Source organism: Vannielia litorea, from assembly GCF_900142295.1.
Lineage (GTDB): Bacteria > Pseudomonadota > Alphaproteobacteria > Rhodobacterales > Rhodobacteraceae > Vannielia > Vannielia litorea.
The window spans coordinates 3,211,055-3,319,753 of sequence record NZ_FSRL01000001.1; the positions used below are offsets into that span (position 1 = coordinate 3,211,055).

Consider the following 108,699-nt stretch of genomic DNA (forward strand, 5'->3'; position numbering starts at 1 on the left):
TGCGACCGCACGCAGATCGGCTACTACTACGCAGGCGCAACGGCGGTGGTGCAGCAGGAAACCTACGAAGAGGCCAAGCGGACCGCCCTGGATATCGAAACCTCGGCCCGAGAGCATCTGAAGACCAGCCCGTTGCGTTGGTCCGTGGAGACGGCGGTCGGGCAGATGGCCGGGCTCGCCGGGCTGGTTGCCGCCCGTGCCCGCTTCGCCGACCTGGTGGTGATGCCCGCGCCCTACGGCAAGGGCCGGGGCACGGAGTTCGAGATCGCGACCGAAGCGGCGCTGTTCGATGCCCACGCCCCGGTGATGGTTGTGCCGCAAGGCGATGCGGCGTCCGTGCGCCCGAATCGCGCGGTTGTCGCCTGGAACCAGAGCCCCGAAGCGCTCGCGGCGATCCGCAGGGCCATGCCGCTGCTTGCAGGGGCCGACCTCGTGAGCATCGCCATCATCGACCCGCCGCGCCACGGGCCCGAGCGTTCCGATCCGGGTGGCGCCCTGAGCCAGATGCTCACCCGCCACGGGCTGCGCTGTGAAATCTCCGTTCTGTCGCGCACCATGCCGCGGATCTCCGATGTGCTGGAGCGGCATGTGGGCGATACCGGCGCAGACCTGCTGGTCATGGGAGCCTACGGCCACTCCCGGTTCCGCGAAGCGATCCTGGGCGGGGCCACGCGCGACCTGTTGGAAAAGCCACCCGTGCCTGTGTTCATGGCCCGCTGATAGCGGGGGGCCGGTAGGGTGAGGCCCGCGGCCCCGATCAGACCATCAGCCCGCCGTCGGAATCATCGCCGGTTTCGGCCAGCAGCGCGTCGTAACTCGGCACACGCACGCGGCGCTTGCCTTCGAGCTCGATCAGCCCGTCCTTCTTGAGCGCCGAGACCTGGCGGCTCACCGTTTCGAGCGTGAGGCCGAGGTAATCCGCCATCGCCTCGCGGGTGAGCGGCAGGTCGAAAACGATCTCGTCGCCCACCGGCCCGCCGAGGCCAAGCGATGCATCGCGGCGACCGAGAATGGCGAGCAGGCTGGCGATTTTCTCCCGCGCGGTCTTGCGGCCGAGAATCAGCATCCACTCGCGCGCGGCGTCCAGCTCATCCAGCGTCATCTGCAGCAATCTCTGCGCGATGTGCGGCGTGCGGTCCATCATCTGTTCGAACGGCTTGCGGCGGAAGCAGCACATGGTGATGTCGGTGATCGCTGTCACGTCATAGGCCGCCAGCTCGCGCCCCGGGCGACCCACGAAATCCGAAGGCAACAGCAGGCCGACCATCTGGGTCCGGCCATCCTCGAGCGTGTGGCTCAGGGTGGCGACGCCCGTCACCACCGAGCCTAGAAAATCCATGTGATCGCCCGACCAGATCACCGTCTGCCCGGCTTCGAAGCTGCGGTAATACTTGATCTCTTCGAGCATCGCGAGCTCATCGGAATCGCAGCGGGCACAGACCGCGCGATGACGGATCGGGCAGGAGCCGCAATCATGCGACGTGAACTTGATGTCGAGAACGGCCATGCTTTTCACCGGTTGATCTGGGTCAAGGCATCGTCAGGCCTCGGCGCATAACTTATGGCAATGGACACGACCGCACAACTTGCACGCCACGGCCTCTTTGACGCACGCGTGCCCCGCTACACCAGCTATCCGACGGCACCGCATTTTGCAGGGGGCGTGGATCGCGACCGTTTTGTATCCTGGCTCAGGGCGATCCCGGAAAACGGGAAGATATCGCTCTATATTCACGTGCCATTCTGCCGGAGGCTTTGCTGGTTCTGCGCTTGCCGAACCCAGGGCACCACCTCTGCAGAGCCGGTACGGAGCTACCTCAACGAGCTGAAGACAGAGATCGCCTTGCTGGGCCGCCACCTTGCGCCCGGCGTGCGACTCAGCCGGATGCATTGGGGCGGCGGCACGCCCACGCTTATGGACGCGGGCCAGATGGCCGAGCTGGCCGAAGCGGTGGAAACCGTGGTGCCGATGGCGCCGGGTGCGGAGTTCTCGGTCGAGATCGACCCGAACGAGATCGACGAGTCGCGGCTCGATGCCCTGAAGGCTGCCGGAATGACTCGCGCCTCCATCGGCGTGCAGGATTTCGACCCGATGATCCAGAAGGCGATCGGACGGGATCAGAGCTACGAGTTGACCGCCCGCGCGGTTGAAATGATCCGGGCCCGAGGAATCGAGAGCCTGAACGCCGATATCCTCTTCGGGTTGCCGCATCAGACCGAGGCCAGAATGGCGGACTCTGTGCAAAAGCTGCTGTCGCTCTCCCCGGATCGGGTGGCGCTTTACGGCTACGCTCATGTGCCCTGGATGGCCAAGCGCCAGTCTCTCCTGCCGACGGACGCGCTGCCCACGCCGGAGCAGCGGCTGGCGCTCTTCGAGACCGGCCGGAAACTGTTTTGCTGGGACGGCTACCAGGAGATCGGAATCGATCACTTCGCCCGCCCCGATGACGGCCTCGCCCGTGCCCTCGCCGAGGGGCGGCTGCGGCGCAACTTTCAGGGCTACACCGATGATGGCGCGACCGCGCTGGTGGGGCTTGGCGCGTCTTCTATCTCGCGCTTCCCGCAGGGTTACGCCCAGAATGCCTCGGCAACCTCGCTCTACATCCGCGACGTCCGCGCTGGCCAGTTTGCCACCGCACGTGGCCATGTGTTCAGCAAGGAGGATCTGTGGCGCAGCAGGATGATCGAGCAGCTCATGTGCGAGTTCCGTTGCGACGTGGAGCAGATCACCGCCGTTGGCGCGCGGGCCGATTGGGTGCGCAGCGTTCTGGCGGGGCTCGCTGCCCGCTTTGCCGGCGTCGTCGAGCACACTGCAGACAGTCTGGTGATCCCGATCGAGGCGCGCCCGCTGACCCGCGTCATCGCCCGCGGCGTGGATGCCTACGACCTCTCCCGCACCGGACACAGCCCAGCGATCTGACCCGGCTCACGCCTGCGCCGCCCCCGGCAGGTCGAAGGCCGCGTTCATCAGCGTGCGGGTATAGTCGCTCTTCGGCGCGTCAAAGACCTCTGCCGCCGGGCCGGCCTCGACCACATCGCCCTGCTTCATGACCATGACCTTGTGGCTCAGTGCCCGCACCACCCGCAGGTCGTGGCTGATGAAGAGATAGGCCAGCCCGTATTTTTGCTGCAGGTCACGGAGCAGGTCGACGATCTGGACCTGCACGGTCATGTCGAGCGCCGATGTCGGCTCGTCGAGCACCATCAGCCGGGGCCGCAGGATCATGGCGCGCGCAATGGCGATGCGCTGGCGCTGGCCGCCGGAAAACTCGTGCGGGTAGCGGTCCATCACGCTCGGGTCGAGCCCGACTTCGGTGAGCATCTGCGCCACCAGCGCGCGCGGGTCCTGGCCCTTTTCGACGCCGTGCACCCCCAGGCCCTCGGCCACGATCTGCGCCACGGTAAGCCGCGGGGAGAGGCTGCCGAACGGATCCTGGAAGACGATCTGCATGTGTCGGCGCAGCTCGCGCATCCGCCTGGTCTTCCAGCCCTGGATGTCTTCGCCCAGGTAGTAGATCGGCCCCTCCGACTGGATCAGCCGCATGATCGCCAGCGCGAGTGTTGTCTTGCCCGATCCGCTCTCGCCCACGATGCCCAGGGTCTCGCCCGCCCGCACGGACAGGCTCGCGGCGTTGACCGCCTTCACGTGGCCCACGGTGCGTTTCAGCAGCCCGGCCTGGATGGGGAACCAGATGCGCAGGTCTTCGGTGCGCACGATCTCCTCCGCACCCTCGGGCACCGGCGGCGGGGTTCCGCGCGGCGCGGCGCTCAGCAGCTTTCGGGTATAGTCGTGTTGCGGGTTGCCGAAGATCTCGTCTGTCGGCCCGCTCTCCACGATCTCGCCGTCCTTCATCACGCAGACACGGTCGGCGATGGCGCGGACGATGCCGAGGTCGTGGGTGATAAACAGCAGGCTCATCTGGCGCTTCTGCTTCAGCTCCGCCAGCAGATCGAGGATTTGCGCCTGGATCGTGACGTCAAGCGCCGTAGTGGGCTCGTCGGCGATCAGCAGGTCGGGATTGTTGGCCAGCGCCATGGCGATCATCACCCGCTGCCGCTGCCCGCCCGAGAGCTGGTGCGGATAGGCACCCAGCCGGCTTTCGGGGTCGTGGATGCCCACGTCGTGCAGGAGCTCGATGATGCGCTTGCGCACGTCGGCGCCGCGCAGCCCCTGATGCAGTTCGATGCTTTCGGCCAGCTGCTTTTCGAGCGTGTGCAGCGGGTTGAGCGAGGTCATGGGCTCCTGGAAGATGAAGGAAATGTCGTTGCCGCGCACTTCCATCAGCTTCTGCTCGTCGGCCCCAACCATCTCGGCGCCCATGTAGCGCACCGAGCCTTCGACCCGGGCACTGTCGCCCAGCAGGCTCACGGTGGAGAGGGCGGTGACGGACTTGCCGGAGCCGCTTTCGCCCACCAATGCGACCGTCTCGCCGCGCCCCACCTCGAAGTCGACGCCGCGCACTGCATGGGTTGTCTCCCCGTCCTGCCGGAAAGACACCTTCAGGCCGCGGACCTGGAGCACCGCGCTCATGCGAACACCTTGCGCGGGTCGAAGGCATCGCGGACGCCCTCGAAGACGAAGACCAGCAGCGAGAGCATGATGGCGAAGGTGAAGAAGGCAGTGAAGGCGAGCCAGGGGGCTTGCAGGTTCTGCTTGGCCTGAAGGGTCAGCTCGCCGAGCGACGGCGCGCTGGACGGCAGGCCGTAGCCGAGAAAGTCGAGCGTTGCGAGGCCCCCGATGGTGCCGGTGATGATGAAGGGCATGAGCGTCAGGGTGGCCACCATGGCGTTGGGCAGGATGTGGCGGAACATGATCTTGCTGTCCGACACGCCCAGCGCCTTGGCGGCGCGGACATATTCGAAGTTGCGCGCCCGCAGGAACTCTGCCCGGACCACGCCGGTGAGCGCGGGCCAGCCGAAGAGCACGGTGAGAAACACCAGCAGCCAGAAACTTCGGCCGAAGATGGCGAACATGATGATGATGACGTAGAGCCCCGGGATGCCGCCCCAGATTTCCAGCATGCGCTGGAAGAACAGGTCGACCCAGCCGCCGAAATAGCCCATCGCCGCGCCGGCCGCGATGCCGATGAGCGAGGCCACCACGGTGACGATCAGGGTGAAGAGCACCGAAAGCCGGAAGCCGTAGATCACCCGCGCCAGCACATCGCGGCTGCCGTCGTCTGTGCCGAGCCAGTGGTTGCGGTCGGGCGCGGAGGGAGCGGCGCCGACGATGTCATCGTTTGGCGTGTTGAACGAATAGGGGATCGGTGGCCAGAGCGCCCAGCCCTTCTCGATCGGCTCGCCATCCACCACGCCATCCGCGGCGTCCTCATAGACTGCCTCGGGGTCGTCGAAGCAGGCATCCAGCCCGCCGGAGCGGATCAGGCACTTGACCTCGATGTCGCGATACTTGGCCTCGGTCCGGAAATCGCCGCCGAATGTCTGCTCGGAATAGAAGCTGCGGATCGGCATGTAGTATTCGCCGCGATACTGCACCAGGATCGGCTTGTCGTTGGCGAGGAACTCGGCAAAGAGGCTCAGCCCGAACAGCAGCGAAAACAGGATCAGCGACCAGAAGGCACGGCGGTTCTTCTTGAAGTTCCGCCAGCGGCGCTGACCGAGCGGCCCGAGTTTGATGAGCGCCATCAGCCTGCCCTCCGCTCGAAGTCGATCCGTGGGTCGACGAAGACATACATCAGATCACTCAGGATGTTCACCAGCAGGCCGATGAGACCAAAGACAAAGAGCGTGCCGAAGACGACCGGATAGTCCCTGTCTACCACCGACTCGAACCCGAGCCGCCCGAGCCCGTCGAGTGAGAAGAGCCACTCGATCACCAGGGACGACCCGAAGAACACGCCGAGAAAGGCGCCGGGAAAGCCCGCGATCACGATCAGCATCGCATTTCGGAAGACATGGCCGTAGAGCACGCGGCTCTCGCTCAGGCCCTTGGCGCGGGCGGTGATGACATACTGCTTCTTGATCTCGTCGAGGAAGCTGTTCTTCGTCAGCAGGGTCAGCGAGGCGAAGCCGGCGATGGAGCTGGCCAGAACCGGCAGGAAGATGTGCCAGAGGTAGTCCACGATCTTGCCCCAGAGCGAGAGCTGATCCCAGATCGCGTTGGGGGAAGTGAGGCCGCGCAGCGGGAAGATCTTCCAGTAGGAACCGCCGGCAAAGAGCACCAGCAGCAGGATGGCAAAGATGAAGCCGGGGATCGCATAGGCCGCCACGATCACGCCGGATGACCAGGTGTCGAACCGGGAGCCATCGCGCACAGCCTTGCGAATGCCCAGCGGGATCGAGATCATGTAGGCGATCAGGGTGGACCAGAGACCGAGGGTGATCGACACCGGCATCTTCTCGATCACGAGGCTCACCACAGACTTCGACTTGAAGTAGCTCTCGCCGAAATCGAAGGTGACGTATTGGCCCATCATGATGAAGAACCGCTCGACCATGCCGATGTCCTGCTTGGTGCAGGCGTCGGAGGACAGGTCGCGGTGGGTGATAGCCACGCCATCGCGCGGCTCGTAGCCCTCTTCGCAGACCACCCGGGCAAAGCCCATCTGGACTTCGAGTTGCGCAAGGAACTCGGGCGAGAGGCCGCGCGCGCCCTGGTAGCGCTCATCCACGCTCTCACTGCCGGGCGGCTGGCCTGCATCTGCCCCGCCGGTCACGTTGTCGCCCGCGCTCTGGCCCTCTTCGACCTTGGCGATCACCGCCTCGATCGGGCCGCCGGGGACGAATTGGGTGAGAACGAAGTTCACCAGCATGATCCCGAACAGCGTCGGAATGATCAGCAGGAGCCGCCTGAGGATATATGCGCTCATCTAGAGCCTTCTTGCCTGTCTTCTTTTTTGTCGCGCCCCGCTCAGAACGCGCCGGCCGCCTTCAGCGTTTCGGCCTTCTCGGCGTTATACCACCAGAAGTCCATGTTGCCGAGGGCATAGGGCGGCAGTTCCTCCGGATGCTCGAAGATATCGTAGTAGGCCACCGTGTCGGCCGCCTTGTGCCACTGGCCGGTGCGGAACTTCAGCGCCCGAAGCACGCGGTCGAGCGCAGATGTCGCCACGCGCAACTCCTCCTCCGTCTGGGCCGCCTTCACGCTTTCGATCAGGGAATCCACCGCCGCGTTCTTCAGGCCCATCTTGTTGAAGGTCGAAGTATCGGCGGTTTCGCCCCCGAAGTACTGCTTCAGCCCGTCACCGGGGATGTAGCCGGTCTGGAGGAAGGCCGTCACGATATCGAAGTCGTAGCTCGGCGGCCTCTCGCGCTCGGTGGCCGAGGCGTTGTCGACCCGCTGGTGGACGGCGTCGATTCCGGCGGCGCGCAGGTTCTCGACGAAGGGGTTGATGACCCGGTCGAAAGTCTGGCTGTCGTTCAGGAACTCCACGCGCAGGGTCTTGCCGTCTTTCACCCTGAGGCCCGCGTTGTTGAACTCGCTCCACCCCGCCTCGTCGAGCAGCTTGTTGGCGCGGCGCAGGTTGCGCCGGTCGGTGGCGCTGTTCGGGTCGGATGTGGGCTCGGAGAACGGCTCCTCGGTGAAGACCTCCTCCGGGATATCTGCCCGAAGCGGCTCAAGCAGCGCCAGCTCGGCCTCGCTCGGCAGGCCGGTGGCCGCGAGATCAGTGTTTTCCCAGAAAGAGCTGACCCGGCTATAGATGCCGTAGAACAGCTTTTCGTTGGACCATTCGAAGTTGAACATGAGGCCGATGGCCTCTCGCACGCGCGGATCCTGCAGCTGGGTGCGACGCAGGTTGTAGACAAAGCTCTGGCCCGTGGCGATGCGGCCATGGGCCAGCTCGCGCTTCACCACCCAGCCGTTCTTGACCGCCGGAAACTCGTAGCCCGTGGCCCAGTCCTTGGAGCTTGCCTCGTTGCGGAAGAGGTAGGCCCCGGCCTTGAACCCCTCGAGCGCCACCGCGTAATCGGCAAAATACTCGACCCGCAGGGCATCGAAGTTGTTGCGGCCCCTGTTGATCGACAGGTCCTCGCCCCAGTAGTCGGGGTTGCGGGTGACCACGACGGTCTTGCCCATCTCGCTACGGGAGAGATCGACGACATAGGGGCCGGAGCCGAGCCAGGGCGTGGTCTGGGGTTCCTCAAGGTCCATCCGGTTGGCCTCATACTGCGCCTTCGAAAAGATCGAGAGGCCGCCGACCATCTGGATGAGGTCACGCTTTTCCTTTTCGGGCATGAAGGTGAACTTGATCCGCCGATCGTCGATCACCTCGGCACTTTCGACGCTGGCCGCGAGGATCTCGCGGTAGCTCGGCAGGCCCTTTTCGCGGAACAGCTCGTAGGAGAACATCACGTCTTCGGTGGTCAGCGGGCTGCCATCGGAAAACTCGGTGCCCTCCCTCAGGGTGAAGATCACCCAGGAGCGGTCCTCGGGATACTCCATGCTTTCGGCCAGCAAGCCGTAGTCCGTTCCGATTTCGTCGGAAACGCCGGTCAGAAGGCTCTCGTGGGGTGCGCTGGACAGCGCGCCGGCGCGGCCGTTGATGGTGTAGGGGTTCCAGTTGTCGAAGCCGCCGAAGGCCCATTCCGACATCTCGCCGCCCTTCGGCGCCTCCGGGTTTACATAGTCGAGATGTTCGAAATCGGGGCCATACTTGAGCTCGCCGCCGGGAAAGGTCGGGATTCCGTGGCGGATCAGCGTGGCTTGCCCGCCCTCCGCCCCGGCCTGCTCCTGCGCCACGGCCGGCATGGCCGCAAGCAGAACGGCCAACGCCACACCTTGCGCCCGAGCCAGCATGCTGTTCGGGCGGCGGGAATTGGCGGCATCGGGGGTCATCGGGGCTATCTGGCGCAAGTCGAGGCTCCTCTCGGGGTCGGACATGGGCTGCACGGCGCGCAGCCCTGCCGGGCCGATCACGCCGAAACATCGTTGATTTCAGCTAAATGCCCCAGCCCGCGGCTTGCAAGTTGAAACCTCGTGAGCCGTGCGCGAGCGAGCTCAGTCGAGACGCAGCACCTGGCGCACCAGACCGTCACCCTCGCGCCATGTCTCGAAACCCATCGCCCGGTAATAGGCCAGTGCCCCTGCGTTGGTCCGACCGATGGTGGCCTCGACGCGGCCCAGCCCGGCAGTCTCGGCGGCGCCGCGGGTCGGAGCAAAGAGCTTTCGGCCCACGCCGCGCCGCGTTGCGCCCGGATGGACGTGCGTGCCGATGATGCCCCAGCCGGGCGTGACCCCAAGTTCGTTGCCGGGCATCGCACGCTTCAACGACTGGAAGCCCATGATGCGACCCGACGGGTCAACCGCGACCATGATGGCGATCAGATCCGGATGTTCGAGATAATGCGCGCGAGCAAAGCCCGTATCGCCCGGCTTTTGCCGACGGCCTGCCGCGAGCAAGGCCTCGAGCACCTGCCCCATGCCCTCGGCATCCGCCGCATTCGCCTGTCGCACCATGACCATGGCTTGCCTCCCGGCACTAAAAAGGGCCGCCCCGGTGTCCCGTCGGCGGCCCTGAATGGGGTTATGACCTTGCCTTACTGCGCCTGCAGATAGGCGATCACATTGGCGCGGTCCTCGATCTTCTTGAGGCCGGCAAAGCTCATCTTGGTGCCGCTTATGTAGCCCTTCGGGTTGGCGAGAAACGCGCTCAGTTCTTCAGGGGTCCACGTGCCGCCATGCTCGGCCATTGCGCTGGAATAGGAGAAGCCGCCGACGCCGCCGATATCGCGATTCACCACACCATCGAGGTGCGGACCTGTGCCATCGGTGCCGTCGAGCTTGTGGCAGGCCTTGCACTTGCCGAAGACCTTCTCGCCCGCAGCGGCATCGGCGCTGGCGAACACCTCTTCAAACGAAGGGCCGCTCTCTTCTTCAGCGGCTTCGCCACCCTCGGCCGAGGCTACCTCGATGGCATAGCCCTGCACGTGCTCTTCGCCCTCTTCACCATGATTGCCGGCATCCATCGCGTAGAGCGACTCGCCGGCCCAGTTGATCAGGAGGTAGATCAGCAGCGCGCCGCACAGCCAGCCGAACGCCTTGACCATCGTCATTGTGTCGAACATGTCTCATCCCGTGCACGGTTTCGGTTTCGGGGCCTTCTACGCGCTTCCATGCCCGCGCTGCAAGACGTATCAGGCGCGACCAATCGCCCGAGGGGGCAAAAAACGTGTGAACTGTCAGGGGAGAGGCAGGATGGCCGGCCGGATCGCATTTCAGGGAGAATTGGGCGCCTATTCGCATCAGGCCTGCGCCGACGCACGGCCCGACATGGAAGCGGTGCCGTGCCGTACCTTCGAGGATGTGATCGAGGCGGTGCGCGCCGGCCGGGCGGACCAGGCGATGCTGCCGGTGGAGAACTCCACCTACGGTCGGGTCGCCGACATTCACCGCCTGCTGCCCGAGTCGGGGCTTCACATCATCGACGAGGCCTTCGTGCGGGTGCACATCTCGCTGATGGCCCTGCCCGGCGTCGCGCTCGACGAGATAAGGAAAGTGCGCGCGCACCTGGTGCTCCTGCCGCAATGCGCGGCCTTCCTCGCCGAGCACGGAATCGCGGGGGAGGCCGCCGCCGACAGCGCCGGCGCGGCAGCGGAGCTTCGGGCCAGCGGCTTGCGCGACGAGGGCGTGCTGGCTTCCGACCTCGCGGCCGAGATACACGGGCTGAACATTCTCGCACGCCACATCGAGGACCACGCCCACAACACCACCCGGTTTCTCATCATGGCGCCCGAGGCCCGGCCCGCCCGCCGCGCCGAGAACATGATGACCACCTTCGTCTTCCGCGTGCGCAACATCCCCGCCGCGCTCTACAAGGCGATGGGGGGCTTTGCCACGAACGGGGTCAACATGACCAAGCTCGAGAGCTACATGGTGGGCGGCAGCTTCACCGCGACGCAGTTCTACTCCGACATCGAGGGCCATCCGGACGACCCGAATGTGCAGCTTGCGATGGAGGAGCTCGACCATTTCACCGAAGAGGTGAAGATCCTCGGCGTCTATCCCGCAGACGCTCGGAGGCACTGAGCTTCCGCGCGCATGGCCCGGCTCTGTAGCGCCATGGGCCGATCGCCGACGGCGCTCAACCCTCCGGGTAGGCTTGCCGGCAGGCCGCGATCCGGGCCTGCGCCTCGCGCTCCAACTGGTCGCGCTTGACGATCATGTTGCGCAGCTTGCGTTGCTCCGCTGCCGGGTCGATCGCCACCTGACGGGTGCGGTAACGGGTTTCGGGACGGTGGCACCAGGTGACGCCGACATTCTCCTTCTTGGAGCCCACGCACATCCGAAAACCACTCGTCACATAGGCCTCGCGCTCGACGGCATAGCCGCGATCCACATTGGCCCGGGTCTCGGCGATGAGCTTGTTCATCACCTTCAGATCCTTGGCGGCGCGGTTCACGCAGGCCTCGCGCGGAGTGGCGCAGGCGGCGGCGAGAGGGATCAGCAGCAGGGGCAGAAAATGCCGCATCGGGTGTCCTTTCAATGGCTTGGCACCATGATTAGGCTCGCGGAGCGGATTCGCCAAATCACGATATGCGGGAAGGGCCGGCCATGACCGATGCGATGGACACAGAGAAAGCGCGCGCTGCCGCTTGGTTTCGGACGCTCCGCGACGAGATCGTTTCCGCCTTCGAGGGTCTGGAAGACAGTTTCGAGGGCAAGGGCGAAGCCGGCAGGTTCGAGGTGACCCCGACGAAGCGCGCCGCAGAGGACGGCTCCGACGCCGGGGGCGGGTTGATGAGCGTGATGCGCAGCGGCAGGGTCTTCGAGAAGGTCGGCGTGAACGTATCGGAGGTGTTCGGCACGCTGGGCGAGGCCGCGCAGAAGGCGATGGCCGCCCGCGGCATGCCGGGCGTGGCCGAGGATCCGCGCTTCTGGGCCTCGGGCATCAGCCTCGTGGCCCACATGCAGAACCCCCATGTGCCGGCTGTTCACATGAACACCCGCATGTTCTGGACCCCTTCCGCCTGGTGGTTCGGCGGCGGGTCCGATCTGAACCCCTGCATCGAATATGATGAGGACACGGCGCATTTTCATGGCCAGCAGAAGGCCCATCTGGACCCGCACGGAGCCGAGCTCTATCCCCGGCTCAAGGCCTGGGCCGATGAGTACTTCTACATCCCCCACAGGGGCCGGGCCCGGGGTGTTGGCGGCGTTTTCATGGATGACCGGAATACCGGAGACTGGGAGGCCGACTTTGCCCTGACGCAGGACATCGGCCGCGCCTTCCTGCCCGCCTATCTGCCGCTGGTCGAAAAGCGCCGGGGCCAGGCCTGGGGAGAGGCCGAGAAGGAGGTGCAACTCGTGCACCGCGGGCTCTACGCCGAGTACAACCTCGTCTACGACCGCGGCACGAAGTTCGGCCTTGCGACCGGGCATGATGCCAATGCGGTGCTGATGAGCCTGCCGCCGATGGCCAAGTGGGTATGACCCGGGCGGCACAGCGGCGCAGTCGGGTCCCGGTCTGGCAGCGTTGAGGGTGCCGCGGCCCGAAACCTGGCCCCCTTGACCTCTGCGATCATCCGCGCAACGTGACGGCCTGCAATCGTGAGGCCCCAATGCCGCTCTCTCCCAACGCCCAGGGTGCCCTCTGGATGACCGCTTCGATGGCCGGTTTCGCCGTGGAGGACGCCTTTATCAAATCCGCCGCCGGGGCGGTGCCGGTTGGCCAGGTGCTGGCGATGTTCGGGCTGATCGGCACGGCGATCTTTGCCATGCTCTGCCTGCGGCGCGGCGACCGCCTGATTCACCCCGCGCTCTTCTCCCGTCCCATGGCGGTGCGCTGCGGGTTCGAGATGGTGGGTCGGGTATTCTACACCCTCGCCATTGCGCTCACGCCGCTCTCCACCGCCTCGGCGATCCTCCAGGCCGCGCCGCTGATGGTGGCGCTGGGAGCGATGACTGTCCTGCGGGAGCCGGTCAGCCCGGCGCGCTGGCTGGCGATCCTCGTGGGGTTTGCGGGCGTCCTTCTGGTGCTGCGGCCTGGGCTCGCCGGGTTCGACATGCTGGCAATCCTCTCGGTGCTGGGCATGATCGGCTTCGCGGGGCGTGACCTTGCCACCCGCGCTGCGCCACCCGCGCTCTCGCACATGCAGCTCAGCCTTTACGGCTGCGCCATCCTGATCCCGGCGGGGCTGGTGATTCTCGCCTTCCAATCTGCCCCCGTGGTGCCTTCGGGCGCAGACACATGGCGCATTCTCGCGGCCTCGCTCGCAGGGGCCTCGGCCTACTACGCGCTCACCATCGCCATGCGCACCGGAGAGGTGGGCGTGGTGGCCCCCTTCCGCTACACCCGGCTTGTGGTGGCGATGATCCTCGCCGCCGTCGTCTTTGGCGAACGGCCCGACACAGCCACGCTCGTGGGCTCGGCGATCATCGTCGGCGCGGGGCTTCTGGCGCTGGCCAGTGGGCGCCGGCGCAGGGTGAGGGCCTGAGGCGCTATTTGTAGAGCCCGGTGCGCACCGAAAGGTCGGTCTCTGTCATCGCGTATTTTTGCACCATCCCGGCCTCGTCGAAGAGGACCGTCAGCTGCTTCTGCTTGCCCTTGCGGACCCGGCCGAACATCCGGACACCCGGAATGTAGCTCACCGCGTGGGGGCGGAGGCGCTCGTGGCTGTAGGTCCAGATCTCGGTGCCTGCCGCGGTGAACGACTTCTCCTGCGGGGCACCCAGCATGTTCTGCACCTGCACCTGGCTCGTCATCCCCGGATGCATCATCTGGGCCACACTCGCTTCGGTCTGGTTCTTCATCACCTGGTTGCCGCTGGAGCTGCAGGCCGCGAGGCCGAGGGCAAGGATTGAAACGAGCAAGCTGCGGAGCATGAGTGGCCTCTCTGGGTTCTGAACAGGGGGCATGCTCTGGCGAAAGCGGAAAGATTCGGTAAATCCTGACGGGCCCGTGAATAAAAAGCTTGCCCTTGCCCCAAGGATTGACGCCCCGCATCCGTCTGACCAACGGTATGCGCATGTCGGTGTCCGATCATTCTCTCGCGCTGGCCGCTGCGGGCGGCGACCGGGAGGCCTTTGCCTCTCTGCTGGCGCGGCATTACGACCGGCTCTTCGCCTTTGCCTTCCGACTGACCGGCGTGCGCGCCGAAGCCGAGGACCTGACGCAGGACATTTGCCTTGCCCTGCCCGCCAAGCTCGCCCGCTACGAAGGGCGCGCCGCGTTTTCCACTTGGCTCTACCGGGTGGCGGTCAACGCGGCCCATGACCGGCGGCGCAGGGCCGCAACACAGGCAAAGGCCTCGGAGGGTTGGGGCGACTGGGAGATCGGTCGGCAGGCCGAAATGGTCGAGACGGCCGAGGCGGTGGACTGGCTCACTGCCACGCTGCGCGGACTGCCGCCCGAACTGCGCGACACCTGCGCGCTGGTTCTGGGCGAGGAGATGACCCAAGGCCAGGCCGGAGAGGTGCTTGGCGTGAGCGAGGGCACAATCGCCTGGCGCATGTCGGAGGTCAAAAAGCGCCTCCGCGCGCTGGCAAGCGAGGAAAGAGCGTCATGACTGACGAGTTCGACAAGCTGAAGAAGGCCATGCAGGCCGCCCCGCCCGCTCCCGACCCGGAAGCGAAGAAGGCGGCGCTGGCCCTTGCCATGCAGGCCTTCGACGACTCGGCGGAGAAAAATGCACGCCTCCGCCAAGGATTGGCAAAAGGCGCGCGTCCCACTCCCGAAAGCCCCCGAGAGGCGGGGCTGATGCAAGGAGTGAGAGACATGTTTGCGAAACTGAGCACAAAGGCCGGGCTGGCCGCCACCACCGGCATCGCCGCCGCCGGGCTGGCCGCCGTGGTGATCATCCCGCAGATGCAGCAGAGCGGCGGGCCGACGGTCGTGGAGGCGCGCGAAACCAAGGGCGCGGCAGCAACCGACAGCACCCGCTCCCAGGCCGAGGCGGCGCCCCTTACTCAGCCCGAGACGCCGCAGGAGGCGCCCGAGATCGCGGAGGTCCGAAGCGACGACGCACAGGCGGCTACGCCCGCGCCGGAGCCCGCCGCCACCGAGGATGTCGCCGTGATGGAGGAGCCGCCGATGGCGGAGGCCGAGGCCGACGAGGAGTTGGCGGCGGAAGCCCCGCTGGCGGATGCCGTGGCAGGGGCATCGGCCCCGACCGCACCCCGCACGGCCACCGCAAAGCGCAGCGTCGCCGCATCGGCCGCCCGAGAAAGGGCCGAGACCGGCGGTATTGCGGGCATCGTCCGGCCCGAAGGTGTGCTGGCACCCGCTCCGGCCCCCGGCGATGGCTATGTGGCCCCGCAGGACCCCGACACGGAGGCCTTTCCCGAGGCCGAACAGAACCCGGTGAAAGTGGCCTCCGAAGAGCCTGTCTCGACCTTCTCGATCGACGTGGATACGGCGAGCTACTCGGTCGTCCGTTCCTCGCTGAACGCGGGCCGGATGCCTCCGGTTGATGCCGTGCGGGTAGAGGAAATGGTCAACTACTTCCCCTACGCCTATGCCGCCCCCGAGGCCGATGACCCGGCCCCGTTCAAGCCCACCGTGGTGGTGGGCGAGACCCCGTGGAACCCTGACACCCGGCTGGTGACGGTGGCGATCCAGGGCGAGCTGCCGCTGGTCGAGGACCGGCCGCCGCTGAACCTGGTGTTCCTCGTCGACTCGTCGGGCTCGATGTCGGATGCCAACAAGCTGCCGCTGCTCAAACAGTCGCTCCGGCTCATGCTCCCCGAACTGCGCCCCGAGGATCAGGTGGCCATCGTGGCCTATGCCGGCTCGTCCGGCTTGGTCCTGCCGCCGACGCCTGCCAGTGAGCGCGGCAAGATCCTCGCGGCGCTCGACAACGTCGGTGCGGGCGGTTCCACCGCCGGGCACGCCGGCCTGGAGCAGGCCTATGCCGTGGCCGAGGAAATGACCGGCGAGGGCGAGATCAGCCGCGTGCTGCTGGCCACCGATGGCGATTTCAACGTGGGCCTCTCCTCGCCCGAGGACATGAAGGAGTACATCGAGAAGAAGCGCGAGAGCGGCACCTTCCTATCCGTTCTCGGCTTCGGGCGCGGCAACCTCGACGACGCGTTGATGCAGGCGCTGGCACAGAACGGCAATGGCCAGGCCGCCTATATCGACACGCTCAACGAGGCCCGCAAGGTGCTGGTGGACCAGTTCACCGGCGCGCTCTTTCCGATTGCGTCGGACGTGAAGATCCAGGTCGAGTTCAACCCGGCCGAGGTCGCCGAATACCGGCTGATCGGCTACGAGACCCGTGCGCTGAGGCGCGAGGACTTCAACAACGACAAGGTGGATGCGGGCGAGATCGGCGCGGGCCATTCGGTGACGGCGATCTACGAGATCACGCCGGTGGGTTCGCCCGCCGTGCTGAACGACCCGCTGCGCTACGGCTCGGCCGATGCCTCCGTGGCCCCCGCTCAGGCCGAGCAGGACAATCCCGAACTGGCCTTCCTGCGGATGCGCTGGAAGGAGCCGGGCGATAGCGAGAGCGCGCTGCTGGAGTTTCCGATCACGGCAGGCATGGGCACGGCGAGCGACGAAACCCGCTTTGCCGCCGCCATCGCCGGCTTCGGGCAGCTCCTGAAAGGCTCCAGCTATCTTGGCGACTGGAGCTATGCCGATGCCATCGCGCTGGCCAATGGTGCGAAGGGCACCGACGAGTTCGGCTACCGCGCCGAGGCGGTCAACCTGATGCGCCTCGCCCAGAGCCTCTCGCAGTAACTTCCGAACCCCGCGTCGCCGTCATCCCCTGAAGGGCGGCGCGGATGCAGGCGGCAACCCCGCCGAGCAGAGCCCGGTTCCTCCCGACCGGGCGCACGGCCCCGGCACGTCCCCGCCGGGGCCGTCCTTGCACTTCAGATTGCAAGGGATCAGGGCCGCTCGCGCAGGTTGTCCTCTGCGTCGGCCACGTTGATGTCGAGCGCGTCGAGCCCGTCTTCCAGCATGTCGGCCAGCTGCGGTTCACCGCCGAGGTAGGTCTCGGTGGGCGAGGTCTTTTCGGCCACGGCCATGCGGCGAGCCTCCTCGATGTCATCGGGGTCGTAACTGCCGCGACCAACCCACATCAACGCCACGAGGCTCGACTGCTCGTCCTCGTTCATGTCGGCGATGTAGTTGCGGGTCTGCACCCCGTCGGAACCGTACTCCCGGGCCAGAGCGATGACCCGGACGATCTTGTGCATGGAAATGTCGAGCATTGCGGCCCTCCTTGCGCCGACAGTGCCAGCTTGTGCGCGAGCTTTCCAGCCCCTCAGAGTTGCGAGCGGAACAGCCTGTAGTAGAGCCAGTTGGGCATGAGTTGCGAGAGCCGGACGACCCACCCCCGCATGGTCGGGAAGCTCCTCTGGAAGATGTCGTCGTTCATGTGTTCGAACAACTCCCGCGCGGCCGCCTCGGAGGTCATCACCGAGGGCGGCAAGGCGGCAGGGGTATCGCCCTCGGCCAGGGCTTCGGGTTCGATCACGTGGCCGGGGCAGGCGAGCTGGATCTGCACGCCGGTGCTGCGCAGCTCGGCGTAGAGCTCTTCGGCAAGGTGCATGATGGCCGCCATCGAGGTGCCGTAGCCGATCTCGCCCGGCAGGCCACGATAGGCCGAGAGGCCGGCAACCAGCAGCAGGTGGCCCTTGTCGGCGGCGACCATGCCGGGCAGCACTGCGCCCACGGTGTTGAGCGCCCCGTCGAGGTTGCGGTCGATCACCTGTTTGATCGCGGCCGTGTCCCAGGTCCTGGCGCCGTGTCCGCCAACGGCATCGGGAAGATAGATCACGCCGTCGAGCCTGCCCGCGCTGGCCACGGCGCTCTTCATCGCCTCGCCGTCGGAAACCTCGGCCTCGAGCACCTCGGCCTTGCCGGGCAGCATCTCGGCCAAGCGGGCCATCGCCTCCGGCTCGGAGCAGGTGAGCAGCAGCTCCACGCCGACACGACTCAACTGATCTGCAATGGCGCGCCCCAAGGCCGAGCCGGCCCCGATGATCCAGTATCGCTTGCCCTGCCATTCGACCATGAAAACGTTCCTCCGTGCCTATGCCATCCTTGAAATACCGTGCCGCACGGCAGAAGTGATTCTGGCGCGTCACCCGGTCAGTATAACGCGGGCCGGTCGGGGGTGGTTCACTGGGCGGTCCGCATGTCGTTCAAATCCACGACAGTGCTCAATTCCTGGGCGCGCCGGAGGGGCGGTGCTCAGCGGCTTGGGCTGCCGAGGGGCACGACGCGAGGTTCCTCCTCCGGGGCCAGCTCCTCGAAATCGAAGGCGTCGAGCCGGTGTGCCCGCTTGCCGGCCTTGTCGGCGGAAATCTTGATCTCCTCGATATCCTTGGCCGCCTGCCCGAAGTGCCGGTCGAGGTTGCCCACGCGCGTGCCCAGCCGGTCGACATCGGCGTAAAGCAGGGCCAGTTCCTTGCGTATGGCGCCGGCCTGCTCCCGCATCCGTGCGTCCTTAAGCACGGCGCGCATGGTGTTGAGCGTGGCCATGCAGGTGGTGGGCGAGACGATCCAGACCCGTGCTGCAAAGCCCTCGCGCACCACTTCGGCGAAATTGGCGTGCAGCTCGGCATAAACCGCCTCGGAGGGCAGAAACATCAGCGCGCCATCCGCCGTTTCGCCCTCGACGATATAGCGCTCTGAAATCGTGGAGATATGGGCTTTCACCGCCGTGCGGAGGGCGCGGGCAGCCTGCGTCTTCTCGGCGTCGGTCGAGGCCGCGCGCAATTGCTCGTAGGCCTCGAGCGGGAACTTGGCGTCGATCACGATCGGCCCCGGCGGTTTGGGCAGGTGTATGAGGCAATCGGCGCGACGGCCGTTGGAAAGGCTCGCCTGGAGGGTGTAGCTGTCGCGCGGAAGCGCCTTGCTGACGATATCGTTGAGCTGGATCTCCCCGAAGGCCCCGCGCGTCTGCTTGTTGCTCAGGATGTCCTGCAGGCCGAGGACGTCGCCCGAGAGCTTCTCGATGTTGGCCTGAGCCTTGTCGATCTGGGCGAGGCGTTCGGTGAGCTGGGTGAGCGAGGTGGCGGTGGCCTTGGAACTGCCCGAGAGAGTCTCTGTCACCTTCTCCTGCATGTCGTTGAGCGTACGGGCGGAGTGCAGGGCGGTCTGGTGCAGGCGGTCGGCGACTTGGGCTTGCACCTCGGCGAGGCGTGACTCCATCGCCGCGACGATCTGCGCCTGGCCGTTGGCCTGGCTCTCGGAGACCGAGGAGATCCGCCCGTCGAGCCGATGCTGACCTTCGGCGAGCGCCCCTACGAGCCGCGTGACCTCGGAGATCTGCGCGGCGGCATCGGCAGCGCGACCGGCGCGGCGGGTGGCGGTAATGAGGAGCCAGAGCAGGAAGACGACAAGCAGCACACCGCCCAGTGCCGCGAGAACGCGGGGGTCGGAAAATGCGTAGGTCTCATCGCCAAGCTTGATCATCGGCGCCCGAAGAGCCGCTCGATGTCGTGCAGCTTCAGCTCCACATAGGTTGGCCGCCCATGGTTGCACTGGCCGGAATGGGGCGTGGCCTCCATCTCCCGGAGCAGCGCGTTCATCTCCTCGGCGCGCATCCGGCGGCCCGAACGGATGGAGCCATGACAGGCGACACGCGAGAGGATGGCCTCGATCCGCTCCTGCACCAGCTGGCTCTCGCCGATGTCGTCGAGCTCGTCCAGCACGTCCCGCAGCATGGCCTCGGCGTTGATCTCTCCGAGGATGGCCGGTGTTTCGCGCACGGCAATCGTACCGGGGCCGAAGGGCTCGAGCGCAAGGCCCATCCGGGCGAAGGTTTCGCCATGCGCCAGAAGGGTCGCGGCATCATCCGGAGAGAGCTCGACGATCTCCGGGATCAGCAAGGCCTGCGCGGCGACTCCATTCTCGGCCATCTGGCGCTTGAGCTTTTCGTAGACCAGGCGCTCATGGGCAGCGTGCTGATCGACGATCACCATGCCGTCCTCGGTCTGGGCGATGATGTAGTTCTCGTGCACCTGCCCTCTGGCCGCGCCGAGCGGATGGTGGGTGGCGGCCTCATCGGCGGATTGCGGCGCCTCGTCCACCCGGCCCGCAGGCGCTTCGGCGAAACCCATCTGTCCTATGACGGGAGCGGGCCAGCTGTAGCTCTGTGCGCGCTCCTGGGCCGGGCGGTCCATCTGGTAGACGCGCGGCACCGCGGACTGCTCGGCGGTGAATGTGCCCAGAACCTCGTTTGCGACCGTGGTCGAAGCCCGGTGGCCCGCGTCGGCGAGCGCATGGCGGATGCCGGTGACGATCAGGCCACGTGCCACACCGGGTTCGCGGAACCGGACCTCGGACTTGGCCGGATGCACGTTCACGTCGACCCTTTGCGGGTCGACATCGAGAAACAGCACCGCCGCCGGGTAGCGGTCGCGACTCAGATAGTCGGCATAGGCACCGCGGAGGGCGCCGATCAGCACCTTGTCCTGCACCGGACGGCCATTGACGAAAAGAAACTGCGCCACCGAGGAACCGCGCGAATAGGTGGGCAAGGCGGCGTAGCCGGTGAGGTGGACCCCCTCGCGTTCTGCGTCCAGACGCACCGCGTTCTCGGCAAAGTCGCGCCCCAGCACAGTGGCCAGCCGGCCCGCCAGCGCATCGAACAGATCACCTGACTGGGCGTCGGCGCGGAAGGTCACACGCGGCTCGCCGCTGGTTTCGTCGCGGAGCGTGAATCCGACGAAGGGCTCGGCCATGGCAAGGCGCTTGACGACCTCGGTGATGGCCTGGGTCTCGGCCCGGTCGGAGCGCAGGAACTTCAGGCGAGCGGGCGTGGCATAGAACAGCTCACGCAGTTCCACGACCGTGCCCGATGTCAGCGCCGCGGGTTTGACCGGCCCAAGGGCCCCGCCGGTGCAACTGATGGCATGGGCCTCTGCGCCCGGCGTACGCGACGTGATGGTCAGGCGCCCGACCGCTCCGAGCGAGGGCAACGCCTCGCCACGAAACCCGAAGGAGCGGATATCGAGCAGGTCGGAACCGTCGATCTTGGAGGTGGCGTGACGGGAGAGCGCCAGGGGAAGGTCGGGGCCTGGAATGCCGCAGCCGTCGTCGGTGACCCGGATCAGGGTCTTGCCGCCGTGGGAGACCGTGACCTCGATCCGGGTGGCCCCGGCATCGAGCGCGTTCTCGACCAGTTCCTTCACCGCAGAGGCCGGACGCTCCACCACCTCGCCCGCGGCGATGCGGTTGATCACCGTATCGTCGAGTTGCCGGATTTGCGGCAGGTCGGGGCTCATATTGGGGCGCGGTGCGTTCATCCTACTAGGGGTAGCATGGCCCGTGCCGATTCTGCGAGGGGGTTTCTCGCGCCACCTGCCCTTGAACCGCAGGGGGAGCGGGGCACGTCAGCGGCTATCGGGGCACCACCGCGCCAACCATCGGCCCGAGCGGAAAGCCGGTATCGTTGCGCCCCACCGAGGGCGCGAAAAGCCGCGAAACGGACCCGTCGAAATAGAGCGCGTTCGGCGTGCCGAGCTTGTCCCGGAACAACGTGCCGAACTCCCAGAACGTCACACGCTCATCGGAGATGACAAAATGGATCGTTCGCCCATCGGCCTCAACCCCCACGCCATTGCGAAAATGGCGCGACGTGCTGTCGCGCAGGAACCGTGGGTGCAGCTTGCCCTCCAGCACCAGCATCGGCCCGGATTGCGAGGCATGGCGACAGGCCGGCGGATCGGCACGGTAGGTCAGGGTCTCGATCACCGCGGCGCGGCCCTTCATCAGGCAGAACACGCCGTTCGGCACCAGCCCGAAGTTGCCGGGCCCGGGGTTGGCCACAAGCGGCGCGGTCTCGCGCCCCTGTTCGACATAGAGCCCGACCGGCCTGCGGTCGTCGTGGTACATGCCTGCATTCATGGCGAAGGTGAGTTGCAGGCCCTGTGCCTCGAGCACCTCTTCAAGTCTGGCGAAGCTGCCGATCACCTTGCCCCCGGTCTGGTGAAACAGCCGGATGTCATCCTTCGCCGCATCCAGCGTGCAGGCGGTATAGGCCCGACCCTCGTGGGCGATGTCCCGGCAGGCGGGGGCCGCGGCGAGCGGCGTCGCGGCAAGCGCGATCAGCGAGACGAAGAGCTGCCTAAATGTCGGCGTCATCCTCGTCGTCCTCTGCTTCGAGATCCCGGCGCACCCGGTCGTCGGCGAACATGCGGCGGGTGTCGTCCATCCGGTCGAAGGTTTCGTCGAGCTGAAAGCGCAGCTCCGGCGAGAACTTGAGCGCCAGCGACTTGTTGACCGCACGGCGCAGCTCGGAGCGGTTGCGCCGCAGGGCATCGAGCGCGGCGGCCTCGCCCTGCCCGCCGAGCGGCATGACAAAGGCGGTGGCCACCTTCAGATCGGGCGAACAGCGAACCTCGCTCACGGTGATCGACATGCGCCCGAGTTCGTCATCATGCACGTCACCGCGCTGGAGCACCTGCGCCAGCGCCCGCCGGATCGTCTCCCCCACGCGCAGCTGGCGCTGCGAGGGGCCGGGACCGTCATTGAACCTGTTCTTCGCCATGGGCCGGACATAGGACGCGCAGGACGCCCACGCAAGCGGGGCTTTGCGCCGCATGTCCGTGTCAGCTAAACGGGGCCGAACGTGAGAAGGACGAAGAGCGATGATGGACGTGCCCGGGATCGTGGTGATGGGGGCTTCCGGCCGGATGGGGCGGATGCTGGTGCAGAGCGTGCAGGAAAGCCCGGTGATGCGGCTCGCGGGCGCGCTGGAACGGCCGGGCCACGAGTGGATCGGCCGTGACGTGGGCGAGGCGATGGGCGGCGCGGCGCTGGGCGTGGCCGTCAACGACGACCCGCTGGAGGCCATGGCCGGCGCACAGGCCGTGATCGACTTCACCGCGCCGGCGGCCACGGTGGAGATGGCCACGCTGGCCGCGCAGGCCCGTGCGGTGCATGTGATCGGCACCACCGGTCTCACCGACGACGACATCGCCAAGATCGACCTCGCCGCGCGGCACGCGGTGATCGTGCGGGCGGGCAACATGTCTCTCGGGGTCAACCTGCTGACCGTGCTGGTGCGCAAGGTGGCCGCCGCGCTCGACGAGGATTTCGACATCGAGGTGGTGGAAGCACATCACCGGCACAAGGTGGATGCCCCCTCGGGCACCGCGCTGATGCTCGGCGAGGCCGCCGCCGACGGGCGCGGGCATGGGCTGAAAGAGGTCTACGAAGCCGCCCGCGACGGGATCACCGGAGCGCGGAAGCGCGGGCAGATCGGGTTTTCGGCCATTCGCGGCGGTGACATCATCGGCGAGCACGACGTCATCTTCGCCGGCCCCGGCGAGCGGCTGACGCTCTCGCACAGCGCCACCGACCGAAGCCTCTTTGCCAAGGGCGCGCTGAAGGCCGCGCTCTGGGGACAGGGGCGCAGGCCGGGGCACTACTCGATGCTGGACGTGCTGGGGCTGGGCGCAAGCTAGGCCGGGCAGGCTCATAGGACCCCTCCAAGGCGCTCTTCGCCCCGGGCGAGGACGCCTCGAAGGGCAAATGAGCCGCCCCTCAGAAGTCGATTGCCAGGCCCTTCTTCTCCCAGTCACCATAGCGGACAGGTTCGGGGCCGTCGCGGCCGCCGAGCTCTTCGGGGAGATCCAGCGCCTTGGCAGCCTTGCGCCGCTCCTCGGCCTCGGCCAGCGCACGGAGGGCCTCGGGGGGCAGATCTTTGCGGTCGGTCACGGGTTACGCTCCTTGTCAGGGCCTGGAGCCTGATATAGCCCGCAATTCACAACCGGAAAAGGGGAAGGCCATGGCCGATGCCGCGCGGGAGCTGGCGCTCTCATTCATCAAGAGCGTGCTGGCGCAGCGGATCATGATGCAGGACCTCGTGGCTGCCGCGAGCGCACCGCCCGAGGTGATGGCACGGGCACAGCGGCTGGCGAATGCGACCCTGCGCAACCTCGGGCCCGCCGATGCCGCCCTCAAACCCTGGCTCAAGAAGGCGCCCCCCGCCCCGGTGCGTGATGTGCTTCGGCTGGCAACGGTGGAGCTTCTGGCGCTGGGCGAGGCGCCCCACGGCGTGGTGAGTGAAGCGGTCAGCCTCACCCGGCAGGCCAGCCCGCGCGCGACCGGCATGGCCAACGCTGTGCTGCGGCGGGTGGCTGAAGAGGGCCAGGCGGCGTTCGATGCCGCCCCGCCGACCCGGATGGGCAACTGGCTTCGCGGACGTCTCGGCGCGGTCTACGGCAATGCGGTGGTGGCACGGATCGAGGCGGCCCATGGTGCGGGCGCACCGCTGGACCTGACCGCAAAGGGCGATCCGGCGGCCCTTGCGGAGGCCACCGGCGGCACGGTCCTGCCCACCGGATCGGTCCGGATCAGCGGGCCGGCGCAGGTGACGGCACTGCCGGGCTACGAGGAGGGGGCGTTCTGGGTGCAGGATGCGGCGGCTGCGCTGCCGGCGAAGCTGCTCGACGCTCAGCCCGGCGAACGGGTGCTGGACCTCTGCGCCGCGCCGGGCGGCAAGACGATGCAACTCGCTTCTGCCGGGGCCGACGTGACCGCGCTGGACCTTTCGGAGCGGCGGCTGAAACGGGTGGAAGAGAACCTTGCCCGCACCGGGCTCACCGCAACCCTGGTGGCAGCAGACGTGCTCACATGGGAGCCGGAAGGGCTGTTCGACGTCATTCTGCTCGATGCCCCCTGCTCCGCCACCGGCACCATCCGCCGCCACCCCGACCTGCCCCATGTCAAGGATGGCAAGGGGCTCAAGGAGCTTTTTGCGATGCAAACCGCCATGCTGGAGCGGGCGATGAGCTGGCTCAAGCCCGGCGGACGTCTGGTGTATTGCACGTGCAGCCTGCTGCCCGAAGAAGGGGAGAAGCAGGTGGAAGGGTACACCCTCGCGCGCCCGGAGGCCGCCTGGGTCGAAGACAGCTGGCGCGCGGGCGACGGCCTGCGGCTGCGCCCCGATTTCTGGCCCGAGGTTGGCGGGATGGATGGATTCTACATGGCGGTTCTGCGCAGGGCCTGACCTGTCTGCCGATCAGCAGGTGACACCCAGCCACCAGGGGCCTATCCTGCGCCGCAATCAACAAACCGCCCCAAGGGCAGCCCGGGAGCACGATGGCAGGCACCCTCGCAAAGCATCCGTCCGCCAACTGGACGCGGATGGCCAACCGGCTTCAGGCCCGGCTGGCAACGCTGTCGCGCCCGGCCACCGCCTTCACCAGCCAGCCCGAGCCACGCACCATCGGCAGCTTCGCACGCGGCAGGCAACTCGTGGCGGGCACCTATCTGTTCGCCGGCTATCTCGTGGAGGCGCAGGGCGATACGCGTCCGATCTGGGACATGCCGACCCCGTCGCCCGAGTTCACCGAGGCGCTGATGGGCTTCGCCTGGCTTGATGACCTTGCCGCCGTGGGCGACCTGCGCGCCCGCAAAAAGGCGCAGGACTGGACATGGGTCTGGATCGAGCGCTTCGGGCGCGGGCGTGGGCCGGGGTGGACACCCGACCTCACCGGGCGGCGCCTGATTCGATGGATCAACCACGCGATCTTCCTGTTGAACGGTCGCAGCTCCGAGCAAAGCCAGGCCTACTTCAAGGCTCTGGCCGGGCAGACCCGCTTTCTTGCCCGCCGCTGGCGCTCCGCCGCGCCCGGCCTGCCGCGCTTCGAGGCGCTGACCGGGCTGATCTATGCCGGCCTCGCGCTTCAGGGCATGGAAGGTCACGTGGCTCCGGCGCTCAAGGCGCTCTCCCGCGAATGCGACCGCCAGGTCGACGCAGAAGGCGGCATCCCCACCCGCAACCCCGAAGAGCTGATGGAGGTGCTGACGCTGCTCACCTGGACGGTGCATGCCCTGGTCGATGCAGACCACCCGGTGCCGCGCCCGCTCACCGCCGCCATCGCCCGCATCACCCCCACCCTCCGCGCCCTGCGGCACGCCGACGGGGGGCTGGCCCGCTTTCACGGCGGCGGGCGCGGGCTGGAGGGGCGGCTCGATGCAGCGCTGGTGGCCTCGGGCGTGCGCGAGGGGCCGGGCGAAGGCCTGTCGATGGGCTATGCGCGGCTCTCCTCCGGCCGCACCACCGTCATCGTCGACGCCGCCAGGCCGCCCACCGGGCCCGCCTCGGCGCGCGCCCACGCCTCGACTCTCGCCTTCGAGCTCACCTCCGGCCGCCGCCCGGTGATCGTGAGCTGCGGCTCGGGCGCGAGCTTCGGCGAAGGCTGGCGCCGGGCGGGCCGGGCGACCGCCTCGCACTCCACGCTGGCAGTTGAGCGCTATTCCTCCTCCCGGCTGGCCACCGCCACGGGCCACCGCGGCGAGTTTCTGGAGGACACGCCGGGGCAGGTGAAGGTGGAGCGCACCGCCGACCAGGTCGGCATCCACCTGCGTGCGGGCCACGACGGCTATGGGCGGACCCACGGGCTGACCCACATGCGCCGCCTCGATCTAGACCCGTCGGGCCGCCTTCTGACGGGCACCGACACGCTTCGGGCCTTCACCGAAGACGCCCGCAAATCCTTCGACGCGGCCATGACGCGGATGCAGCTTCAGGGCGTGGCCTTCACCGCGCATTTCCACCTGCACCCGGATGTGGATGCCACCGTCGACATGGGCGGGCTTGCGGTGTCGCTGGCCCTGAAGTCCGGCGAGATCTGGGTCTTTCGCTATTCCGGAAAGGCGGAGCTGACGCTGGAGCCTTCGGTTTACCTCGAACAGGGTCGGATCAAGCCGCGCGCGACGCGGCAGATCGTCCTTTCTGCCAAAGTCATGGACTACGGCCACGAGATCGGCTGGACCTTGGCGAAAGCACAGGATACCCCGCTGGCCATTCGTGACACGCTCCGCGACGGCGACGATGAAGAGGACGCGGGGCAGGGCTGACCGAGGGGACCGATGCCGATGACCAACCTGCAACCCATTCGCCGCGCGCTGCTGTCCGTTTCCGACAAGGAGGGGCTGGTGGAACTGGCCGAGCTTCTGGCGCAGCGCGGGATCGAGATTCTCTCGACCGGCGGCAGCGCGGGCATGCTGCGCGACGCCGGGATCACGGTGAAGGACGTTGCGGAGGTGACCGGCTTTCCCGAGATGATGGACGGCCGGGTCAAGACCCTGCACCCCCGCGTGCACGGCGGGTTGCTCGCCCTGCGCGACAACGCCGATCACGTGGCAGCGATGGAGGAGCACGGCATCGGCCCGATCGACCTGCTGGTGGTCAACCTCTACCCCTTCGAGGCGACCGTCGCCAAAGGCGCCGACTACGACACCTGCATCGAGAACATCGACATCGGCGGCCCGGCGATGATCCGCGCGGCCGCCAAGAACCACGCCTTTGTCAATGTGGTCACCGATGTCGCGGATTACGCCGCACTGGTGGCCGAACTCGACGAGAACGACGGGCAGACCACCCTCGCCTTCCGCCAGCAACTGGCCCAGACGGCCTATGCCCGCACGGCGGCCTATGACGCGGCGGTGAGCACTTGGATGGCGGATGCCATCGGCCAGCCCACCCCGCGCCGGCGTGCCTTTGCCGGCACGCTCGCGGCAACCATGCGCTACGGCGAGAACCCGCACCAGGCTGCCGCCTTCTACACCGACGGCACCGGGCGGCCCGGCGTAGCCACCGCCGAGCAGCATCAAGGCAAGGCGTTGAGCTACAACAACATCAACGACACCGACGCGGCCTACGAGCTGGTCAGCGAGTTCGCTCCCGAGAGCGGCCCGGCCTGCGCGATCATCAAGCACGCCAACCCCTGCGGCGTGGCGCGGGGCGCGACGCTGGAAGAGGCCTACCGCCGCGCCTTCGATTGCGACCGCACCTCGGCCTTTGGCGGGATCATCGCTCTGAACGGCAAGCTCGACGGCGCGACGGCGCGGGCGATCAGTGAGATCTTCACCGAGGTCGTCATCGCGCCCGAGGCCGATGACGAGGCCAGGGAGATCTTTGCGGCCAAGAAGAACCTGCGCCTGCTGACCACCGGCGCGCTCGCCGACCCTCGTCAACCGATGCTGACCTATCGGCAGGTGAGCGGCGGCATGCTCGTGCAGGACAAGGACGTGGGCCATGTCAGCAAGGCGGAGCTGAAGGTGGTGACCAAGGTGCAGCCCACCGACGCCCAGCTCGATGACCTGCTCTTCGCCTGGACCGTGGGAAAGCACGTGAAGTCGAACGCGATCATCTACGTGAAGGACGGCGCCACCGTGGGCGTGGGCGCGGGCCAAATGAGCCGGGTCGACAGCAGCCGCATCGCCGCCCGCAAGAGCCTCGACATGGCCGAGGCGCTGGGGCTCTCCGAGCCGCTGACCAAGGGCTCCGTCGTGGCCTCCGATGCCTTCTTTCCCTTCGCCGACGGGCTGATGGCCGCGGTCGAGGCCGGCGCGCGCGCGGTGATCCAGCCGGGCGGTTCCATGCGGGATGACGAGGTGATCGCCGCTGCCGACGAGGCAGGCATCGCCATGGTCTTCACCGGCATGCGGCACTTCCGGCACTGATGCGCTGGCTGGGGATCTCTGCACTGCTGGCCTTTGTCATCGACCAGGCCAGCAAGTGGATCGTGTTTCAGGGGCTGAACCTCTGGGAGAAGCAGCGGATCGACGTCCTGGACCCACTTCTGGTGTTCCGTCCCGGGATCAACGAGGGCATCAATTTCGGGCTCTTCGGCGGTGGCTCAGGCACCCAGCGGATCATCCTCATCGTCATCGCGCTGGGGCTTTCGGCCGCGCTTGCCGTCTGGGCATACCGCAGCTTCACCACCCGCCGTGCCTTTGCCTCTGCCGGTCTGGTGATCGGCGGTGCGCTGGCCAATGCGCTCGACCGCGTGCTCTTTCCCGGCGTGCTCGACTTTCTCAACATGTCCTGCTGCGGCATCTCCAACCCCTATCTCTTCAATCTCGCCGACGTCTTCATCTTTGCCGGCGCCTTCGGCCTGATCCTCTGGACAGGCGGTTCGTCAGACGCGAAAAAGGCGGCTGACGAGGGGCACGAAACACGCTAGAACGTGCAAAAGACCAAGAGGATGGCCGAGTGGGTTCAGGGGCAGAGATGATGGCGAAGCAAGCCCGGCGCATGGCGCTGCTGCTGCTCGTCTGCGCGTCGGTTGCGGCGTGCTCGCGTGAGCCAGATCTGATGAACATCGAACGCGGGCAGGACACCCCGGACGAGTTTGCCATCCTGCCGAACAAGCCGATCCAGCAGCCCGAAAACTACCGCGACCTGCCCGCGCCGACCCTGGGCGGAAGCAACCGGGCCGACGCCTCGCCCTTCAAGGATGCCGTGGCGGCCCTCGGTGGCAACCCGGAGCGGCTCAACACCACGGGCCAGCTGGTGGGCGAGCCCGGTCTCATCGGCCACGTCACCCGCTTTGGCCTGACCCGGAACATCCGGCAGCAACTGGCTGCCGAGGACTACCAGTTCCGCAAGAAGAACGATGGCCGTCTGCTGGAGCGCCTGTTCAACGTCAACGTCTACTACAAGGCCTACGCCCGCCAGTCGCTCGACCAGGAATCGGAGCTTTCGCGCTTCCGCCGGGCCGGCGTAGCCACCCCCTCCGCCCCGCCCGCAGGCGGCCTCCAGTAGGCTCCTGCCGCGCGGCCATGCGGCGGCGGCAATCGCTCGCACGGCGCTTCACAAGCACGTTGCCCCACTTGCGCATATCTGGCCGGTGCCTAGGGTAACCCTCGCATTCATCGAGAGGAGCGCCGATGCACCCCTTCCGTCGCGCCAGAGTCGCCCTTGCGGCTCTTGTCGCCGCCTTCGCCCTTCCCGCCGCCGCCGAAGAAGTGACCACCTTCTCCCTCGAGAACGGGATGGAGGTGGTGGTGATAGAAGATCATCGGGCACCCGTCGTCGTCAACATGGTCTGGTATCGGACCGGGGCCGCCGACGAGCCACCCGGCAAGAGTGGTATCGCGCACTTCCTCGAACACCTGCTGTTTCAGGGTACCGACGACCTCGCGCCCGGCGAATTCAGCCGCGTGGTTGAGGAAAACGGCGGCACCGACAACGCGTTCACCTCCTGGGATTACACCGGCTACTTCCAGCGCGTCGCCGCCGACCGGCTCGAGCTGATGATGAAGATGGAGGCCGACAGGATGGTCGACCTTCTCCTCACCGAGGAGGACGTGGCGACAGAGCTTCAGGTCATTCTCGAAGAGCGCAACCAGCGGATCGAGAACGACCCCTCGTCACTGTTCGGCGAGGACCGCCGGGCCGCGCAGTGGATGAACCACCCCTATGGCATCCCGATCATCGGATGGAAGCACGAGATGGAGGGGCTGACCCGGCAGGACGCGCTCGACTTCTACAAGCTGCATTATTCACCCAACAACGCGATCCTGGTGGTGGCGGGCGACGTGACGCCCGAGCAGGTGCGGACCTTGGCCGAAACCCACTTCGGCCCGCTTCCGGCCAATCCCGAGCTGAAGCCGCGTGCCCGGCCGCAGGAGCCGCCCCACCGTGCGGCCGTGCACCTCGACTTCGAGGATCCGCGCATCTCTCAGCCCTATGTGGTGCGCACCTACCTCGCGCCGGAGCGCAACGCTGGCGCCCAGGAAAAGGCCGCCGCCCTGACCATGCTGGCAGAGTTGCTGGGGGGCTCCCCCACCTCCTCCCTGATGGGCCGGATGCTGCAATTCGACGAGAGCCTCGCAGTCTACTCCGCCGCCTTCTACTCCGGCGACAGCCTCGATGACGGTCAGTTCGGCTTTTATGCCGTGCCGGTGCCGGGCCGGTCGCTGGAAGACGCCGAGGCCGACATCGACCGCGTGATCGAGACCTTCTTCGAAGAGGGCATCGACATGGACAACTTCGAGCGGATCAAGATGCAGGTCCGCGCCTCGGAAATCTATGCAAAGGACAACCTCCAGCGCCTTGCCCGCCGCTATGGCGAGGGTCTGACCACCGGGCTGACGGTTGAAGATATCCAGGCCTGGCCGCAGGTGCTGCAGGCCGTGACCCCCGAGGATGTGATGGCCGCCGCCCGCGAGGTCCTCGCCATGCGCAACGCCGTCACCGGCTATGCCATGCGTCCCGCCGAGGTCCCACCTGCGCCCGAACCGGCCAGCGCACCCGCCCCCGAAGAGGCCTCCGAGCCCGTGACCGAGGAGATCTCCCAGTGACCTTTCTCAAGCGCATCATCTGCGGCGCGATCCTCGCCGCCCTGCCTCTTGTCGCCTCTGCCGAGGTCGACATCGAGCAGGTCACCTCGCCGGGCGGGGTCGAGGCCTGGCTGGTCAATGAGCCATCCATCCCCTTCGTCGCCCTCGAGATCCGCTTCAAGGGCGGGGCCTCGCTGGACGCGCCCGACAAGCGCGGGGCGATCAACCTGATGACCGCGATCCTGGAGGAGGGCGCCGGCGAGATGGACGCCCGCGCCTGGACCGCCGCCCGCGACAGCCTGGCCGCCTCCTTCGACTTTGACGTGCACAATGATGCGCTTTCGATCTCTGCCAAGTTCCTGACCGAGAACATGGACGAGGCCGCCGAGTTGTTGCGGCTGGCGATCGTGGAGCCACGCTTCGACCAGGATGCGCTGGACCGGGTGCGCGCCCAGGTGCAGTCGATCATCCGCTCCAACGACAACGATCCCGACAGGATCGCCGGCAACACTTTCGACCGGCTGGCCTGGGGCAACCATCCCTACGGCACCGACCTGAACGGCACCGAGGAGAGCGTGGCCGCCCTGACCCGTGAAGACATGTTCGAGGCCAAGGCCAAGGTCATGGCCCGAGACCGGCTCTATGTGTCCGCGGTTGGCGACATCGACGCCGAGCGGCTCTCCACCCTGCTCGACGACCTGTTCTCCGGCCTGCCCGAAACCGGCGCCGAGCTGCCGGAGCACATGGACTACACCCTGCCGGGCGGGCTTACCGTGGTGCCCTACGACACGCCGCAATCGGTTGTGACCTTCGGCCAGGCCGGCATCACCCGCGACGACCCCGATTTCTTTGCCGCATTCGTGATGATGGAGATCATGGGCGGCAGCGGGTTCAACTCGCGCCTGATGAACGAAGTCCGCGAAAAGCGCGGCCTGACCTATGGCATCTATGCCTACCTGGCCCCGATGGACTATGGCGAGACCATCGGTGGGGGGGTGGCCACGGCCAACGCCCGCGTGGCGCAGGTGATCGAGGTCGTGAAGGCGGAGTGGGCCCGGCTTGCCGAGGAAGGCGTCAGCGCCGAAGAACTGGAGCGCGCCAAGAAATACCTCACCGGCGCCTATCCGCTCCGGTTCGATGGCAACGGTCGCATCGCCAATATCCTCGTCGGCTTGCAGATCGAGGGGCTGGGCGTGGATTACATCGACAACCGCAACAGCTTCATCGAAGCGGTGACGGTGGAAGACATCCAGCGCGTGGCCGCCGAGTTGATCGACCCGGAGGGCCTGCACTTCGTTGTCGTCGGAGCCCCGGAGGGCCTGGAGGAAGCGGCTGGCAACTGAGGCGCCAGCCCGGTTGACCAGGCCGCGCCGCCGCGCTACGCCCCGCCTCTCATCAACCAGGGAGGCCCCATGGCCCGCCGCAAGGGACGTGACATTTCCGGCTGGATCATCCTCGACAAGCCCGCGGGGCCAACCAGCACCGCCTGTGTGAACAAGCTGCGCTGGGCCCTGCAGGCCAAGAAGGCCGGTCACGCGGGCACGCTCGACCCGGCCGCCACCGGGCTGCTCGCCATCGCCTTCGGCGAGGCCACCAAATGCGTGCCCTACGTGATGGATGCCGAGAAATGCTACCGCTTCACGGTGCGCCTCGGGGCGGCAACCAACACCGATGACGCGGAGGGCGAAGTGACCGAGACCTCCGACGCGAGGCCCTCCGATGACGAGATCCGCGCAGCACTGGCAGGTTTCACCGGCGAAATCATGCAGGTGCCGCCCAGATATTCGGCCGTCAAGATCGACGGCGAGCGCGCCTATGCGCTGGCCCGCGACGGCGAGGATTTCGAGGTCGATGCCCGGCCGCTCTGGGTGGAGAGCCTCGAGCTTCTCGCCCGCCCCGACGCCGACACGGCCGAACTGCGGATGGTCTGCGGCAAGGGGGGCTACGTGCGCTCCGTCGCCCGGGACCTGGGGGCAACCCTGGGGTGCCTTGGCCATGTTGTCACGCTGCGGCGCGAGTGGTCCGGCCCCTTCGACCTCGAGAACGCCGTGACGCTGGAGCACGTCGAGGCGCTGGCCCGCACGCCGGAGCTGGACGCCCTGCTGCTGCCGCTCGAGGCCGGCCTCAGCGACCTGCCCCGCGTCACCGTGAACGAGGCCGCCGCCACCCGCATCACCCACGGCAACCCGGCGCCGGTTGTCTCCTCCGAAGCGGAGTTCGGCGATGAATGCTGGGCGGCGCACAAGGGCCAGGCCATCGCGCTCGGGCGCTACTTGGGCGGCGAGTTTCACCCGGCGCGGGTGTTGAACCGGTGATCACCCGGACCCACACCAAGGGCGATGCGCCCTCCATTGCCGTCTATTCCGACTGCGAGTGCTACCGCTACCTGCTCACCCGCACCTGGGACCCTGCAGGTGAAAGGGCGCTTTTCATCATGCTGAACCCCTCCACCGCGACCGAGGTTCAGAACGACCCCACCGTGGAGCGCTGCGAGCGCCGCGCGCGCACTTTGGGGTTCGGCAGCTTTCGGGTGACCAATATCTTTGCCTGGCGCGACACCGACCCCAAAGCCATGCGCGCCGCACCTGAGCCGATCGGGCCGGAGAACGATGCGGCGATCCTCGAGAGTTGTGACTGGGCCGACCGGATCATCTGTGCCTGGGGCAGCCATGGCGCGCATCTCGACCGGGGCCATGCGGTGGAGGCCCTGCTGCGGGAGGGTGGCTGGCCCTTGTTCCATCTCGGGCTCACCAAGCACGGCCAGCCAAAGCACCCTCTCTACATCGGCTACGCCGAGCAGCCGCGGCCCTGGCTCAGCTCTGGGGCTTCGGCCTGATTCGCAGGGCCGTGCCCAGCGCCTCCGGCCCGTCGGGGCAATCCACCTGCACCACGGGGCGGCCGCCGAGGCTGATCTGCCAGGTGTTCTCGACCGTGGGCAGCATGACGATATCGGTGGGCTCGGGTCCGTCATAAAACACCACCAGCCGCTCGGCTTCCGGCCTGAACCCCTGAACGACAGGGATGGGCCACTGCCTGTTGACCGTCAGTTTGAGACGGCGCGGCATCTCTGTGCTCACGATCACATCGCCCATGGCCATCGGAAGAACGAGGCGCCCGTCGGCATCATATTCGTCCCCGGCGCCCTCATCAGGCGACTGCTCGGCTGCATTTTCCTGGGCCTCCGGTTCGTCCGGCGCCTCCTCGACAAGCTGAACCTCGGACGATTCATCAATCGGCTTGCCCGTGGCGTCCTCGGCCTGAGTGCCATCACCGGGCTCACCGGGCTCATCTGCAAGCTCTTCCGGGCCCTCCTTTGGCCCATCGGAAACCTCGGCAACCTCGGGCTCCGAAACCACGGGGTCTTCCTCTTCCGGCGCCCCCTCCTCCCGTGCGGAGGCGACTGCTGTCATAGCGGCAGCCTGCGCCTCTTCGGCCGCGCGTGCCTGCTCCGCCTCGGCCTCTTCCTCCGCCCGGATACGGGCCAGCTCCTCGCGCACCGCCATGATCTCGGGCGGAAAGCTCTCACTGGCGTGGGGTTCGCCGCTCGCCTCGGGCTCCGACCCGCCGGCCGGATTTGCCGCAACGGCACCATCTTCCGTGTTCGCTGCGTCCGCTCCCGCGGCAAGTTCGGCCCGGCGCCGCGCACGCAGCCGAAACCACAGCGCGACAAGCACGAGCGACAACAGGAAGATCAGAAGGGGTACGAGCCAGTCCGGAACCATGGGCGGATCATCTCTCCAACCCGCCCGTCTTTCCAGCCCCGGCGCATCAGACCCGGAAATTTTGTTGCAGAATCTAGGCAGCTTTCTCGACGGATTAAGGGATTCGTGCACCCTCTCCGTTTATCCCATTGCCTGCGACATGCACCTTGGCCACGGGAGCGGCGGGGGCCGTCGTGCGTCAGGCTCTTGAGGGGTAGCCAGCATGTTCTTGCTGTTCGGAATCATGGGTGCGGTCCTTGTCGGCTCCGCCGTTATCGGCGTGATGGGCGGCGACGAGGACATCGAAGAAGATGCCATCGGTGAGGAAGAGAGCGGCGACAGCTCCGGCGGTGAGACCATCGGCACGTCGATTCTCGACCCCACGCACGACGACCCCGAGATCGGCGAGTTGGACCTGACCGAACCGGGTGCAACCGGCACACAGATCGGAACCGATGAAGACGACCTGATAGAGGGCAGCACGGGGGACGACATCCTGCAGGGCTATGGCGGCAGTGACGAGATCCACGGAGACGATGGCGATGACACGGCCCTGGGCAGCGACGGTGACGATGCGCTCTCCGGCGGGCCAGGCGACGACAGGCTGTTCGGCGAGGAGGGGAACGACTTTCTGGATGGCGGCGAGGGTGACGACGAGCTCTGGGGAGCCTCTGGCAACGACATGCTCCTGGGCCGTGCAGGCGACGACCGCCTGACCGGCGGCGACGGGGCCGACAGTCTGGACGGAGGTGCAGGCCACGACCAGCTGGAGGGCGGGCTCGGCGACGATGAGTTGGCCGGCGGGCCGGGCAGCGACAACCTCCAGGGTGGCGCGGGCAACGATACTTTGATCGGCGCGGATGATCTGGATGTCGACTGGCTCAACGGAGGCGACGGCAACGATGTGCTCGTGCTCGGCGACGGAGATATCGCCACGGGTGGAGCCGGTGCCGACATCTTCGCGCTCGGGCGCGATCTCATCGAGGAGACCGTGGCGGAGATCATGGATTTCGACGCCGACGAGGACGGGCTCGCCCTGCTCTGGGACGATACGGCAGGCAGTGGCGCGCCGGAGATCACCTTGAGCGAAACCGACAGCAACCTGATGGAAGTCTACGCCGATGGCGAGTTGATCGGCGTTGTTCACGGTGGCGGCACCCTGACAGCCGCCGACATCCAGCTGGTCCCGATGTCCGCAGCCGCCTCGATGTGAACGCCGGGAGACGTTGTCGGATGCAGGGGCGCCTGACGGCTTTTCAATCCGGAGGATTTGGCTAGGGTCGGAGCATGAGCGACCCCGATCCACACCTCACCAAGCCCGCCCCTGTCCATGTGGCCGTGGAAGCCGAGGCTGATCACGATGCCACGCGCAACGACCTGAAGCGCGAGATCGTCGCGCTGCGCGAGGAGGTTTCCAAGCTCAACAACCACAAGTTCCTGCGGGTCTATGCGCAATTCTGGCGACTCATCGGGTTTCAGCTCTTGCGCGGTATGGCCTTTGGCCTGGGTTCGGTGGTCGGGGCCACGATCCTTGTTTCCGTCGTGGCCTACCTGCTGAGCCAGATCGACTTCATCCCGATCCTCGCCGAATGGGCTGCAGAGCTCGATGTGGAGTTCGACGAGGAGAAGACCGAGGCCGAAGTGGAACAGCAGGTCGAGGAGCAGCTTCCCGCGCCGGAGGGCGGCGGCGTGAGCCCGCCGGAGAACGCGCCGCAAACCGAGCCCGGCGAGATCCCCCCCGCCAACGCCGACTGAACGAATCGCCTTCCCATCGGCCCGGGCTTGCCCTATACGCCGCCCCTGTCGCCCGGAACGCTGGGCGCACACTCCATGGACCCTGCTGGACGACATCCCGGCTTGCGCCCGCACACACCAACCAAAGGAGACCCCGATGTCGATCACTGCTGAAGACAAGGCCCGCGTCATCAAGGAATACGGCACCAAGGACGGCGACACCGGTTCGCCCGAAGTTCAGGTTGCCATCCTGAGCTCGCGGATCTCCACGCTCACCGAGCACTTCAAGACCCACAAGAAGGACAACCACGGCCGCCGTGGCCTTCTCAAGCTCGTGGCTCAGCGCCGCAAGCTGCTGGACTACCTGAAGAACAAGAACGAGGACCGCTACAAGGACCTCATCGGCAAGCTCGGCATCCGCCGCTGAGACGGACCGCCAGGGACGAGACCGAAGGGGTGGCCGCGAGGCCGCCCCTTTTCTTTTCCCCGGCGCATTCGCGACGCGCCGCCAACCTCCGCTCGACGCCACGTCGCATCCGCCCGGCTGTTGACCCGACCGGCCCGCGCATCTCATCCTGAGCAACAGGAGGAGACCCATGATTGCTGCGCTGCGCATCCTCATCCTCATGGGCGGGCTGCACCGGCTGTTTCCGTTCTGGCTGGTCGGGCTGGGGCTGATGCTGTTCGATTTCCAGTACTGGATGCTCGCCGCCGTGGGCTACGGCGTGGTGATCCAGTGGTTCAACGAGTACCTGATCCACCGCTTCATCTATCACCGCGAACCTCCCACGGCGCAAAGCCCGTTCAACAAGCTCTACCGAAGCCACATCGGGCACCACGAGTTTCCGCAGGACGAGGAGTTCTTCACCGGAGACGATCACTGGTTTCCGCTGCGCTTTGCTGCCGGCTCGTTCGCGGCCCATCTCGTGGTGCTCTGGCCTCTGGTCGGCCTCTGGCCCGCGCTGGAGTTTGCCTGCGTCGCGCTCTTCGTCGGATCCGCCTCGGCCTTCGCGTTCTACGAGTATTGCCACACGCTGGCCCACCTCAACGTGCCGAAAGGGCGGTTCGGCCAATGGGTCACGCGCGAGCACATGGCGCACCATTACCAGGACCATCACGCCACGTTTCACGTGACCGCCGGCATGGCATGGATCGACAGGCTCTTTGGCACCGGCCACGACCCGGCGAAAGCGCGCGAACGCTATGACCGGCGGACCATGATGAGCATCGGAATGGACCCGGAAGACCTGCGCCTCGTCACCGCCCGCAAGGCCTACGGACTTGCCAAACCTCCGCGCCACATCGCCTGATCGCGCCTTGCGTGCAGGGCTATGGCTTGTGACATGCACCTCGGAACCCCGCGGCTACTCAGCGGCCGACAATCGGCCAAACCGCTGACCTCGCCGGGAAAACGCGTGGTGCAGGCGGACCCGACCTGCTAACGCTTTTTGCCGGAACAACGCAGCCCGGGGGGCACGCATCAATGGTGGACCTGCCAGAGTTTCCCGCTTCCGAGCCGGAGGACCACGCCGCCGAACTGGGGCGGCGCGAGCGGCTCGCGGAGTTGGAAGAAACCGGCCTGATGGACAGCGTGCCGGAGGAGGTTTACGACCGCGCCGTGCGCCTCGCGCGCCAGATAACCGGTGCCCCGGTCGGGCTGTTGTCGCTGGTCGACAACCGGCGGCAGTTCTTCAAGGCGCAGTCCGGGCTCGCTGACGCCGGCGTCGCCGACCGCGAGACCCCGCTGAGCCATTCCTTCTGCCAGTATGTGGTGTCGTCGCGCACATCCCTCGCGGTAGTCGACGCCCGCACCCACCCGCTGCTTGCCGGCAACGGCGCGGTGGGCGAGCTGGGGGTGATCGCCTATCTCGGCGTGCCGGTCCGCGGGCCGGGCGGCGAGGTTCTGGGCTCGTTCTGCGCCATCGACAGCGAGGCGCACGAATGGTCGGAAAGTCAGCTCAAGGCGCTGGAGGACATTGCCGGCATCGTCGAGAGCGAGATCAAGCTGCATCAGGCCCTCGCCGAGCGTCAGCTGTTGGTGGAGGAGTTGAACCACAGGGTGAAGAACCTCTTCACCGTGGTCAGCGGCATGGTGCGCCTCAGCCACTCCAACGGCGAGGCGCAGGTTGAACTCGAAGCGCGGCTGCAGGCGCTGGCCAACGCGCACAACCTCCTGGCTCCGCTGATCCAGGCCGGCAAGCCGGTGGGCGACCGCATTGCCTTGTCGGAACTGCTCGAAACCCTGCTCACCCCCTATGGACAGGATCACATCGCCCGAATCGAGGGGCCCAACGTGGTGCTGGGCCCGCGAGCCAGCACGTCGCTCTCTCTCGCGCTGCATGAGTTGGCCACCAACGCCGCCAAATACGGGGCCCTCGCTGTCGCCGATGGCCGCCTTGCAGTGCAATGGTGGGTGGAGGGAAACTCCCTCGTCATGGACTGGCGGGAAGCGGGGCGGGCCTCCGAGCCCACGGGAACGGCCACGGGCTTTGGCACCCGGCTTATCAGCGTGGCCATCGAAGGGCAGCTCGACGGAACCCTCGAAACCGATCTTCGCCCCGCGGGCATGACCCGCCGGATTACCATTTCGAGGGAGCGTCTGGCCGAATAGGCCGCCGGCTCGCAGCACCGCGATCTCAATGGCCCGATTGCCGCCGCCTCGGGCCGGCTGCGATGTCACGACGCTTCCCATCGGCCCCGCTTTCCTGTATGGCCCGGCCATCTGAGACGTTGCGCCAAGACCCCGGCGCTCGATGGAACAGATGAAAGGGGTCGGCGGCAATGGGGCCGCCATTCAAACGGGAGACCCGGGATACGCCCGGGAGAGCTCCCTAACAGGAAACGAACATGTTCAAAATTACCAAGAAATCCATGGAGTGGGGCGAAGAGACCCTCACCCTCGAAACCGGGCGTGTGGCCCGTCAGGCCGATGGCTCCGTCATCGCGACGCTGGGTGAGACCTCGGTCATGGCCAACGTCACCTTCGCCAAGACCCAGAAGGAAGGGCAGGACTTCTTCCCGCTCACCGTTCACTACAACGAGAAATACTATGCCGCGGGCAAGGTGCCCGGCGGCTTCTTCAAGCGTGAAGGCCGTCCGACCGAGAAAGAGACGCTGACCTCGCGCCTGATCGACCGTCCGATCCGCCCGCTCTTCGTGCCGGGTTTCAAGAACGAAGTGCTGGTGATCTGCACCGTGCTTTCGCATGACCTGGTCAACGACCCGGACATCGTGGCGATGATCGCCGCTTCGGCCGCGCTCACCATCTCCGGCGCCCCCTTCATGGGCCCGATCGCAGCCTGCCGCGTGGGCTTCGAGGATGGCGAATACGTTCTGAACCCCGAAGTGCAGGACATGGACCAGCTGCGCCTGAACCCCGACCAGCGCCTCGACCTCGTGGTCGCCGGCACCAAGGACGCGGTGATGATGGTGGAATCGGAGGCCTACGAGCTCACCGAAGACGAGATGCTCGGCGCCGTGACCTTTGCGCATGAGCAGATCCAGCCGGTGATCGACCTCATCATCAGCCTCGCCGAAGAAGCCGCGAAAGAGCCGTTCGACTTCCAGCCGCCGGATTACTCGGCGCTCTACGACGCCGTGAAGGCCGCCGGCGAAGCCGACATGCGCGCCGCCTACGGCATCCTCGACAAGCAGGAGCGCACCTCGGCCGTCTCCGCCGCCAAGGAAAAGATCCTGGCCGCGCTGACCGACGAGCAGAAGGAAGACAAGAACCTCGGGTCCGCGCTCAAGAAGCTCGAGTCCTCCATCCTCCGCGGCGACGTGGTGAAGACCGGCAAGCGGATTGACGGCCGTTCGACCACCGAAGTGCGCCCGATCGTGTCTGAAGTGGGCATCCTGCCCCGGACTCACGGCTCGGCGCTGTTCACCCGCGGTGAAACGCAGGGCCTCGTGGTGACCACGCTGGGCACCGGCGACGACGAGCAGATCATCGACGCGCTGCACGCCAACTACCGCAGCAACTTCCTGCTGCATTACAACTTCCCCCCCTACTCGGTGGGTGAGGTGGGCCGTTTCGGCCCTCCGGGCCGTCGTGAAATCGGCCACGGCAAGCTGGCCTGGCGTGCGCTTCAGGCCGTGCTGCCCGCGCCGACCGACTTCCCCTACACCATCCGCGTGGTGTCGGAGATCACCGAGTCCAACGGCTCGTCCTCGATGGCCTCCGTTTGCGGCGGTTCGCTCTCGATGATGGATGCCGGTGTGCCGCTGAAGGCCCCGGTGGCCGGTGTGGCCATGGGCCTGGTGCTGGAAGAGAACGGTGAATACGCCATCTTGACCGACATCCTGGGCGACGAGGATCACCTCGGCGACATGGACTTCAAGGTGGCGGGCACCGAGAACGGCATCACCTCGCTCCAGATGGACATCAAGGTTGCCGGCATCACCCCCGAGATCATGAAGAAGGCGCTGGCCCAAGCCAAGGACGGCCGGATGCACATTCTCGGCGAGATGTCCAAGGCGCTCTCCGCTGGACGGACCGAGTTCTCGACCCATGCCCCGCGCATCGAGACCATGACCGTGCCCACCGACAAGATCCGTGAAGTGATCGGCTCGGGCGGCAAGGTGATCCGCGAGATCGTCGAAGTGTCGGGCGCGAAGGTCGACATCAACGATGACGGCGTCATCAAGATCGCCTCGCCGAACGCCGATGCCATCGAAAAGGCCCGGGACATGATCTGGTCGATCGTGGCCGAGCCGGAAGAAGGCAAGATCTACAACGGCAAGGTCGTGAAGATCGTCGACTTCGGCGCCTTCGTGAACTTCTTCGGCAAGCGCGACGGCCTCGTGCACGTCAGCCAGATCGCCAACAAGCGCCTGAACCACCCGAGCGACCTGCTTGAGGAAGGCCAGGACGTGAAGGTGAAGCTGCTGGGCTTCGACGATCGCGGCAAGGTTCGCCTGTCGATGAAGGTTGTCGACCAGGAGACCGGCGAAGAGGTCAAGCGCGAAGAGACCGCCGAGTAGGGCGCGCTACTTCTGCAGATACGATTGGGCCCGGGGGAAACCTCGGGCCCTTTTGCGTTTTCACGCTTCGATGAACTTGGGTGGCTCGCCCGGTGACATCACCACCGCGGTGAGGCGGCCCGTCGCAAAGGCACCCGTGTCTATGGCGATACGGCCCGGCGCCACTTCGGGCTCGTCACGAACGTAGTGGCCATGAACGATCCAGAGGCCGTCTGATCGCGGCGTCGAAAAGAAGTCGGGGTGCCCGTTGGTGAGCGACCGGGATTGGGCCTCGAGCGCCCTCGCCGGGTCCGCTCCGGCATGGGTGACAGCCGCGTTTCCGCTCGTCCAGAAACGGGGCATGGCTGACAGCCACGGCAGCAGCCCCTCGCCCTCAAGTGTCGCCCGCAACTCCACCATCGCGGCCTCGAGGCCCCGCCCACCGTTCTCGGTGACACCTGCCCCCAGCCCGAAGCTCGCCAGGGTCTGCAGGCCGCCATGAGCCAGCCAGCGGGGATAACGGCCCTCGGCAAAGCTCAGCATCATCTCTTCGTGGTTGCCGCGCAGGCAGACCGCGCGCCCCTCCGCATCGAGAGCCTTCAGACGCCGGAGAACCTGTGCCGACTGATCGCCACGATCGACGTAGTCGCCAACGAAGACCAGCGGCAGGCCCGGAGCCTCGCGGTTCAGCCGGTCAAGGAGGCGTGCCAGAAGATCATCTCTGCCATGCACGTCGCCCACGGCGACAAAGGCCTCCGAGGGCTCGGGCAGGCCACCGTCGAACGGCACCTCGCGGGCCGATGCACCCGCCCTGCGGAACAGGTTCAGAAAGGCGTTCTTCACTAGCGGCTTATGACCTTGCAGCTCTCGGTCTTTACCAGCCTGCGGTTCTCGATGGTATCCGCACCCTTGATGGCGCGACCCCGCCCCGGGTTCAGGACCTTGGTCTTGGAAGCGGTCGTGAACTCCACCAGCTGGCAAGCGCCGCCCTTCATCGAGAGGGACATCTTCAGCGTTGCGTCGGTGCGCTCCTGATAGCCGCCGGGCGTTGTGGCCGTGCGAACCGACTGGCGCGTGGCAATCAGCCCGTCCCGTCCGAGCTGGTATTTCGAGCGCGTGTCGATCTGCGCCTTGTAGTTCTCGTCAGGTCCCTTGGGCAGACGCACCTTGGTGCGGTCGCTGCAGGTTTCGACCCGTGACTTGGCGTCATAGCTGCATGTCTTGCGATCCTGGCTGGAACGTCCCTCGAAGACGATGGCCGCCGCCGATCCGTCCGCACCCTGGATCTTGCCAACCTGAAACGTCCGGCAGTTGGATTTGACCGTTTCGATGAATAGCAGCGGGCCGAGCGTCTTGATCGCATATTGCGTGCGGCAGGTATCGTTGCTGCTACCCAGCCCGCGCGATCTCTGCTGCTTTTCGGTCAGGCTGACCGAGATGTGCAACTCGGCCGCCGCCGTCGATGCGTTCATCGCAACGATTGCCCCCGCCAGAACCGTCCACTTGAGCATTGCCATCGCTTCACCTCCCGGCTGAGTTTCAGTTGCAATAGGTGCGGCCATTGTAGGTGGCGCACTTGCGCGAACCGCCCCCACCGCCGCCGCTACTCCTGTTGGTCGTCGTGCTCTTTTTCGGTGTCGAGGCCTTGGCCTGGCGCACCTGGCAACTGCCGCGTGTGTCCAGGTATTGGCCGGAGGGGCAGGTCTTCAACTCGCAGCGGTTGTCGACCTTCACTTCGCGGACCGAGCAGATCAGCGGGCAGGTGCCCTCTGGCATCTTTTGCAGGAGCCCTGCCAGCGTGATCGAAAGGTCCATCTCCGACACATCCGGGACCGCCGCCTTGAGGCGGTCGAGCGCCTGTTCGGAGCGCCGCCCCCAGTCGCCGTCAACCGGACCGGCATCACAGCCGAGGCGGTTGAGCTCTTCCTGGAGGGTCAACAGCATGTCTTGCCGCTCCTCTTCCTCGATCGGCATGAAGACGGTCGCCGGAATGGCGACCCGCACAAGCGGCGACCCATCGTCCGCCCATGACACCTGAACATCCTCTCCGATGATGCCAACGGTATTCACGCGCGCGGTCTGGGGCTCGCCGGCATCGTCTATCAGCAGAGGCGCCGCGCTCTCGCCGCCAGCCTCGACTGCCGGAGCCGGACTGTCCTGCGCATGGAGACCGGCAGGAGCGAACAGACCCGCTCCGAACACGAGAAGAAGAACGGCGCAAAACCGCCGATATGGCTGCGTCATACAATTCAATCGCGTGAAGCCGAGGGCTGCGCCCACGCACCTTTCACGGGGAAGCCTAGCAAAAAAGCCCCGTCGTCACCAACGGGGCTTTCTCACATTCGCGGGATGTTGCCGGTGGGCTCACCCCGGATTCTTGGCAAAGCGCAGATAGGGCAGCTTCTTGTCGAGCGCACCATACTTGGCTTCGGCGGCGGCATCGTCGAGGGCCAGCGCCACGATCACATCCTGTCCGGTCTCCCAGTTTGCCGGTGTGGCCAGCGGCTGCTCGTAGGTGCGTTGCAGGCCATCGAGGGCGCGGAGCACCTCGGCAAAATTCCGGCCAACCGACATCGGGTAGGTCATCATCAGCTGAACCTTCTTGTTCGGCGCGATGATGAAGACCGAGCGGACGGTGGCGCTGTCGGCCGGGGTGCGGCCATCGGGCAGGTAGGCATCGGCGGGCAGCATGTCGAAAGCCTTGGAAAAGGCGAGGTCGGTATCGGCCACGATCGGGAAGCCGGCCTCGGCGCCGCCGAAGCTCTCGATGTCACCTTTCCACTTCTTGTGGTCCTCCACGCCATCGACGGAGACGCCGAGCACCTTGGTGCCACGCTTCGCCCATTCGTCGGAGAGCTGGGCCACCGCCCCGAATTCGGTGGTGCACACCGGGGTGAAGTCCTTCGGGTGAGAGAAGATCACCGCCCAGCTGTCACCGATCCAGTCGTGCAGGGTCAGTTCGCCGAGATCGGTTGGAAAGGTAAGGTTCGGGACGGTGTCGTTGATGCGCAGGGCCATGGTGTCCTCCTGGTTTTGCACTTGCCGTGGAATGTACGGGCACTGAGCGAATTGAAAAGGGGGGCAGCCCCGGTTCCGGGAGGACGTATTGCCGCGACCTTAAACAACGGAACGGTGGTTCGAGCCGCAGCCCGCTTGCGGCACGCCGTCCAGGAGCATTGCGACTCGCCGTGAATTAATGTTGATATCAACGCGAGAAACAGGGAGGCGCACCATGAAGGACTCGCGACTGAAGGTCTGGGGCTACGACTGGGTACCCGACTTCGCCAAGGGCCAGGTGCGCGATTTCCGTGTGCGCTGGGCGCTGATCGAGGCGAGCTTCGCCTATGAGGTCGATCATGTGACCATGGGCACCCAGGGCAAGCCAGAGCATCTCGCCCGCCAGCCCTTCGGGCAGGTGCCGGTGCTGGAGGTGGATGGCACGCCGATGTTCGAGAGCGGGGCCATTGTCTGGCGGATCGCGGAACAGAGCGACGTTCTCCTGCCGCCCGGATTAGACCGCTACGCCGCGCTGAGCTGGGTCTTCGCCGCGTTGAACTCGGTCGAGCCTCTCACCGGCGTTGTTGGCACCGTGCAAACCTTCGTGGAAGACCGCGAGGCCGCCGAACGGGTGGCGCCAACGCTGCGCGCGATGGCCGGGAAAAAGCTGAAGCGGCTGGCCGGGGCGCTGGGCGACAAGGACTACCTGTTGGGAGGCACCTTCTGCGTGGCCGACCTGATGATGGCTTCCGTGCTCCACGGGCTCGACGGGCTGGCCCTGATCGAGGACTTCCCGAGCCTCGTTGCCTACCGTGACCGCTGCCTCGCCCGCCCGGCCTACCAGAAGGCGATGACCGACCAGATCGCGGAGATCGAAAGCAACGCGGCAAACTACGCGAAGTGAGCGGCCCGCCACACGCCGACCCGGCGTGCAATCCGCAGGGTCGGTGCTACCCGGCCATCAGAACGGCACCTTCGCGCGAAAGCTCACGCCCTTGCCGCCGTCGGGATGGAGCACGCGCAGCATTTCGGCGTGCAGCATGAGGCGGGGAAAGTCGCGGGCCGGGCCCTGGGCGTAGAACGGGTCGCCCAGGATCGGGTGGCCGATCTCCCGCATGTGGACCCGAAGCTGATGCGAGCGCCCGGTCTCCGGCATCAACCGCACCCGGCTTTCTCCGCCGCCCGCCTTGAGCCGTTTCCATCGCGTCACCGCGGGCTTTCCGGCCTCGTGGTCCACCATCTGCAAGGGTCGGTTCGGCCAGTCGACAATCAGGGGCAGGTCCACGACCCCCTCCGCTTCAGCCATCTCGCCCCAGACCCGCGCCACATATTGCTTCTTCGTCCGACGGTGCTCGAATTGAAGCCCAAGGTGCCTTTGTGCATGGGGCGTGAGGGCAAAGACCATCACGCCGCTGGTGTCCCGGTCGAGCCGATGCACCAGCAGCGCCTCGGGAAATGCCGCCTGAACTCGGGCCAGCAGGCAGTCGGACAGGTGCTCGCCCTTGCCGGGCACCGAGAGCAGGCCGGGAGGCTTGTTGAGCACGAGCAACTCATGGTCGTGGTGCAGCACGTCGAGCGGGCTGTCGGGGGGGGTGTAGTCGTCGCTCATTCCTGCGGCAGCCCGTCGGCGATCTCGTAGTAGTCGCCCTTGGAGGCCGTATGGATGTGCTTCTCCAACCGCAGTCCGGTCGGGCCTTCGAGCGCACCGAGCGAGAATCCCACGTCGCCCGAACCGAGGCGCTGCCAGAACAGGCCGGAGCCGCAGACCGGGCAGAAGCCGCGCCGGGCCGTCTCGCTCGCGTGATACCAGCGCACCTCGCCTTCGATCACGATCTCGCTTTCCTGCACCTCGGCATCGGCCATGTAGTGGCCCGATTGCTTGCGGCACTGGGTGCAGTGGCAGGCCAGCGGCTCGACGGGCGCCGAGAGCAGGGCAAAACGCACCGCACCGCAGTTGCACCGGCCGCGCAGGCTCATTTCTGCTCCACCCCATCGGCGTCCTCGTAATAGTCGCCCTTGTCGGCTGTGAAGATGTGCTTTTGCAGGGTCAGGCCTGTGGGGCCGTCGATGGCGCCGAGGGCGAAGCTGGTGGTGTCTTCGGCGTCGTGCTTCCAGAACAGGAAGCTGCCGCAGGTGGGGCAGAAGCCGCGCCTGGCGGTCCCGGAGGAGACATACCATTGCGGGGTGCCGAAAATGGTCAGCTCATCGTCCTTGACGTAGGCCGACGCCCAGAGGTGGCCGGACATGCGGCGGCATTGACTGCAGTGGCAGACCGACACGCCCTGCGGCGTCCCCTTCGCCTCGAAACGGATCGCGCCGCAGAGGCAACTCCCTTTCAGGCTCATCGCCAGTGCCCGCCATTACCGAAGGCCGCTTCGAGCACCCGCGCCAGCCCCTCGGCATCGGCCCGGGTGAAGGCCGCCGGCTGGTCGCTGTCGATATCGAGCACGCCAATGAGCCGCCCGGAGGCCCCGCGCACCGGCAGGACGATCTCGGAGCCGGTGGAAGAGGAGCAGGCGATATGGCCGGGGAAGGCCTCGACATCATCGACGAGCTGGACCTCGCCGGTCTGCGCACAGGTGCCGCAGACGCCCTTGCCGAAAGGGATGACAAGGCAGCCGTGCCCGCCCTGGTAGGGGCCGATCTTCAGCACGCCCGGTGCGGTGACCCGGTAGAAGCCGGTCCAGTCGAAACGGTCGTCGGAATGGTGGATCTCGCAGGCCAGCGTGGCCATGAGCGCCACCTCGTCGGTCTCGTTTTCGGTGAGGCTGTCGACCACCTTGGCCAGTGCCGCGTAATCGACCTCAGGCACGTTCGATCGCGATGGCCGTGCCCTCGCCTCCCCCGATGCAGATCGCCGCGACGCCGCGCTTGAGGTCGCGCTTTTCGAGCGCGTTGAGCAGGGTCACCATGATGCGGGCGCCGGAGGCCCCGATGGGGTGGCCGAGCGCACAGGCACCGCCGTTGACGTTGATCTTGTCACGGGTCACGCCCATCTCGCGCATGAAGGCCATGGGCACCACGGCGAAGGCCTCGTTGACCTCCCAGAGGTCCACGTCGTCGACGGTCCAGCCAAGGCGCTTGAGGAGCTTCTGCGCGGCGGGCACGGGCGCGGTGGTGAACCAGCCGGGCGCCTGGGCGTGGGAGGCGTGGCCCATGATATGGGCGCGGATCGGCAGGCCGGAACCCTCGCCCGCGAGCACCAGCGCGGCTGCGCCGTCGGAGATGGACGAGCTGTTGGCCGCCGTCACCGTGCCGCCCTCTCGGAAGGCGGGCTTCAGCGTGGGGATCTTCTCGGGGCGGGCAAGCCTCGGCTGCTCATCCTCGCCGACCACGGTTTCGCCCTTGCGCGACGTCACGGTGACCGGCGTGATCTCGCCCTCGAAGCGGCCCTCGCTCTGCGCCGCCAGGGCGTTTTCCAGCGAGCCGAGGGCGTAGTCATCCTGTGCGGCGCGAGTGAACTGGAAGTGCTCGGCGCAATCCTCGGCGAAGGTGCCCATCAGGCGGCCCTTGTCGTAGGCGTCTTCGAGCCCGTCGAGAAACATCGAATCCTGCACTGCCTGGTGGCCGATGCGGGCGCCGCCGCGCATCTTGGGCAACAGGTAGGGCGCGCCGGTCATGCTCTCCATGCCGCCGGCCACCACCACCTGCGCCCCGCCACCGGCGATGGAATCGTAGCCCATCATCGCGGCCTTCATGCCGGATCCGCACATCTTGTTGAGCGTCGTCGCGGGCACCTCCTCGCCTAGACCGGCGGCAAAGCCCGCCTGCCGCGCCGGGGCCTGGCCTTGGCCCGCCGGCAGGACACAGCCCATCAGCAGCTCATCGGCGCTCTCCGCCCCTGCCTGCCTCAGAGCCGCGCGGATCGCCGCGCCGCCCAGCTCCGCCGCGCTGACATCGGCGAATGCGCCCTGAAACCCGCCCATCGGCGTGCGCGCAGCGCCTGCAATTCCGACCCGTGCCATGGCTCTCTCCCGCTGGTGATCTTGCTCGTGCATACCGAATGGTAAGGTTTCGCGTCTAGGCCTGTCGGTATTTCCACCCGTCACGGAGCAGGCCATGAACGTCGAAGCAGTCAACAAGGGAGCGATCCTACTCGTCACCGTGCATGAGAGCCGGATAGATGCGGCGGTCGCGGTATCCTTCAAGGAGGCCATGCGCACGCTCACCGCAGGCCACCCCGGCCGCATCGTGCTGGACATGAGCCGGGTCGGCTTTCTTGACAGTTCGGGCCTTGGCGCGGTGGTGGGTGCGATGAAGCAGGTGGAGCCCGGCGCCCAACTGGAGCTGGCCGGGCTGACCAGGACGGTGGCCAAGGTCTTCGCGCTCACCCGGATGGACTCGGTCTTCACCATCCACGCTACCGCCGCGGACGCCCTGGCCGCCGGCGAGACCGCCGCCTGACGGGCCAGGTGGCATGCCCAACCGCGTCCGCACCATCGACCGCCCTGCCCTCGCCCAGCGCCACACCTGCGAAAGATGGCCGCAGAATGCGCTCCGCATTGTCCTGTCCAGCACCCCGTTGGAGGTGCGCCGCGCCCTCGAACAGGTTCTGGGAGACCTGTCGCCTCTCGATCTGAACGAGAGCGAGCGTGGCATCGTCGAGCTGGTGCTGGCGGAAGTTCTCAACAACGTGGTCGAACATGCCTACGACGAAAATGGCTCGGGCGAGATCAAGATTGCAGTTCTGCAGGGAGATCGCCGCCTGTTCTGCTGCGTTACCGATCGGGGCCGGCCGATGCCCGGCCTTGTCGTGCCGGTTGGGCAGGCCGCGGAGCTGGATGTGCCGACGAACGAGCTGCCCGAAGGCGGGTTCGGGTGGCTTCTCATTCGGGAGCTCACACGGGATCTGCGCTACACGCGAACCGATAACGAGAATCGCCTGACCTTTTCGCTCGACCTTGTTGGATTTGCCGAAGGGGACTGAGCAACGCGCTGCTCCGGCACGCATCGAATTGCCCCCTGGAACCGTGGCATTGCGCCACTAATCCGCTCCGGTGGGCGTATTGTTTCCCTCCTGGAAATCAACGCCGCAAAAAGGTCCTCATCCAACCTCAAGACAGACAGGATCAAGGGCGATACAGGCAGGGTAGCTGCATATAGCTTCCCTCGGCGCCACGCTTCATAGCCCCCACCCAGTGCGTGGCGTCGAGGTTCTTCTCTTCCCAACATCACCGTCTTGCCGCCCGCGGCCTTGCCGCCTAGTGTCGCCGCCGGAGGATGTTTCATGCGCGATTTCGAATATCCGGGCCGCTCGCCAGTCCTTGCCACTGGCGGCATGTGCGCCACGTCGCACCCGCTGGCTGCCCAGGCTGCGGTGGAGATGCTGAAGGCCGGCGGCAACGCGGTTGATGCGGGCATCGCCGCAGCCGTCCTGCTTGGCCTTTGCGAGCCGCAAAGCACCGGAATCGGCGGAGACTGCTTTGCCCTGGTCAAGCCGGCTGGAACCGACGAGATCCACGCGCTGAACGGCTCGGGCCGTGCGCCTGCGGCGATTGATGCCGGGGCGCTGCGGGCGCAGGGCCCGGTCATTCCGCTGACGTCGCCCCACGCGGTAACCCTGCCCGGAGCGATGGCGGGCTTCGCCGCCCTCTCCGAGCGGTTTGGCCGGAAGGGGCTGGCCGACAGCCTCGCCCCGGCCATCCACTACGCCGAGGCCGGCATCCCCGTGGCCCCCCGCGTGCTGCGCGACTGGAAGGCGGCGGAGGCCACGCTTCAAGGGGCCGCACGCAGCCATTACCTCATGGGCGGAGCCGTACCCCAGGTGGGCCAGGTCTTTCGGTCGCCAGGCCAGGCCGAGGTGCTTCGCCGCGTTGCCGCGCAGGGGCCGAAAGCCTTCTACGAGGGCGAGGTGGCCGAAGACATGCTGGCCGCCGTGGCCGGTGCCAGCCATACGCTGGACGACTTTGCCGGTGTCACCGCCGACTGGGGCAGCCCGCTCACGGGCCCCTATCGCAGCCGCGACATCGCCGAGCACCCGCCAAATGGACAGGGCACCACCGCGCTCCTCCTCGCCGCGATCCTCGCGCAGTTCGACATTGCCGCGATGGATCCGCTCGGGCCGGAGCGCAGCCATATCGAGGCCGAGGCGAGCAAGCTGGCCTATGACGCCCGCAACCGCCTCGTCGCCGACCCGGCCTGCATGGCCGACCCTGCGGCGCTGCTGCAGCCTGGCCTGGCGCAGGAGTTGGCCGCGCTGATCGACCCCAAGCGCGCCATGCAGCAGGTCACCAACATCACCGAGGCGGTGCATCGGGATACCGTCTATCTCTGCGTGGTCGATGGCGACGGGATGGCGCTTTCACTGATCTACTCGATCTTCCACAGCTTCGGCTCCGGCCTCGCCTCGCCGAAGTTCGGTATCCTGATGCAGAACCGCGGTGCGGGCTTTACCCTGGAAGAGGGGCATCCCAACGTGGTGGCGCCCGGCAAGCGGCCGATGCACACGATCATTCCCGGAATGATGCTGCACGAGGGGCGGGTCGAGATGCCCTTTGGCGTGATGGGCGGGCAGTACCAGGCCGCAGGACATGCGCGATTCGCCTCGAACATGCTGGATTTCGGAATGGACCCGCAGGAGGCGATCGACTTCCCGCGCCTGTTTGCCGAGAAGGGCGAGCTGCAGCTCGAGGCCCCCTTCCCCGAGGCCACCCGCGCCGCGCTGGCCGAGCTTGGGCACAAGGTGGTGCCCGCCCCGGCGCCCATCGGGGGGGCCCAGGCGATCAGGATCACGCCCGAGGGAGTGCTGGTGGGTGGCTCCGACCCGCGCAAGGACGGCTGCGCGATCGGCTATTGACCGGGCGCGGGCTTCACCAGTGAAATGCGAGTGAAATCAGTTAGTTGAGCTGAAAGTGGAGCGGGTAGACCCCATCTTCGAACGGCCCGAAGAGATCGGGCAGGTCGGGATGGTCGACCGGCTCGCCGGAGTAGTCGGCCACCAGGTTCTGCTCGCTGACGTAGGCGACGTAATAGCTCTGGTCGTTCTCGGCGAGCAGGTGGTAGAACGGCTGATCCTTGGAGGGGCGGCTTTCTTCGGGGATCGCGGCATACCACTCGTCGGTGTTCGAGAACATGGCATCGACATCGAAGATCACCCCCCGAAAGGGATGCTTTCGATGTTTCACCACCTGTCCAAGGTGATATTTTGCCCGCGTTTTCATCATAGCATTGCGCTCCCCACAGGCCGATGGTTAGTGCAGGCAGGGGGCGTTGTCTAGAAATCCGCCCTGAAAAACAGGGAAACAGTGTGTGAACCTCGTCCTGACAGTGGCGCAGATCGTGGCGCCGGTCTTCATCCTCGCGGCCATCGGCTTTATCTGGGTCAAGCTCGGCCAGGACTATCCGATGCGGTTCATCACGCGTCTGGTGATGACACTGGCGATCCCTTGCCTGATCTTCGGCGCGCTGATGAAGACGGAGATCGACCCCCAGGCCCTCACATCCGTCTCCCTCGCCGCCATCGCCGCCTATGCCGCCGTCATCGCGGTGTTTTACCTCGTGACCTTTGTCTTCAAGCTCGACAACCGGACCTACCTGGCACCGCTGATCTTTGGCAACACGGGCAACCTCGGGCTGCCCCTGGCGCTCTTCGCCTTCGGCGAGGAGGGGCTGGGCTTTGCCGTGGTGATCTTTGCGATCATGGCGATGATCTCCTTCACCTACGGCATCTGGCTCGTCTCGGGTGGCGGCAACCCGCTGAAATCCCTCAAGGAACCGGTCGTCGTGGGCACCGCGCTCGGCGCGCTCTTCCTTTGGCAGGGTTGGCAGACGCCCAAGTGGGTCACCAACACCATCGACCTCATCGCGCAGGTCGCCATCCCGCTCATGCTCATCACCCTCGGCGTTGCCGTGGCCCGGCTGCAACCCGGCGATATCGGCCGTGCCTTCTGGCTGTCGCTGCTCAAGGCCGCGCTCTGCGCCGGGATCGCCGTGGTGGCCGGCCTCGCCTTTGGCCTGACCGGAACCGCCTTTGCCGTTCTCGTCCTGCAATTGATAACACCGATTGCGGTTACGAATTACTTACTGGCCGAGCGGTTCGGCGCCGACAGCTCGGCGGTGGCCGGCCTGGTGGTGGCCTCGACCCTGCTCTCGGTCGCCTTCCTGCCGGTGGCTCTGGCCTTTCTGATCTGAAATGTGATCCGGTCGCCGCAGTTGGGCGTTCCCCAATGTGTTGAATTCGCATATTATCAGGTAAAAGCGGCAAAGACCGCGAAAGCATGAGGCGAGTGACAATGAGCAGGAAAATCAGCGTCGTGCTGGTACTGGCCCTTCTTGCGGGCTGCGGCGGCGGACGCGAGATGGACAGCCCCCGCAACCTCGAGAACGCCTGCGAGCTGGCGAGCGAGCGGCCCAAGTATTTGCGGGCGATGAAGCGCACGGAGCGAAACTGGGGCGTGCCGGTGCACGTTCAGATGGCGACGATCTACCAGGAGAGCAAGTTCGACGGCGATGCCCGCACCCCTTATCGCTGGGTGCTGGGAGTGATCCCGATGGGGCGGCAAAGCTCTGCCTATGGCTACAGCCAGGCGCTGGATGCGACCTGGGAGGAGTACAAGGCGGAGACAGGAAACCGCCGCGCCAAGCGCGACGATATCGAGGACGCCACCGATTTCATGGGCTGGTACATGAACAAGACCCGCGAGCGGAACGGCGTGCCGCTGACCGATGCGCGCAACCAGTACCTGGCCTATCACGAGGGGCACTCGGGCTTTGCGCGCGGCAGCTACAACGCGAAGGCCTGGCTGGTGGGCGTGGCAGGCAGCGTCGGTGCCCGGTCCGAGATCTATCGCGCCCAACTGGCCGCCTGCGGCAAGGCCTGACGCGGAAAAGGGGACAGGCGCCTGGGCACCGATCCCCTTGTTTTTCTGGCCGGATCAGCGCTGCCTGCGATTGGTTTCCTGCACGATATTGAACAGCGAGGGGCGCATGTTGCCGCCCTTGTTCAGCTCGCCGAGCACCACCGTGGTCTGGGAGCCGGCATCATCGGTGATGATCCACTGGCGCAGCTCGATGGGCGAGGAGGTGAAGACCAGCTCGATGTGGCCATACTCCGGGTGCTCGGGGTCCTGGGCGCGGATGGTGGTGGTTTTGCCGTCGGACTTGTGGCCGGTGATCATGCCGGAGCGGTTGAAATCGACCGTCTTGGCCAGGATGATCGAGAGCGGCGTGCGGGCGAGCGGGTATTGCTCGGGGCCGGTGTTGGATTTGCTGTCGAAGATCGCGACCTGCCCGCCGCCGGCCATCACGAGGCTGGTGTCGGGCTTGTTGTACTCGAAGCGGATGCGGCCGGGGCGGTGGATGTAGACCTGCCCGGTGGAGATGGTGCCATCGGCGTTGATCTGGGTGAACTCGCCGGTCGCGGTTGTGAAGTCATTGAGATACTTCGACAAAGCCGAGAGAGAGGCTTGCTGTGCAGCGGCCGGGAGAGCGAGGGCCAGCAGCAGAACCGGGGCCATGAGGGTGCGCAGGAGTTTCATGCGTCGTCCTTGAATTGTTTCGCAGGGCTTGTGCCCGTCAACGCCCTACTTAGGCGGTTTGGTCCTGATATGCGATAACAAGGCGGCGAGCACGGCGGATTGGCTCCGCCGCAGGTTAACGGCCCCTTGCGGGACCGCGCCAAAACCTTACTGACCGGAACGAAACGGGAATATCGGGGATGCACAACCGATACACAACCCATGCACATCCCATACATACGCGAAATCGGCCAAACGTGGTGAACGCGGCGCGCGGTGGGGCAGTGCACTGGTCGCCTTTGTCCACCCCACGGGCTGCCCGCGGGGTGGCGAAAATGCTCCGGTGTCAGTTCGGCTCGGGCACGAGAATCTCGCGTTTGCCGACGTGGTTGGAGGCGCCGACGAGGCCGTTGTCTTCCATCTGCTCCACCAGCCGGGCAGCCTTGTTGTAGCCGATGGCGAGTTTGCGCTGGATGTAGGAGGTCGAGCACTTGCGGTCCTGGATGACGATCTGCACGGCCTGGTCGTAGAGCGCGTCGTCGCCGTCGGTGTTGCCGCCGAGGCCGAGCACCAGGTCGATGTCGCTTTCCTTGTCGTCCTCCGGCCCTTCGACCACGCCGCTCACGTATTCGGGCGCGCCGAAGCTCTTGAGGTGGTTCACGACCTCCTCGACCTCTTCATCCGAGCAGAACGGGCCGTGGACGCGGGTGATGCGGCCACCGCCGGCCATGTAGAGCATGTCGCCCTGGCCGAGCAGCTGTTCGGCGCCCATCTCGCCCAGGATGGTGCGGCTGTCGATCTTGGAGGTGACCTGGAAGCTGATCCGGGTGGGGAAGTTGGCCTTGATGGTGCCGGTGATCACGTCGACCGAGGGGCGCTGGGTGGCCATGATGAGGTGGATGCCGGAGGCACGGGCCATCTGGGCGAGGCGCTGGATGCAGGCCTCGATCTCCTTGCCCGCGACCATCATCAGGTCGGCCATCTCATCGACAATCACCACGATGAAGGGCAGGGTGACGGGCTTGAACTCCTCGGTCTCGAACACGGGTTCGCCGGTGTCGTCGTCGAAGCCGGTCTGGATGGTGCGCGAGAACATCTCGCCCTTGGCCAGCGTGTCGCGGACGCGGGCGTTGTAGCCCTCGATGTTGCGGACGCCCATCTTGGACATCTTGCGGTAGCGGTCTTCCATCTCGCCCACGACCCACTTGAGGGCGACCACGGCCTTCTTGGGGTCGGTCACGACGGGCGACAGCAGGTGCGGGATCCCGTCATAGACGGAGAGTTCGAGCATCTTGGGGTCGATCATCACCAGCCGCAGCTCGTCGGGCGAGAGGCTGTAGAGAAGCGACAGGATCATGGTGTTGATCGCCACCGACTTGCCCGAGCCGGTGGTACCGGCGATGAGCAGGTGGGGCATTTTTGCGAGGTTGGCCACCACGGGCTCGCCGCCGATGTCCTTGCCGAGCGCCAGCGGCAGGCGGTGGTTGCCGTCGCCGTAGTCCTTGCCGGAGAGGATCTCGCGGAAGTTCACCATCTCGCGGCGCTCGTTGGGCAGTTCGATGCCGATGACCGAGCGGCCGGGCACGGTAGAGACGCGGGCCGAGAGGGCCGACATGGAGCGGGCGATATCGTCGGCCAGGCCGATGACGCGGGAGGCCTTGAGGCCGGGCGCGGGCTCCAGCTCGTACATGGTGACCACCGGGCCGGGGCGGACCGAGACGATCTCGCCGCGCACGCCGTAGTCGTCGAGCACGGTCTCCAGCATCCGGGCGTTCTCCTCGAGCGCCTCGTCGGAGAGGTGGGTGCGGTCGACCTTCTGGGGCTGGGACAGCAGCGAGAGCGGCGGCAACTCGAAGCGGGCCTCCTCCGGGTCGAAGGAGAGCGACGGCTGGGCCTCGGCCTGGGCACGGCGCGAGGGCTGCGCGGGCTTGCGGACCGGGTGCTGCACCGTGGCGCGGGGCTCGGCGGCTTGCGCCGGGGCCGCGGCGGGCGCGGCGGTAACGCGGGGCTGCGGCGGCAGCGCCGGGGCCTCGTCGGGCTCCATCATCTCGATGTCGTCATCGAGCAGGGCCATCGGCGCGGGCGGCACGGCGCCCTTGGTGTTGAGCAGCAGCGGCTGCGGCTTGCGGGACCGCACCACCGGCGGCTCGGCGGGCAGGCCGTTGGAGAGCACCGGACGCACCGCGCCGCCGCCACGGGCACGCTGGCGGATGGCATCGGAGATGCGGGCGCGGATGCGGTCGTCGGCGGGTTGCTCGGCGTCGTAGTCGGGCGCCTCGCGCTCGACCAGCTCGGGCTCGACCGGGCGGCGGACCAGCCCGGTGACACTGGCCAGCAGGCCCCGGCGCTCGGGCGCATGCACCGCAGGCTCGTCATCCTGCACCACTAGCGGGCGCGGGGTGAAATCGTGCCGGGCGACCAGGGGCGCGGCGGCCTCGGTCAGCATGTCGGCTTCGGCGGCGGCCTCGCGGCGGGCATCGCGCCGGGCCTTCAGGGCCTGGGCCAGCGAGAGCGAGCCCTGGGCCCCCTTGCCCATCAGCTTGAGCGCGCCGGCATAGAGCAGGACAAGCCCGACCATGAGGAAGCGGCCGAAGAGACGAAGCTCGGCGCGGGTGGCCCCCAGCGTGAAGACCAGCATGGCCAGCGCGCCGAGGCCGAGGGGAATGGCCAGCAGGCGCACGCCGAGGCCCGCGCCGATGGGCAGGATGTTGAGCAGCGCGCCCAGCACCGTATCGCCGAAGAGCCCGCCGAGGCCGAAGCTGTGAACCCAGTCGCCGCCGGGCGTGAGCATGGCGCCGTAGATCGCGGCCAGAGCCACGGCGATGGGGGCGAAGACCAGCCGGGACAGGGCACGCTCGCTGCCGACGTGGCGGGCGAAGCGGACCCCCCAGGCGGCAAGGATCACCGGGATCGTCCAGGCGGCATGGCCCACGATGATGAAGAGCGGCCCGGCGATGGAGGCGCCGAAGCGGCCGAGGACGTTTTGCGCGGGCGCATCGGTGGCGGAGAGCCAGGAGGGATCGTCTGGCACGTAGGAGCCGAGCATCAGGGCCACCATGAGGCCGGCGGCGATGAGGCCGATGCCGATCATCTCACGCCCGCGTTTCTCGATTGCGGCCTGCATGGCGCTGTCGAACAACGGGTCACGGTGTTTTGCCTGATATGCCATCTTGTCCCTCGTCCTGATCCTCAAACTGCGAGGCAGTCGCGGAGCCGTGTCAGCCCCGCCTGCAGCTCGTCTGTATCTTTCGTTACCATCGCCACCCGGATGTAGCCGGCGCCGGGGTTCTCCCCCTCGACCTCGCGGCCCAGGTAGGCCCCCGGCAGCACCTTCACCCCGGTCTCGCGCCAGAGCTTGATGGTGGCCTGCTCGCTGTCGTCGACCTTGAGCCACAGGAAGAAACCGCCCTGCGGGGGCCTGTACTCGGGCCAGGTGGCGAAGATCTCGTCGGCGATGGCGTATTTGCGCCGGTAGAGCGCACGGCTCTCCTCGACATGGGCCTCGTCGCACCAGGCCAGCTCCGAGACCCGCTGGAGCGGCAGCGGAATGGGCGCGCCGGCATAGGCCCGCAGGCGCTTGATGGCGGTGATGTTGGCCGGGCCGGAGGCCACGAAGCCGGAGCGCAGGCCGGGCAGGTTGGACCGCTTGGAGAGCGAGTGGAAGCTCACGATCTTCTCCGGGTCCGCGCCCATGTCGGCGGCGACCTGGAGCACGCCCGGCGGCGGCGTGTCGCGGTAGACCTCGGAGTAGCACTCGTCGGCAAAGAGGCGGAAGCCGTAGCCCTCGGCCATGCCGATCAGCTCGCGCCAGTAGAGCGTGTCGGCGACCGCGCCCTGCGGGTTTGACGGCGAGCAGATATAGGCGATCTCGGCGCGGGCCAGCACATCCTCGGGGAGCGCGGAGAAATCGGGAAGGAAGCCGGTGGCCAGGGTGGCGGGCACCAGGACCGGCTCGGCCCCGGCGGCGGCGGCGGCCACGGCGTAGACCTGGTAGAACGGGTTGGGCAGCAGCACCGTCGGCGTGTCGCCGTTGGCGGCGCGTTCGGGGCAGAGCGCGAGGCAGGCGTTGAACAGCCCTTCGCGGGTGCCGTTGAGCGCCATCACCCGGGTTTCGGGGTCGAGCGCGACGCCGTAGCGGCGGGAGAGCCAGCCGGTGATCGCCGCCTTCAGCTCGGGCGTGCCGTCGTTCGGCGGGTACTTGGCGAAGTCTTCAACGTATTGCGCGAGGACCGGGGCAACGAAGCCGGGCAGGCCGTGGCGCGGCTCGCCGATGGTCATGTCGATCACCTCTCCTCCCGGCGCGATGCCATCGAGAAGTTTCCGCAGGCGCGGAAAGGCGTAATCTGGCAGGTTCGAGAACCGCTCTGGAAAGGTCATCTTGTTTGTACGTTACTGCCTCGGGTGCAGGGTCTTTGCCCCGCTTTTGCAGGCAGGATAGGCCGCGCGGGCAGGCCCCGTCCAGCGAAACCGTTGCATTTTGGTCCGGGTCGGGCGGGAATTGTGGCATTTGAGTCAACGTGTTGAGAAACCGGGGCTGGGCCGGGTCACGACAGCGCCGCCTCCGCCGCAGCGCCCAGCCGCAGCAGCCGCTCCTCGCCCATGGGCGCGCCCATCAGCATGAGGCCGGTGGAGGGCACGCCGGTGGGCAGGGTGAGCGCGGGCAGACCCATGAGGTTGCCGATGCGGGTGTTGCGCAGGGCAAGCAGGTTCTCGGAGGTGAAGAGCGCCTCGTCGGCCAGCACGGCCTCCTGCTTCGGCGGCAGGTTGGCGACCGAGGGGATGAGCACGGCGTCATACCCCGCCACGGCCTCTGCCCAGGCCGCCCGAAGCCGGTGGAGCTTGTGCCATGCGGCGATGTTCTCGCGGGCCGGCACGTCGCGCCCGCCGCGGAATCGGGTGAGCACGGGCGGATACATCCTTTCGGGCGCAGCTTCGATCTCGGCCTCCCAGGTGGCATAGGCCTCGGGCGCGTAGAGCGGCCCGGCGAGCGCCATCGCCTCGGCCACCAGCGGCAGGGCGCGGCGGGTGACCAGCGCGCCGGCGGCCTGGAGCCGCTCGACGGCGCTGGTGAACCCGGCGGAGACGGCCCCGGCGAGGTCGTCGAGCGCGACGGTTTCCAGCACCATCAGGCGGGTGCCCTCCAGCGTGGCGCCGCGCAGGTCGGGCGCGCGGCCCGCCTCCATCACCGCCAGCAGCTCGGCGGCATCTTCGACGGTGCGGGTGAGCGGGCCGATGGTGTCGAAACTGGCGCAGAGCGGCACGGTGCCGGTGAGCGGAAGGCGGCCGTGGGTGGTTTTCAGGCCGACGAGGTCGTTCCAGGCGGCGGGGGTCCGGACGGAGCCGCCGGTATCGGAGCCGATCCCAGCCGCCGCGAGGTGGAAGGCCACCGAGGTCGCCGCGCCGGAGGAGGAGCCGCCCGAGACCGCCGCGTGATCGTTGACGCAGGGCGGCGAGGCGGTGACGGGGTTGAGGCCGATGCCGGAGAAGGCGAGCTCTGTCTGGTGGGTCTTGCCGAGGCAGACAAGGCCAGCGGCGGAGGCACGGGCAAGCACCAGGGCGTCGCGCGTGGGGGTGCGGCCTTCGAGCAGCCTGGAGCCGCTTTCGGTGGCCACGCCTGCGGTATCGAACAGGTCTTTCCACGAGATCGGCACGCCATCGAGCAGGCTGCGGCGGGTGCCGGCCTTGGCGCGGGCCTCGGCGGCCTCGGCCTCGGCCAGGGCACGTTCGCGGGTGAGGCGGGCATAGATGCGGGGGCCGAACTCATGCGCCTCTATGGCGGCGAGCATGGCCTCGGTCAGCGCCAGGGGAGAGATCTCGCCCCTGCCGATCGCCCTGCCCAGCTCCGATGCCGATGTGCCCTGCCAGTCCATATCCGTCTCCCGTGTTTGCGGCGACGGTAGCGACGCCGCGCCCCATGGACAATCCCGCCGGGCGGGCCATAGTCCGCCCCATGTTTGATGCGGATGTGATCATCGCGGGCGGCGCGCTGACCGGAGCCTCGCTGGCGCTGGCGCTGGCCCAGGGCGGCGCGCGGGTGGTGGTGGTGGACCGGCTGCCCGCCGATGCGCAGGCCTCGCCCGATTTCGACGGACGCTCCTATGCCCTGGCGCTGGCCTCGCAGCGGCTGCTCGAGGCGCTCGGGGTCTGGGGTGCGGTGGCCGAGAAGGCGCAGCCGATCCTGCATGTGAAAACTGGCGACGGACGGCCCGGCGAGGGCGTGCTGGGCGGCTTGCTGCACCTCGATCACGGCGAGATCGACGAAGGGCCGATGGGCTTCATGCTGGAAGACCGGCACCTGCGGCCTGCGCTCATGGCCGCCTTGGCCGACGCGCCCGGCGTGACGGTGCTGGCGGGCGAGGAGATCGTGGCGCAGGCCGTGGCACCGGGTCATGTGGCGGTGACGCTGGGCTCGGGGCGGGTGCTGAAGGCGGCGCTGCTGGCCGGGGCCGACGGGCGCGGCTCGCCCACGGCGCGGCGGGCCGGGATTGCGCGGCGCGACAGTGATTATGGCCAGACCGCGCTGACCTGCGCCGTGGCCCACGAGCGGCCCCACGGCGGCGTGGCGCATCAGTTCTTCATGCCTTCCGGGCCGCTGGCGATCCTGCCGCTGCCGGGGGATCGGAGCAGCATCGTCTGGTCGGAACGGCGGAACCAGGCCAAGGAATTGGCGAAGGCCAGCGATGAGGCGTTTCTGGCGGCGCTGCGGCCGGTCTTCGGCGACTTCCTGGGCGAGATCCGGCTGGAAGGCGTGCGCTTTGCCTATCCGCTCACCCTGACGGTGGCGGAGCGGATCGTGGCGGAGCGGCTGGCGCTGGTGGGCGATGCGGCCCAGGGGATTCACCCGATTGCCGGGCAGGGGCTGAACCAGGGGCTGCGCGACGTGGCGACGCTGGCGCAGGTGGTGACCGAGGCGCGGCGGCGCGGCGAGGATTGCGGATCGGCGCTGGTGCTGGAGCGGCACCGGGCGTGGCGCAGCTTTGACAGGACCGCGCTGACGCTGGCGACGGACGGGTTCAACCGCCTGTTCTCGAACGACAATCCGCTCCTGCGGGCAGCGCGCGACCTGGGCGTATCGGCCGTGGCGGCCCTGCCGGACCTGCGGCGGCGGTTCATCCGCGAGGCGGCGGGGCTCACCGGCGATCTGCCGCGCCTGTTGCAGGGCAAGGCCCTCTAGGCAGCTTGCGGTCGGTGGGGCGGGCCCCACCCTGCGCTCAATCGTCCAGCTTGCGGGCTTCGTCCACCAGCATGATCGGGATGCCGTCGCGGATCGGGAAGGCGAGGCGTGCCCGCTCCGAGATCAGCTCGCCGGCCTCGGCGTCGTAGCGCAGCACGCCCTGGGTCTCAGGGCAGACGAGGGCCTCGAGCACGTGGCGCTCGACGCCGGAATGGGCCTTGGGGTCGTCGCTCATTGCAGCCGTTCCTCGCCGTCTTCGCCACTGCGCAGGGCGAATTCGATCAGGGTCACCAGCGTTTCGCGCCGGGTTTCGAGCGAGGGGGCCTCGAGCAGCGCCTGCTTGTCCTCTACGTCGAAGGGGCAGAGCATGGAGAGCGAATTGATCAGCAACTCGTCGTCGGCGTCCTCGAGGCTGTCCCAGTCGGTCGAGAGACCCTGCGCCTCGAAGTAGCGGCAGAGCTTGGGCATGAAGGCCCTGCGATCGAACCCCTTGTCGTGCTCGGGCTTGCCGAGGTCACGGTCGAAGCCCTTCCAGCAGGGTTTGACCTTGCGGTAGGGCGTGAATCCGTCGAGCTCCTCCTGAAGCCGGAAGCGCGAGATCCCCGTGAGGGTCACCATGTAGCGGCCATCCTCGGTTTCGGAGAAGCCGGTGAGCCGGCCAGCGCAGCCGATCTTCTGCAAGCGCCCCGGGCCGCAGCCGCAGCCCTTGGGGCCTTCGCAGGGCTGCACCATGCCGATCAGGCGCGAAGAGGTCTTCAGCGTGTCGTCGAGCATCGCCAGGTAGCGCGGCTCGAAGATATGCAGAGGCAGCCGGGCGCGCGGCAGGAGCAGCGCGCCAGGCAGAGGAAAGACCGGAAGTGTCTCGGGGAGATCGGCTGCGTGCATCATGGCCAAGGAGGTAGGCCGACCGGTGCGTCAGGCAAATATCATCGACGAGAGTTTGCGGCGGCCCTTCAGCACCACCGGGTCCTGCGGCTTGAGCGCATCGAAGATGGTGAAGAGCTGGGTCTTGGCGGCGCCGTCGTTCCACTCGCGGTCACGGCGGAAGAGCTCGAGCAGATGATCCACGGCAGCCTCGGTCTCGCCCGCGGCCTGCAGCGCGTTGGCCAGGTCGAAGCGGGCCTGGTGGTTGGCCGGGTCGGCCTCGACGGCGGCGGTGAGCTCGGCCAGGGGGCCGGCGTTGGCAGCCTGCTTCAGCAGCTCGATCTGGGCGCGCGCGGCCTCGACCTCGGCGGAGCCGGCGATGGCGGCGGGCACGTTGGCCAGCAAGGCCTCGGCCTGCTCGGTCTGACCGGCGGCAACATGGGCGCGCACCAGCCCGCCGAAGGCGGCGGCGTTCTCGGGCTCTTCGCCGAGGATCGCCCCGAAGACCTCGGCGGCATCGGCGGCCGCGCCCTGCTCCAGCATCTCCTCGGCGGTGGCCAGCGCCTCGGCCAGCCCGCCGTCATCGCCCGAAAGCGCGGCGACCTTGCTGACGAACTCCTTCAGCTGGCTCTCGGGCAGCGCGCCCTGGAAACCGTCGACCGGCTGGCCCTGCCAGAAGGCATAGACGGTGGGGATGGACTGGATGCGCAGCTGGCCGGCGATGCCCTGGTTGCGATCGACATCGACCTTCACCATCTTCACCCTGCCCTTCAGCGCCGTCACGGCGGCTTCGAGCTGGGGGCCCAGCGTCTTGCACGGCCCGCACCAGGTGGCCCAGAAATCGACGATCACCGGCACCTCGCGCGAGGCCTCGATGACCTCCTTCATGAAGTCGGCTTCGTTCACGTCCTTGATGAAATCGCCTGCGGGCGCGGCTTCGTTGTTGCCTTGGCCGAATTCGAGCATCGGGGCCTCCATTACCAGTTGCCGGGTAGATGGAGCACTCAGCCCTTGTTTGCAAGGGCACCGGGGAGCGGAAGGCACCCGGTCAGCCCTGCGGGCAGCACCAGAAGCGCCCCTGCGCGGTAGAGTCGCGCCGCAAAGTCGGGTGTGTCGGACTTGAGCGTGATGGTCGCGGCAGTCTGGCGGAGGATCGCGGCATCCGGCGGGAGCGCGGCGAGAAACGCCCGCGACGGCAGCATCACCACCGCCGCGGGGGCCGCATCGGAAAACCGCATCACCAGCGCCATGACCGCGACCCAGGCGACGAGGATCACCGGCGCCCAGAGGGCGATGCGCCTAATAATCGTGGACATGCTCCACCATAGCGCCGTTCTCGCGGAGGAAGGCAGCGAGATCGGCGACTTTCATCAGCAGGAGCGAGCGGGTGTCGCCGTAGCCCTGCCGGTCCTTTGCGTAGAGCGCGCCCGGAAGTGGGGCCGCGGCGAGGGCGGTGAGCATGATGTCGTCGTTGCCGGCGATCTCGGTGAACTCCACGCCGCGGGCGGCCATCTCCTTCATCAGCCCGGTCAGCTCGCGGTAGCGCGGGGTTTCGAGCACGAGGCCTTCGGGGCGGGTTTCGACCAGATCCACGCCCGCCAGCCCGGCCACCTGTTCCGGCGTGGCCTGCACCACCATTCGCAGCCGCAGCGCATCGGCCCCCACGCCGGCCACCGCCTGCTCGATCACGCCCGCGTAGGCCGCCTTGGCGGAAAACTCGATACCCAGCGCCAGCCGCCGCTCGTTGTCGCGAGGGGTGCCCTGGGTCGCCGCCGCCTGCTCGGCGATGTCGGCCTTGAAATCCCACTTGTACCACGGGGTCTGCTGGAGAAAGGCCGCATAGTCCCGCGCCTGACGGGCAGAAAGGATATCCAGCGCCGAATGTCCGGGCCCGCGCCGCCAGGTGTAGAAGCGCCCGACGGTCTCTTCGTAGGCGGCCTTCAGCATCAGCTCGGCGGTGAAGCTGACGCCGATGACATAGATCGTCTGCTTGGTCGTCCAGTCGAACCCGCCGTGGGGCGGGGAGGCCTCGGAGAGGGCGCAGAGCGAGCCCCAGAAGCCGCCGACGGCGCGGAGGTAGCCAAAGTCGTGCGGGTCCCCCTCGGTGATGACCTGCGCGTAATCGTCATAGGCATGGACGATGTGCCACTCGGGATAGGTCATCAGGGTGCGGCCCTCGGCGCGGTGCCACTGGGGCGGCAGCAGCGGCGCGTAATCGCCCGCCACCGGGTCGCCGCCCCGGCAGGCGACCTCCACGTAGCCCACCGGCGCCAGCAGGGCGGCGATCAGCAGGGCCGCCACCACCAGCAGCCGTTTGACCCATTTCCAGAGCCAGCGGATCATTTGCGGTCCAGCACGAGGCCGGCGAAGAGGGCAAAGCCGCCCAGGCCGATATGGGGCAGGTTGGCGAGGATCTTGAAGCCGAAGGGCAGGTCGAGCACGCCGTTGGTGAAGATGCCCATGTCGAGGTAGCCCGAGCCGAAGGCCAGCCCCATCGCCCCGTCGGCGAGGTAGAGCGCGCCGAAGACGACGAGAAAGAGCTTGCTGGCCCGGTGCGAGGCGAGCGCCGCGCCCAGCGCCCAGAGGGCGGAGGCGAGGTGCAGCGCGTCGTCGAAGATATCCAGCTCGAAGATGCCGAAGGCGAGGCCCTCGCTGTCGGTGATGCCGGGCACGTAGTTCAGCGCGGCGGCCCCGAGGAGGGCAATGAAGTAGCCGAAGGCGATGAGGCGAAGAAGGGTCATAGCTCCCCCAGGTATGTGTCCCAAAGGTTGTTCCGGAGCAGCAGCCCCGGGTCGATCTCGCGTTTGCGCGCGGCAAATTCGGCGGCGCGGGGGTAGGCCGTGTGCAGCTGGTCGAGCGTGGCGTGGGGCCGGTAGGGCAGGTAATAGGCCCCGCCGATGGCGTTGATGCCCTCGATCAGGGCGCGGGTCATGCGGGCCATGTCGGCCTCGCCGCGCGCTGTCATTTCTTGGGAGAAGCTCATCACCGCGGCGATACGGGGCACGCGGGCGTAGGAGAGCCAGCTTGTCGTGTCGGTATCGACGAACCGCAGGGTGACGTTCAGGAACTCCTGGTAGCTGGCCGGAATCACCGCGCGGCAGACCTGGAGGAAATCGGAGAAGCGGTCGAAGGGCACGAAGTACTCGTGGAGGATGTCGGTGCGGGCCGCGTCGCCATCGTCCAGCGTGACCACGGGCTCGTTCATCAGCGCGTTGCGGTTGGCGGCGCCTGCGAGCATGGGTGCAAAGCGCGACTCGGTCCACCAGCGTGCCCGCTTCATCCGCTCGTTGCCCAGTTGCCAGCGGTAGAGCCGGGCGGCGGCCCGGGAGGTGAAGCCCGAGGCGTATTCGGCGGGCGGGATCTCGGTGCTCTCGGGGTCCGTGCCATAGGTGATGAGCAGCGCCTCGGTGACAAACTCGGCGCGGCCCACGTTGAGGCGGCCATAGGCCATGGGAACATCGGGCGAGTCGACGGCGGCGCGAAAGGCGGGGGCAAAGGCCTCGGCCTCCATGCGCCGGAAGCTCGGCACCAGCCGCTGGTTGGGCACCATATCCACCACCATCTCGGTGATGAGGCCGACGAGGCCGTAGCCGCCCATCGCCATGGCGAAGAGCTCGGCGTTCTCGGTCCGGCTCGCGGTGACCAGCTCGCCATCGGGCAGCACCATCGTCACCTCGCGCACGGTGGAGCCCATCGGGCCATAGGGCACCGGCCAGCCGTGGGCGTTGACCGAGAAGGTCGCGGCGAGGCCGAAATCGGAGTTCGACTGCATCACCGCCGGGCCAAAGCCCGCCGGGTCGAGCGCGGCGATCACCTCGTACCATCGGGCGCCGGCATGGGCGCGGTAGGTTTGCGCCCCGGTGTCGAGCTCGACGAAGGGATTGCGGTAGCTGATCGCCGTGCCCTCGCGCGGAATCGCCTGCCCGCCCATCGAGTGCCGCGCCGCGCCCAGGTTCACCGGGCGGCCCTCCGAGGCGGCCTCCTTCAGCTCGGCCCGGAGCGCGGCGACGAGGCTCTCGCCCGAATCGTCGGTGAGGATGACGTGCTTGGCGACGGGGGTCTCCGAGAGGCCGGAGGCGTCGTTCATCGTGTTGACGCGGCCCTGTGGCGCGATCGACCGGGTGCCGGCAAGCACCGGCACGTCGCTCTTCAGCCACTTCGCGCCCGCCACGCCTGCGGCGGCCCCTGCCCCGAACACCACGGCCCTGCGGCCCAACTTGCCCATCACCTGCCCTCGCTTTTGCGCCATCCTGCCAATGGACGGCGCGCCGGAAAACGGAAAAGCTGCCGGAGCGGCAAGGAGAGGAGGCGACCGTGGCACAAAGGATTCTCTGCTTCGGCGACAGCAACACCCATGGCACGCCCCCGATGGCGGCGCGCGGGCGGCACGAAAGGTTCGGCCGCGACACCCGCTGGCCCTGCGTGATGGCCGCGGCCATGGGCGATGTGGAGCTGATCGAGGAGGGGCTGCCCGGCCGGACCACGCAGCACGACGACCCGGTGATGGGGGCCTTCATGAACGCCCGCCCCGCGCTGCGGATGGCGCTGAGGAGCCACGCGCCGCTCGACCGGCTGGTGGTGATGCTGGGGACAAACGACTGCAAGGCGCGGTTCCAGCCCAGCGCGGAGAAGATCGCGGCGGGGATCGCGGGGCTGCTCGACATCGCCATGAGCGAGGAAGAGGCCGCGCGGCATCCGGGGATGCGGATCACCCTCCTGGCGCCCCCGGCCCCGGTCGAGGCCGGGCCCTTTGCGGCGGAGTTCGCGGGCGCATCACAGCTGCGCCTCGCCCCGGCGCTGGCAGCACTGGCCGGGGTGCGGGGGCTCGACTTTTTCGATGCCGGGTCGGTGATCCCGGTCAGCCCGGTGGACGGCATCCACATCGCGGCGGAGGATCACGTGGTGCTGGGCAAGGCCCTGGCCGCCCATCTCTCCTGACCCTGCCCTGCGGCTCCACGACAGGCAGGATCCCGCAGCGCGACAAGGACAATCAGATTGAAAGGGACAATTTGATCAAAATTGCCCGCACCTGCCTCATCTTCTTGGCCGAAATACCTCGGGGGTGTGGGGGCAGCGCCCCCACCTGCGCGCCGGTGCGGCCCGCGTCAGAGGTCGAATTCGGCGAACACCGGGGCGTGGTCCGAGGGCTTCTCCCAGCCGCGCACCGGGCGGAGGATACGGCTGGAGTGGCCCGCGTTGGCGATGTCGGGCGTGGCCCAGACGTGGTCGAGCCGGCGGCCCTTGTCGGCCTCGTCCCAATCCCGGGCGCGGTAGGACCACCAGCTGTAGAGCAACCCCTCGGGGATGTCCTTGCGGGTGATGTCGACCCATTTGCCCGCGTCCTGCGCGGCGCCCAGCGCCTCGACCTCGACGGGGGTGTGGGAGACGATCTTCAGCAGTTTCTTGTGATCCCAGACGTCATCTTCGCGCGGCGCGATGTTGAGATCGCCGACGAGGATCGCCTTTTCCGGCGCCTCGGCGTGGAAGGCGTCACGCATCTCGGCGAGGTAGTCGAGCTTCTGGCCGAATTTCTCGTTCACCTCGCGGTCGGGCACATCGCCGCCGGCGGGGACGTAGAAGTTGTGGATGGTCACCCCGTTCTCGAGCCGTCCGGCGATGTGGCGGGCATGGCCCAGCTTGGCGTAATCCGCCGCGCCGACCTCCTCGATCGGCAGCTTCGACAGGATCGCCACGCCGTTGTAGCCCTTCTGGCCGCGGGCGACCATGTGGGTGTAGCCGAGCGCCTCGAAGATCTCGACCGGGATCTTGTCGACCGGGCTCTTGCACTCCTGCAAACACAGCACGTCGGGCATTTCCTCGCGCATCAGCCGCGCCACCAGGTCGGCGCGGAGCCGGACCGAGTTGATGTTCCAGGTCGCCAGTGAAAATGCCATGTCCTGCCCCCTTGGCCCGCCTCCGTTGCTCGGCCACGGGATAGACCGGCGGGCGGGCGGATTCCACCCCTTGTCCCGGGTCTCCTGTCACCGCAGCGTGGAGAGCCTCTGTGCCGATCCGACGTTGGGGTTCGTGGCGCCCCGGGTCGGGGCTTGCCCTGACCTACCGGGCGCTTTCGACCCACTCCAGCGCCTCGATCAGCGCGGCCTGAAAGGCCGCCGGGTCCTCGATCTGCGGGATATGGCCCAGCCCTTCGAGCGGCCAGAGGCGGGAGCCTTCGACCAGCGCCGCGAGCCGCTCGCCCTGCGCCAGCGGGGTGGCCGTATCCTCGACGCCCCAGAGGAAGCCGGTGGGCAGGGCAAGACCGCGCCAGCCCTCCTCGGTCACACTCGGCGCCTCTTCGGGACGGGTGAGCAGGGTGGGCAGCCAGTCGGCCATGGCCGCCGTGGTGCCAGTGCGCATCATGGGCGCATTCAGCGTGTCGACATAGGGCGCGGCGCGGTCCTTCACATGCAGGAAGGCCCGGAGCATGGGCTGCATCGCCCAGGGGTTGGTGATGCTGGCGGAGACCGCCAGTTGCCGGACGGCCCCGGAGCGCAGCGGCAGCGGCAGGGGTTTGGCCTGCGCCTCCAGCCCGATGGCGCCGTCGACCACGAGGAAGCCGGCGAAGGCGGAGGAGTCGGCCATGACCGCCTCGGCCCCGGCCCCGGCGCCAAAGCTGTGGGCCACCAGCACCGGGCTTATGCCAAGCGCTTCGGTCAGGGCCAGCACGCGCTGAGCCTGCCTGGCCCGGCCGTAATCGCCCGCCGGATCACGCTCGGACCAGCCCATCGGCGGCATGTCGAAGGCGATGGCGCGGTAACCCTGGGCGGCGAGGGCCACCAGCGTCTCCTCCCAGAAGGCCGACCAGCCGATCGAGCCGTGGATCAGCAGGACGGGCGGGCCATCGCGCGGGCCCATGTCGATCACGTAGAGCGCGCCGAGATCTGTTTGCACCAGTGCGCCGGGCGCGGGGGCCTCGGTGCGGGTCTCGCGCAGGGCGGCCAGCAGGCGGAGGGCCAGCAAAGTCACCAGGACGATCAGAACGACCCATGCGAGCAGCTTGAACAGGAGCTTCAGCCAGCGGCCCACGGGTCACTCCGTGATGGTGATGGGGGTGCCATCGGGCACGAGGGACCAGATCTCGCGCATCTGGGCGTCGGTCACGGCGATGCAGCCGTTGGTCCAGTCCCACACCAGGTGGACGGCGCCGAGCCAGCCCCAGCCGTTGGGAAGCCCGTGAATCATGATGTCGCCGCCCGGGCTCACGCCCGCCTCGGCTGCCCGGGCGCGGTCGGCCTCGTTCGGGTAGGAGATGTGCAGCGAGAGGTGGGCGATGGAATTCGGATTGCGCCAGTCGATCACGTAGTCGCCCGTGGGCGTGCGCTCGTCGCCTTCGCGGCCCTTGTGGCCCTCCGGTGCGGCGCCAAGGCTGATGGCGTAGCTGGCGATCGCCTCGCCGTTGCGCAGCAGGTCGAGGCGGCGCTCGGACTTGTCGACGCGGAGGGCATCGGCCTGCTCGGCCTTCGGGGCCATGTCGGGCGCGGTGCCCGAGCCGACACGGGCCATGGCGGCGGTGTAGCCGGCGAGAAAGAGAGCAAGCGCGGCGAGCGCCACGGCGATCTTGAAAAAACGCTTCATGGGCCGCCGTTTAGCATTTGCCGCGCGTCGGGAGTAGAGCGATGTGCGCCGCCGGGTGCCGCAGGAGATCCTCGGGGCGGGCCCGAGGATGACGGGCAGAGCGCGCGCCGCAGAAAAAAGGCCCGGGCGCAAACCCGGGCCAGTCCAACAGGGAGGTGTGGCCGTAACCCCGGCCACGGGGGATTTTCAGGCGACCAGGCGGTAGCCGCCGCTCTCGGTCACCAGCAGGCGCGCGTTGGAGGGATCGGGCTCGATCTTCTGGCGCAGGCGGTAGATGTGGGTTTCCAGCGTGTGCGTGGTCACGCCCGCGTTGTAGCCCCAGACCTCGTGCAGCAGGATGTCGCGCGGCACCACGCCCTCGCTCGCCCGGTAGAGGAACTTGAGGATGTTGGTCTCTTTCTCGGTGAGGCGGATCTTCTTTTCGGCCTCGTCGACCAGCATCTTCATCGCGGGCTTGAAGGTGTAGGGCCCGAGCTGGAACACGGCATCTTCGCTCTGCTCGTGCTGCCGGAGCTGGGCGCGGATGCGGGCCAGCAGCACCGGAAACTTGAACGGCTTGGTGACATAATCGTTGGCGCCCGCGTCGAGGCCGAGGATGGTGTCGGCGTCGCTGTCCTGGCCGGTGAGCATCAGGATCGGGCATTTTACCCCCTGCTTGCGCATCAGCTTGCACAGTTCGCGGCCGTCGGTATCGGGGAGTGCCACGTCGAGGATGACGAGATCGTAGATCGCGTTCTTGACCTTTTCCATCGCGCCGTGGCCATCGCCGGCCTCGAACACGTCGAAATCCTCGGTCATCACGAGCTGCTCGCTCAGCGCCTCGCGCAGGTCCTCATCGTCGTCGACGAGAAGAATTTTCTTCAGGTTGGCCATGGTAAGCCTCCTTTCTTGCTCTCTCGGAGATGTGAGTGCCACACGAGAGCGACAAGATTTGCTGCAAATCGCTCACGCAACCGTGTGCGGGAGGGCGGAAATGTTTCATATTCCTACGAAAACCCACTAGATGAGCTTGAGTTCCGCCAGAGGTATTCCGCATGAGCCTGCTGCCCACCCCGCAAGAGATGCGCGCCCGCGCAAGGGCCGATCTGCGGCTGGGGCTGCCCGTGGTGATCGTGCAGGGGGGCACGGCCGCGCTTGTCATGGCCGCCGAACAGGCGGCGGGCGAGCGGGTGGCCGGGATGGTGGAGGCCGGGGCCTACCTGGCGATCACCGCGCGCCGCGCCGAAACCCTGAAGGCCCGCGCCTATGACGGCGACATGGCCCGGCTGAAGCTGCCCGCCGAGGGCGCCGCCGCCTGGGCCGCCGCCGTGGCCGACCCGGCGAGCGACCTGGCACAGCCGATGAAGGGCCCCTTCACCGCCCTGCGGGGCACCGACGGCTGCCCCGAGATCGCCCGCGCCGGCCTGCGGCTGGCCAAGGAGGCCCGCGTGTTGCCCGCCGTGCTGGTGGCCCCGCTGACCGGGCCCGCGCCGCAGGGCCTGACCCGGATCGGCACCCAGGCCGACGAGGCGCTGGCGCCCTTTGCCGAGGCCGTCTCGGCCCGGCTGCCGATGCATCTCGCCGGGCGCGGGAAACTGCATGTGTTCCGGCCCGGCGACGGGAGCGAGGAGCACTACGTGGTCGAGGTGGGCCGGCCGGACCGGGAGGCGCCGGTGCTGACCCGGCTGCACTCTGCCTGCTTCACCGGTGACGTGCTGGGCTCGCTGAAGTGCGATTGCGGGCCGCAGCTTCATGCCGCGCTGGCGGCGATGGGCGAGGCCGGCGGCGGGCTGCTGCTGTATCTCAACCAGGAGGGGCGCGGCATCGGGCTGGCCAACAAGATGCGGGCCTACAGCCTTCAGGATCAGGGCTTCGACACCGTCGAGGCCAATCACCGGCTGGGGTTCGAGGATGACGAGCGCGATTTTCGCATCGGCGCGGCGCTGCTGGGCAAGATGGGCGTGGGTCGCGTGCGGCTGATGACCAACAACCCGGCCAAGATCGCGATGATGCAGGCCAAGGGGATCGAGGTGGTGGAGCGCGTGCCGCTGAAGGTGGGGCGGACGGCGGAGAACGCGGGCTACCTCGCCACCAAGGCGGCGAAGTCGGGGCACCTGCTGTGATCTGCGGTGATGCATAGGGTCATGCGGCTCACCCCGCGCGGGCTTCTCTTCGAGGGGCGGCTGATTCCGGCGGTGGTCGGGCGGGGCGGCATCCGGGCCGACAAGCGGGAGGGGGACGGGGCGACGCCGGTGGGGCGGCATCGGATCCTCGCCTGCTACTACCGGCCCGACAGGGTGGCCGCGCCGGCGCCCTGGGCGATTGCCATCGGGCCGCGCGACCTGTGGTCGGATGCGGCGGAGGACGGGCGCTACAACAGCCTCGTCAAGGCGCCCTACGCCGCCAGCCACGAGCGGATGCGCCGGGCCGACCGGCTCTATGACATTGTGCTGACGACCGACTGGAACACGCCCGCCGTACCCGGCGCGGGATCGGCCATCTTCTTGCACCGCTGGCGGAAGCGGTGCCACCCGACCGAGGGCTGCCTGGCCTTTGCGCCCGCCGACATGGCGTGGATCGCCGCCCGGGCCGCGCCGGGCACGCCGCTGCTGGTGCCCGCGCCGGGTTAATCCGGGAGCAGGCCCTCGGCCTTCAGGGCCTCGAGCATCGGGGCGAGCTGGGTCGCATAGGGCTTCCACGCCCCGATGGAGCGGTCGTGGACCGGTTCGCGGACCTGTGCGGCGGAGAGGGTGCGCACATCGCGGGTGGACTTGTGGAACTCCATCACCGCGGGATCCCAGGCAAGGCCGGCAGCGGCGACGACCTGGCGCGCGCCCGCCTCGGGGGCGGCGACAAGCGCCTCGTAGTCCAGCTCGACAAAGCTGCCGGGCGCGGCCTCGCGCCAATGGGCGACCATCCGGCGATAGCAGGCGTAGGCATGGGCAAGATCGGTGAGGCCGTAGGCATAGCGGTGGCGGCCCGCACGGAAGACCTGCCGGTAGATGGAGAAGAGCTGGTCGCGCGGGTCGCGGTGGAGGACGAAGAGCGGGGCGCCGGGCAGGAGCCTGGCGAGCGCGCCGATGTGGCGGTAGGCCTGCAGGGACTTGTCGGTCACGTGGCGGGTGAAGGCGAGCTTGCCGCGCATGGCGCTTTCGAGCGCGGGTGCGAAGGCCTCCGGCGCGAGCGCGCCCGAGATCGCCTGGCGGATGCGGGCGCCGGTCACCGCCATCTCGCCGCCGCCTGTCACCTCGGGGTGGCTGGCCAGCATCTGCTCGACCAGCGTGGTCCCGGCGCGGGGGAGGCCGGTAATGAAGATGGGGCGGAAGCCTTCGGGCAGGCGGGCCTGTGCGGAGGGCAGGCGCTCGGTGGCGGCGATCAGGGCGGCGTCCTCGGCCTCGCGGGCGGCGGGGTCGTAGGGATGGCGCACGCGGATCAGGGCGTTGCCCTCGTCGAGGTAGGTCCAAATCTCGCCGGGCTCCGCGCCCGATTGCTCCAGCGCGCGGGCCAGGGCAAAGCACAGGGAGGCGCGGGAGGGGCCCGAGGTGGTGCCGCTGGCGTGGAGACGGCGCATCTCGTCGATCAGCGGATCGCCGGGGCGGGTGCGATGGGCGGTCATGCGCAGGCGGTAAAGCTCACCGTCGCCGGGCCGCAGCCGCTGGGCGGCGGCGAAGGCGGCCTCTGCCCGGTCGCGGCGTCCGGCGCGCTGCTCGAGCAGGCCGATCTCGACGTGGGGCGCGGGGTTGCCGGGCGCGAGGGCCTGCAGCTCGCGCTGGGCGGCGATCGCGGCCTCGATGCGGCCGCAGTCGGAGAGGACCTCGGCGCGCTCCTTCAGCACGGCAAGCTCCCCGGGGCGGTGCTTGCGGGCGAGATCGAGCGCCCGGAGCGCGGTGCCCAGGTCGCCGGTGCGATGGGTGATCCGGCCGATCTCGTAATGGGCCTCCGCGGTCTGGGGGCGCAGCTCGACGATATCCTCGTAGAGCGCGCAGGCCTCAGTCAGCCGCCCGGCGGCCTGAAGCTGGCGGGCCTGACGGTAGACGGCCGGAATGTCTTCAATTCGAAAGGTGGGCATTGCGCATCTCCACCCCTCCCCAGCTGACGGTAGCCCGTGGCGAAGGCCGCGCGAAACCCTGAACCGAACGGTTTCGTTCACAAAAAAGTTGTTTTGAATCAGTTATGTGCGGGGCCGCACGCTGACCTCCGCCTTCTGTGCGCCACCGCAGGGGATGTGATCACGAAACAGGCGCTTCGCCCATAGATTGAGCGGCGGGCAGTCAGCTCGCCTGGGACACCCGCTCGCCGAAGATCGCGGAGCCGACCCGGATGTGAGTCGCTCCCAGCGCGATGGCGCGCTCGAAATCGGCGCTCATGCCCATCGACAACCCGTCGAGCCCGTTGCGCGCGGCCATCCTGGCCAGCAGCGCGAAATGCAGCGAGGGTTCCTCCTCGACGGGCGGGATGCACATGAGCCCCTTCACCGGCAGCGAGAGCATCCGGCATTCGGCGACGAAGCCATCCACCTCGGAGGGCAGGCAGCCCGCCTTCTGCGGCTCCTCGCCGGTGTTGACCTGGATGAAGAGCTCGGGGCACCGGCCCAGCTCGTCGGCGAGGCGGGCGATGGTGGCGGCGATCTTGCGGCGGTCGACGGTGTGGATGCAGTCGAAAAGCTCCATTGCCACGCGGGCCTTGTTGCTCTGCAACGGGCCGATGAGGTGCAGCTCGATGCCGTCGAACCGCTCGCGGAAGCCGGGCCACTTGCCCTGCGCCTCCTGCACCCGGTTCTCGCCGAACACGCGGTGCCCCTCGGAGAGCACGGCATCCACCCGCGCGTCGGGCTGCACCTTGGAGACGGCGATGAGCTTCACCTCCGCGGGCGTACGACCGGCCTTTGCGGCGGCCTTGGCCACGCGGTCATTTATGTCTGGTAGTGCCAATCCAACACCCCGTGCCTCTCAAGCGCCTCCGTAAGCGGTTTTAGATCATCCGCGTATTTCTCCCAGGCCCGCGCCGAGCTTGTGTACATCGGTTGCCGGACCTGATGGATCGACAGGGTTTTCACGTCGCGTTTCGCCTTGTGGAACTCGAGGCAGGCATCTTCCCAGTCCAGCCCGGCGGCGGCGATGAGCTTGCGGCTTTGCACTTCGGGATCGTTGACCAGCTTCTCATAGGCGATCTCGGTAAAGGCTTCGGGAAGGGTCTTCCGCCAGAACTCCATGGATTCCACGAACTTGCTGTAATAGAGTGCGAGGTTATCCAGATCGTACGCGTAGGTGTGCGTGTTCTCCGCAAAGACGTTCTTGTAAATCGACAGCAACTGATCGCGTGGATCGCGTCGGACCACGATGATACGTGCGTTTGGAACCAGCTCTCGAATCATCCCGATATACCGAAAGTTGGAAATAGTCTTGTCTGTAACCAGTTTGTCAAAGGTTACGCGCTTGCGAAACTCGTGCTCCAGTCGCGCCGGAAAGGCCTCGTACTGTTTATCATTGATACTTAGAGTTTTTCTCCAGTCTTTCGTCTTCTCGTCGCTCATCGCGAGGCGGATCATCTTGGAGAGCACGCCGATCTCGCCCCCACCTTCAACGGAGCTGTGGCTAGCAACGATCTGCTCGACAAGGGTGGTGCCCGAGCGCGGCAGGCCGGTCACGACGATGGGTGCAAAAGACTCGTTGTCAAGCGGCGGCACTTCCTTGCGCCAGACCATCGGTGCCTGAAGATTGAGTATGGAGTCGTAATCGTGGTCAAAACCCGCCTTGTCGAAGGGGAATGTATCGCCAATGATCCGGTTACCCTCCTTAAGGAATTTAAAGACCTTGTTGTACTGTTTGGTGTCTTCCATCGCCTTAGCCAGTGCAAAGCACAGGTCGGAGCGCATTCTGCCTTGAATCTTCGGATTCGAGTAAGCCTCCATCATCTCACGGATCACCGGCTCGCCCGCTTTCACCTTCTTGCCCTGCAGCCAAGCTCGGTAGGCAACGCCATTGCCCGGTAAGATGCGGAGAGCTTTGCGAAAGTGTTTCTCGGCCTCGTCAAACTGCCCAAGCCGCTGCAATAGCAAGGCGATATCCATCTGGCTGTCGTAGTCTCGCGTATTGAGCTTGGCTAGCTCGAGAAAGGCCCGCAGCGCCTCTTCGGTATCGCCTGCCTCAGATAGGGTCTGGGCAAGCTCGCGTAGCACAACTGGCTCTTTTCCCTTTATCTGAAGTGCACGGTTGAGCGCGGCAACGGCGACTTTGAAGTCACGAACCTCGCGTGCAATGCGCCCGATCTGATAGTGTGCCTCGGCTGTCTGAGGTCTGACAGCAACGATTTCGTTATAGATCTGGTGTGCCTCTCTAAGCCTGCCTGAAGTGTGCAGCTTGAGCGCCCGCTGATACTCCTTCGGGATGTCCTTGATTGCAAAACTCGCCATCGACTGCCTGCCATCGTTTCCGCTTCGGGTCCGCCCCTAGCTAGCGGATTTCATGTGAAGACTGAATCCCAAAAAGAAAAGAGCGGGCAAACGCCCGCTCTTCCCAAACTGTATTCGACTGGCTCAGAAGGCCATCGACAGACCCAGCGACCAGCTGTCGACGGTGTCGCCGCCAACATCGCTGTAGTCGGAAGAACCGTACCCGGCCAGAACCGAAGCGCCGCCGCCGAGGTCGTAGCCAGCGGACAGGCCCCAACCGGTAAGCTCGGCGCCGTCGAGATCGAACACGCCGTAGTTCATGTGCACCGAGAAGGCATCGACAGTGTAACCAAGACCGATAGCGGTGTGGGTCACGTCGGCGTCGGTACCATCGATCGAGAAGTCGGTGAAGGTGAAGCCAGCGGTGAAGCCAGAATCCAGGGTCACGGTCGCGCCGAGAGCCAGAGCCGACACTTTGACCGCGGGGACCGCCGGCGACGGCACGATGGACGTGAGGATATTGTCCACGATCACGTCGGCGTTGGTGATGTCAGCTTCCTGATAACCAAGACCGAGGGCCAGGTCAGCACCGCCGAGGTCGGTCGAGTACTTGAAGCCGATGGCGTAGCCGGTCTCACGGCTGGTCTGGTAGGTGTCGTCCATCTCGAGCGAGATGGCCACGCCGAAGTCACCGAAGGTGTTGTCGTAGCGGACGATCTGGCCGTCGTAGGCGCCATCAAGCCAGTTGCCGTTGTAACCAACGTGGCCGGTCTCGGCGTCGTTGATCGAACCGGGGTTGCCGATGTTGCCGGCGTCGGTGATGGCCCAGTCAAGAGCGCCGTCGGTGTCACCCATGGTGACGGTGCCGAACGAGCCGGAGATGAAGACCGTGGTGCCGTTGTCGTCGGTCACGTCAGTGCCGGCTGCGGTTTCGTCGATGTCAACCGAGGCACCGAAGGTCAGGCCACCGTCGGTTTCGCCCGACATGGTGAAGGTGACGTCGATATCCTGGAAGAACTGGGTTTCGACGCCAGTGCCGCCGTAGATGCCCATCTCGGCGGAGCCGGTGACGGTGACTTCTGCCGACGCGGCGCCAGCGAAGGCGACCAGCGCGGTCGAAGTGAGAAGAACCTTTTTCATCGTGTTTCCCTCGTTATCAAAGGTCAGCCCAACGCGGGGAATCCACATTGGGTATGGCAGGGTGTTTCGCTCTTTCGCCGTTTGATTGCAATGATGGCGGAAAGGCCGTGCCGGGACTCTGCGGGATATGGTGCATGTCTGCCACAGTGATCTCCCCTGCCCTTCAGGGCAAAAAGCCTTGTCGGGCTGGGGCCGCTCGGATAGACAAGCAAAAAAGGGCGAGAGGGGCAGTTTTAGATGACCTTCCAGAAGGGACTGCGCGCAGCAGGTTTGACGGCACTTGTGCTGACGCTGACGGCGTGCGGCGTGAGCGGACGGCTGGGCAACAGCCTTGGCGGCAGCTCCGGCGGGTCGAGCACCATCCGCAATGCGCCCCGTCAGGTCGAGACCGATGCCGCGGGCCGCGAGCTCTACAAGGGCAAGGTGCGCCAGTCGACGATCTGGGACCTCTTTGGCAACAACAACGACCCCAACATCACCGTTGAGGTGAACAAGTACATCTGGCGCGCGTCGCTGGAGGTGCTGAACTTCATGCCGATCCAGACGGTCGACCCCTTCACCGGTGTCATCATCTATGGCTACGGCGTACCGCCGGGCGGCGGGCGGCCCTATCGCGCCACCGTCTACGTGCAGGACCCGGCGCTCGATGCGCGCTCGCTCAAGGTGGCGCTGCAGACGCGCTCCGGCCCGGCCAATGCCGACACCGTGCGCGCCGTGGAGGATGCCATTCTCACCCGCGCCCGCCAGCTCCGCATCCAGGACGGCAAGCTCTAGAGGCAGAGGGCGCACGCCGCGCCTCTGCCCTGCCCCTACCCGCTGGACCCTGCGCCGCGCCCGCCGTAAACACGCCGGGACCATTCGTATTGCCGCAGGACAGCCATGACCCGCTTCACCCCGTCCGAGATCGAGCCGCGCTGGCAGAAGGCCTGGGACGATGCCCAGACCTTTGTTGCGACCCGCGACGAGAGCCGCCCCAAGTATTACGTGCTCGAGATGTTCCCCTACCCCTCGGGGCGGATCCACATGGGCCACGTGCGCAACTACTCGCTGGGCGACGTGGTGGCGCGCTACAAGCGGGCGCGCGGGTTCAACGTGCTGCACCCGATGGGCTTTGACGCCTTCGGGATGCCCGCCGAGAACGCCGCGATGAACTCCAACGGCCATCCGAAGGACTGGACCTACGGCAACATCGACACGATGGTCGCGCAGATGAAGCCGCTGGGCTTTTCGCTGGACTGGACCCGGATGTTTGCCACCTGCGACGTGGAATATTACGGCCAGCAGCAGGCGCTGTTCCTCGACATGCTGGAGGCGGGCTTCGTGACCCGCCGCAATGCCACGGTCAACTGGGACCCGGTCGACATGACCGTTCTGGCCAACGAGCAGGTGATCGACGGCAAGGGCTGGCGCTCGGGCGCCGAGGTGGAGCGGCGCGAGCTGACTCAGTGGTTCTTCAAGATTTCCGACATGTCGGAAGAGCTGCTGGAGGCGCTGGACGGGCTCGAGGACTGGCCCGAGAAGGTGCGGCTGATGCAGTCCAACTGGATCGGCAAGAGCCGTGGCCTGCAGTTTGCCTTCGAGCGGGTGGGCGGCGGCGATCCGGTGACAGTATATACCACCCGGCCCGACACGCTGATGGGCGCGAGCTTTGTCGGCATTTCGCCCGATCATCCGCTCGCCCGTGAGCTGGCGGAGAGCGACGCGCAGGTCGCCGCCTTCCGCGCCGAATGCGCCAAGGGCGGCACCACGGCCGAAGAGCTTGAAACGGCGGAGAAAAAGGGCTTCGACACCGGGCTCAAGGTCAAGCACCCCCTGGACCCGTCATGGGAGCTGCCGGTCTGGATCGCCAACTTCATCCTGATGGACTACGGCACCGGCGCGATCTTCGGTTGCCCGGCCCATGACGAACGCGACTACGAGTTCGCCACCAAGTACGGCCTGCCGATCACCTACACCTTCGCCCCCGCCGAGGGCGCGCTGGACGAGAGCGCGGCCTATACGCCCGCCAAGAGCGAGACGGTGCGCTTCATCAAGCCGGTCGCCGGGGACGAGATGCAGAGCGGCGAGGCGGGCGTGGCCACGGCCATCGCCCGCGCCGAATCCGAGGGTTGGGGCGAGGGGGTGACCAAGTTTCGCCTCCGCGACTGGGGCCTGAGCCGTCAGCGCTACTGGGGCTGCCCAATTCCGGTGGTGCATTGCGACGCCTGCGGCGTGGTGCCGGAGAAGAAGGAGAACCTGCCGATCGAGCTGCCCTATGACGTGTCCTTCGACGTGCCGGGCAACCCGCTGGACCGCCACCCGACATGGCGCGATTGCGACTGCCCGAAGTGCGGCAGCGCGGCCAAGCGCGAGACCGACACGATGGACACCTTCGTCGATTCGTCGTGGTATTTTGCCCGCTTCACCGCGCCCCGCGCCGACACGCCCACGGTGGCGGCGGATGCGGAGTACTGGATGAACGTCGATCAATATGTTGGCGGCATCGAGCACGCGATCCTGCACCTGCTCTACTCGCGCTTCTTTGCCCGCGCGATGGCCGCCACCGGCCACCTGCCGGAAAAGAGCAAGGAGCCGTTCAATGCGCTGTTCACGCAGGGCATGGTGACCCATGCGATCTACCAGACGCGGGACGAGAACGGCCGCCCGGTCTATCATTACCCCGAGGACGTGGTGGTGGGCGAGGGCGGCGCGGCGCTGAAGGACGGCACGGCGGTGGAGGTCATCCCCTCCGCCAAGATGTCGAAGTCCAAGAACAACGTGGTCGACCCGCTGAACATCATCGAGAGCTACGGCGCCGATACCGCGCGCTGGTTCGTGCTGTCCGACAGCCCGCCGGAGCGGGACGTGGAGTGGACGGCCTCGGGCGCGGAGGCGGCGAACCGGCACCTGGCGCGGGTCTGGCGCCTGGCGGGCGAGATCGCGGGCGACGAGACGGCGGCGAACGGCGAGGACGAAGCGCTGATGAAGGCGCTGCACCGCACCATCGCGGATGTGACCGAGGGGGTGGAGAGCTTTGCCTTCAACACCTCGATCGCCAGGCTCTACGCCTTCACCAACACGCTCTCCAAGTCGGGGGCGGGCGCTGCGGCGAAGAAGGAGGCGATGGCCACGATGGCGCAGCTCATGGCCCCGATGACCCCGCACCTGGCCGAGGAGGTCTGGCACATGCTGGGCCGCGAGGGGCTGGTGGCCGAGGCCGCGTGGCCCGAGGCCGACCCTGCCCTGCTGGTCGAAGACACGGTGACCCTGCCGATCCAGGTGAACGGCAAGCGCCGGGCAGAGATCAGCGTGCCGAAGGACATGGACAAGGCGGAGGTTGAAAAGCGCGCGCTGGCGGAGGAGGCTGTGATCCGGGCGCTCGATGGTGCTGCCCCGAAAAAGGTGATCGTGGTGCCGGGACGGATTGTGAATGTGGTGGCGTAGCGCCCTCTTCGGCGGGCTCGCCCTGCTGGGCGCCTGCGGCTTCGCCCCGCTCTACGGCCCCGGCGGCCCCGGCGAGACCTTGCACGGGCAGGTCGAGATCGCAGAGCCGACGACCGAGAACGAGTTCGATTTTGTCTCCCGGCTCGAAACCCGGCTGGGCCGCACCGCCGCCGGGCCGATGCGGCTCGACTATGCCATCACCACCCGCCGCGAGGGGCTGGCGATCACCGCCGACCAGGAGACCCAGCGCTACAACATCCTCGGCGAGGTGCGCTACCAGGTCACCGACACCACCACCAACGTGGTGCTCTCGACCGGCCGGACCCACAGCTTTACCAGCTATTCGGCCACCGGCACTACCGTGGCCACCACCACCGCCGCCCGCGACGCCGAGGCGCGGCTGATGGTGATTCTGGCCGACCAGGCGGTGACGCACCTGCTGGCCACCGCCGAGAGCTTTCTGCCGTGAGGGCGCGATGAAGCTCTCGACCCGTGACGCCAACGCCTTCTTCGACAAGCCCGTACCGGGGCCGGGGATCCTGATCTCGGGCGACGATGCCATGCGGGTGGCGCTGAAGCGGCAGGACCTGCTGAAGGCGCTGGTCGGCCCCAAGGGCGAGGAGGAGATGCGGCTCACCCGGCTGTCGGGGGCGGAGCTGCGCGGCGATCCGGCGGCCCTGCTCGACGCGGTGCGCGGGGCCTCCTTCTTTCCCGGCCCGCGCGCGGTGCATGTGGAGGGCGCGACCGACGGGCTGACCGAGCTGTTTGCCACCGCCCTGGCCGAGTGGCAGGAGGGCGACGGAATGGTGGTGGCCACGGCGGGCGCGCTGAAGGCCTCCAGCAAGCTGCGCAAGCTCTTCGAGAAGGACCCCCGCGCCCGTTTCGCCGCCATCTACGACGACCCGCCGGGCCCCGGCGAGATCAAGGACAGGATGGGCGCGGCGGGGCTGACGAATGTGGAGCACGGGGCGATGGAGGCGCTGGTGGCGCTGGCCTCGCACATCGACCCGGGCGACCTGCGGCAGTTCATCGAGAAGCTGGCGCTTTACAAGCTGGGCGACGCCACGCCGCTCTCGGAGGCCGAGGTGGCCGCGCTCGCCCCCGCCACCACCGAGGCCGGGGTGGACGAGCTGCTCAACGCCGCCGCCGAGGCCCGGCGCGACCAGATCGGCCCGCTGATGCGGCGGCTGGAGGGGCAGGGCGTGAACCCGACGACGCTCTGCATCATGGCCGGCATGCACTTTCGGACGCTGCATGTGGCGGCCGCCAACCCCGGCGGCCCGGCGCAGGGCATTGCCGCGATGCGCCCGCCGGTCTTTGGCCCCCGGCGCGACCGGATGATCCGGCAGGCCCAGGCCTGGGGGCTGCACCGGCTGGAGAAGGCCCTGGCGCTCCTGCTGGACACCGACCTCGCCCTGCGCTCCGCCGGGCAGACCGCGCCGCAGATGGCGCAGGTTGAACGGGCGATGATCCGGCTGGCGATGATGCCCCGCTAGCGGCTCTTCGGGCTGAGGGCGCAGGCGTGACCTGGGTTTCGCCGAAAGAGAGATGAGCCTCCGGCGGGGATACTTGCGGCAAGAAAATGGGCCGGGCCTGCGCCTCAGGCGTGGCCCGCGTCGCCGCTCAGGAGGCGGGGGTCCACCCCGAGGGACCGGAGCGCCTTGGTCCATTTGTCGCCATCGCCGGTGCCGAAGACGATCTCGGGCGTCGCATCGCAGGTAAGCCAGCCGTTGCGGGTGATTTCGCCCTCGAGCTGGCCCGGACCCCAGCCGGAATAGCCCAGCGCGAGGATCGCGTGGCGCGGGCCGGTGCCGCGGGCCATGTCCTCGAGAATATCGACCGTGGAGGTCATTCCGAAGCTCGGGCTGACCTCGAGCGTGGCCCCCTCGCTGCGGTAGTCGGTGGAGTGCAGCACGAATCCCCGGCTGTGCTCGACCGGCCCGCCAACGTGGATGGGCGTGCGCGCGCGGGCGGGCGGCAGCGTGATGCCGCTGGCGATGTCGAGCTGTTTCAGCAGGTCGGAGAAGGTGAGGTCGTCGGCGGTGCGGTTGACGATCAGCCCCATCGCCGCCTCGTCGGAATAGGCGCAGATATAGATCACGGCCCGCTCGAATCGCGGATCGCCCATGCCGGGCATGGCGATCAGAAGCTTGCCGGTGAGGTCCATGTTCTGCGACTGGGTGTTTGGCATGTCTCAATGATGGGGCGCGGCGGAGCGCGGTGCAAGCGGGAGGTGCGGCAGGGCGGCCACGGCGCGGTGGCTATCGCCCAAACGTGATTTCACCGGAGCCCTGTCACGCCTATTCTCCGCCGTCATGAAGATCTTCCTTGCCGCGCTGCTTTCGCTCGCCCTCCTCGCGCCCGCCACCGCGGGCACCTATGGCCTGACCCCCGGCGAGGTGGTGCGGGCCGAGGTGCTGCCCGGCTGGGTCACGCCGCGCGGCACGCGGATGGCGGCGCTGCGGCTCACGCTCGCGCCGGGGTGGAAGACCTACTGGCGCGCGCCGGGCGAGACCGGCATTCCGCCAAGCTTCGACTGGACCGGCTCGCGGAACCTGGCGCGGGTCACGCTGCACTGGCCCTCGCCGCGGGTCTTTGACGAGGGCGGGGTGAGGACCATCGGCTACAAGCACGAGCTGGTGCTGCCGATCGAGATCACCCCGGCCACGCCAGGCGCGCCGGTGGAGCTGGTGGCCAATGTGGACCTCGGCGTCTGCGAGCACATCTGCGTGCCGGCCTCGCTCTCCTTCACCGCCGCGCTGGCGGGCAAGGGCGCACCCGATCCGGCGATCGACGCGGCGCTGAAGGCGCGGCCGATCTCCGCCCGCGAGGCGGGGCTATCGGGGGTGACCTGCGTGGTGGACCCGATCTCGGACGGGGTGCGGGTGACCGCGCGCATCCCTTCGGAGCGGATCGGCGGGCGCACGGTGGCGGTGATCGAGCCGGGCAACCCGCGGGTCTGGGCCTCGGAAACCGAGACCCGGCGGGAGGGCCCTGCCCTGCTGGCCAGCGCCGACCTGGTGCCGCCGAAGGGGCAGGTCATGGCCCTTTCGCGCAAGACCCTGCGGGTGACCCTGATGGGCGAGGGCCGTGCCATCGACATCCAGGGCTGCCCCTCGCCCTGAGCCTGCCGGGCTTGACCCGACTCGCCCTTGCCTCTAGGTGACCCGCACCACAGGGAGACCCCGACATGAGCCATTTCCTCGCAGCCTTCGCCGCTTCCGCGTTCTGCTCCGAGGTATCTCATGCCCGTTCTGTCTCTCTCCGCCGTTCCGCTCACCGCACCTGACGGAACCCCGCTCACTCCACCCCTGACCCTGGCTTTCGGCCCCGAGCGCACCGGCCTCGTGGGGCCGAACGGTGCGGGCAAATCGACCCTGCTGGCGCTGCTGGCGGGCATCGCGCCCCTGGCCGGGCGGATCGACCGGCAGGCCAGCGCCGGACGGCTGCTGCAGTCCTGGCCCGATCTCGCCATGCGGGTGGGCGAGGCGCTGGGGCAGGCGGAGGCGCTGGCGCGGCTCGCGCGGATCGAGGCGGGTGCGCCCGAGGGCGACGACCTTGACCGCGCTGACTGGCAGCTTGGCGCGCGGCTCGACGAAGCGCTGGCGCGGGCTGGGGTGCCGGGGCTGGAGCCGTCGCGCCCCCTGGCACAGCTTTCGGGCGGGCAACGCACGCGGGTCGGTCTGGCACGGCTGCTGCTCGATGCGCCCGACATCGCGCTGATGGACGAGCCGACCAACAACCTCGACGCCGAGGGGCGGGCGCTGGTGGGCGAGATCATCGACCTATGGCCGGGGGGGGTGGTGGTGGCGAGCCATGACCGCGCACTGCTGGAGCGGATGGACCGGATCGTGGAGCTGACGCCTGCGGGGGCCCATGTGACCGGCGGCGGATGGCAGGCCCATGTGGCGGAGCGCGAGGCCCGGCGCGCGCGGGAGGCGGGAGCGCTGGACCGCGCCCGGCGCGAGGCGGCGCGGGTTTCGCGCGAGGTTCAGGCGGCGCGGGAGAAGGCAGCGCAGCGGGCGCAAGCGGGCAAGAAGGCGCGGGCGAGCGGATCGCAGCCCAAGGTGCTGACCGATTTCATGGCCGACCGGGCGGGCCGCACCCAGGGCGCGGACCGGCGCCGCGCCGAGCGGCTGGACGCGGCGGCGGAGGCGGCGCGGGAGGCGGCGGCAGCCCATGTGGCCCCGGCGCGGGCCCTGTCCATCGAGGCCGAGGCCGGGCGCGGCGGTGCCGTGGTGCTGCGGATGGAGGGGCTGGTGGTGGGGCGCGCGGGGTTTCGGCTCGGGCCGGTGCAAGGGCAGGTGGCCGCGGGCGAACGGGTGGCGCTGACCGGGCGCAACGGCGCGGGCAAGAGCACGCTGATTGCCGCGCTGCGGGGGCGGATCGCGCCGCTGGAGGGCCGGTTCACCGTGACCCCGGCACGGGCGGTGCTCGACCAGCATGCGGGCGACCTCGACCCGGAGCGGAGCCTGATCGACAACCTGCGCGCGCTGCACCCGGAGATGGAGACCAACGCGGCCCATGCGCTGCTCGCCCGCTACGGCTTTCGCAATGCCGCTGCCGCCACGCCGGTGGAGCGGCTCTCGGGCGGCGAGCGGCTGCGGGCCGCGCTGGCGGTGGCGCTGGGGGGCACGCCGCCCGCGCTGCTGCTGCTCGACGAGCCGACCAACCACCTCGATATCGAGACGGTCGAGCTGCTGGAGGAGGCTTTGCGCGGCTACCGGGGCGCACTGCTGGTGGCGAGCCACGACGCGGCCTTCCGCGCGGCCATCGGGCTGACGCGGGAGATCGCGCTGTGACGGCCGCCCTCAGGCGGCGCGGCGACCGGCGGCCATGAGACCCAGCGCGCCGAGCAGGAAACCGAGGACGACCAGCGCCAGCGTGCCTGCGAGAAACAGGCCCAGTGCTCCGGCGAGTCCGGCGACCGGCAGCACGGCGGCGAGGCCGGGCCAGAGGGTGCCGGTGGCGGCGGTCCAGCCGAGGGTGACGATGAACCACCCGGCGACGGCCAGCGCCACGAGCGCGACCACGCCGGAGACCCCGCGCGCCCCCCCGCGGAACTGCGCGGCCCGGCGGAGCGCCTGGAACTGGCGGCGCACGTCCTGCTGCATGGCCAGCAGCGAGGGCACCACCAGCAGCACCAGCACCATTCCGAAGCCCAGGCCGAAGACGAGGGTGATGACCGTGGGCTTGAGGAACTGCGCCTGGCTCGAGGGTTCGTAGAGCAAAGGCGTGAGGCCGATCACCGTGGTCAGCGTGGTCAGCAGCACCGGGCGGAGGCGGTCGCAGGCGCCGTCGATGATGGCCGGGAAGAGGCCGCGCTCGCGGCTGTATTCATCCACCGTCGTCACCAGCACGATGGAATCGTTGATGATGATCCCCGACATGCCGATCAGCCCCACGACCGAGAACATCGAGAGCGGCATCTCCCAGATCTGGTGGCCCCAGATCGCGCCGATCAGGCCGAAGGGAATGACCGCCATGATGAGCATGGGCCGGGTCCAGCTGGAAAAGATCCAGGCCAGCACGAGGTAGATGCCGATCATGCAGGCGCCGAAACCGATGATCGCGTCGGAGAGAAACTCGCTCTCCTGCTCGGAGAGGCCGCTCAGGCGCCAGGCGACGCCATACTCCTCCTCGAGCCGGGGCAGGATGATCTCCTCGATCTGCAGCATGATCTCGGAGGCCCGGGTGGCGTTGCTGTCATCCAGATCGCCGGTGACCGAAACCAGGCGGATGCCGTTCTCGCGGTCGATGGTGGAGAAGCCGGTCTGCCGGCTGACCTTCACGATATCCGCGAGCGGCACATAGGCGCCATCGGGGGTGCGCATCATCGTTCGGTCAAGGAAATCGGCGGTAAGCTCCCGGGAGGGCAGCTCGACCCGGATCGCGGCGGAGCGCGGGCCGTCGGGATAGGTCGCGGCCTCGATCCCGCCCAGGCGGTTGCGCAGCACCGAGCCGAGGGCGTCGATGGCGAAGCCCAGCTCCTGCCCCTGGGGGGTGAGGTCGAGGATCAACTCCTCCTTGTCGTAGGACAGCGTATCTTCCAACGCCGAAACCTCGCCGAACTGCGCGAGCTGGCGCTTCAGCTCCTCGGCGGCCTCCTTCAGCCGCGCCACGGAGGCGCCCGAGAGCTGCACGTCGATCGCATCGCCGCCCGGCCCGCCGCGCCAGCCGCGGAAGCTGATGACCTCGGCCAGCGGGTGCTGCTCGACGCTCTCCTGCAGATCGGCCACGAACCTGGAGCTGGAATAGGGCCGCAGGTCGGGGTCGATCAGCTCGATGGCGATGGAGCCGAGCAGGTCTTCGTCCTTGTTGTCCACGCCCGAGAGGCCGCGACCGGTGTTGCCGCCGATCTCGGCCACCGCATAGGCCACCGGGTTGAGCCCGTATTCGGCCTCATACTTTTGGCCCAGCGCCTCGACGGCGGCCTGGAACATGCGCATTTGCGCGATGGTGTCGGCGCGGTCGGCACCCGGCGCCATGGCGAAGTTGCCCTCGACCGAGCCTTCCTCCGGCGCGGAGAAGAAGCGCCACTGCACGTTGCCCCGCACCAGCTCGCCCACCTGCACCGCCAGCAGCACGATCACGCCCGCCAGCACCGGGTAGCGCGCCCAGACGACCCCGCGCATCAGCTTGCGGAAGAGGTTATCGCGCACCCAGCCGAAGCCCCGGTTCACCTGCCGCGACGGCCAGTCGTACCAGGCCTGCTTCTTCTCGTTGGCGGCCAGGGCGTGAGCCATGTGGTTGGGCAGGATCACGAAGCACTCGATGAGCGAGGCGATCAGCACGGTGATGACGGTGAAGGGGATGTCGGCAATGAGCTCGCCGAAGCGGCCCTCGATCACGGTCAGCCCGGCGAAGGCAATGACGGTGGTGACGGTCGCCGAGAACACCGGGCCCGCCATGCGGATGGCCGCGTTCTCGCTGGCCTGGAACGGCCCCTCGCCCAGCCTTCGGGCGCGAAAGTCGGCGTGCTCGCCCACCACGATGGCGTCATCCACCACGATCCCGAGCGTGATGAGAAGCGCGAAGAGAGACATCATGTTGAGCGTCAGCCCGGCGACATACATGATCGCCACGGCCGCGAACATCGCCACCGGAATCCCCATCGCCACCCAGAAGGCCGTGCGCGCGTTGAGGAACAGGAACAGCAGACCCAGCACCAGCACCAGCCCGGTCAGCCCGTTCTCGATGAGGATGTTCAGCCGCCCCTCGATCTCCTCGCTGCGGGTGCGGATCAGGTCGATCTTCACCCCGGCGGGCAGGGTCAGCTCCATCTCGGCGGCGACCTCCTCGACGGTGGCCTGGATCTTGATCGCATCGCCCTGCACCGAGCGGTCGACCCGCACGCTCACCGCCGGGTTGGGACCGACGTAGTAGGTGCGGTTGCGGTCCACGCCCTCGACCCGGATCTCGGCCACGTCGCCGATGGTGAGGTCGGGCTTGAGCACGATGCCGGCGATCTCGTCGGGGCTGCGCTTGGCGACCCCGGTGCGCACCCGCGCCGAGCCGCCCGACACGTCGCCGGCCGGGTCGGCCTCGGCCTCGGCGGCGATGGCATCGGCGATCTGCCGCATGGTGATGTCGTTGTTGATGAGCTGCGCCGAGGGCACCTCGACGATCACCTCGGGCGCGGCCACGCCGCGCAGGGTGGTTCGGGTCACCCCGGCCTCGAAGAGCCGGGCCACGAACTCGTCGGCGTAGCGCGCCAGAAGCTCCACCCCCACGGGGCCGGTGATGATGACGTCGGTCACCCGGTCGCGCCAGGCCGAGCGGGTCACCACCGGCTCGTCGGCCTCCTCGGGCAGGTTGGTGATGGCATCCACCGCCTGCTGCACATCCTCGGCCGCGCGGGCCATGTCGTAGTTGGCTTCGAACTCCAGGCGGATGCTCGCCCCGCCCTCGCGCGAGGTGCTCTGGCTCTCCTCCACCCCGTCGACCGCCAGCAGGGCGGGCTCCAGCACGGCGATGATGCCGCTGTCCACATCCTCGGCCCCGGCGCCCTCCCAGTTGACGGAAACACGGACGCTGTCGAGCACGATGTCGGGAAAGAACTGCGCCCGCATCCGTGGGAAGGCGGCGATGCCCGCCGCGATCATCAGCACCAGCACGAGGTTGGCCGCCGTCTTGTGACGGGTGAAATAGCTCAGAAGGCCGGTGGCGCGGGCAGGGGTGGAGAGTTTGCTGCGCGCCATGGTCTAGCCTCCCATACGGCTCTCGAGCCGTTCCACCGTTTCGGCCGGCACGCGATCCTGTGCGAGCTGGGCCAGCATGCGCTCCTTGGCGTCGGCGGGCATGCGGTTGTTGCCCTCGATGAAGGCGATGAGCCGGGCGCGGCGCTCGGGGCTCAGCTCCACCAGCTCCTCCGGCGCGGGCTCGGCCGGGCGCGGCGCGGCATTGCCCAGCGCGCGGGCGCGGATGCCGGGGCCGACCAGCGGGCTGCGCTCGGAAACGATGAGCGCGCCCTCATGGCCCTCGGCGCGGATGATCACCTCGTCGCCCTGCCGCCTCAGCACCTCGACCTGGGCCAGCTCGAGCCGCTCCTCGGCGTTCAGCACCAGCATGGTGCCGGCGGCATCCACCGCCGTGGCGGGCACCACGGCCACGCCCTCCAGTGCCGGCTCCTCGATGGAGACGGTGACAAAGTCGCCTGGCCGGAAGCCCGCGCTCGTGGTCAGGTCGGCATAGATCACCCGGCCGGTCTGGCCCTCGCCCACGGCGCCGCTCACCCGGTCGAGCTGCCCTTCGGACACCAGATCGAGGCCCGACACGTCGAGCCGCACCTTCATTCCGGCGGGGATCAGGCGGCCGTCGTCGCCCAGCAGCCGGGCGTATTGCGCGGTGCTGAGGCGAAAGGACACCTCCAGCGCGTCGGGGTCGATCAGCGAGGCCATCAGCTCGTTGGGCGTGACCAGCCCGCCCTCGACCACCGCCACATCGGCCAGGGTGCCGGAGAAGCTGGCGCGGATCTCGTGATCGGCCAGGTCGCGCTCGGCATTCGACAGGGCGATCCGTGCCCGGCTCACCCCGTTGCGGCCGACATCGAGCCGGCTCTGGGCGGAGGCCATCGCCTGCCGCTTGCTCAAAACGGATTGCTCGGCGGAAGCGGCGGCAAGCTGGGCCTCCTCGACGGCGGCGGCGGAACCCACCCCGCGATCGCGCAGGCTCTCCTGCCGGGCCAGCGCCTGCACCCGCAGCTCGGCCTGGCGCTCGGCGGCGGCCTGGTCGTCGCGGGCAAGCACCAGGGCGCGCTCGGCATCGGCCAGCTCGGCTTCCGCCTCGGCCAGATCGGTGCGGGCGTTCTCCAGCGCCGCCTCGGCGGTGGTCGGGTCGATCCGCGCCAGGATTTCGCCCGCCTCGACGGCGCCGCCCTCGGTGAAGGCCTCGGACAGCTCCACGATCCGCCCGCCGACGGTGGCGCGGATATCCAGCGTGCGCTCGCTGCGGACCTCGCCGAAGGCTGTCATCACCGGCACGGCGCGGCCCGGCTCGATGGCCACCACGTTGACCCCCGCCACGCGCTCGCGCGCCGGACGCTCGCCAGCCTCGCGGTTCATCCGCTCCTCGACCGCACCCCAGAAGCTCGCCCCCGCCAAGGCCAGAAGGCCGAGCGTGACCGACAGGAGAAACAGCCCGACGAGGGAGCGACGCAGAAAATTCATAGGGTATCTCAGCCTGTGCGGACCGCGTTGAGCCTAGCCGTGCCGTGATTTCAGGCAAAGCCACAAGGATGTTACGCGGCTGTCCGGTGTTTCCGTCACTTTATTTTCGGGCAATGCGCGAAAAATGTGACGGCAGCATGGAGCTTTGGCTATTTGCGCCGCAGGTGCTCGTCGAGACGGGGCATGATCTCTACGAAATTGCAGGGCATGTGGCGGTAATCGAGCTGCTTCACCAGGATCTCGTCCCAGGCATCCTTGCAGGCGCCGGGCGAGCCCGGAAGGGCAAAGAGATAGGTCCCCCGGGCCACGCCGCCGGTGGCGCGGGACTGCACGGCAGAGGTGCCGATCTTGGCCATGGAGACATGGGTGAAGACCGTGCCGAAGGCGTCGATCTCCTTTTCATAGACGTCGCGGTGCGCCTCCACGGTCACGTCGCGCCCGGTCAGGCCGGTGCCGCCGGTGGAGATGACCACATCCACCTCCGGGTCGGCGCACCAGGCGCGGAGCTGATCGGCGATCTGCGCGCGTTCGTCGGGGAGGATGTTGCGGGCGGCGAGGATGTGGCCTGCCGCCTCGATCCGGGCCACGAGCGTATCGCCCGAGCGATCCTCGGCGAGGCTGCGGGTGTCGGAGACGGTCAGCACCGCGATGCGGACGGGGACGAAGGGGCGGTCGGTCATGTTCGCTCCATCAGGGCAAGGCGGGCGGCCAGCGCCCCGAAGAGTCCGGCCGTGATCCAGGAGAGGATGCGGGCGAAGCGGGGCGAGCGGGTGAGGGCGAGGCCGATGGAGCCCGCGCCGAGGCCGACGGCGCCGTTGATGACGAAGCCGCCGAGCGCGAGGACGAGGCCGAGCAGCAGGAATTGCGGCAGGACCGCCCGCGAAGGGTCCACGAACTGCGGCAGGAAGGCGAGGATGAAGAGGATCACCTTGGGGTTAGTCACGTTCACCAGCAACGCCTGACGGAAGGCGCGAAACGGCGAGAGCGCGCGGGCCCTGCTGTGACCCGGCCCGCCCGAGCGCAGAGTGGCGACGGCGAGCCAGAGCAGGTAGGCCACGCCGGCCCAGCGGATCACCTCGAAGGCGCCGGGCAATGCGGCGACCACCGCGCCGAGGCCGAGGCCGGCGGCGGCCACGTTGACCATGCAGCCCGCCGAGATGCCCGCGTTGGCGGCCATCGCGGGCGCGCGCCCGCCCTTGAGGCCCTGGGCCAGCACGAACATCATGTCGGCCCCCGGTGTGAGGTTCAGCGCCAGCGCGGCGGGCAGGAAGGCGAGCAGGGTGAGAAGGTCGATCATCGGGCGGGGCTCTTGAGGGTGACGCGGGTCATGACCGCCCGTCCAGGCGCGCCTTCACGGTGAGCAGATCGGCCCAGGCGTGGCGTTTCATCTCCGGCTGGCGGAGCAGGAAGGAGGGGTGGAACATGGGCATCGCCGGCACCCCGGCGACCTCGTGCCAGCTGCCGCGCAACCGCGTGATGCCGCGCTTGCCCAGCAGCGAGCCGCAGGCCGCGTTGCCCATGAGCACGATCAGCTCGGGCGCGGCCAGCGCGATGTGGCGCTCCACGAAGGGGCGCATCATCGCCAGTTCCTCCGGTTCCGGGTCGCGGTTTTGCGGCGGCCGCCAGGGCACGACGTTGGTGATGTAGAGCGCGGCCTCCGCCTCGGCGGCGTCGCGGCTGAGCCCGATGGCGGCGAACATCCTGTCGAGCAGCTGGCCCGAGCGCCCCACGAAGGGCTTGCCCTGCGCGTCTTCCTCGGCGCCCGGCCCCTCGCCGATCACCATCACCCGTGCCTCGGGCCGCCCGTCGGCGAAGACGAAGTTGCGCGCGCCGCGTTTCAGCTCGCAGAGGTTGAAGCTCTCCTGCGCCGCGGCCAGGGCCTCGAGCGTGCCTGCCGCCGCCGCCAGCGCCCGCGCCTCGGCCACGGCATCGACCTCGGGCGTGACCACCGGCGCATGGGGCACGGGCGCGGCCGCCGCCGGCCTGGCCTTGGGCTCGGTTTTCACCTCGAAACGGTTTACCGGGGCGTCGCCGATGGCGTCCACCGCCCCCAGCTCCACCTGCCAGGCCAGCGCCGCCAGCATCGCGTTCCGGTCGAATTCTCCGTCCATGCTCCGGGCTTACCCCATGTTGCCGCGCCGCGCGAGCCTGCTATACAAAACCGGATATTACAGGGCCTTCGGCATCGGGGAACAGGGATGACATTGCGCGCGAAACACCTTCTCGGCATCGCCCACCTCGCCCCCGACGAGATCACCGCCATTCTCGACCTCGCCGAACACTACGCCGCGATGAACCGCTCGGGCGAGAAGCACGGTGAGGCGCTGCGCGGGCTGACCCAGGTGAACATGTTCTTCGAGAACTCGACCCGCACCCAGGCCAGTTTCGAGCTGGCGGGCAAGCGGCTGGGCGCGGACGTGATGAACATGGCGATGCAGGCCAGCTCGATCAAGAAGGGCGAGACCCTGCTCGACACCGCCCTGACGCTGAACGCCATGCACCCCGACCTGCTGGTGGTGCGCCATCCGCATTCCGGCGCGGTCGACCTGCTGGCGCAGAAGGTGAACTGCGCGGTGCTCAACGCGGGCGACGGGAGGCACGAACACCCCACCCAGGCCCTGCTGGATGCGCTGACGATCCGCCGCCACAAGGGCCGGCTGCACCGGCTGACGGTGGCGATCTGCGGCGATGTCGCCCACTCCCGCGTGGCGCGCTCCAACATCCTGCTGCTGAACCGGATGGAGGCCCGCGTGCGCCTCGTCGGCCCGCCGACGCTGGTGCCCTCCGCCTTCCGCGACCTCGGCTGCGAGGTGACCCATGACATGGCCGAGGGCCTGAAGGACGCCGATGTGGTGATGATGCTCCGGCTTCAGCGCGAGCGGATGGACGGCGGCTTCATCCCCTCGGAGCGGGAGTACTTTCACCGCTACGGGCTCGACGCCGAGAAGCTGAGCCTGGCCAGACCCGACGCCATCGTGATGCACCCCGGCCCGATGAACCGGGGCGTGGAGATCGACAGCGCCACCGCCGACGACCCCTCCCGCTCGGTCATCACCGAGCAGGTGGAGATGGGTGTGGCCGTGCGGATGGCCGCGATGGACCTGCTGGCGCAGAACCTGAAGGCGGAGCGGGCGGCCTGTGTCTGACCTCGCCCCCCACCTGAAACAGAACGAGACCCTTCTGTGGGAGGGCAAGCCGGCGTTCACGCTGGCCTTGCCGGGTTCCTATGTGATCCTGCGGATTGCCGGCTGGGTCATGTTTGCCTGCTTTCTGCTGTTCCTGCTGCTGGGGCTCGCAAATCTCGACGAGATGGAGGGCGCGGTGGGGATCTGGATCACCTTCCTGGTGATCTCCGGCGGGCTCTGGATTGTCTTTGCGCTGATCGCGCCCGCCCATGCCCGCGCCGCCAACCGGCGCACGCGTTACGGGGTGACCCGGAGCCGGGCGATCATCCTCTTCGGCGGGCGGCAGGCGATGCGCTTCATCGTGCCGAAGACCGGCAAGATCGAGCGGCGCGGCTCGGGCGAGGGGCCCTGGGCCGTCTATTTTCACTTTCCGGCCGTGCGCCGGGTCCGCGATGCCGACGGCCGCACCCGCACGGTGCGCCCCGGACCGATGGGCTTTACCGGCCTGTCGGCGCAGGATGCCGCCCTGGCCGAAACCGCGCTGGCCGCGATCCGGGGGAAGGGCTGATGGCCAACACGCCGCCGGGCTGGGAGGGCCTTCTGGACGACGACGAGGAAATCCTTTGGCAGGGGCGCCCGGCGGGGGGCATCGTCGTCCGCGGCAGCGACCTCTTCGAGAGCCTCTTCGGCCTGTTCTTCGCCGGTTTCGCGGTGTTCTGGATCTCCATGGCCTCCTCGATGGGCGCACCGCGCAACGGGCCCGGCATCTTTGCGCTCTTTCCGCTGTTCGGCCTGCCGTTTCTCGCCGTGGGCCTCTACCTCGCTTTCGGCAAGTTCTTCTGGCGGGCCCATGTGCGGCGCAACACCAACTACACGCTGACCAACAAGCGCGGCTTCATTGCGACCGACGTGTTCAACAACCGCAAGCTCAGGAGCTACGCCCTGCAGGACGGGCTCGAGCTGGAGCAGACGGCCCGGGGCGATACCCTGTGGTTCGCCACCGAACTCGTCACCACGCGGGGCAAGAACGGCACCCGGACCTACCGCAAGAAGATCGGCTTCGAACTGATCGAAGGCGGCCCGCGGGTGATGGGCCTCGCCCGGAAGGCGCTCAAGGCGCAGTCCTGATGGGCGGCGAACCCGGCGTGACCTTCCTGCCGCGCCACGCTAGAACCGGCCAGACCCGCGCCCCGGAGACAGACATCGCATGACGACCACCCTCTTCACCAATGTCACCCTGATCGACCCCGAGGCGCTGACCGAAGGGCCGGGCCACCTGCTGGTGACAGATGGCAGGATCGCCGATGTGGCGCAGGGGCCGATGGCCACGCCCGAGGGGACCCTGGTGGTGGACGGCGGCGGCAAGGTGCTGGCGCCGGGGATCGTGGACCTGGGCGTGAAGATCTGCGAGCCGGGGGAGCGCCACAAGGAGAGCTTCAAGTCGGCGGGCGCGGCGGCGGCGGCGGGCGGCGTGACCACCATCATCATGCGCCCCGACACGCTGCCCGCCATCGACAGCCCCGAGACGCTCGAGTTCGTCACCCGCCGGGCCGGGGAGGCGCCGGTGACGATCCGGGCGATGGCGACGCTCACCAAGAACCGCGAAGGCCGCGAGATGGCGGAGCTGTCGTTCCTGAAGGACGCGGGCGCGCTGGCCTTCTCGGATGGCGACAAGGTGGTGGCCGACACCAAGGTGCTGGCCCGTGCGCTCTCCTATGCCCGCGAGCTGGATGCGCTGGTGGTGGGCCACCCGCAGGAGCCGACGCTCTCGAAGGGCGCGGCGGCGACCTCGGGCAAGCTGGCCACGCTGATGGGCCTGCCCGCCGTCAGCCCGATGGCCGAGCGCATGGGGGTGGACCGGGATATCGCCATGGTCGAGATGACCGGCGCGCGCTATCACTTCGACCAGCTCTCCGCCGCCCGCGCCCTGCCCCCGCTGGAGCGGGCCAAGGGCAACGGGTTCGACATCACCGCCGGCGTGTCGATCCACCACCTCACGCTCAACGTGAACGACCTCAGCGAGTATCGCACCTTCTTCAAGCTGAAGCCGCCGCTGCGCGACGAGGAGGACCGGCTGGCGATGGTCGAGGCCGTGGGATCGGGCCTGATCGACGTGATCTCCTCGATGCACACCCCGCAGGACGAGGAGAGCAAGCGGCTGCCCTTCGAGGAGGCCGCCTCGGGGGCCGTGGCGCTGGAAACGCTGCTGCCCGCCGCCATGCGGCTGCTGCACGCGGGGCTGCTGAGCCTGCCCCAGCTCTTCCGGGCGCTGGCGCTGAACCCGGCCCGCCGCCTCGGCCTGCCCGCCGGGCGCCTGGCCAGGGGTGCGCCCGCCGATCTCGTGCTCTTCGATCCCCACGCGCCCTTCCTGCTCGACCGCGCCACCCTGCGCTCGAAGTCCAAGAACACGCCCTTTGACGGCGCGCGAATGGAAGGCAAGGTGCTGGGCACCTGGGTGGGCGGGCGCCGGGTGTTCGGCTAGGCAAACAGGGCTTTCGGACCTCCGCCCTGGCGCGGAAGTGAGGAGCGCCGACCACGCCCGGCCAATGGCGTGTTGCTGCCCCCTTGCCGGGCAAAGCCCTGTTGACGCATAGAGGGGGCCAAAAGGACCCGCGGACGATGCCCGAACTCACCACAGCCCCCTCACTGCTCGCGCTTGCCGCGGTGCTGGCCTACCTGCTGGGCTCGGTGCCCTTCGGGATCGTCATGGCCCGGCTCTTCGGGCTGGGCGACCTGCGCAAGATCGGCTCGGGCAACATCGGCGCCACCAACGTGCTGCGCACCGGCAACAAGCTGGCGGCGCTTCTCACGCTGGTGCTGGACGCGGCCAAGGGCGGAATCGCGGTGCTGGTGGCGCGCTGGCTTCTGGCCGAGGACGCCGCCCAGCTTGCCGGTCTCTGCGCCTTCATCGGCCACATCTTTCCGGTCTGGCTGAAGTTCCGGGGTGGCAAGGGCGTGGCGACCTTTCTGGGCACCCTGCTGGCGCTGCATCCGCTGACCGGGCTCGCCGCCTGCGGCACATGGCTGGTGGTGGCCATCGCCACCCGGCTCAGCTCGCTCGCCGCGCTCATCACCGCCGCCACGTCGACCTTCTGGATGTTCACCCTCGGCTACGGCATCGGGTTTTTCCTGGGCATCGCGCTGACGGTTCTGATCTACCTGCGCCATGTCGAGAACATCCAGCGCCTGAAGGCGGGCACCGAGAGCCGGATCGGCGAGAAAAAGAAAACCGGGCCCTGAGGCCCGGCTTCCTTGCAGTTCGCAACTGGCGGGTGGCTCAGCGGCCGGCCAGTTTCTCCACCGCTTCGGCGGTGCGGCGGGTGTTGTTGTAGGTGCCGATCTGGATGAAGAACAGCGCCATGATGATGACGGCATAGAGCAGACCACCGATGATGACGCCGAGCCCGACGACCTCGCCCTGGGCCAGCATCACGATGCCGCCGATCACGCCGCCGATGGCCACGAGGCCGCCGATGACCCAGATCAGGATCTCGAAAATCTTGATAATTGTGTTACGCATAGAATGACTTCCCTCTTCGCGTTTTAATGTCTTGTGACGGGAGTCTGGCCACTTTTTTACCGTTGGGTCAAGCAAAGTTAACATTTTCGTGTGCTCCCGCCGTCCTCATGACGGGAGTTTTCACGAAGGCCTCACGGCAGCGGTGCGCTAGTAGCTGTAGGCCGCGTAGATCCGGCTCAGATCGCCGTGCCAATCGCCGTGATAATGCGCCAGGAGCTCGTCGGCCGGGGTCTGGCCGGAGGCGACGCTCTCCTGCAGCGCGTTCAGGAAATGGGTCTCGTCGGGGACCATGCCACCCGAGCCGGGCCGCGCGCGCGCCTTCAGGCCGGCGTGGGCGATCTCGACCGCCTCGCGCGCCAGGTCGTGCATGCGGATGCCGTTGACCTCGCCCGCCAGCCCCTGCTCGCCCGCAGACACCCGCAGCGCCTGCCGGGTCTCGGCATCCCAGCCCTTCACCAGATCCCAGGCGGCATCGAGGGCGCCCTGGTCGTAGGTGAGGCCAACCCAGAAGGCCGGAAGGGCGCAGAGGCGCCGCCAGGGCCCGCCATCGGCGCCGCGCATTTCGATGAACTTCTTCAGCCGCGCCTCGGGGAAGGCGGTGGTCAGGTGGTCGGCCCAGTCGGAGAGCGTGGGCGTCTCGCCGGGCAGCGCGGGCAGCTCGCCCTTGAGGAAATCGCGGAAGGACTGGCCCAGCGCGTCGATGTACCGGCCATCGCGGTAGACGAAGTACATCGGCACATCGAGCGCGTATTGCACATAGGCCTCGAAGCCGAAGCCCTCGTCGAAGACGAAGGGCAGCATGCCGGTCCGGGCCTCGTCCATGTTGCGCCAGACCCAGCTGCGGTAGCTCTTCATCCCGTTGGGCTTGCCCTCGAAGAAGGGGGAATTCGCAAACAGCGCCGTGGCGACGGGCTGAAGCGCGATGGCCACCCGCATCTTTTGCACCATGTCGGCCTCGGAGCCGAAGTCGAGGTTGACCTGCACGGTGCAGGTGCGGCGCATCATGGTGGTGCCGGTGGTGCCGACGCGGCTCATGTAGGCGTCCATCAGCTTGTAGCGGCCCTTGGGCATGAGCGGCATCTCATCATGCGTCCAGATCGGCGCGGCACCGAGACCGATGAAGCCGACGCCGATCTCGTCGGACACCTCCTTGACCTCGCGCAGGTGCTCGTTCACCTCGTCGCAGGTCTGGTGGATGGTTTCCAGCGGTGCACCGCTCAGCTCCAGCGCGCCCCCCGGCTCGAGGCTCACGTTGGCACCGTCCTTGACCAGGCCGATCAGCTTGCCGTCTTCCTCGACGGGGGCCCAGCCGAAGCGGTCGCGCAGACCGGCGAGCACGGCGTGGATCGAGCGGTCGCCCTCGTAGGGCAGCGGCTTGAGGGTGTCCTTGCAGTAGCCGAACTTCTCGTGCTCGGTGCCGATCCGCCAGTCTTGCTTGGGCTTGCAGCCCTCTTCAAGATACGCGGCAAGTTGCTCGTGCCGTTCGATCGGCCCGCCGCCGGACTGGGGGATGGACATATGAGGCTCCGGGGTTTCTGGCCGTCTGAACTGTCAGACTTGGCAGCATCGGCAGTGAAGTCAATGCACCAGAAGGCGATCCTTCTGCCACACGATGAAGAGCCGCGGCTCGGTGCTGGCCGAGGCCACGATGACCTGCTCGTAGCGGGCGCCGGGGAAACCGGCAAGGGCATCGACCATCTTCTCCGACCCGGCGGCGGAGGCGGGGATGCGCGCGGTGCCCTCCGGCGTGACCCAGAGCCAGAAGAGATCGTCCACGAAGGGGCCTTCGCCGGTGGTCTCGATCTCGATGCGCACGACCTCGGGGAGCGACACCACCATGCCGCCCTCGCCGGTCATGTAGCGCAGCGCGCCCTCGTCGAGCTCGATCAGCCCGCGCCCGCCGGAGCGGGGCCGGATGCGGGCGCGTTGCAGCCCGGCATAGAAGGCGAAGAGCCCGAAGGAGATGAGCGCCACCGCGAGCCACCAGGCCAGCCCGGTGGTCTGGGTGCCGAGCCAGATGCCGACGGCGATGATCGCCGCCGCCGCGATGCATTCGCGCCAGCGGTCGAGGTGCTTGCGGGCCTCCGGGCGGATCAGGCTCATGCCATCACCCGCACCGGCATGGGCCGGGCCAGCAGCGCGATCCTGTAGGCGCCGATATGGCGAAAGCCGAGGCCCTCGTAGGCCCGCGCCGCCGCCGGGTTGTTGGCAAAGAGCACCGCCCTGCGCGCGCCCCTGGCCCGCTCCTCGGCCAGCAGCGCCGCTGTGACCCGGCGCCCCAGCCCGCGGTTGCGGTGCGGACGCAGCACATGCACGGAGCCAAGCTGCACCATGTCGCCCGCCCGCGCATTGACCGCGGCCATGCCGACCGGAACCCCGTTGTCGAGCAGCAGGCGCAGGGCGCTTTCGTGCACGACGCGGGCGGCGCGCCGGCGGGCATCGGAGAGCGCCTGCAACCGGCTGGCGGAGAAGCCGGTGTCGATGAAATGCTCGGCGAACCATTCGACCAGCATCGGCTCGTCGGCGGGGCTCACGGGCCGCAGCTCGGCCTCAGGGTCTTCGAGCCGGTCCAGATCGAGCCGGTAGAGCGGCTCGGTGTGGTTGAGGGTGAAGGGCGCGTCGGCCAGGCCGATGCCCTCCAGCGCTGCCCGCACCTGGGTGTCTTCCCCGGTCATTCCGGCGATGCTGCGCCCGGCCAGCACCTGCGCCACCGCGCTCCAGAGGCCCGGCAGCGGCACGGGCACCTGCGCCATCAGGAAGCCCTCGTTGTTGCAGCCGACCACCGCGCGGATCGCGCCGGCCTCGGTTTCGGCGAGCCAGCAGGTGGTGCCGTGGGGGTGGTCGGTAGGGCGCAGGCCGTGGGTGGCGAGGTTGCCGCGCAGAAACATCGAGGTTTCCGCATGCCCGGCCAGAAAGGCCTCCAGTCGCGCCTCCTCGCCGGGTTGCGCCTGCCGGATCATTGCCAGTCTCCGTGGGTTGTCTGCCAGAGCGTCAGCGCCGCCACCGCCGCCGTGTCGGCGCGCAGGATACGCGGGCCGAGGCTCACCGCCTGGGCCTGGGGCATCGCCGCGAGCCGCGACCGCTCGGTGTCGGAGAACCCGCCCTCGGGGCCGATCAGCACCGCCCAGGGGCCGGGCGCGCCGCCCAGCTTGCGGTCTTCACCCACCAGCGCCTCGTTGCAGAACATCAGGCTGCGCTCCTTCGGCCAGGCATCGAGCAGGGCCGCGAGCTTCACCGGCTCGGCGACCTCGGGCACGAAGGTGCCGCCGCATTGCTCGGCGGCCTCCACCGCATGGGCCTGCAACCTGTCCACCTTCACCCGCTCGGCATTGGTGAACTCGGTCAGCACCGGCACGATCCGGCGCGCGCCCATCTCGGCGGCCTTCTCGACGATGAAATCGGTGCGGGCCTTCTTGATCGGGGCAAAGAGAAGCCAGAGATCGGGGGGCGATACCTGAGGGCCGGTCTGCTCACGGCACACCAGCACCGGGTTGCGCTTGTTGGCCACGATCACCTCGGCCAGCCACTCGCCGGCCTCGCCGTTGAACAGGAGCACCCCCTCGCCCACCTCCAGCCGCATCACCGCAAACAGGTAGTGCGCCTGCTCCCGCGACAATCCAACGGTTTGCCCCGCGCCCAGCGGGTGGTCTACATGGAGGCGGACTTTTGCTTTCATGGGGCCAGAGATATGTCTGCCGAACCCGAAACGCCAGACGCAGGGCAGGTTGCCGATGCGGTCAGCGGAAACTGGGTCGACCGCTGGGCCCCGCCCGCCACGCGCCCCTACCTGCGGCTGTCGCGGGCCGACCGGCCGATCGGCACATGGCTGCTGCTGCTGCCCTGCTGGTGGGGCGTGCTGCTGGCCGCCGCCTCGACCGGCTGGCGCTGGTTCGATCTCTGGATCATCGCGGGCTGCGGCCTCGGCGCGGTGCTGATGCGCGGCGCGGGCTGCACCTGGAACGACATCACCGACCGCCACATCGACGGCTCGGTGGCCCGCACCCGCTCGCGGCCGATCCCCTCGGGCGCGGTCTCGGTGCGGCAGGCGCTGGCCTGGATGGCCACGCAGGCACTGGTGGCCTTCGCGATCCTGCTCACCTTTCCGCCCACGGCGATCTGGCTCGGCGTCGGCTCGCTGGCGCTGGTGTGCATCTACCCCTTCGCCAAGCGCTTCACCTGGTGGCCGCAGATCTTTCTGGGCCTCGCATTCAACTGGGGCGCCCTGCTGGCCTGGGCCGCGCATACCGATGCGCTCGCGCTGGCGCCGGTGTTTCTCTATGCCGCCGGCATCGCCTGGACGATCTTCTACGACACCATCTATGCCCATCAGGATATCGAGGATGACGCGCTGATCGGGGTCAAATCCACCGCACGGCTCTTCGGAGACGCCTCGCCGCAGATCCTGCGCCTCTTCCTCGCGCTGACCGTCACCCTGTTGACCGTGGCGATGATCGCCGCCCTCATCGAGCCCGCCTCACCGCTGCAACTGGCGCTCGCCGCCGGAGGGGCCTGGGCGATGGGCTGGCACCTGGCCTGGCAGCTCGGGCAGCTCAAGATCGACGACCCGGCCACCTGCCTGCGGCTGTTCCGCTCCAACCGCGACGCCGGGCTGATCCCCGTGCTGTTTCTCGCCGCCGTCATCCTTCTGTGATCGCAGCATGATTGCACACGGCTGCCCGCCGCTCTAAAGCAAGGTCCATCCTGAAGCCGCGCCGGAGCCCCGATGCAACTCAGCCCCAAAGCCGTCACCTTCATCGCGCTCCTCGTCGCCGCCGTGCTGTGCTACTTCAGCGCCACCGCCGCGGCCGGGCTGATCGAGCGCGGATCGCAATCGGCGGTGAAGACGGCGCTGATCGAGGGCGGGCACGACTGGGCCGCAGTGGAGACCGACGGGTTGCAGGTGCTGATCTCCGGCACGGCGCCCTCCGAGGCGGCCCGCTTTCGGGCGCTCTCCGCGACCGGCGCCGTGGTCGATGCCTCGCGGGTGATCGACCAGATCGAGGTGGAGCCGGCCAAGCCGATCACCGCGCCGCAGTTCTCCATCGAGATCCTGCGCAACGACGACGGCATCTCGATGATCGGGCTGATCCCCGCCGAGGTCGACCGGGACGCCTTTGCCGGGCGGATCACCCAGACCGTGGGCAACGACATCGCGGTGACCGACCTACTTGAAACCGCCGACTACCCGCTGCCCGACGGCTGGGACCGCGCGGTGAAGTTCGGGCTCTACGCGCTCAAGATGCTGCCGCGGTCCAAGGTCTCCATCGCCGCCGACCGGGTGGCGGTGACCGCCATCAGCTCTTCGGGTGCCGAGAAGCGCAGGCTCGAAACCATGCTGGCCCGCGAGGCCCCCGAGGGCGTGCAGCTGGTGGTCGACATCAGCGCGCCGCGCCCGGTCATCACCCCCTTCACCCTGCGCTTCCTGATCGACGAGAACGGCACCGCCCGTTTTGACGCCTGCTCCGCCGACACCGAGGAGAGCCGCCGGCGTATCCTCGCCGCCGCCCGCGCGGTCGGCCTCGAGGGCCAGGTCGATTGCGTGCTGGGCCTCGGCGTGCCCACGCCCGACTGGGCCCGGGCCGCCGAACAGGCCATTGCCGCCGTGGGCGAGCTGGGCGGCGGGGCGATCACCTTCTCCGACGCCGACATCTCGCTGGTCGCTCTCGCCGGCACCTCGCAGGCCTCCTTCGACAAGGTGGTTGGGGAACTGGAGAGCAACCTGCCGGAGGTCTTCTCGCTGGCCTCCTCGCTGCCGGAAAAGGCCAGCGTGGACGGCACCGGCGAGGCCGACCAGGGCCCGCCCGAGTTTGTGGCCACGCGCTCGCCCGAGGGTCGGGTGCAGCTGCGCGGGCGCGTCACCAACGAGCAGGTGCGCGAGGCCGTGAAGAGCTTTGCCCAGGCCAGCTTCGGCTCGGAGGCCGTCTATCTCGCCACCCGGCTCGACCCCGACCTGCCCGATGGCTGGCCGATCCGGGTGCTGGCGGGGCTGACCGCGCTCGGCCACCTCAACAGCGGCTCGGTGGTGGTGCAGCCTGCCTACATCGAGGTGCGCGGCACCACCGGCAACCCCGATGCCAAGGCCGAGATCGCCCGCCATCTCGCCGAGAAGCTGGGCGAAGGCGCGCATTACGAGATCGCCGTGACCTACGAGGCCCAGCTCGACCCGCTCGCCGACCTGCCGACGCCCGAGCAATGCGTGGCCAGGATCGTTGCCATCAACGAGGCCACCAAGATCACCTTCGAGCCCGGCTCGACCGAGATCTCCGGCCCTGCCGTGGGCGTGATGGACCGGATCGCCGAGGTGCTGAAGGGCAAGTGCTCGGAGGTCGACTTCGAGATGGAGATCGGCGGCCACACCGACAGCCAGGGCCGCGAACAGATGAACCAGCAGCTCTCGCAGCAGCGCGCCGACGCGGTGCTGAAGGCGCTGATGGACCGCCGGGTACTGACCTCGGGCATCACCGCCACCGGCTACGGCGAGGAAATGCCCATCGCCGACAACGACACCGAAGAAGGCCGCGAGGCCAACCGCCGCATCGAGTTTACCCTCGTGTCCGAAGACGCCCTCGACGCGGCCGAAGAGGCTGGCGCTGACGGGAGTGATGGGGCAGAAGGTGAAGACCCGGCGGATGCCGGGGCCGAAGACCAGGAAGGCGAGGCGGAGACCACGGGTGAGTAGATCGGAATTCATCATCGTCACGGCGATCATTCTCTTCGTGGCGTTCATGCTCGGCTGGTTCGCCAACTGGCTGATCCACCGGCTCAGCCGGGTCACCCAGTCGGAGATGGGCGAGCTCGACAAGATGGCCCAATCGCTCCACGAGGCCGAAGAGACCCGCGATCAGGCCATCGCCTACCTGCAAAGCCGCGAGGCCGAGCTGACCAACCAGCTCTCCCAGACCGAAGCCGAACTTTCCGCCGCGATGGACGGGCTGCGCGATGCCCGCCGCGAGGCCGAGGAGCTGCGCAGCTACATCGAGCGCCACCAGCAGGCCGGATGAGCGGGCCGCCCCCGCTCGCGCTTCACATCTGCAACGCCCGCGGCGCGCTCGACGCGCTCGCCCCCTGGCTCGGCGACCTTGTCCGCGCCACCCATGCCCGCGCCGCCGCCCGCCTGCCGCTCGGGCCGCTCGACGTGGTGCTGCGGGCCGGCAGCGCGGTGATCGCCGAGAAGGGCCACCTGGGCCTCGCGCCCGGCCCCGGCACCCTGATCCTGACCGTCGACCCGGAAAGCCCCGCATTGGCCGAGAACGCCAACGAGAGCTTCGAGCGGATGGTGGCGCATGAGCTGCACCACGCCGCGCGCTGGGACGGGCCGGGCTATGGCGCGAGCCTCGGCGCGGTGCTGGTGTCGGAGGGTCTTGCCTGCCACTTCGCGCAGGAGCTTTTCGGCTCGCCGCTGGAACCCTGGGAAGGCGCGGTGCCGGATGCACTTGAGAGCCACCGAGAGACGATCCGCACGCTCTGGTCGGATCCGGGGTATGACCACAACGAGTGGTTCTTCGGTACCGGCGCCTACCCGATGTGGCTGGGCTATTCGGCCGCCCGCCAGCTCGTGGCCCGCTACTTTGCCGAGCACCCGACGGCCACCGCTGCCGCCCTCGCCCATGACCCGCCGGAGCGGTTTCGCGCACTGCTGTGAGCCGCGATGGCCATGGGGCCCGCGCTGGGGCCGACCACAGGGCTCACCAGCGCTTCAGCGCGTTCTCGTCGGCCTCCACGGCCGCGACCCAGCCCGCGCCGTCGCGGGTCAGCTCCTTCTTCCAGAAAGGCGCGCGGCTCTTGAGGTAATCCATCAGGAACTCCGCCGCCTCGAAGGCGGCTGCGCGATGCGCCGAGGCGGTGGCGACCATCATGATCTGGGCGCCCGGCTCCAGCCGCCCGTGCCGGTGGATCACCAGCGCCCCGGTCAGCGGCCAGCGGCGTCCGGCCTCCTCCACGATCCCGGTGATCGCCTTCTCGGTCATGCCGGGATAGTGCTCGATCTCCATCGCCTCCAGCCCGCCGGCCACATCGCGCACCACGCCGGTGAAGCTCACCACCGCGCCCGCGCCGGCCTGCGACGCGGAAAAGCGGTTGAGCTCGGCGCCCGCGTCGAAGCTCTCGGGCTGAACCCGGACCTCGGACATCAGCCGGCCCCCTTCATCCACCCGTCATCGGCGGGAAGAAGGCCACCTCGCGCACGCCCGCGAGCGGCGCATCGAAGTCGGCAAGCTCCTGGTCGAGCGCCACGCGCAGCGCCGTGACATCCTCGAAGGCCGCGGCATAGCGCGGCTCGCGCGCGCGCAGTTCCTCGACCAGCCCGGCCACCGTTGCCGCGCCGGTCTCGACCGCCTCGCGCGGCAGGCCGATCCGCTCGCGGACCCAGGCGAAGTAGAGCACATCCACCTTCATTTCGGCCCCTTCAGGAACGGCTGCGCCTTGCGCCAGTAGTCCCAGCCGGTGGCCAGCGTGAGCCCGGCGGCGACCCAGAGCACCCAGGTGCCGGTGACCGTGGCCCAGCCTGCGGGCCCGTCGCGGAAGCGGGCGAGGCCGCCCGGACTGTCGCCGCGGTGGGTGAGCCAGTCGAGCCCGGTGCCGAGGAAGAGGATGGCGATGGCGACCATCTGCGCCGTGGTCTTCCACTTGGCGAGCCGGGTCACCTTGAGGGTGCCCGCCGTGTCGCCCAGGAACTCGCGCAGCCCGCTGACGAAGACCTCGCGGAACATGATCAGCGTTGCCGGGAGCAGGATCCAGGGGTTCATGCCGGAGAAGCCGGTGATCACCAGCAGCGCGATCACCACCATCGCCTTGTCGGCAATCGGGTCGAGCATGGCGCCGATCTTGGTTTCCTGCTTCCACTTCCGGGCGAGCCAGCCATCGAAGAAATCGGTGATGGCGGCGGCCATGAAGAGCACCAGCGCGAACCAGTCGGCCCAGGGGCGCTGGAAGTAGAGGAACATCACCGCCACGCCGGGTGCGGCGAGCAGGCGGAGGGCCGTCAGGATATTTGGGATCGTCCAGACCATGACCCGGGTTTACCCCAGAGGCCCGGAACACGGAAGTGGCACGATTTCACGCCAGTGCAACGCTCGCGGCGGCGCGATTCGTGCTATGCTCGCGGTGGACAGGGGAGCACCGATATGCCGGGACTACTCGAGGAGGCGCAGGGGCGCTACAGCGGCACGGGCCGCTGGGCCGATGGCAAGGGCGACAGCCACGCCTACACTGTCGAGCTCGAACTGGCGCCCGAGGGCGAACTCGGGCTGTGGCTGCGGTTCCGCCATGTCTTCGTCGAGGAGAAGACCCCCGATGTGGTCATGGAGATCCCGATGCAGGCCACCGCCCCCGGCATCCTCACCTTCGAGATCCAGGGCATGCCGCAGGGCCTGGGGTATTACACCCAGAGCGCGCTGCACTTCACCCTGCCGGTGCCCAATGCCACGGTCGAGGCCACCCATCTGTTCGAGAACGGGGGCTGCCATGTGCTCGGCTCGAGCCAGAAGAACGCGCTCGGGCGCTACGTGATGTGGGAGGAGCGGCTGCGGCGGGCGTAACCGCCCCGGCTTCAGCCCTTTTCGTGGAAGAAGTCGTAGATCTTCTGCGCCAGCCCCTCGCTGATTCCCTCCACCGCCTTCAGGTCGGCCAGCGCCGCGCGGCTCACCGCCTTGGCGGAGCCGAAATGCGCCAGCAGGGCCCGCTTGCGGGTGGCCCCTACCCCCGGCACCTCGTCGAGCGGCGTGGCTGTCATTGCCTTTGCCCGCTTGGCCCGGTGCGTGCCGATGGCGAAGCGGTGCGCCTCGTCGCGCATCCGCTGGATGAAGTAGAGCACCGGGTCGTTGTGGCGGAGCGCCATGGGGCGCTGGCCGGTGCGGTGAAACTCTTCCTTGCCGGCGTCGCGGTCGATCCCCTTGGCGACGCCGATGAAGGGCACGTCCTCCACTCCCAGCTCCGCCATGATCTCGGCCACGGCGCTCACCTGCCCCGCGCCGCCGTCGATCAGCAGCAGGTCGGGCCAGGCCTCGGACTGGCGGTCGGGGTCTTCCTTCAACAGGCGCTTGAAGCGGCGCGACAGCACCTCCTTCATCATCCCGAAGTCGTCGCCCGGCGTCAGCTCCTCGCCCTTGATGTTGAACTTGCGGTACTGGCTCTTCACCCAGCCGTCGGGGCCCATCACCACCATGCCGCCCACGGCGTTGGTGCCCTGGATGTGGGAGTTGTCGTAGATCTCGATGCGCCGGGGCGGCCCGGCGAGGTCGAAGGCTTCGGCCAGGCCCTTGAGCAGCTTCGACTGCGCCGCGCTTTCGCTCATCTTGCGAGCCAGGCTCTCGCGGGCGTTGCGCAGGGCGCCCGCCACCAGCTCGGCCTTTTCGCCGCGCTGGGGCACGTTCACCTCCACCTTCCGGCCCGCGGCCTCGGTCAGCAGCTCCTCCATGATCTCGCGGTCTTCGATATCGTCGGAAAGCAGCACCAGCCGGGGCGGCTCCTTGGTGGAATAGAACTGCGCCACGAAGGCCTGAAGCACCTCCGCCGGGCTCTCGGCGCCGCCGAGCCTCGGGTAGTAGTCGCGGTTGCCCCAGTTCTGGCCGGCCCGGATGAAGAACACCTGCACGCAGGCCTGCCCGCCCTCCATGTGCAGCGCCATCACGTCGGCCTCCGGCGTGGAGCGCGGGTTGATCCCCTGCGTCGTCTGCACCGCCGTCATCGCGCGGATGCGGTCGCGCAGCGCGGCGGCCCGCTCGAACTCCATCGCCTCGGAGGCCGCCTGCATCTGCTCGGCCAGCTGCGCCTGCACCTTGGTCGACCGCCCCTGGAGGAACCGCTCGGCGTCGCCCACCAGCGCGCCGTAATCGGCCTCGCTGATATGGCCCACGCAGGGCGCCGAGCAGCGCTTGATCTGGTAGAGCAGGCAGGGGCGCGTGCGGGTCTCGAAGGTGGCGTCGGTGCAGTTGCGCAGCAGAAAGACCTTCTGCAGCTGGTTCAGCGTGCGGTTCACCGCGCCCGCGCTGGCGAAGGGGCCGTAATAGGCGCCCTTCTCGGTCTTCGCGCCCCGGTGCTTCTTGATCTGCGGAAAGGCGTGATCCTTGGCCACGAGGATGTTTGGAAAGCTCTTGTCGTCGCGCAGCAGCACGTTGAACTTGGGCTTCAGCTGCTTGATGAGGTTCTGCTCCAGCAGCAGGGCCTCGGTCTCCGTTGCAGTGGTGAGAAACATCATTGAGGCGGTCTCGGAGATCATCCGCTCGATCCGCGGGCTGTGGCCCGTGGGCCGCGCATAGGAGCTCACCCGCGCCTTCAGGTTGCGCGCCTTGCCGACGTAAAGCACGCGGCTCTCGACATCGAGCATGCGATAGACGCCGGGCGAGCCGTCGAGATGGCGCAACTGCGCGCGTATGACCTCGTGACCGGTATCCATGGCGCCTACTTGATCTTGATCATGATTCCCTATCATGGCTGCAATGGTAGGGGGGCAGGGGCAAGAGGAAAGCTCTCCACCGTTTCTGTGGATAAGTCTTGGGAGAATTCTCGGGGAGCCAAGAATTCCCGTTGTATATCGGCGGATTCCGGCCTTTGCCTATTTTTTAGGCGTATACGTAACGCGTTGATATCGCACCGAATTATTCTTTCAGCTCCGTAAATAAATGAAATCATTAGGGAATTTTTAACGGTTTTGTGACAGTTCGCGCGTTGATGGATAACTCTGCTTGCCCAACCTCTCGTGCCGGGCTTGTCAGGACCCTGGCGGACGTTGCGGCAACTTGCGGAGCCCTCTGGTCAGGACACCACGACCACAAGATATGCCACGTAAAGCAGGCTGAAAACGACCCCCACCAGGCGGCCCATGTTTTGCCGCAGGAAAACGAAGGGGATGAGCGCGAGGGCGGCGGCCAGCATGACCCAGAGGTCGAACCTCTGGATCTCCGGGTCCACCGGGATCGGGCCGACAAAGCTGGCGAGACCGATGATCGCGAGCAGGTTGAACATGTTGGAGCCGATCACGTTGCCCAGCGCCACGTCGGCCTGGTTGCGCAGCGCGGCCATGACCGTGGTGGCCAGCTCGGGCAGCGAGG

111 protein-coding genes (2 of these 111 only partly in view) are annotated in these 108,699 nt (G+C 67.8%); 49 read left to right on the forward strand and 62 right to left on the reverse strand.

Annotation, left to right across the window (positions count from 1 at the left end; genetic code table 11):
* Window positions 1-720: the 3' portion of a universal stress protein gene (locus tag BUR94_RS15660; RefSeq protein ID WP_074257758.1), read on the forward strand. The gene continues 132 nt to the left of window position 1, outside the view; 720 of the gene's 852 nt are visible here — the last part of the coding sequence; its start codon lies off the left edge, out of view; its stop codon occupies window positions 718-720.
* 37 nt (window positions 721-757) lie between these two features.
* Here BUR94_RS15660 and fnrL read toward each other — a convergent pair whose 3' ends face one another.
* A complete protein-coding gene (gene fnrL, locus BUR94_RS15665) occupies window positions 758-1,507 on the reverse strand; it encodes a transcriptional regulator FnrL (RefSeq protein ID WP_074257112.1) in 750 nt (249 codons plus the stop codon).
* Window positions 1,508-1,567: 60 nt separating this feature from the next.
* On the opposite strand from fnrL, the gene hemN reads away from it, so the two are divergent.
* Entirely contained in the window at window positions 1,568-2,920 is a 1,353-nt protein-coding gene (gene hemN / locus BUR94_RS15670; RefSeq protein ID WP_074257113.1) for an oxygen-independent coproporphyrinogen III oxidase, read from the forward strand.
* A 6-nt stretch (window positions 2,921-2,926) separates the two neighbouring features.
* Here hemN and BUR94_RS15675 read toward each other — a convergent pair whose 3' ends face one another.
* The 6 genes from BUR94_RS15675 to BUR94_RS15700 all read right to left on the reverse strand — a co-directional run bounded on the left by BUR94_RS15675 (window position 2,927) and on the right by BUR94_RS15700 (window position 10,026).
* The gene (locus BUR94_RS15675; protein WP_074257114.1) at window positions 2,927-4,531 is read right to left on the reverse strand and encodes an ABC transporter ATP-binding protein; all 1,605 of its coding nucleotides are present in this window, start codon (window positions 4,529-4,531) and stop codon (window positions 2,927-2,929) included.
* A complete protein-coding gene (locus BUR94_RS15680) occupies window positions 4,528-5,637 on the reverse strand; it encodes an ABC transporter permease (RefSeq protein WP_074257759.1) in 1,110 nt (369 codons plus the stop codon). Before BUR94_RS15680 ends, BUR94_RS15675 begins: the two co-directional genes overlap by 4 nt.
* 8 nt (window positions 5,638-5,645) lie before the next feature.
* On the reverse strand, window positions 5,646-6,830 hold the full coding sequence (locus tag BUR94_RS15685; protein WP_074257115.1) for a microcin C ABC transporter permease YejB: 1,185 nt from the start codon (window positions 6,828-6,830) through the stop codon (window positions 5,646-5,648).
* Window positions 6,831-6,871: 41 nt separating this feature from the next.
* Complete coding sequence (locus tag BUR94_RS15690) at window positions 6,872-8,758, reverse strand: extracellular solute-binding protein (RefSeq protein WP_425445248.1); 1,887 nt, start codon at window positions 8,756-8,758, stop codon at window positions 6,872-6,874.
* 201 nt (window positions 8,759-8,959) lie between these two features.
* Window positions 8,960-9,424: a GNAT family N-acetyltransferase gene (locus BUR94_RS15695; protein ID WP_074257117.1), complete on the reverse strand. Its 465-nt coding sequence runs from the start codon at window positions 9,422-9,424 to the stop codon at window positions 8,960-8,962.
* A gap of 74 nt (window positions 9,425-9,498) precedes the next feature.
* Window positions 9,499-10,026: a c-type cytochrome gene (locus tag BUR94_RS15700; RefSeq protein WP_074257118.1), complete on the reverse strand. Its 528-nt coding sequence runs from the start codon at window positions 10,024-10,026 to the stop codon at window positions 9,499-9,501.
* A gap of 130 nt (window positions 10,027-10,156) precedes the next feature.
* Here BUR94_RS15700 and BUR94_RS15705 point away from each other — a divergent pair, with 130 nt between their 5' ends.
* On the forward strand, window positions 10,157-10,987 hold the full coding sequence (locus BUR94_RS15705; RefSeq protein ID WP_074257119.1) for a prephenate dehydratase: 831 nt from the start codon (window positions 10,157-10,159) through the stop codon (window positions 10,985-10,987).
* A gap of 55 nt (window positions 10,988-11,042) precedes the next feature.
* Here the strand turns inward: BUR94_RS15705 and BUR94_RS15710 are convergent, their stop codons facing one another.
* A complete protein-coding gene (locus tag BUR94_RS15710; protein WP_074257120.1) occupies window positions 11,043-11,429 on the reverse strand; it encodes a hypothetical protein in 387 nt (128 codons plus the stop codon).
* Between the two features lie 83 nt (window positions 11,430-11,512).
* Between BUR94_RS15710 and hemF the strand changes: the two genes are divergently transcribed.
* Complete coding sequence (gene hemF / locus BUR94_RS15715) at window positions 11,513-12,391, forward strand: oxygen-dependent coproporphyrinogen oxidase (RefSeq protein ID WP_074257121.1); 879 nt, start codon at window positions 11,513-11,515, stop codon at window positions 12,389-12,391.
* 164 nt (window positions 12,392-12,555) lie between these two features.
* The gene (locus tag BUR94_RS15720) at window positions 12,556-13,395 is read left to right on the forward strand and encodes a DMT family transporter (protein ID WP_245794495.1); all 840 of its coding nucleotides are present in this window, start codon (window positions 12,556-12,558) and stop codon (window positions 13,393-13,395) included.
* A 4-nt stretch (window positions 13,396-13,399) separates the two neighbouring features.
* Here the strand turns inward: BUR94_RS15720 and bamE are convergent, their stop codons facing one another.
* Entirely contained in the window at window positions 13,400-13,783 is a 384-nt protein-coding gene (gene bamE / locus BUR94_RS15725; protein ID WP_074257123.1) for an outer membrane protein assembly factor BamE domain-containing protein, read from the reverse strand.
* A 143-nt stretch (window positions 13,784-13,926) separates the two neighbouring features.
* Here bamE and BUR94_RS15730 point away from each other — a divergent pair, with 143 nt between their 5' ends.
* Window positions 13,927-14,466 carry an RNA polymerase sigma factor gene (locus BUR94_RS15730; protein ID WP_074257760.1) on the forward strand — a complete coding sequence of 180 codons (540 nt, stop codon included), beginning with the start codon at window positions 13,927-13,929 and terminating at the stop codon, window positions 14,464-14,466.
* Complete coding sequence (locus BUR94_RS15735) at window positions 14,463-16,643, forward strand: VWA domain-containing protein (RefSeq protein WP_074257124.1); 2,181 nt, start codon at window positions 14,463-14,465, stop codon at window positions 16,641-16,643. The genes BUR94_RS15730 and BUR94_RS15735 overlap by 4 nt, the downstream gene beginning before the upstream one ends.
* A 149-nt stretch (window positions 16,644-16,792) precedes the next feature.
* Here BUR94_RS15735 and BUR94_RS15740 read toward each other — a convergent pair whose 3' ends face one another.
* From BUR94_RS15740 to rbfA, 6 genes are all read right to left on the reverse strand, one after another.
* The gene (locus tag BUR94_RS15740) at window positions 16,793-17,119 is read right to left on the reverse strand and encodes a DUF3775 domain-containing protein (protein ID WP_074257125.1); all 327 of its coding nucleotides are present in this window, start codon (window positions 17,117-17,119) and stop codon (window positions 16,793-16,795) included.
* Between the two features lie 53 nt (window positions 17,120-17,172).
* The gene (locus BUR94_RS15745; RefSeq protein WP_074257126.1) at window positions 17,173-17,925 is read right to left on the reverse strand and encodes an SDR family NAD(P)-dependent oxidoreductase; all 753 of its coding nucleotides are present in this window, start codon (window positions 17,923-17,925) and stop codon (window positions 17,173-17,175) included.
* 179 nt (window positions 17,926-18,104) lie between these two features.
* A complete protein-coding gene (locus BUR94_RS15750) occupies window positions 18,105-19,331 on the reverse strand; it encodes a DNA recombination protein RmuC (RefSeq protein WP_074257127.1) in 1,227 nt (408 codons plus the stop codon).
* Window positions 19,328-21,166 carry a DNA mismatch repair endonuclease MutL gene (gene mutL, locus BUR94_RS15755; RefSeq protein ID WP_074257128.1) on the reverse strand — a complete coding sequence of 613 codons (1,839 nt, stop codon included), beginning with the start codon at window positions 21,164-21,166 and terminating at the stop codon, window positions 19,328-19,330. The genes BUR94_RS15750 and mutL overlap by 4 nt, the downstream gene beginning before the upstream one ends.
* Window positions 21,167-21,260: 94 nt before the next feature.
* Window positions 21,261-22,004, reverse strand: a complete 744-nt coding sequence (locus BUR94_RS15760) for a phosphodiester glycosidase family protein (protein WP_074257129.1) — start codon at window positions 22,002-22,004, stop codon at window positions 21,261-21,263.
* Window positions 21,988-22,410, reverse strand: coding sequence for a 30S ribosome-binding factor RbfA (gene rbfA / locus BUR94_RS15765; protein WP_074257130.1), 423 nt, complete (start codon window positions 22,408-22,410; stop codon window positions 21,988-21,990). Before rbfA ends, BUR94_RS15760 begins: the two co-directional genes overlap by 17 nt.
* 100 nt (window positions 22,411-22,510) lie before the next feature.
* On the opposite strand from rbfA, the gene dapB reads away from it, so the two are divergent.
* On the forward strand, window positions 22,511-23,329 hold the full coding sequence (dapB, locus tag BUR94_RS15770; protein ID WP_074257131.1) for a 4-hydroxy-tetrahydrodipicolinate reductase: 819 nt from the start codon (window positions 22,511-22,513) through the stop codon (window positions 23,327-23,329).
* 79 nt (window positions 23,330-23,408) lie between these two features.
* Here the strand turns inward: dapB and BUR94_RS15775 are convergent, their stop codons facing one another.
* The gene (locus BUR94_RS15775; protein ID WP_074257132.1) at window positions 23,409-23,582 is read right to left on the reverse strand and encodes a DUF1674 domain-containing protein; all 174 of its coding nucleotides are present in this window, start codon (window positions 23,580-23,582) and stop codon (window positions 23,409-23,411) included.
* Window positions 23,583-23,652: 70 nt separating this feature from the next.
* Here BUR94_RS15775 and BUR94_RS15780 point away from each other — a divergent pair, with 70 nt between their 5' ends.
* From BUR94_RS15780 to BUR94_RS15820, 9 genes are all read left to right on the forward strand, one after another.
* Complete coding sequence (locus tag BUR94_RS15780; protein WP_074257133.1) at window positions 23,653-24,876, forward strand: RsmB/NOP family class I SAM-dependent RNA methyltransferase; 1,224 nt, start codon at window positions 23,653-23,655, stop codon at window positions 24,874-24,876.
* 92 nt (window positions 24,877-24,968) lie between these two features.
* Window positions 24,969-26,732, forward strand: a complete 1,764-nt coding sequence (locus BUR94_RS15785) for a heparinase II/III family protein (protein WP_074257134.1) — start codon at window positions 24,969-24,971, stop codon at window positions 26,730-26,732.
* A gap of 18 nt (window positions 26,733-26,750) precedes the next feature.
* Window positions 26,751-28,340, forward strand: coding sequence for a bifunctional phosphoribosylaminoimidazolecarboxamide formyltransferase/IMP cyclohydrolase (gene purH, locus BUR94_RS15790; protein WP_074257761.1), 1,590 nt, complete (start codon window positions 26,751-26,753; stop codon window positions 28,338-28,340).
* Window positions 28,340-28,843 carry a signal peptidase II gene (lspA, locus tag BUR94_RS15795; RefSeq protein ID WP_074257135.1) on the forward strand — a complete coding sequence of 168 codons (504 nt, stop codon included), beginning with the start codon at window positions 28,340-28,342 and terminating at the stop codon, window positions 28,841-28,843. The genes purH and lspA overlap by 1 nt, the downstream gene beginning before the upstream one ends.
* Before the next feature lie 50 nt (window positions 28,844-28,893).
* Window positions 28,894-29,424: a DUF3035 domain-containing protein gene (locus BUR94_RS15800; RefSeq protein WP_074257762.1), complete on the forward strand. Its 531-nt coding sequence runs from the start codon at window positions 28,894-28,896 to the stop codon at window positions 29,422-29,424.
* A 125-nt stretch (window positions 29,425-29,549) separates the two neighbouring features.
* The gene (locus BUR94_RS15805; RefSeq protein ID WP_074257136.1) at window positions 29,550-30,965 is read left to right on the forward strand and encodes a M16 family metallopeptidase; all 1,416 of its coding nucleotides are present in this window, start codon (window positions 29,550-29,552) and stop codon (window positions 30,963-30,965) included.
* Window positions 30,962-32,287: a M16 family metallopeptidase gene (locus BUR94_RS15810; RefSeq protein ID WP_084193066.1), complete on the forward strand. Its 1,326-nt coding sequence runs from the start codon at window positions 30,962-30,964 to the stop codon at window positions 32,285-32,287. The genes BUR94_RS15805 and BUR94_RS15810 overlap by 4 nt, the downstream gene beginning before the upstream one ends.
* 69 nt (window positions 32,288-32,356) lie before the next feature.
* Entirely contained in the window at window positions 32,357-33,259 is a 903-nt protein-coding gene (truB, locus tag BUR94_RS15815; protein ID WP_074257137.1) for a tRNA pseudouridine(55) synthase TruB, read from the forward strand.
* Complete coding sequence (locus BUR94_RS15820) at window positions 33,256-33,780, forward strand: DUF1643 domain-containing protein (protein ID WP_074257138.1); 525 nt, start codon at window positions 33,256-33,258, stop codon at window positions 33,778-33,780. Before truB ends, BUR94_RS15820 begins: the two co-directional genes overlap by 4 nt.
* Here BUR94_RS15820 and BUR94_RS15825 read toward each other — a convergent pair.
* The gene (locus tag BUR94_RS15825; protein ID WP_074257139.1) at window positions 33,758-34,666 is read right to left on the reverse strand and encodes a hypothetical protein; all 909 of its coding nucleotides are present in this window, start codon (window positions 34,664-34,666) and stop codon (window positions 33,758-33,760) included. The two genes, BUR94_RS15820 and BUR94_RS15825, sit on opposite strands and share 23 nt — an antisense overlap.
* A 223-nt stretch (window positions 34,667-34,889) precedes the next feature.
* Between BUR94_RS15825 and BUR94_RS15830 the strand changes: the two genes are divergently transcribed.
* From BUR94_RS15830 to pnp, 6 genes are all read left to right on the forward strand, one after another.
* Complete coding sequence (locus tag BUR94_RS15830) at window positions 34,890-35,858, forward strand: calcium-binding protein (protein WP_175570482.1); 969 nt, start codon at window positions 34,890-34,892, stop codon at window positions 35,856-35,858.
* Between the two features lie 74 nt (window positions 35,859-35,932).
* Window positions 35,933-36,400 (forward strand): DUF5665 domain-containing protein, encoded by a 468-nt coding sequence (locus BUR94_RS20775; protein ID WP_074257141.1) that lies wholly within the window; start codon window positions 35,933-35,935, stop codon window positions 36,398-36,400.
* A gap of 136 nt (window positions 36,401-36,536) precedes the next feature.
* Window positions 36,537-36,806 carry a 30S ribosomal protein S15 gene (rpsO, locus tag BUR94_RS15840; protein ID WP_074257142.1) on the forward strand — a complete coding sequence of 90 codons (270 nt, stop codon included), beginning with the start codon at window positions 36,537-36,539 and terminating at the stop codon, window positions 36,804-36,806.
* Window positions 36,807-36,975: 169 nt separating this feature from the next.
* A complete protein-coding gene (locus BUR94_RS15845; protein WP_074257143.1) occupies window positions 36,976-37,689 on the forward strand; it encodes a sterol desaturase family protein in 714 nt (237 codons plus the stop codon).
* Between the two features lie 173 nt (window positions 37,690-37,862).
* Complete coding sequence (locus tag BUR94_RS15850; RefSeq protein ID WP_074257144.1) at window positions 37,863-38,990, forward strand: sensor histidine kinase; 1,128 nt, start codon at window positions 37,863-37,865, stop codon at window positions 38,988-38,990.
* A 236-nt stretch (window positions 38,991-39,226) separates the two neighbouring features.
* Window positions 39,227-41,362, forward strand: coding sequence for a polyribonucleotide nucleotidyltransferase (gene pnp, locus BUR94_RS15855; RefSeq protein WP_074257145.1), 2,136 nt, complete (start codon window positions 39,227-39,229; stop codon window positions 41,360-41,362).
* 60 nt (window positions 41,363-41,422) lie between these two features.
* On the opposite strand, the gene BUR94_RS15860 is transcribed toward pnp, so the two are convergent.
* The 4 genes from BUR94_RS15860 to BUR94_RS15875 form a co-directional block, all read right to left on the reverse strand.
* Entirely contained in the window at window positions 41,423-42,184 is a 762-nt protein-coding gene (locus BUR94_RS15860) for a metallophosphoesterase (RefSeq protein WP_245794497.1), read from the reverse strand.
* Window positions 42,184-42,858, reverse strand: coding sequence for a hypothetical protein (locus BUR94_RS15865; protein ID WP_074257146.1), 675 nt, complete (start codon window positions 42,856-42,858; stop codon window positions 42,184-42,186). Before BUR94_RS15865 ends, BUR94_RS15860 begins: the two co-directional genes overlap by 1 nt.
* Window positions 42,859-42,880: 22 nt before the next feature.
* Window positions 42,881-43,585, reverse strand: a complete 705-nt coding sequence (locus BUR94_RS15870) for a peptidoglycan-binding domain-containing protein (protein WP_074257147.1) — start codon at window positions 43,583-43,585, stop codon at window positions 42,881-42,883.
* Between the two features lie 120 nt (window positions 43,586-43,705).
* Entirely contained in the window at window positions 43,706-44,359 is a 654-nt protein-coding gene (locus tag BUR94_RS15875) for a redoxin domain-containing protein (RefSeq protein ID WP_074257148.1), read from the reverse strand.
* Between the two features lie 214 nt (window positions 44,360-44,573).
* Between BUR94_RS15875 and BUR94_RS15880 the strand changes: the two genes are divergently transcribed.
* Window positions 44,574-45,242: a glutathione S-transferase family protein gene (locus tag BUR94_RS15880; RefSeq protein WP_074257149.1), complete on the forward strand. Its 669-nt coding sequence runs from the start codon at window positions 44,574-44,576 to the stop codon at window positions 45,240-45,242.
* Window positions 45,243-45,299: 57 nt separating this feature from the next.
* Here BUR94_RS15880 and BUR94_RS15885 read toward each other — a convergent pair whose 3' ends face one another.
* The 5 genes from BUR94_RS15885 to BUR94_RS15905 are packed head-to-tail and all read right to left on the reverse strand — an operon-like array spanning window position 45,300 to window position 48,303.
* A complete protein-coding gene (locus BUR94_RS15885) occupies window positions 45,300-45,947 on the reverse strand; it encodes an RluA family pseudouridine synthase (protein WP_074257150.1) in 648 nt (215 codons plus the stop codon).
* A complete protein-coding gene (locus BUR94_RS15890; RefSeq protein WP_074257151.1) occupies window positions 45,944-46,315 on the reverse strand; it encodes a GFA family protein in 372 nt (123 codons plus the stop codon). The genes BUR94_RS15885 and BUR94_RS15890 overlap by 4 nt, the downstream gene beginning before the upstream one ends.
* Complete coding sequence (locus BUR94_RS15895; protein ID WP_074257152.1) at window positions 46,312-46,683, reverse strand: GFA family protein; 372 nt, start codon at window positions 46,681-46,683, stop codon at window positions 46,312-46,314. Before BUR94_RS15895 ends, BUR94_RS15890 begins: the two co-directional genes overlap by 4 nt.
* Window positions 46,680-47,150, reverse strand: coding sequence for a GAF domain-containing protein (locus tag BUR94_RS15900; protein WP_074257153.1), 471 nt, complete (start codon window positions 47,148-47,150; stop codon window positions 46,680-46,682). Before BUR94_RS15900 ends, BUR94_RS15895 begins: the two co-directional genes overlap by 4 nt.
* Window positions 47,143-48,303: a thiolase family protein gene (locus tag BUR94_RS15905; RefSeq protein ID WP_074257154.1), complete on the reverse strand. Its 1,161-nt coding sequence runs from the start codon at window positions 48,301-48,303 to the stop codon at window positions 47,143-47,145. Before BUR94_RS15905 ends, BUR94_RS15900 begins: the two co-directional genes overlap by 8 nt.
* A 94-nt stretch (window positions 48,304-48,397) precedes the next feature.
* Between BUR94_RS15905 and BUR94_RS15910 the strand changes: the two genes are divergently transcribed.
* From BUR94_RS15910 to BUR94_RS15920, 3 genes are all read left to right on the forward strand, one after another.
* Window positions 48,398-48,742, forward strand: coding sequence for an STAS domain-containing protein (locus BUR94_RS15910; protein ID WP_074257155.1), 345 nt, complete (start codon window positions 48,398-48,400; stop codon window positions 48,740-48,742).
* 13 nt (window positions 48,743-48,755) lie between these two features.
* Window positions 48,756-49,265 carry an ATP-binding protein gene (locus BUR94_RS15915; RefSeq protein WP_084193067.1) on the forward strand — a complete coding sequence of 170 codons (510 nt, stop codon included), beginning with the start codon at window positions 48,756-48,758 and terminating at the stop codon, window positions 49,263-49,265.
* A gap of 300 nt (window positions 49,266-49,565) precedes the next feature.
* Window positions 49,566-51,134 carry a gamma-glutamyltransferase family protein gene (locus BUR94_RS15920; protein WP_074257156.1) on the forward strand — a complete coding sequence of 523 codons (1,569 nt, stop codon included), beginning with the start codon at window positions 49,566-49,568 and terminating at the stop codon, window positions 51,132-51,134.
* Between the two features lie 40 nt (window positions 51,135-51,174).
* Here BUR94_RS15920 and hspQ read toward each other — a convergent pair whose 3' ends face one another.
* A complete protein-coding gene (hspQ, locus tag BUR94_RS15925) occupies window positions 51,175-51,501 on the reverse strand; it encodes a heat shock protein HspQ (protein ID WP_074257157.1) in 327 nt (108 codons plus the stop codon).
* Window positions 51,502-51,586: 85 nt separating this feature from the next.
* Here hspQ and BUR94_RS15930 point away from each other — a divergent pair, with 85 nt between their 5' ends.
* Window positions 51,587-52,468 (forward strand): AEC family transporter, encoded by an 882-nt coding sequence (locus BUR94_RS15930; protein WP_074257158.1) that lies wholly within the window; start codon window positions 51,587-51,589, stop codon window positions 52,466-52,468.
* Window positions 52,469-52,569: 101 nt separating this feature from the next.
* Window positions 52,570-53,157, forward strand: a complete 588-nt coding sequence (locus BUR94_RS15935) for a transglycosylase SLT domain-containing protein (protein ID WP_074257159.1) — start codon at window positions 52,570-52,572, stop codon at window positions 53,155-53,157.
* A 54-nt stretch (window positions 53,158-53,211) separates the two neighbouring features.
* Here BUR94_RS15935 and BUR94_RS15940 read toward each other — a convergent pair whose 3' ends face one another.
* From BUR94_RS15940 to BUR94_RS15955, 4 genes are all read right to left on the reverse strand, one after another.
* Window positions 53,212-53,814, reverse strand: coding sequence for a LolA family protein (locus tag BUR94_RS15940; RefSeq protein WP_074257160.1), 603 nt, complete (start codon window positions 53,812-53,814; stop codon window positions 53,212-53,214).
* A gap of 325 nt (window positions 53,815-54,139) precedes the next feature.
* Window positions 54,140-56,962, reverse strand: coding sequence for a DNA translocase FtsK (locus tag BUR94_RS15945; RefSeq protein ID WP_074257161.1), 2,823 nt, complete (start codon window positions 56,960-56,962; stop codon window positions 54,140-54,142).
* Between the two features lie 20 nt (window positions 56,963-56,982).
* A complete protein-coding gene (locus BUR94_RS15950) occupies window positions 56,983-58,170 on the reverse strand; it encodes an aminotransferase class I/II-fold pyridoxal phosphate-dependent enzyme (RefSeq protein ID WP_074257162.1) in 1,188 nt (395 codons plus the stop codon).
* A gap of 167 nt (window positions 58,171-58,337) precedes the next feature.
* Entirely contained in the window at window positions 58,338-59,663 is a 1,326-nt protein-coding gene (locus tag BUR94_RS15955; protein WP_074257163.1) for an amidase, read from the reverse strand.
* A 44-nt stretch (window positions 59,664-59,707) separates the two neighbouring features.
* Here BUR94_RS15955 and BUR94_RS15960 point away from each other — a divergent pair, with 44 nt between their 5' ends.
* A complete protein-coding gene (locus BUR94_RS15960) occupies window positions 59,708-60,967 on the forward strand; it encodes a UbiH/UbiF/VisC/COQ6 family ubiquinone biosynthesis hydroxylase (protein WP_074257164.1) in 1,260 nt (419 codons plus the stop codon).
* 37 nt (window positions 60,968-61,004) lie between these two features.
* On the opposite strand, the gene BUR94_RS15965 is transcribed toward BUR94_RS15960, so the two are convergent.
* From BUR94_RS15965 to BUR94_RS15995, 7 genes are read right to left on the reverse strand one after another with little or no spacing between them, the layout of a single operon-like run.
* Entirely contained in the window at window positions 61,005-61,202 is a 198-nt protein-coding gene (locus tag BUR94_RS15965; protein ID WP_074257165.1) for a Trm112 family protein, read from the reverse strand.
* Complete coding sequence (locus BUR94_RS15970) at window positions 61,199-61,855, reverse strand: LON peptidase substrate-binding domain-containing protein (RefSeq protein ID WP_074257766.1); 657 nt, start codon at window positions 61,853-61,855, stop codon at window positions 61,199-61,201. The genes BUR94_RS15965 and BUR94_RS15970 overlap by 4 nt, the downstream gene beginning before the upstream one ends.
* A gap of 27 nt (window positions 61,856-61,882) precedes the next feature.
* Window positions 61,883-62,797 carry a thioredoxin gene (trxA, locus tag BUR94_RS15975; RefSeq protein WP_074257767.1) on the reverse strand — a complete coding sequence of 305 codons (915 nt, stop codon included), beginning with the start codon at window positions 62,795-62,797 and terminating at the stop codon, window positions 61,883-61,885.
* A gap of 38 nt (window positions 62,798-62,835) precedes the next feature.
* The gene (locus BUR94_RS15980) at window positions 62,836-63,147 is read right to left on the reverse strand and encodes a hypothetical protein (RefSeq protein ID WP_245794499.1); all 312 of its coding nucleotides are present in this window, start codon (window positions 63,145-63,147) and stop codon (window positions 62,836-62,838) included.
* The gene (locus BUR94_RS15985) at window positions 63,131-64,174 is read right to left on the reverse strand and encodes a hypothetical protein (RefSeq protein WP_342745210.1); all 1,044 of its coding nucleotides are present in this window, start codon (window positions 64,172-64,174) and stop codon (window positions 63,131-63,133) included. The genes BUR94_RS15980 and BUR94_RS15985 overlap by 17 nt, the downstream gene beginning before the upstream one ends.
* Window positions 64,171-64,572: a hypothetical protein gene (locus tag BUR94_RS15990; RefSeq protein ID WP_074257166.1), complete on the reverse strand. Its 402-nt coding sequence runs from the start codon at window positions 64,570-64,572 to the stop codon at window positions 64,171-64,173. The genes BUR94_RS15985 and BUR94_RS15990 overlap by 4 nt, the downstream gene beginning before the upstream one ends.
* Complete coding sequence (locus BUR94_RS15995) at window positions 64,569-66,080, reverse strand: FAD-binding oxidoreductase (protein ID WP_245794501.1); 1,512 nt, start codon at window positions 66,078-66,080, stop codon at window positions 64,569-64,571. Before BUR94_RS15995 ends, BUR94_RS15990 begins: the two co-directional genes overlap by 4 nt.
* A gap of 65 nt (window positions 66,081-66,145) precedes the next feature.
* Here BUR94_RS15995 and BUR94_RS16000 point away from each other — a divergent pair, with 65 nt between their 5' ends.
* Window positions 66,146-66,769, forward strand: a complete 624-nt coding sequence (locus tag BUR94_RS16000; protein ID WP_074257168.1) for a GDSL-type esterase/lipase family protein — start codon at window positions 66,146-66,148, stop codon at window positions 66,767-66,769.
* 167 nt (window positions 66,770-66,936) lie between these two features.
* Here the strand turns inward: BUR94_RS16000 and BUR94_RS16005 are convergent, their stop codons facing one another.
* The 4 genes from BUR94_RS16005 to BUR94_RS16020 all read right to left on the reverse strand — a co-directional run bounded on the left by BUR94_RS16005 (window position 66,937) and on the right by BUR94_RS16020 (window position 70,279).
* Window positions 66,937-67,725, reverse strand: coding sequence for an exodeoxyribonuclease III (locus tag BUR94_RS16005; RefSeq protein ID WP_074257169.1), 789 nt, complete (start codon window positions 67,723-67,725; stop codon window positions 66,937-66,939).
* A 163-nt stretch (window positions 67,726-67,888) separates the two neighbouring features.
* Window positions 67,889-68,857, reverse strand: coding sequence for an alpha/beta fold hydrolase (locus BUR94_RS16010; protein WP_084193068.1), 969 nt, complete (start codon window positions 68,855-68,857; stop codon window positions 67,889-67,891).
* A 3-nt stretch (window positions 68,858-68,860) separates the two neighbouring features.
* Window positions 68,861-69,406: a L,D-transpeptidase family protein gene (locus BUR94_RS16015; protein WP_074257170.1), complete on the reverse strand. Its 546-nt coding sequence runs from the start codon at window positions 69,404-69,406 to the stop codon at window positions 68,861-68,863.
* 186 nt (window positions 69,407-69,592) lie between these two features.
* Window positions 69,593-70,279 (reverse strand): response regulator transcription factor, encoded by a 687-nt coding sequence (locus BUR94_RS16020; RefSeq protein ID WP_074257171.1) that lies wholly within the window; start codon window positions 70,277-70,279, stop codon window positions 69,593-69,595.
* A gap of 161 nt (window positions 70,280-70,440) precedes the next feature.
* Between BUR94_RS16020 and ribA the strand changes: the two genes are divergently transcribed.
* Both ribA and BUR94_RS16030 read left to right on the forward strand, forming a co-directional pair.
* Entirely contained in the window at window positions 70,441-71,508 is a 1,068-nt protein-coding gene (gene ribA, locus BUR94_RS16025) for a GTP cyclohydrolase II (RefSeq protein WP_074257172.1), read from the forward strand.
* A gap of 9 nt (window positions 71,509-71,517) precedes the next feature.
* Window positions 71,518-72,015 (forward strand): L,D-transpeptidase family protein, encoded by a 498-nt coding sequence (locus BUR94_RS16030; RefSeq protein WP_245794503.1) that lies wholly within the window; start codon window positions 71,518-71,520, stop codon window positions 72,013-72,015.
* On the opposite strand, the gene BUR94_RS16035 is transcribed toward BUR94_RS16030, so the two are convergent.
* From BUR94_RS16035 to BUR94_RS16050, 4 genes are all read right to left on the reverse strand, one after another.
* Window positions 72,012-73,454: a tetratricopeptide repeat-containing sulfotransferase family protein gene (locus tag BUR94_RS16035; RefSeq protein ID WP_074257174.1), complete on the reverse strand. Its 1,443-nt coding sequence runs from the start codon at window positions 73,452-73,454 to the stop codon at window positions 72,012-72,014. The genes BUR94_RS16030 and BUR94_RS16035 overlap by 4 nt on opposite strands.
* Before the next feature lie 202 nt (window positions 73,455-73,656).
* The gene (locus BUR94_RS16040) at window positions 73,657-74,316 is read right to left on the reverse strand and encodes a YggS family pyridoxal phosphate-dependent enzyme (protein WP_074257175.1); all 660 of its coding nucleotides are present in this window, start codon (window positions 74,314-74,316) and stop codon (window positions 73,657-73,659) included.
* On the reverse strand, window positions 74,298-75,797 hold the full coding sequence (locus tag BUR94_RS16045) for a tetratricopeptide repeat-containing sulfotransferase family protein (RefSeq protein ID WP_074257176.1): 1,500 nt from the start codon (window positions 75,795-75,797) through the stop codon (window positions 74,298-74,300). The genes BUR94_RS16040 and BUR94_RS16045 overlap by 19 nt, the downstream gene beginning before the upstream one ends.
* Window positions 75,798-75,920: 123 nt before the next feature.
* Complete coding sequence (locus tag BUR94_RS16050; RefSeq protein ID WP_074257177.1) at window positions 75,921-76,916, reverse strand: porin; 996 nt, start codon at window positions 76,914-76,916, stop codon at window positions 75,921-75,923.
* Between the two features lie 237 nt (window positions 76,917-77,153).
* On the opposite strand from BUR94_RS16050, the gene BUR94_RS16055 reads away from it, so the two are divergent.
* The 4 genes from BUR94_RS16055 to holA all read left to right on the forward strand — a co-directional run bounded on the left by BUR94_RS16055 (window position 77,154) and on the right by holA (window position 81,835).
* A complete protein-coding gene (locus BUR94_RS16055; protein ID WP_074257178.1) occupies window positions 77,154-77,690 on the forward strand; it encodes a DUF3576 domain-containing protein in 537 nt (178 codons plus the stop codon).
* A gap of 105 nt (window positions 77,691-77,795) precedes the next feature.
* On the forward strand, window positions 77,796-80,339 hold the full coding sequence (gene leuS, locus BUR94_RS16060; RefSeq protein ID WP_074257179.1) for a leucine--tRNA ligase: 2,544 nt from the start codon (window positions 77,796-77,798) through the stop codon (window positions 80,337-80,339).
* Window positions 80,326-80,808: an LPS assembly lipoprotein LptE gene (gene lptE / locus BUR94_RS16065; RefSeq protein WP_074257180.1), complete on the forward strand. Its 483-nt coding sequence runs from the start codon at window positions 80,326-80,328 to the stop codon at window positions 80,806-80,808. The genes leuS and lptE overlap by 14 nt, the downstream gene beginning before the upstream one ends.
* A gap of 7 nt (window positions 80,809-80,815) precedes the next feature.
* Window positions 80,816-81,835, forward strand: coding sequence for a DNA polymerase III subunit delta (gene holA, locus BUR94_RS16070; protein WP_074257181.1), 1,020 nt, complete (start codon window positions 80,816-80,818; stop codon window positions 81,833-81,835).
* 104 nt (window positions 81,836-81,939) lie between these two features.
* Here the strand turns inward: holA and BUR94_RS16075 are convergent, their stop codons facing one another.
* Window positions 81,940-82,530, reverse strand: a complete 591-nt coding sequence (locus BUR94_RS16075) for a YqgE/AlgH family protein (RefSeq protein ID WP_074257182.1) — start codon at window positions 82,528-82,530, stop codon at window positions 81,940-81,942.
* A 124-nt stretch (window positions 82,531-82,654) separates the two neighbouring features.
* On the opposite strand from BUR94_RS16075, the gene BUR94_RS16080 reads away from it, so the two are divergent.
* The gene (locus BUR94_RS16080; protein ID WP_074257183.1) at window positions 82,655-83,464 is read left to right on the forward strand and encodes a protein-disulfide reductase DsbD domain-containing protein; all 810 of its coding nucleotides are present in this window, start codon (window positions 82,655-82,657) and stop codon (window positions 83,462-83,464) included.
* A gap of 120 nt (window positions 83,465-83,584) precedes the next feature.
* A complete protein-coding gene (locus tag BUR94_RS16085; protein ID WP_074257184.1) occupies window positions 83,585-85,141 on the forward strand; it encodes an ABC-F family ATP-binding cassette domain-containing protein in 1,557 nt (518 codons plus the stop codon).
* 9 nt (window positions 85,142-85,150) lie between these two features.
* On the opposite strand, the gene BUR94_RS16090 is transcribed toward BUR94_RS16085, so the two are convergent.
* The 5 genes from BUR94_RS16090 to BUR94_RS16110 form a co-directional block, all read right to left on the reverse strand.
* On the reverse strand, window positions 85,151-88,540 hold the full coding sequence (locus tag BUR94_RS16090; RefSeq protein ID WP_074257185.1) for an efflux RND transporter permease subunit: 3,390 nt from the start codon (window positions 88,538-88,540) through the stop codon (window positions 85,151-85,153).
* Window positions 88,541-88,543: 3 nt separating this feature from the next.
* Window positions 88,544-90,007, reverse strand: a complete 1,464-nt coding sequence (locus BUR94_RS16095; RefSeq protein WP_074257186.1) for an efflux RND transporter periplasmic adaptor subunit — start codon at window positions 90,005-90,007, stop codon at window positions 88,544-88,546.
* 149 nt (window positions 90,008-90,156) lie between these two features.
* Window positions 90,157-90,687 carry a molybdenum cofactor biosynthesis protein B gene (gene moaB, locus BUR94_RS16100; protein WP_074257187.1) on the reverse strand — a complete coding sequence of 177 codons (531 nt, stop codon included), beginning with the start codon at window positions 90,685-90,687 and terminating at the stop codon, window positions 90,157-90,159.
* Window positions 90,684-91,304, reverse strand: a complete 621-nt coding sequence (locus BUR94_RS16105; RefSeq protein ID WP_074257188.1) for a LysE family translocator — start codon at window positions 91,302-91,304, stop codon at window positions 90,684-90,686. The genes moaB and BUR94_RS16105 overlap by 4 nt, the downstream gene beginning before the upstream one ends.
* A 28-nt stretch (window positions 91,305-91,332) precedes the next feature.
* Window positions 91,333-92,118, reverse strand: a complete 786-nt coding sequence (locus BUR94_RS16110; protein ID WP_074257189.1) for a uracil-DNA glycosylase — start codon at window positions 92,116-92,118, stop codon at window positions 91,333-91,335.
* A gap of 87 nt (window positions 92,119-92,205) precedes the next feature.
* Between BUR94_RS16110 and BUR94_RS16115 the strand changes: the two genes are divergently transcribed.
* The 5 genes from BUR94_RS16115 to plsY all read left to right on the forward strand — a co-directional run bounded on the left by BUR94_RS16115 (window position 92,206) and on the right by plsY (window position 96,372).
* Window positions 92,206-93,153: an aspartate carbamoyltransferase catalytic subunit gene (locus BUR94_RS16115; protein WP_074257190.1), complete on the forward strand. Its 948-nt coding sequence runs from the start codon at window positions 92,206-92,208 to the stop codon at window positions 93,151-93,153.
* Window positions 93,146-93,700, forward strand: a complete 555-nt coding sequence (locus tag BUR94_RS16120) for a hypothetical protein (protein ID WP_074257191.1) — start codon at window positions 93,146-93,148, stop codon at window positions 93,698-93,700. The genes BUR94_RS16115 and BUR94_RS16120 overlap by 8 nt, the downstream gene beginning before the upstream one ends.
* Window positions 93,700-94,260: a hypothetical protein gene (locus tag BUR94_RS16125; RefSeq protein ID WP_074257192.1), complete on the forward strand. Its 561-nt coding sequence runs from the start codon at window positions 93,700-93,702 to the stop codon at window positions 94,258-94,260. Before BUR94_RS16120 ends, BUR94_RS16125 begins: the two co-directional genes overlap by 1 nt.
* A 79-nt stretch (window positions 94,261-94,339) precedes the next feature.
* Window positions 94,340-95,614: a dihydroorotase gene (gene pyrC, locus BUR94_RS16130; RefSeq protein ID WP_074257193.1), complete on the forward strand. Its 1,275-nt coding sequence runs from the start codon at window positions 94,340-94,342 to the stop codon at window positions 95,612-95,614.
* Window positions 95,615-95,751: 137 nt separating this feature from the next.
* Window positions 95,752-96,372, forward strand: coding sequence for a glycerol-3-phosphate 1-O-acyltransferase PlsY (plsY, locus tag BUR94_RS16135; protein ID WP_074257194.1), 621 nt, complete (start codon window positions 95,752-95,754; stop codon window positions 96,370-96,372).
* Between the two features lie 37 nt (window positions 96,373-96,409).
* On the opposite strand, the gene BUR94_RS16140 is transcribed toward plsY, so the two are convergent.
* From BUR94_RS16140 to BUR94_RS16160, 5 genes are all read right to left on the reverse strand, one after another.
* Window positions 96,410-96,652, reverse strand: a complete 243-nt coding sequence (locus BUR94_RS16140) for a hypothetical protein (RefSeq protein ID WP_074257195.1) — start codon at window positions 96,650-96,652, stop codon at window positions 96,410-96,412.
* 147 nt (window positions 96,653-96,799) lie between these two features.
* Window positions 96,800-98,170: a glutamate--cysteine ligase gene (locus tag BUR94_RS16145; RefSeq protein WP_074257196.1), complete on the reverse strand. Its 1,371-nt coding sequence runs from the start codon at window positions 98,168-98,170 to the stop codon at window positions 96,800-96,802.
* 60 nt (window positions 98,171-98,230) lie between these two features.
* A complete protein-coding gene (locus BUR94_RS16150) occupies window positions 98,231-98,755 on the reverse strand; it encodes a hypothetical protein (protein WP_074257197.1) in 525 nt (174 codons plus the stop codon).
* Window positions 98,752-99,612 carry a GNAT family N-acetyltransferase gene (locus BUR94_RS16155; RefSeq protein ID WP_074257198.1) on the reverse strand — a complete coding sequence of 287 codons (861 nt, stop codon included), beginning with the start codon at window positions 99,610-99,612 and terminating at the stop codon, window positions 98,752-98,754. Before BUR94_RS16155 ends, BUR94_RS16150 begins: the two co-directional genes overlap by 4 nt.
* Window positions 99,609-100,328: a 16S rRNA (uracil(1498)-N(3))-methyltransferase gene (locus BUR94_RS16160; RefSeq protein WP_074257199.1), complete on the reverse strand. Its 720-nt coding sequence runs from the start codon at window positions 100,326-100,328 to the stop codon at window positions 99,609-99,611. The genes BUR94_RS16155 and BUR94_RS16160 overlap by 4 nt, the downstream gene beginning before the upstream one ends.
* Window positions 100,329-100,340: 12 nt before the next feature.
* Here BUR94_RS16160 and ubiA point away from each other — a divergent pair, with 12 nt between their 5' ends.
* From ubiA to BUR94_RS16180, 4 genes are all read left to right on the forward strand, one after another.
* The gene (gene ubiA, locus BUR94_RS16165; RefSeq protein WP_074257200.1) at window positions 100,341-101,303 is read left to right on the forward strand and encodes a 4-hydroxybenzoate octaprenyltransferase; all 963 of its coding nucleotides are present in this window, start codon (window positions 100,341-100,343) and stop codon (window positions 101,301-101,303) included.
* Window positions 101,304-101,375: 72 nt separating this feature from the next.
* Window positions 101,376-103,331 (forward strand): OmpA family protein, encoded by a 1,956-nt coding sequence (locus BUR94_RS16170; RefSeq protein WP_074257201.1) that lies wholly within the window; start codon window positions 101,376-101,378, stop codon window positions 103,329-103,331.
* Entirely contained in the window at window positions 103,324-103,653 is a 330-nt protein-coding gene (locus tag BUR94_RS16175; protein WP_074257202.1) for a hypothetical protein, read from the forward strand. The genes BUR94_RS16170 and BUR94_RS16175 overlap by 8 nt, the downstream gene beginning before the upstream one ends.
* Entirely contained in the window at window positions 103,650-104,294 is a 645-nt protein-coding gene (locus BUR94_RS16180) for a DUF2268 domain-containing putative Zn-dependent protease (protein ID WP_074257203.1), read from the forward strand. The genes BUR94_RS16175 and BUR94_RS16180 overlap by 4 nt, the downstream gene beginning before the upstream one ends.
* Before the next feature lie 43 nt (window positions 104,295-104,337).
* On the opposite strand, the gene BUR94_RS16185 is transcribed toward BUR94_RS16180, so the two are convergent.
* The 3 genes from BUR94_RS16185 to pgsA are packed head-to-tail and all read right to left on the reverse strand — an operon-like array spanning window position 104,338 to window position 105,660.
* Window positions 104,338-104,781, reverse strand: a complete 444-nt coding sequence (locus tag BUR94_RS16185) for a molybdenum cofactor biosynthesis protein MoaE (protein WP_074257204.1) — start codon at window positions 104,779-104,781, stop codon at window positions 104,338-104,340.
* Between the two features lie 13 nt (window positions 104,782-104,794).
* The gene (moaD, locus tag BUR94_RS16190; protein WP_074257771.1) at window positions 104,795-105,040 is read right to left on the reverse strand and encodes a molybdopterin converting factor subunit 1; all 246 of its coding nucleotides are present in this window, start codon (window positions 105,038-105,040) and stop codon (window positions 104,795-104,797) included.
* Between the two features lie 2 nt (window positions 105,041-105,042).
* Complete coding sequence (gene pgsA, locus BUR94_RS16195) at window positions 105,043-105,660, reverse strand: CDP-diacylglycerol--glycerol-3-phosphate 3-phosphatidyltransferase (protein WP_074257205.1); 618 nt, start codon at window positions 105,658-105,660, stop codon at window positions 105,043-105,045.
* A 114-nt stretch (window positions 105,661-105,774) separates the two neighbouring features.
* Between pgsA and BUR94_RS16200 the strand changes: the two genes are divergently transcribed.
* Window positions 105,775-106,188, forward strand: a complete 414-nt coding sequence (locus tag BUR94_RS16200; RefSeq protein WP_074257206.1) for a hypothetical protein — start codon at window positions 105,775-105,777, stop codon at window positions 106,186-106,188.
* Window positions 106,189-106,199: 11 nt separating this feature from the next.
* On the opposite strand, the gene uvrC is transcribed toward BUR94_RS16200, so the two are convergent.
* Together uvrC and BUR94_RS16210 are read right to left on the reverse strand one after the other, a co-directional pair.
* Window positions 106,200-108,044, reverse strand: a complete 1,845-nt coding sequence (gene uvrC / locus BUR94_RS16205) for an excinuclease ABC subunit UvrC (protein ID WP_245794505.1) — start codon at window positions 108,042-108,044, stop codon at window positions 106,200-106,202.
* Window positions 108,045-108,403: 359 nt separating this feature from the next.
* On the reverse strand, window positions 108,404-108,699 hold the final stretch of the coding sequence (locus tag BUR94_RS16210; RefSeq protein WP_074257208.1) for a calcium/sodium antiporter. Its footprint extends 670 nt past the window's final position; only the last 296 of its 966 coding nucleotides appear in the window; its start codon lies beyond the right edge, outside the window — the gene reads right to left on this strand; its stop codon occupies window positions 108,404-108,406.

Excerpts from the sequence above, each read along its gene's own strand:
- BUR94_RS15945 (WP_074257161.1), bottom strand. The coding sequence starts at position 56,962 with ATGGCATATCAGGCAAAACACCGTGACCCGTTGTTCGACAGCGCCATG.
- BUR94_RS16090 (WP_074257185.1), bottom strand. The coding sequence starts at position 88,540 with ATGGCGCGCAGCAAACTCTCCACCCCTGCCCGCGCCACCGGCCTTCTG.
- BUR94_RS15940 (WP_074257160.1), bottom strand. The coding sequence starts at position 53,814 with ATGAAACTCCTGCGCACCCTCATGGCCCCGGTTCTGCTGCTGGCCCTC.
- BUR94_RS16140 (WP_074257195.1), bottom strand. The coding sequence starts at position 96,652 with ATGCGTAACACAATTATCAAGATTTTCGAGATCCTGATCTGGGTCATC.
- BUR94_RS15885 (WP_074257150.1), bottom strand. The coding sequence starts at position 45,947 with ATGAGCGACGACTACACCCCCCCCGACAGCCCGCTCGACGTGCTGCAC.
- BUR94_RS16045 (WP_074257176.1), bottom strand. The coding sequence starts at position 75,797 with ATGGCGAGTTTTGCAATCAAGGACATCCCGAAGGAGTATCAGCGGGCG.
- lptE (WP_074257180.1), top strand. The coding sequence starts at position 80,326 with ATGTGGTGGCGTAGCGCCCTCTTCGGCGGGCTCGCCCTGCTGGGCGCC.
- holA (WP_074257181.1), top strand. The coding sequence starts at position 80,816 with ATGAAGCTCTCGACCCGTGACGCCAACGCCTTCTTCGACAAGCCCGTA.
- BUR94_RS16105 (WP_074257188.1), bottom strand. The coding sequence starts at position 91,304 with ATGATCGACCTTCTCACCCTGCTCGCCTTCCTGCCCGCCGCGCTGGCG.
- BUR94_RS15935 (WP_074257159.1), top strand. The coding sequence starts at position 52,570 with ATGAGCAGGAAAATCAGCGTCGTGCTGGTACTGGCCCTTCTTGCGGGC.
- truB (WP_074257137.1), top strand. The coding sequence starts at position 32,357 with ATGGCCCGCCGCAAGGGACGTGACATTTCCGGCTGGATCATCCTCGAC.
- pgsA (WP_074257205.1), bottom strand. The coding sequence starts at position 105,660 with ATGGTCTGGACGATCCCAAATATCCTGACGGCCCTCCGCCTGCTCGCC.
- BUR94_RS15915 (WP_084193067.1), top strand. The coding sequence starts at position 48,756 with ATGCCCAACCGCGTCCGCACCATCGACCGCCCTGCCCTCGCCCAGCGC.
- rpsO (WP_074257142.1), top strand. The coding sequence starts at position 36,537 with ATGTCGATCACTGCTGAAGACAAGGCCCGCGTCATCAAGGAATACGGC.
- BUR94_RS15825 (WP_074257139.1), bottom strand. The coding sequence starts at position 34,666 with ATGGTTCCGGACTGGCTCGTACCCCTTCTGATCTTCCTGTTGTCGCTC.
- BUR94_RS16080 (WP_074257183.1), top strand. The coding sequence starts at position 82,655 with ATGAAGATCTTCCTTGCCGCGCTGCTTTCGCTCGCCCTCCTCGCGCCC.
- fnrL (WP_074257112.1), bottom strand. The coding sequence starts at position 1,507 with ATGGCCGTTCTCGACATCAAGTTCACGTCGCATGATTGCGGCTCCTGC.
- BUR94_RS15760 (WP_074257129.1), bottom strand. The coding sequence starts at position 22,004 with ATGACGCCGACATTTAGGCAGCTCTTCGTCTCGCTGATCGCGCTTGCC.
- BUR94_RS15995 (WP_245794501.1), bottom strand. The coding sequence starts at position 66,080 with ATGGCGCAAAAGCGAGGGCAGGTGATGGGCAAGTTGGGCCGCAGGGCC.
- BUR94_RS15745 (WP_074257126.1), bottom strand. The coding sequence starts at position 17,925 with ATGGTCGAATGGCAGGGCAAGCGATACTGGATCATCGGGGCCGGCTCG.
- BUR94_RS16110 (WP_074257189.1), bottom strand. The coding sequence starts at position 92,118 with ATGGACGGAGAATTCGACCGGAACGCGATGCTGGCGGCGCTGGCCTGG.
- BUR94_RS16170 (WP_074257201.1), top strand. The coding sequence starts at position 101,376 with ATGCAACTCAGCCCCAAAGCCGTCACCTTCATCGCGCTCCTCGTCGCC.
- lspA (WP_074257135.1), top strand. The coding sequence starts at position 28,340 with ATGCGCTGGCTGGGGATCTCTGCACTGCTGGCCTTTGTCATCGACCAG.
- hspQ (WP_074257157.1), bottom strand. The coding sequence starts at position 51,501 with ATGATGAAAACGCGGGCAAAATATCACCTTGGACAGGTGGTGAAACAT.
- BUR94_RS15955 (WP_074257163.1), bottom strand. The coding sequence starts at position 59,663 with ATGGACTGGCAGGGCACATCGGCATCGGAGCTGGGCAGGGCGATCGGC.
- hemN (WP_074257113.1), top strand. The coding sequence starts at position 1,568 with ATGGACACGACCGCACAACTTGCACGCCACGGCCTCTTTGACGCACGC.
- BUR94_RS15720 (WP_245794495.1), top strand. The coding sequence starts at position 12,556 with ATGACCGCTTCGATGGCCGGTTTCGCCGTGGAGGACGCCTTTATCAAA.
- BUR94_RS16085 (WP_074257184.1), top strand. The coding sequence starts at position 83,585 with ATGCCCGTTCTGTCTCTCTCCGCCGTTCCGCTCACCGCACCTGACGGA.
- BUR94_RS15800 (WP_074257762.1), top strand. The coding sequence starts at position 28,894 with ATGGCGAAGCAAGCCCGGCGCATGGCGCTGCTGCTGCTCGTCTGCGCG.
- BUR94_RS15850 (WP_074257144.1), top strand. The coding sequence starts at position 37,863 with ATGGTGGACCTGCCAGAGTTTCCCGCTTCCGAGCCGGAGGACCACGCC.
- bamE (WP_074257123.1), bottom strand. The coding sequence starts at position 13,783 with ATGCTCCGCAGCTTGCTCGTTTCAATCCTTGCCCTCGGCCTCGCGGCC.
- BUR94_RS15700 (WP_074257118.1), bottom strand. The coding sequence starts at position 10,026 with ATGTTCGACACAATGACGATGGTCAAGGCGTTCGGCTGGCTGTGCGGC.
- BUR94_RS16020 (WP_074257171.1), bottom strand. The coding sequence starts at position 70,279 with ATGGCCAACCTGAAGAAAATTCTTCTCGTCGACGACGATGAGGACCTG.
- BUR94_RS15705 (WP_074257119.1), top strand. The coding sequence starts at position 10,157 with ATGGCCGGCCGGATCGCATTTCAGGGAGAATTGGGCGCCTATTCGCAT.
- hemF (WP_074257121.1), top strand. The coding sequence starts at position 11,513 with ATGACCGATGCGATGGACACAGAGAAAGCGCGCGCTGCCGCTTGGTTT.
- BUR94_RS16005 (WP_074257169.1), bottom strand. The coding sequence starts at position 67,725 with ATGGCATTTTCACTGGCGACCTGGAACATCAACTCGGTCCGGCTCCGC.
- BUR94_RS15960 (WP_074257164.1), top strand. The coding sequence starts at position 59,708 with ATGGACAATCCCGCCGGGCGGGCCATAGTCCGCCCCATGTTTGATGCG.
- BUR94_RS15990 (WP_074257166.1), bottom strand. The coding sequence starts at position 64,572 with ATGACCCTTCTTCGCCTCATCGCCTTCGGCTACTTCATTGCCCTCCTC.
- BUR94_RS16125 (WP_074257192.1), top strand. The coding sequence starts at position 93,700 with ATGGCCAACACGCCGCCGGGCTGGGAGGGCCTTCTGGACGACGACGAG.
- BUR94_RS15675 (WP_074257114.1), bottom strand. The coding sequence starts at position 4,531 with ATGAGCGCGGTGCTCCAGGTCCGCGGCCTGAAGGTGTCTTTCCGGCAG.
- mutL (WP_074257128.1), bottom strand. The coding sequence starts at position 21,166 with ATGAACGCACCGCGCCCCAATATGAGCCCCGACCTGCCGCAAATCCGG.
- BUR94_RS16030 (WP_245794503.1), top strand. The coding sequence starts at position 71,518 with ATGCATAGGGTCATGCGGCTCACCCCGCGCGGGCTTCTCTTCGAGGGG.
- BUR94_RS15895 (WP_074257152.1), bottom strand. The coding sequence starts at position 46,683 with ATGAGCCTGAAAGGGAGTTGCCTCTGCGGCGCGATCCGTTTCGAGGCG.
- leuS (WP_074257179.1), top strand. The coding sequence starts at position 77,796 with ATGACCCGCTTCACCCCGTCCGAGATCGAGCCGCGCTGGCAGAAGGCC.
- BUR94_RS15750 (WP_074257127.1), bottom strand. The coding sequence starts at position 19,331 with ATGATCAAGCTTGGCGATGAGACCTACGCATTTTCCGACCCCCGCGTT.
- BUR94_RS15710 (WP_074257120.1), bottom strand. The coding sequence starts at position 11,429 with ATGCGGCATTTTCTGCCCCTGCTGCTGATCCCTCTCGCCGCCGCCTGC.
- BUR94_RS15730 (WP_074257760.1), top strand. The coding sequence starts at position 13,927 with ATGTCGGTGTCCGATCATTCTCTCGCGCTGGCCGCTGCGGGCGGCGAC.
- plsY (WP_074257194.1), top strand. The coding sequence starts at position 95,752 with ATGCCCGAACTCACCACAGCCCCCTCACTGCTCGCGCTTGCCGCGGTG.
- BUR94_RS15830 (WP_175570482.1), top strand. The coding sequence starts at position 34,890 with ATGGGTGCGGTCCTTGTCGGCTCCGCCGTTATCGGCGTGATGGGCGGC.
- BUR94_RS15865 (WP_074257146.1), bottom strand. The coding sequence starts at position 42,858 with ATGGCAATGCTCAAGTGGACGGTTCTGGCGGGGGCAATCGTTGCGATG.
- BUR94_RS15805 (WP_074257136.1), top strand. The coding sequence starts at position 29,550 with ATGCACCCCTTCCGTCGCGCCAGAGTCGCCCTTGCGGCTCTTGTCGCC.
- BUR94_RS15985 (WP_342745210.1), bottom strand. The coding sequence starts at position 64,174 with ATGATCCGCTGGCTCTGGAAATGGGTCAAACGGCTGCTGGTGGTGGCG.
- BUR94_RS16050 (WP_074257177.1), bottom strand. The coding sequence starts at position 76,916 with ATGAAAAAGGTTCTTCTCACTTCGACCGCGCTGGTCGCCTTCGCTGGC.
- dapB (WP_074257131.1), top strand. The coding sequence starts at position 22,511 with ATGATGGACGTGCCCGGGATCGTGGTGATGGGGGCTTCCGGCCGGATG.
- BUR94_RS15735 (WP_074257124.1), top strand. The coding sequence starts at position 14,463 with ATGACTGACGAGTTCGACAAGCTGAAGAAGGCCATGCAGGCCGCCCCG.
- ubiA (WP_074257200.1), top strand. The coding sequence starts at position 100,341 with ATGTCTGCCGAACCCGAAACGCCAGACGCAGGGCAGGTTGCCGATGCG.
- BUR94_RS15875 (WP_074257148.1), bottom strand. The coding sequence starts at position 44,359 with ATGGCCCTGCGCATCAACGACACCGTCCCGAACCTTACCTTTCCAACC.
- moaB (WP_074257187.1), bottom strand. The coding sequence starts at position 90,687 with ATGACCGACCGCCCCTTCGTCCCCGTCCGCATCGCGGTGCTGACCGTC.
- uvrC (WP_245794505.1), bottom strand. The coding sequence starts at position 108,044 with ATGGATACCGGTCACGAGGTCATACGCGCGCAGTTGCGCCATCTCGAC.
- BUR94_RS16155 (WP_074257198.1), bottom strand. The coding sequence starts at position 99,612 with ATGATCCGGCAGGCGCAACCCGGCGAGGAGGCGCGACTGGAGGCCTTT.
- BUR94_RS16035 (WP_074257174.1), bottom strand. The coding sequence starts at position 73,454 with ATGCCCACCTTTCGAATTGAAGACATTCCGGCCGTCTACCGTCAGGCC.
- BUR94_RS15905 (WP_074257154.1), bottom strand. The coding sequence starts at position 48,303 with ATGGCACGGGTCGGAATTGCAGGCGCTGCGCGCACGCCGATGGGCGGG.
- pnp (WP_074257145.1), top strand. The coding sequence starts at position 39,227 with ATGTTCAAAATTACCAAGAAATCCATGGAGTGGGGCGAAGAGACCCTC.
- BUR94_RS15740 (WP_074257125.1), bottom strand. The coding sequence starts at position 17,119 with ATGCTCGACATTTCCATGCACAAGATCGTCCGGGTCATCGCTCTGGCC.
- BUR94_RS15845 (WP_074257143.1), top strand. The coding sequence starts at position 36,976 with ATGATTGCTGCGCTGCGCATCCTCATCCTCATGGGCGGGCTGCACCGG.
- BUR94_RS16115 (WP_074257190.1), top strand. The coding sequence starts at position 92,206 with ATGACATTGCGCGCGAAACACCTTCTCGGCATCGCCCACCTCGCCCCC.
- BUR94_RS15785 (WP_074257134.1), top strand. The coding sequence starts at position 24,969 with ATGGCAGGCACCCTCGCAAAGCATCCGTCCGCCAACTGGACGCGGATG.
- BUR94_RS16150 (WP_074257197.1), bottom strand. The coding sequence starts at position 98,755 with ATGAGCCTGATCCGCCCGGAGGCCCGCAAGCACCTCGACCGCTGGCGC.
- BUR94_RS16075 (WP_074257182.1), bottom strand. The coding sequence starts at position 82,530 with ATGCCAAACACCCAGTCGCAGAACATGGACCTCACCGGCAAGCTTCTG.
- BUR94_RS16095 (WP_074257186.1), bottom strand. The coding sequence starts at position 90,007 with ATGAATTTTCTGCGTCGCTCCCTCGTCGGGCTGTTTCTCCTGTCGGTC.
- BUR94_RS15695 (WP_074257117.1), bottom strand. The coding sequence starts at position 9,424 with ATGGTCATGGTGCGACAGGCGAATGCGGCGGATGCCGAGGGCATGGGG.
- BUR94_RS16055 (WP_074257178.1), top strand. The coding sequence starts at position 77,154 with ATGACCTTCCAGAAGGGACTGCGCGCAGCAGGTTTGACGGCACTTGTG.
- BUR94_RS16200 (WP_074257206.1), top strand. The coding sequence starts at position 105,775 with ATGCCGGGACTACTCGAGGAGGCGCAGGGGCGCTACAGCGGCACGGGC.
- BUR94_RS16185 (WP_074257204.1), bottom strand. The coding sequence starts at position 104,781 with ATGTCCGAGGTCCGGGTTCAGCCCGAGAGCTTCGACGCGGGCGCCGAG.
- BUR94_RS15685 (WP_074257115.1), bottom strand. The coding sequence starts at position 6,830 with ATGAGCGCATATATCCTCAGGCGGCTCCTGCTGATCATTCCGACGCTG.
- trxA (WP_074257767.1), bottom strand. The coding sequence starts at position 62,797 with ATGCTCGAATTCGGCCAAGGCAACAACGAAGCCGCGCCCGCAGGCGAT.
- rbfA (WP_074257130.1), bottom strand. The coding sequence starts at position 22,410 with ATGGCGAAGAACAGGTTCAATGACGGTCCCGGCCCCTCGCAGCGCCAG.
- pyrC (WP_074257193.1), top strand. The coding sequence starts at position 94,340 with ATGACGACCACCCTCTTCACCAATGTCACCCTGATCGACCCCGAGGCG.
- BUR94_RS15690 (WP_425445248.1), bottom strand. The coding sequence starts at position 8,758 with ATGCTGGCTCGGGCGCAAGGTGTGGCGTTGGCCGTTCTGCTTGCGGCC.
- BUR94_RS15870 (WP_074257147.1), bottom strand. The coding sequence starts at position 43,585 with ATGACGCAGCCATATCGGCGGTTTTGCGCCGTTCTTCTTCTCGTGTTC.
- BUR94_RS15780 (WP_074257133.1), top strand. The coding sequence starts at position 23,653 with ATGGCCGATGCCGCGCGGGAGCTGGCGCTCTCATTCATCAAGAGCGTG.
- BUR94_RS15950 (WP_074257162.1), bottom strand. The coding sequence starts at position 58,170 with ATGACCTTTCCAGAGCGGTTCTCGAACCTGCCAGATTACGCCTTTCCG.
- BUR94_RS15890 (WP_074257151.1), bottom strand. The coding sequence starts at position 46,315 with ATGAGCCTGCGCGGCCGGTGCAACTGCGGTGCGGTGCGTTTTGCCCTG.
- purH (WP_074257761.1), top strand. The coding sequence starts at position 26,751 with ATGACCAACCTGCAACCCATTCGCCGCGCGCTGCTGTCCGTTTCCGAC.
- BUR94_RS20775 (WP_074257141.1), top strand. The coding sequence starts at position 35,933 with ATGAGCGACCCCGATCCACACCTCACCAAGCCCGCCCCTGTCCATGTG.
- BUR94_RS16015 (WP_074257170.1), bottom strand. The coding sequence starts at position 69,406 with ATGAAGCGTTTTTTCAAGATCGCCGTGGCGCTCGCCGCGCTTGCTCTC.
- BUR94_RS16145 (WP_074257196.1), bottom strand. The coding sequence starts at position 98,170 with ATGTCCATCCCCCAGTCCGGCGGCGGGCCGATCGAACGGCACGAGCAA.
- BUR94_RS15880 (WP_074257149.1), top strand. The coding sequence starts at position 44,574 with ATGAAGGACTCGCGACTGAAGGTCTGGGGCTACGACTGGGTACCCGAC.
- BUR94_RS16160 (WP_074257199.1), bottom strand. The coding sequence starts at position 100,328 with ATGAAAGCAAAAGTCCGCCTCCATGTAGACCACCCGCTGGGCGCGGGG.
- BUR94_RS16180 (WP_074257203.1), top strand. The coding sequence starts at position 103,650 with ATGAGCGGGCCGCCCCCGCTCGCGCTTCACATCTGCAACGCCCGCGGC.
- BUR94_RS15910 (WP_074257155.1), top strand. The coding sequence starts at position 48,398 with ATGAACGTCGAAGCAGTCAACAAGGGAGCGATCCTACTCGTCACCGTG.
- ribA (WP_074257172.1), top strand. The coding sequence starts at position 70,441 with ATGAGCCTGCTGCCCACCCCGCAAGAGATGCGCGCCCGCGCAAGGGCC.
- BUR94_RS15970 (WP_074257766.1), bottom strand. The coding sequence starts at position 61,855 with ATGATGCACGCAGCCGATCTCCCCGAGACACTTCCGGTCTTTCCTCTG.
- BUR94_RS15920 (WP_074257156.1), top strand. The coding sequence starts at position 49,566 with ATGCGCGATTTCGAATATCCGGGCCGCTCGCCAGTCCTTGCCACTGGC.
- BUR94_RS15965 (WP_074257165.1), bottom strand. The coding sequence starts at position 61,202 with ATGAGCGACGACCCCAAGGCCCATTCCGGCGTCGAGCGCCACGTGCTC.
- BUR94_RS15980 (WP_245794499.1), bottom strand. The coding sequence starts at position 63,147 with ATGTCCACGATTATTAGGCGCATCGCCCTCTGGGCGCCGGTGATCCTC.